Source organism: Sphaerisporangium sp. TRM90804, from assembly GCF_029846175.1.
Classification (GTDB): Bacteria; Actinomycetota; Actinomycetes; order Streptosporangiales; family Streptosporangiaceae; genus Sphaerisporangium.
On the sequence record NZ_JARWAC010000017.1, the window covers coordinates 228797 to 342446 of the forward strand.

General features: G+C 72.1%; 97 protein-coding genes, 1 tRNA gene and 1 pseudogene (1 of these 99 only partly in view). 60 read left to right on the forward strand and 39 right to left on the reverse strand.

The window, feature by feature from the left end; genetic code table 11:
* Positions 1-106: 106 nt before the first annotated feature.
* Positions 107-532 carry a hypothetical protein gene (locus PYR91_RS22985; RefSeq protein WP_279782645.1) on the reverse strand — a complete coding sequence of 142 codons (426 nt, stop codon included), beginning with the start codon at positions 530-532 and terminating at the stop codon, positions 107-109.
* Between the two features lie 128 nt (positions 533-660).
* Positions 661-2313, reverse strand: a complete 1653-nt coding sequence (locus tag PYR91_RS22990; protein ID WP_279782647.1) for a M28 family peptidase — start codon at positions 2311-2313, stop codon at positions 661-663.
* 595 nt (positions 2314-2908) lie between these two features.
* Here PYR91_RS22990 and PYR91_RS22995 point away from each other — a divergent pair.
* Both PYR91_RS22995 and PYR91_RS23000 read left to right on the forward strand, forming a co-directional pair.
* On the forward strand, positions 2909-3568 hold the full coding sequence (locus PYR91_RS22995; RefSeq protein ID WP_279782648.1) for a class I SAM-dependent methyltransferase: 660 nt from the start codon (positions 2909-2911) through the stop codon (positions 3566-3568).
* 207 nt (positions 3569-3775) lie between these two features.
* Positions 3776-4891, forward strand: a complete 1116-nt coding sequence (locus tag PYR91_RS23000) for a cellulose-binding domain-containing protein (protein ID WP_279782650.1) — start codon at positions 3776-3778, stop codon at positions 4889-4891.
* Positions 4892-5083: 192 nt separating this feature from the next.
* Here the strand turns inward: PYR91_RS23000 and PYR91_RS23005 are convergent, their stop codons facing one another.
* The 4 genes from PYR91_RS23005 to PYR91_RS23020 are packed head-to-tail and all read right to left on the reverse strand — an operon-like array spanning position 5084 to position 9524.
* Positions 5084-6184: a HAMP domain-containing sensor histidine kinase gene (locus tag PYR91_RS23005; RefSeq protein WP_279782652.1), complete on the reverse strand. Its 1101-nt coding sequence runs from the start codon at positions 6182-6184 to the stop codon at positions 5084-5086.
* Positions 6185-6231: 47 nt separating this feature from the next.
* Positions 6232-6900 (reverse strand): response regulator transcription factor, encoded by a 669-nt coding sequence (locus tag PYR91_RS23010; protein ID WP_279782654.1) that lies wholly within the window; start codon positions 6898-6900, stop codon positions 6232-6234.
* Positions 6901-6907: 7 nt separating this feature from the next.
* On the reverse strand, positions 6908-8602 hold the full coding sequence (locus PYR91_RS23015) for a serine hydrolase (RefSeq protein ID WP_279782656.1): 1695 nt from the start codon (positions 8600-8602) through the stop codon (positions 6908-6910).
* On the reverse strand, positions 8550-9524 hold the full coding sequence (locus PYR91_RS23020; protein ID WP_279782658.1) for an EamA family transporter: 975 nt from the start codon (positions 9522-9524) through the stop codon (positions 8550-8552). Before PYR91_RS23020 ends, PYR91_RS23015 begins: the two co-directional genes overlap by 53 nt.
* A gap of 40 nt (positions 9525-9564) precedes the next feature.
* On the opposite strand from PYR91_RS23020, the gene PYR91_RS23025 reads away from it, so the two are divergent.
* Complete coding sequence (locus PYR91_RS23025) at positions 9565-10107, forward strand: MarR family transcriptional regulator (RefSeq protein ID WP_279782660.1); 543 nt, start codon at positions 9565-9567, stop codon at positions 10105-10107.
* Between the two features lie 51 nt (positions 10108-10158).
* Here the strand turns inward: PYR91_RS23025 and PYR91_RS23030 are convergent, their stop codons facing one another.
* Both PYR91_RS23030 and PYR91_RS23035 read right to left on the reverse strand, forming a co-directional pair.
* Positions 10159-10491, reverse strand: coding sequence for a putative quinol monooxygenase (locus PYR91_RS23030; protein ID WP_279782662.1), 333 nt, complete (start codon positions 10489-10491; stop codon positions 10159-10161).
* A 106-nt stretch (positions 10492-10597) separates the two neighbouring features.
* Positions 10598-11212 carry a LysE family translocator gene (locus PYR91_RS23035; protein WP_279782664.1) on the reverse strand — a complete coding sequence of 205 codons (615 nt, stop codon included), beginning with the start codon at positions 11210-11212 and terminating at the stop codon, positions 10598-10600.
* A 140-nt stretch (positions 11213-11352) separates the two neighbouring features.
* Here PYR91_RS23035 and PYR91_RS23040 point away from each other — a divergent pair, with 140 nt between their 5' ends.
* From PYR91_RS23040 to PYR91_RS23050, 3 genes are all read left to right on the forward strand, one after another.
* Positions 11353-11805, forward strand: a complete 453-nt coding sequence (locus PYR91_RS23040) for an Lrp/AsnC family transcriptional regulator (protein WP_279782666.1) — start codon at positions 11353-11355, stop codon at positions 11803-11805.
* An 87-nt stretch (positions 11806-11892) separates the two neighbouring features.
* Positions 11893-12426, forward strand: a complete 534-nt coding sequence (locus tag PYR91_RS23045; protein ID WP_279782668.1) for a flavoprotein — start codon at positions 11893-11895, stop codon at positions 12424-12426.
* A gap of 325 nt (positions 12427-12751) precedes the next feature.
* A complete protein-coding gene (locus tag PYR91_RS23050; protein ID WP_279782670.1) occupies positions 12752-13420 on the forward strand; it encodes a lytic polysaccharide monooxygenase in 669 nt (222 codons plus the stop codon).
* A 99-nt stretch (positions 13421-13519) separates the two neighbouring features.
* On the opposite strand, the gene PYR91_RS23055 is transcribed toward PYR91_RS23050, so the two are convergent.
* Positions 13520-16954: a S8 family serine peptidase gene (locus tag PYR91_RS23055; protein WP_279782672.1), complete on the reverse strand. Its 3435-nt coding sequence runs from the start codon at positions 16952-16954 to the stop codon at positions 13520-13522.
* A gap of 166 nt (positions 16955-17120) precedes the next feature.
* Here PYR91_RS23055 and PYR91_RS23060 point away from each other — a divergent pair, with 166 nt between their 5' ends.
* On the forward strand, positions 17121-18089 hold the full coding sequence (locus PYR91_RS23060) for a helix-turn-helix domain-containing protein (RefSeq protein WP_279782674.1): 969 nt from the start codon (positions 17121-17123) through the stop codon (positions 18087-18089).
* A gap of 114 nt (positions 18090-18203) precedes the next feature.
* Here PYR91_RS23060 and PYR91_RS23065 read toward each other — a convergent pair.
* Positions 18204-18320, reverse strand: a pseudogene (locus PYR91_RS23065) (DUF1232 domain-containing protein); the annotation flags it as partial.
* A 339-nt stretch (positions 18321-18659) separates the two neighbouring features.
* Here PYR91_RS23065 and PYR91_RS23070 point away from each other — a divergent pair.
* Complete coding sequence (locus PYR91_RS23070; RefSeq protein ID WP_279782676.1) at positions 18660-19454, forward strand: F0F1 ATP synthase subunit A; 795 nt, start codon at positions 18660-18662, stop codon at positions 19452-19454.
* An 80-nt stretch (positions 19455-19534) separates the two neighbouring features.
* On the opposite strand, the gene PYR91_RS23075 is transcribed toward PYR91_RS23070, so the two are convergent.
* Positions 19535-19909, reverse strand: a complete 375-nt coding sequence (locus tag PYR91_RS23075) for a VOC family protein (protein WP_279782677.1) — start codon at positions 19907-19909, stop codon at positions 19535-19537.
* A gap of 427 nt (positions 19910-20336) precedes the next feature.
* On the opposite strand from PYR91_RS23075, the gene PYR91_RS23080 reads away from it, so the two are divergent.
* Positions 20337-21008, forward strand: coding sequence for a lytic polysaccharide monooxygenase (locus tag PYR91_RS23080; protein ID WP_279782679.1), 672 nt, complete (start codon positions 20337-20339; stop codon positions 21006-21008).
* A gap of 59 nt (positions 21009-21067) precedes the next feature.
* On the opposite strand, the gene PYR91_RS23085 is transcribed toward PYR91_RS23080, so the two are convergent.
* On the reverse strand, positions 21068-21646 hold the full coding sequence (locus tag PYR91_RS23085) for a dihydrofolate reductase family protein (protein WP_279782681.1): 579 nt from the start codon (positions 21644-21646) through the stop codon (positions 21068-21070).
* 134 nt (positions 21647-21780) lie between these two features.
* Positions 21781-21948, reverse strand: coding sequence for a hypothetical protein (locus PYR91_RS23090; protein ID WP_279782683.1), 168 nt, complete (start codon positions 21946-21948; stop codon positions 21781-21783).
* A 25-nt stretch (positions 21949-21973) separates the two neighbouring features.
* On the opposite strand from PYR91_RS23090, the gene PYR91_RS23095 reads away from it, so the two are divergent.
* From PYR91_RS23095 to PYR91_RS23105, 3 genes are all read left to right on the forward strand, one after another.
* Positions 21974-22510, forward strand: a complete 537-nt coding sequence (locus PYR91_RS23095) for a CGNR zinc finger domain-containing protein (RefSeq protein WP_279782685.1) — start codon at positions 21974-21976, stop codon at positions 22508-22510.
* 10 nt (positions 22511-22520) lie between these two features.
* Positions 22521-23522: an RNA polymerase subunit sigma-70 gene (locus tag PYR91_RS23100; protein WP_279782687.1), complete on the forward strand. Its 1002-nt coding sequence runs from the start codon at positions 22521-22523 to the stop codon at positions 23520-23522.
* 90 nt (positions 23523-23612) lie between these two features.
* On the forward strand, positions 23613-24719 hold the full coding sequence (locus PYR91_RS23105) for a serine hydrolase (RefSeq protein WP_279782689.1): 1107 nt from the start codon (positions 23613-23615) through the stop codon (positions 24717-24719).
* A 156-nt stretch (positions 24720-24875) separates the two neighbouring features.
* On the opposite strand, the gene PYR91_RS23110 is transcribed toward PYR91_RS23105, so the two are convergent.
* Positions 24876-25502 (reverse strand): MerR family transcriptional regulator, encoded by a 627-nt coding sequence (locus tag PYR91_RS23110; protein ID WP_279782691.1) that lies wholly within the window; start codon positions 25500-25502, stop codon positions 24876-24878.
* 280 nt (positions 25503-25782) lie between these two features.
* Between PYR91_RS23110 and PYR91_RS23115 the strand changes: the two genes are divergently transcribed.
* Positions 25783-27963, forward strand: coding sequence for an MMPL family transporter (locus tag PYR91_RS23115; protein ID WP_279782692.1), 2181 nt, complete (start codon positions 25783-25785; stop codon positions 27961-27963).
* A 207-nt stretch (positions 27964-28170) separates the two neighbouring features.
* Here the strand turns inward: PYR91_RS23115 and PYR91_RS23120 are convergent, their stop codons facing one another.
* The 3 genes from PYR91_RS23120 to PYR91_RS23130 form a co-directional block, all read right to left on the reverse strand.
* Positions 28171-28833, reverse strand: a complete 663-nt coding sequence (locus PYR91_RS23120) for a TrkA family potassium uptake protein (protein WP_279782694.1) — start codon at positions 28831-28833, stop codon at positions 28171-28173.
* Positions 28826-30172, reverse strand: coding sequence for a potassium transporter TrkG (locus PYR91_RS23125; protein WP_279782696.1), 1347 nt, complete (start codon positions 30170-30172; stop codon positions 28826-28828). The genes PYR91_RS23120 and PYR91_RS23125 overlap by 8 nt, the downstream gene beginning before the upstream one ends.
* A 228-nt stretch (positions 30173-30400) precedes the next feature.
* On the reverse strand, positions 30401-32443 hold the full coding sequence (locus PYR91_RS23130; protein ID WP_279782698.1) for a family 10 glycosylhydrolase: 2043 nt from the start codon (positions 32441-32443) through the stop codon (positions 30401-30403).
* A gap of 194 nt (positions 32444-32637) precedes the next feature.
* Here PYR91_RS23130 and PYR91_RS23135 point away from each other — a divergent pair, with 194 nt between their 5' ends.
* Positions 32638-33855, forward strand: a complete 1218-nt coding sequence (locus tag PYR91_RS23135; protein WP_279782700.1) for a PHB depolymerase family esterase — start codon at positions 32638-32640, stop codon at positions 33853-33855.
* Positions 33856-33995: 140 nt separating this feature from the next.
* Positions 33996-35504, forward strand: coding sequence for an N-acetylmuramoyl-L-alanine amidase (locus PYR91_RS23140; RefSeq protein ID WP_279782702.1), 1509 nt, complete (start codon positions 33996-33998; stop codon positions 35502-35504).
* Positions 35505-35547: 43 nt separating this feature from the next.
* Here PYR91_RS23140 and PYR91_RS23145 read toward each other — a convergent pair whose 3' ends face one another.
* Positions 35548-37059 carry an acyl-CoA carboxylase subunit beta gene (locus PYR91_RS23145; RefSeq protein WP_279782704.1) on the reverse strand — a complete coding sequence of 504 codons (1512 nt, stop codon included), beginning with the start codon at positions 37057-37059 and terminating at the stop codon, positions 35548-35550.
* Positions 37060-37325: 266 nt separating this feature from the next.
* Here PYR91_RS23145 and PYR91_RS23150 point away from each other — a divergent pair.
* From PYR91_RS23150 to PYR91_RS23160, 3 genes are all read left to right on the forward strand, one after another.
* Positions 37326-37409, forward strand: a tRNA-OTHER gene (locus PYR91_RS23150).
* Between the two features lie 324 nt (positions 37410-37733).
* Positions 37734-38804 (forward strand): iron-containing redox enzyme family protein, encoded by a 1071-nt coding sequence (locus tag PYR91_RS23155; protein ID WP_279782706.1) that lies wholly within the window; start codon positions 37734-37736, stop codon positions 38802-38804.
* 16 nt (positions 38805-38820) lie between these two features.
* A complete protein-coding gene (locus tag PYR91_RS23160; RefSeq protein ID WP_279782707.1) occupies positions 38821-39798 on the forward strand; it encodes a 2OG-Fe dioxygenase family protein in 978 nt (325 codons plus the stop codon).
* Here the strand turns inward: PYR91_RS23160 and serS are convergent.
* The 6 genes from serS to PYR91_RS23190 all read right to left on the reverse strand — a co-directional run bounded on the left by serS (position 39750) and on the right by PYR91_RS23190 (position 45812).
* Positions 39750-41012: a serine--tRNA ligase gene (gene serS, locus PYR91_RS23165; protein ID WP_279782709.1), complete on the reverse strand. Its 1263-nt coding sequence runs from the start codon at positions 41010-41012 to the stop codon at positions 39750-39752. The genes PYR91_RS23160 and serS overlap by 49 nt on opposite strands.
* A 94-nt stretch (positions 41013-41106) precedes the next feature.
* Positions 41107-42585, reverse strand: coding sequence for an APC family permease (locus PYR91_RS23170; RefSeq protein ID WP_279782710.1), 1479 nt, complete (start codon positions 42583-42585; stop codon positions 41107-41109).
* Positions 42586-42601: 16 nt separating this feature from the next.
* Complete coding sequence (locus PYR91_RS23175) at positions 42602-43576, reverse strand: hypothetical protein (RefSeq protein ID WP_279782711.1); 975 nt, start codon at positions 43574-43576, stop codon at positions 42602-42604.
* Entirely contained in the window at positions 43573-44136 is a 564-nt protein-coding gene (locus PYR91_RS23180; RefSeq protein ID WP_279782713.1) for a flavin reductase family protein, read from the reverse strand. The genes PYR91_RS23175 and PYR91_RS23180 overlap by 4 nt, the downstream gene beginning before the upstream one ends.
* Positions 44133-44648, reverse strand: coding sequence for a hypothetical protein (locus tag PYR91_RS23185; RefSeq protein ID WP_279782715.1), 516 nt, complete (start codon positions 44646-44648; stop codon positions 44133-44135). Before PYR91_RS23185 ends, PYR91_RS23180 begins: the two co-directional genes overlap by 4 nt.
* Before the next feature lie 24 nt (positions 44649-44672).
* Positions 44673-45812 (reverse strand): acyl-CoA/acyl-ACP dehydrogenase, encoded by a 1140-nt coding sequence (locus PYR91_RS23190; RefSeq protein ID WP_279782717.1) that lies wholly within the window; start codon positions 45810-45812, stop codon positions 44673-44675.
* Positions 45813-46090: 278 nt separating this feature from the next.
* Here PYR91_RS23190 and PYR91_RS23195 point away from each other — a divergent pair, with 278 nt between their 5' ends.
* Genes PYR91_RS23195 through PYR91_RS23205 form a run of 3 tightly spaced genes read left to right on the forward strand, consistent with a single transcriptional unit; the run spans position 46091 to position 48525 of the window.
* Complete coding sequence (locus tag PYR91_RS23195; protein ID WP_279782719.1) at positions 46091-47086, forward strand: DUF2156 domain-containing protein; 996 nt, start codon at positions 46091-46093, stop codon at positions 47084-47086.
* A 48-nt stretch (positions 47087-47134) separates the two neighbouring features.
* Positions 47135-47317, forward strand: coding sequence for a hypothetical protein (locus PYR91_RS23200; RefSeq protein WP_279782721.1), 183 nt, complete (start codon positions 47135-47137; stop codon positions 47315-47317).
* Positions 47314-48525 (forward strand): aromatic ring-hydroxylating dioxygenase subunit alpha, encoded by a 1212-nt coding sequence (locus tag PYR91_RS23205; protein ID WP_279782723.1) that lies wholly within the window; start codon positions 47314-47316, stop codon positions 48523-48525. Before PYR91_RS23200 ends, PYR91_RS23205 begins: the two co-directional genes overlap by 4 nt.
* An 84-nt stretch (positions 48526-48609) precedes the next feature.
* Here PYR91_RS23205 and PYR91_RS23210 read toward each other — a convergent pair whose 3' ends face one another.
* Together PYR91_RS23210 and cysD are read right to left on the reverse strand one after the other, a co-directional pair.
* A complete protein-coding gene (locus PYR91_RS23210; RefSeq protein ID WP_279782725.1) occupies positions 48610-49914 on the reverse strand; it encodes a GTP-binding protein in 1305 nt (434 codons plus the stop codon).
* 1 nt (position 49915) lies between these two features.
* Positions 49916-50812, reverse strand: coding sequence for a sulfate adenylyltransferase subunit CysD (gene cysD / locus PYR91_RS23215; RefSeq protein ID WP_279782727.1), 897 nt, complete (start codon positions 50810-50812; stop codon positions 49916-49918).
* Between the two features lie 310 nt (positions 50813-51122).
* On the opposite strand from cysD, the gene PYR91_RS23220 reads away from it, so the two are divergent.
* The 3 genes from PYR91_RS23220 (at position 51123) to PYR91_RS23230 (ending at position 54558) form a co-directional block, all read left to right on the forward strand.
* On the forward strand, positions 51123-51503 hold the full coding sequence (locus PYR91_RS23220) for a hypothetical protein (protein ID WP_279782729.1): 381 nt from the start codon (positions 51123-51125) through the stop codon (positions 51501-51503).
* A 77-nt stretch (positions 51504-51580) separates the two neighbouring features.
* A complete protein-coding gene (locus PYR91_RS23225) occupies positions 51581-53305 on the forward strand; it encodes a selenium-binding protein SBP56-related protein (protein WP_279782731.1) in 1725 nt (574 codons plus the stop codon).
* Entirely contained in the window at positions 53302-54558 is a 1257-nt protein-coding gene (locus PYR91_RS23230) for a hypothetical protein (RefSeq protein ID WP_279782733.1), read from the forward strand. The genes PYR91_RS23225 and PYR91_RS23230 overlap by 4 nt, the downstream gene beginning before the upstream one ends.
* A 177-nt stretch (positions 54559-54735) precedes the next feature.
* On the opposite strand, the gene PYR91_RS23235 is transcribed toward PYR91_RS23230, so the two are convergent.
* Positions 54736-55092: a nuclear transport factor 2 family protein gene (locus PYR91_RS23235; protein WP_279782735.1), complete on the reverse strand. Its 357-nt coding sequence runs from the start codon at positions 55090-55092 to the stop codon at positions 54736-54738.
* A 233-nt stretch (positions 55093-55325) separates the two neighbouring features.
* Between PYR91_RS23235 and PYR91_RS23240 the strand changes: the two genes are divergently transcribed.
* From PYR91_RS23240 to PYR91_RS23260, 5 genes are all read left to right on the forward strand, one after another.
* A complete protein-coding gene (locus tag PYR91_RS23240) occupies positions 55326-56753 on the forward strand; it encodes an aminotransferase class V-fold PLP-dependent enzyme (RefSeq protein ID WP_279782737.1) in 1428 nt (475 codons plus the stop codon).
* A 26-nt stretch (positions 56754-56779) separates the two neighbouring features.
* The gene (locus PYR91_RS23245) at positions 56780-58456 is read left to right on the forward strand and encodes a nitrite/sulfite reductase (protein ID WP_279782739.1); all 1677 of its coding nucleotides are present in this window, start codon (positions 56780-56782) and stop codon (positions 58454-58456) included.
* Positions 58453-58611, forward strand: a complete 159-nt coding sequence (locus PYR91_RS23250) for an Insertion element protein (RefSeq protein ID WP_279782741.1) — start codon at positions 58453-58455, stop codon at positions 58609-58611. Before PYR91_RS23245 ends, PYR91_RS23250 begins: the two co-directional genes overlap by 4 nt.
* On the forward strand, positions 58608-59312 hold the full coding sequence (locus PYR91_RS23255) for a phosphoadenylyl-sulfate reductase (protein ID WP_279782742.1): 705 nt from the start codon (positions 58608-58610) through the stop codon (positions 59310-59312). Before PYR91_RS23250 ends, PYR91_RS23255 begins: the two co-directional genes overlap by 4 nt.
* Before the next feature lie 206 nt (positions 59313-59518).
* Positions 59519-60250, forward strand: a complete 732-nt coding sequence (locus tag PYR91_RS23260; RefSeq protein ID WP_279782744.1) for a CbiX/SirB N-terminal domain-containing protein — start codon at positions 59519-59521, stop codon at positions 60248-60250.
* A gap of 394 nt (positions 60251-60644) precedes the next feature.
* Here PYR91_RS23260 and PYR91_RS23265 read toward each other — a convergent pair whose 3' ends face one another.
* Entirely contained in the window at positions 60645-61376 is a 732-nt protein-coding gene (locus PYR91_RS23265; RefSeq protein ID WP_279782746.1) for a 2OG-Fe dioxygenase family protein, read from the reverse strand.
* A gap of 220 nt (positions 61377-61596) precedes the next feature.
* On the opposite strand from PYR91_RS23265, the gene PYR91_RS23270 reads away from it, so the two are divergent.
* From PYR91_RS23270 to PYR91_RS23290, 5 genes are all read left to right on the forward strand, one after another.
* On the forward strand, positions 61597-61980 hold the full coding sequence (locus PYR91_RS23270) for an acyl carrier protein (RefSeq protein ID WP_279782748.1): 384 nt from the start codon (positions 61597-61599) through the stop codon (positions 61978-61980).
* A gap of 44 nt (positions 61981-62024) precedes the next feature.
* Positions 62025-66278: a beta-ketoacyl synthase N-terminal-like domain-containing protein gene (locus PYR91_RS23275; protein ID WP_279782750.1), complete on the forward strand. Its 4254-nt coding sequence runs from the start codon at positions 62025-62027 to the stop codon at positions 66276-66278.
* A 683-nt stretch (positions 66279-66961) separates the two neighbouring features.
* On the forward strand, positions 66962-68557 hold the full coding sequence (locus tag PYR91_RS23280) for a long-chain-fatty-acid--CoA ligase (RefSeq protein ID WP_279782752.1): 1596 nt from the start codon (positions 66962-66964) through the stop codon (positions 68555-68557).
* Entirely contained in the window at positions 68554-69378 is an 825-nt protein-coding gene (locus tag PYR91_RS23285) for an alpha/beta fold hydrolase (protein WP_279782754.1), read from the forward strand. The genes PYR91_RS23280 and PYR91_RS23285 overlap by 4 nt, the downstream gene beginning before the upstream one ends.
* Complete coding sequence (locus PYR91_RS23290) at positions 69378-69830, forward strand: nuclear transport factor 2 family protein (protein ID WP_279782756.1); 453 nt, start codon at positions 69378-69380, stop codon at positions 69828-69830. Before PYR91_RS23285 ends, PYR91_RS23290 begins: the two co-directional genes overlap by 1 nt.
* A 918-nt stretch (positions 69831-70748) precedes the next feature.
* Here the strand turns inward: PYR91_RS23290 and PYR91_RS23295 are convergent.
* On the reverse strand, positions 70749-71345 hold the full coding sequence (locus PYR91_RS23295) for a TetR/AcrR family transcriptional regulator (RefSeq protein ID WP_279782758.1): 597 nt from the start codon (positions 71343-71345) through the stop codon (positions 70749-70751).
* Positions 71346-71481: 136 nt separating this feature from the next.
* Between PYR91_RS23295 and PYR91_RS23300 the strand changes: the two genes are divergently transcribed.
* From PYR91_RS23300 to PYR91_RS23350, 11 genes are all read left to right on the forward strand, one after another.
* Positions 71482-72921, forward strand: a complete 1440-nt coding sequence (locus tag PYR91_RS23300) for an MFS transporter (RefSeq protein ID WP_279782760.1) — start codon at positions 71482-71484, stop codon at positions 72919-72921.
* A 689-nt stretch (positions 72922-73610) separates the two neighbouring features.
* On the forward strand, positions 73611-74573 hold the full coding sequence (locus PYR91_RS23305; RefSeq protein ID WP_279782762.1) for an AfsR/SARP family transcriptional regulator: 963 nt from the start codon (positions 73611-73613) through the stop codon (positions 74571-74573).
* A gap of 140 nt (positions 74574-74713) precedes the next feature.
* Positions 74714-74920, forward strand: a complete 207-nt coding sequence (locus PYR91_RS23310; RefSeq protein WP_279782764.1) for an acyl-CoA carboxylase epsilon subunit — start codon at positions 74714-74716, stop codon at positions 74918-74920.
* A gap of 269 nt (positions 74921-75189) precedes the next feature.
* The gene (locus PYR91_RS23315) at positions 75190-76176 is read left to right on the forward strand and encodes a DUF1702 family protein (RefSeq protein ID WP_279782766.1); all 987 of its coding nucleotides are present in this window, start codon (positions 75190-75192) and stop codon (positions 76174-76176) included.
* 211 nt (positions 76177-76387) lie between these two features.
* On the forward strand, positions 76388-77368 hold the full coding sequence (locus PYR91_RS23320) for a DUF1702 family protein (RefSeq protein WP_279782768.1): 981 nt from the start codon (positions 76388-76390) through the stop codon (positions 77366-77368).
* On the forward strand, positions 77365-79329 hold the full coding sequence (locus PYR91_RS23325) for a CRTAC1 family protein (protein ID WP_279782770.1): 1965 nt from the start codon (positions 77365-77367) through the stop codon (positions 79327-79329). Before PYR91_RS23320 ends, PYR91_RS23325 begins: the two co-directional genes overlap by 4 nt.
* A gap of 4 nt (positions 79330-79333) precedes the next feature.
* Positions 79334-80308 (forward strand): enediyne biosynthesis protein, encoded by a 975-nt coding sequence (locus tag PYR91_RS23330; protein WP_279782772.1) that lies wholly within the window; start codon positions 79334-79336, stop codon positions 80306-80308.
* Positions 80305-86082, forward strand: a complete 5778-nt coding sequence (locus tag PYR91_RS23335; protein ID WP_279782774.1) for a type I polyketide synthase — start codon at positions 80305-80307, stop codon at positions 86080-86082. Before PYR91_RS23330 ends, PYR91_RS23335 begins: the two co-directional genes overlap by 4 nt.
* A gap of 4 nt (positions 86083-86086) precedes the next feature.
* Positions 86087-86515: an acyl-CoA thioesterase gene (locus PYR91_RS23340; protein WP_279782776.1), complete on the forward strand. Its 429-nt coding sequence runs from the start codon at positions 86087-86089 to the stop codon at positions 86513-86515.
* Between the two features lie 29 nt (positions 86516-86544).
* Positions 86545-87078, forward strand: coding sequence for a flavin reductase family protein (locus tag PYR91_RS23345; RefSeq protein WP_279782778.1), 534 nt, complete (start codon positions 86545-86547; stop codon positions 87076-87078).
* Positions 87075-88514: a cytochrome P450 gene (locus tag PYR91_RS23350; RefSeq protein WP_279782780.1), complete on the forward strand. Its 1440-nt coding sequence runs from the start codon at positions 87075-87077 to the stop codon at positions 88512-88514. Before PYR91_RS23345 ends, PYR91_RS23350 begins: the two co-directional genes overlap by 4 nt.
* 153 nt (positions 88515-88667) lie before the next feature.
* On the opposite strand, the gene PYR91_RS23355 is transcribed toward PYR91_RS23350, so the two are convergent.
* The gene (locus PYR91_RS23355; protein WP_279782782.1) at positions 88668-89438 is read right to left on the reverse strand and encodes an AraC family transcriptional regulator; all 771 of its coding nucleotides are present in this window, start codon (positions 89436-89438) and stop codon (positions 88668-88670) included.
* A gap of 476 nt (positions 89439-89914) precedes the next feature.
* On the opposite strand from PYR91_RS23355, the gene PYR91_RS23360 reads away from it, so the two are divergent.
* From PYR91_RS23360 to PYR91_RS23375, 4 genes are read left to right on the forward strand one after another with little or no spacing between them, the layout of a single operon-like run.
* The gene (locus PYR91_RS23360; RefSeq protein WP_279782784.1) at positions 89915-90487 is read left to right on the forward strand and encodes a DUF5987 family protein; all 573 of its coding nucleotides are present in this window, start codon (positions 89915-89917) and stop codon (positions 90485-90487) included.
* Complete coding sequence (locus tag PYR91_RS23365) at positions 90484-92139, forward strand: GMC family oxidoreductase (protein ID WP_279782786.1); 1656 nt, start codon at positions 90484-90486, stop codon at positions 92137-92139. The genes PYR91_RS23360 and PYR91_RS23365 overlap by 4 nt, the downstream gene beginning before the upstream one ends.
* 11 nt (positions 92140-92150) lie before the next feature.
* Positions 92151-93227, forward strand: a complete 1077-nt coding sequence (locus tag PYR91_RS23370) for a carboxymuconolactone decarboxylase family protein (RefSeq protein ID WP_279782787.1) — start codon at positions 92151-92153, stop codon at positions 93225-93227.
* A 25-nt stretch (positions 93228-93252) separates the two neighbouring features.
* Positions 93253-93825, forward strand: a complete 573-nt coding sequence (locus tag PYR91_RS23375) for an NAD(P)H-dependent oxidoreductase (protein WP_279782789.1) — start codon at positions 93253-93255, stop codon at positions 93823-93825.
* A 91-nt stretch (positions 93826-93916) separates the two neighbouring features.
* Here PYR91_RS23375 and PYR91_RS23380 read toward each other — a convergent pair whose 3' ends face one another.
* A complete protein-coding gene (locus PYR91_RS23380) occupies positions 93917-95146 on the reverse strand; it encodes a PAS domain-containing sensor histidine kinase (RefSeq protein ID WP_279782792.1) in 1230 nt (409 codons plus the stop codon).
* Between the two features lie 329 nt (positions 95147-95475).
* Here PYR91_RS23380 and PYR91_RS23385 point away from each other — a divergent pair, with 329 nt between their 5' ends.
* The gene (locus PYR91_RS23385) at positions 95476-96096 is read left to right on the forward strand and encodes a TIGR04222 domain-containing membrane protein (RefSeq protein WP_279782793.1); all 621 of its coding nucleotides are present in this window, start codon (positions 95476-95478) and stop codon (positions 96094-96096) included.
* A gap of 41 nt (positions 96097-96137) precedes the next feature.
* On the opposite strand, the gene PYR91_RS23390 is transcribed toward PYR91_RS23385, so the two are convergent.
* From PYR91_RS23390 to PYR91_RS23400, 3 genes are all read right to left on the reverse strand, one after another.
* On the reverse strand, positions 96138-96989 hold the full coding sequence (locus tag PYR91_RS23390; protein WP_279782795.1) for a patatin-like phospholipase family protein: 852 nt from the start codon (positions 96987-96989) through the stop codon (positions 96138-96140).
* Positions 96990-97198: 209 nt separating this feature from the next.
* The gene (locus PYR91_RS23395; protein ID WP_279782797.1) at positions 97199-98254 is read right to left on the reverse strand and encodes an ice-binding family protein; all 1056 of its coding nucleotides are present in this window, start codon (positions 98252-98254) and stop codon (positions 97199-97201) included.
* 129 nt (positions 98255-98383) lie between these two features.
* Positions 98384-98518, reverse strand: a complete 135-nt coding sequence (locus tag PYR91_RS23400) for a hypothetical protein (protein WP_279782799.1) — start codon at positions 98516-98518, stop codon at positions 98384-98386.
* Between the two features lie 107 nt (positions 98519-98625).
* Between PYR91_RS23400 and PYR91_RS23405 the strand changes: the two genes are divergently transcribed.
* The 3 genes from PYR91_RS23405 (at position 98626) to PYR91_RS23415 (ending at position 101318) form a co-directional block, all read left to right on the forward strand.
* Complete coding sequence (locus tag PYR91_RS23405) at positions 98626-98919, forward strand: hypothetical protein (RefSeq protein WP_279782801.1); 294 nt, start codon at positions 98626-98628, stop codon at positions 98917-98919.
* 141 nt (positions 98920-99060) lie between these two features.
* Positions 99061-100254 carry a monooxygenase gene (locus PYR91_RS23410; RefSeq protein WP_279782803.1) on the forward strand — a complete coding sequence of 398 codons (1194 nt, stop codon included), beginning with the start codon at positions 99061-99063 and terminating at the stop codon, positions 100252-100254.
* Positions 100255-100355: 101 nt separating this feature from the next.
* Positions 100356-101318, forward strand: coding sequence for a hypothetical protein (locus PYR91_RS23415; protein ID WP_279782805.1), 963 nt, complete (start codon positions 100356-100358; stop codon positions 101316-101318).
* Positions 101319-101443: 125 nt separating this feature from the next.
* On the opposite strand, the gene PYR91_RS23420 is transcribed toward PYR91_RS23415, so the two are convergent.
* Entirely contained in the window at positions 101444-104746 is a 3303-nt protein-coding gene (locus tag PYR91_RS23420; RefSeq protein ID WP_279782807.1) for a S8 family peptidase, read from the reverse strand.
* 121 nt (positions 104747-104867) lie between these two features.
* Between PYR91_RS23420 and PYR91_RS23425 the strand changes: the two genes are divergently transcribed.
* The gene (locus PYR91_RS23425) at positions 104868-105962 is read left to right on the forward strand and encodes a hypothetical protein (RefSeq protein ID WP_279782808.1); all 1095 of its coding nucleotides are present in this window, start codon (positions 104868-104870) and stop codon (positions 105960-105962) included.
* Between the two features lie 36 nt (positions 105963-105998).
* Here the strand turns inward: PYR91_RS23425 and PYR91_RS23430 are convergent, their stop codons facing one another.
* Complete coding sequence (locus tag PYR91_RS23430; protein ID WP_279782810.1) at positions 105999-106433, reverse strand: Rrf2 family transcriptional regulator; 435 nt, start codon at positions 106431-106433, stop codon at positions 105999-106001.
* Positions 106434-106559: 126 nt separating this feature from the next.
* Here PYR91_RS23430 and PYR91_RS23435 point away from each other — a divergent pair, with 126 nt between their 5' ends.
* From PYR91_RS23435 to PYR91_RS23445, 3 genes are all read left to right on the forward strand, one after another.
* Positions 106560-107309, forward strand: coding sequence for an SDR family oxidoreductase (locus PYR91_RS23435; protein ID WP_279782812.1), 750 nt, complete (start codon positions 106560-106562; stop codon positions 107307-107309).
* 337 nt (positions 107310-107646) lie between these two features.
* Positions 107647-108405, forward strand: coding sequence for a class I SAM-dependent methyltransferase (locus tag PYR91_RS23440; protein WP_279782814.1), 759 nt, complete (start codon positions 107647-107649; stop codon positions 108403-108405).
* 330 nt (positions 108406-108735) lie between these two features.
* Complete coding sequence (locus PYR91_RS23445) at positions 108736-109386, forward strand: cysteine hydrolase (protein WP_279782816.1); 651 nt, start codon at positions 108736-108738, stop codon at positions 109384-109386.
* 58 nt (positions 109387-109444) lie between these two features.
* On the opposite strand, the gene PYR91_RS23450 is transcribed toward PYR91_RS23445, so the two are convergent.
* Positions 109445-110092 (reverse strand): TetR/AcrR family transcriptional regulator, encoded by a 648-nt coding sequence (locus PYR91_RS23450; RefSeq protein WP_279782818.1) that lies wholly within the window; start codon positions 110090-110092, stop codon positions 109445-109447.
* A gap of 75 nt (positions 110093-110167) precedes the next feature.
* Here PYR91_RS23450 and PYR91_RS23455 point away from each other — a divergent pair, with 75 nt between their 5' ends.
* Positions 110168-111016 (forward strand): arylamine N-acetyltransferase, encoded by an 849-nt coding sequence (locus PYR91_RS23455; RefSeq protein ID WP_279782820.1) that lies wholly within the window; start codon positions 110168-110170, stop codon positions 111014-111016.
* Here the strand turns inward: PYR91_RS23455 and PYR91_RS23460 are convergent.
* Together PYR91_RS23460 and PYR91_RS23465 are read right to left on the reverse strand one after the other, a co-directional pair.
* On the reverse strand, positions 111013-111852 hold the full coding sequence (locus PYR91_RS23460) for an aminoglycoside phosphotransferase family protein (RefSeq protein ID WP_279782822.1): 840 nt from the start codon (positions 111850-111852) through the stop codon (positions 111013-111015). The two genes, PYR91_RS23455 and PYR91_RS23460, sit on opposite strands and share 4 nt — an antisense overlap.
* Before the next feature lie 98 nt (positions 111853-111950).
* Positions 111951-112310: a nuclear transport factor 2 family protein gene (locus tag PYR91_RS23465; RefSeq protein ID WP_279782824.1), complete on the reverse strand. Its 360-nt coding sequence runs from the start codon at positions 112308-112310 to the stop codon at positions 111951-111953.
* 106 nt (positions 112311-112416) lie between these two features.
* Here PYR91_RS23465 and PYR91_RS23470 point away from each other — a divergent pair, with 106 nt between their 5' ends.
* Complete coding sequence (locus tag PYR91_RS23470) at positions 112417-112908, forward strand: helix-turn-helix domain-containing protein (RefSeq protein WP_279782826.1); 492 nt, start codon at positions 112417-112419, stop codon at positions 112906-112908.
* Between the two features lie 702 nt (positions 112909-113610).
* A protein-coding gene (locus PYR91_RS23475; RefSeq protein WP_279782828.1) for a hypothetical protein crosses the window boundary here: on the forward strand, positions 113611-113650 show its start. 1058 nt of this gene lie beyond the right edge of the window; the window shows 40 of its 1098 coding nt (coding positions 1-40); it begins with the start codon at positions 113611-113613; its stop codon lies off the right edge, out of view.

Genomic DNA, 113650 nt, shown 5'->3' on the forward strand with positions numbered 1-113650 from the left:
AGGAGTACTCCCCTCCACTGTCTCGGGTCATCTTCCCTGGAGATGTTCGGCTGGTCAATGTGAGGTAAAGCGCAGGCCCTCCCCGCCGGTACGTGAGCCGGGGCGGTCAGGACCGGTCGAGGTCGCGTGCCATCATCTCCGCCCAGCGGATGACCAGCCGGCGCTCGGCCTCCGGAAGGTGAGGCGGCACGGCGAACTCGGCGACCGAGGCGTCTGTTCTCGCCGGCGGGTGTTCCAGGCCCAGCCAGTGGGCCGCGACCAGCCGGCGGATCGCCGTGAGGTGGTGCCGGTACCGTTCGGTCTCCTCGCCGACGTCTCCGCTGGATCCCATCGCCTTCGCCAGGGCCCGGAGACGCCACTGCTCAGGAGTGCGGGACACTCTTCCTCTGATCAGGTCGATCACCCACTGCGCCACCAGCCGGTTCCCGGTCTCCGGGTCGAGGGCCAGGTTGGTGAACGCGGTTCTCGATCCGCGGTGGTGACGGTCGATGTGCGTCTGAAGGTAGTCGCCCAGGGGGGAACGGTCGTCCATGTCCTCGAATGTAGATACCTTCACGGGCCGGCGCCCTCGCCGCGGCGGGAACGAGGCGGTGCGGCCCCTGGCCGACCACCACGGGGTGGGTCGGCCAGGGGCCGTGCGCTTCGTCTGGCGGCGCCGGCTCAGACGGTGACGCTCCAGGTGTCGAGGTAGCCGGTGTCGAGGCGGTAGTTGTCGGTGACCTGCAGCGTCCAGGTTCCCGAGGCCTGCTGGGACACCGGCACCGAGTAGGTGCGGGTGCCGTAGGAGGTGCAGGACGAGCCGCCGCTGCTGTCGATGGTGTAGTACGTGCCGCTCGGGCCGCGCAGCCGGATCTGCAGGTCCTCGGCGCAGGTGTGCGAGATCGTGACGCTCACCCGGACCGGCGACACCGCGCTGCCGGTCGCGGTCGAGGTGACCGGGCTGTTGATCGTCGACAGGTCGTTGATCGCGTAGTCGGTGCCGTTGGTGAACGTCCGGTTCCCGCCGGTGCCGGTGACCGTCAGCGTCCAGGTCGTCGTGCGGGTCGCCGTCTCGCCGGTGCCCCTGATGGTGATGGTGTAGGTGCCGGTCGGCGTCGAGGCCGAGGTGGCGAGCGTGAGCGTCGAGGAGCCGCCCGAGGTCACCGAGGCCGGGTTGTAGCTCGCCGTGGCGCCGGTCGGCAGCCCGGACGCCGTCGTGAGGGCCACCGTCTGCGCGGTGCCCGACGTCGTCGCGGTGCTGACCGTGGTGGTGGCCGTCTGGCCCGCCTGCACGGAGCCTGACGCGGGGCTGGCGCTGATCGAGAAGTCCCTGCCGGTGGGGGTGCCCACGGCCTGGGTCCAGATCGCGTAGGCCAGGGCGTCGCCCGACCGGTCGAGGACGGTGTCGCCGATGTTGCTCGTGGTGTCGCACGCCCGGTGGTAGCAGGGGTCGTAGGCCCGTCCCGCCGTGCCGCCCCACTTGGCGGCCTGCGCCGAGGTCTTGGTGGCGCTCGCGCCGGCCGCGACGCCGGAGGTGGCGATGCCCGCGTTGCGGAAGGAGGCGTCGTCGGAGCGGTTGGCGCCCTCGGTGTTCTCCTCCGGCTGCAGGCCCAGGTTGGTGTAGTACGCGCGCAGGTCGGCGGCGGCCGTGGTGGTGATGTTGTTGATGAAGTAGCCGCCGTTGATGGAGCCGACCATGTCGAAGTTGAGGTACTGCCTGATCCTGGAGCGATCGGTCGAGCTCAGCGAGTTCACGTAGGCGCGCGAGCCGAGAAGCCCCTGCTCCTCGTCGCTCCACCAGCCGAACCGCACGTGCTTGCTCATCGTCGGACGCTGCGCGGCCAGGGTGAGCGCGACCTCCAGCAACATCGACGACCCCGAGGCGTTGTCGTTGATTCCGGGACCCGCCGAGACGCCGTCCAGGTGGGCGCCGGCCATGATGACCTGGGTCTCGTCCCCGCCCGGCCAGTCGGCGATCAGGTTGGGCCCGGCGCCGCTGGTGCAACCGGGCGTGCAGGCCACGCGCCGGGTGGTGTAGCCGGCCGCCTGCAGCCTCTGCTCGACGTAGGAGACCGACGCGGTGTAGCCGGAGGTGGTCGACCTGCGGTTGCCGCCGTTGGCGTTGGCGATGCTCTGGAACTGGTTCAGGTGGGCCTTGATGTTGGTCAGGCTGATGTCGGGCGGCGCCAGCACGGTGGTGCTCGGGGGCGCGCCGAGGGACGCCTTGTCCCGGGTGCTCCCCGGTGGCGCCTGCGCGGTCGCGGGGGTCGTGGACGCGACCAGGCCCATCAGGGCCATGGCGACGGTCGCGGTGAGGACGGCTGTGCGCCTCATGTGCGTGTTCCTTTCTCGGCGTCCCACCGCCGCGCTTCCGCCTTGTAGGCGGGCAGCGCCGCATCGCGCCGTCGCAGCGGACGGCGCGATGACGTGGGACCGGGGGGTGTGGAGAAATGAATGCTCACATGCCGGATAGGCCGGCCGGTGGCCAAGGCGGCCGGGACTCATCCGGCACCATCATGACTCCCGGGCCCGGGAGTGGCGTTATACCGTCAGGACGGGTACGGCATGGTATGAGGCTCCTGACCGCGTCGTGATGGCGAATCCCGCATGTGCGTGACGGTAGGGCCACCGGAAGGCTCAGTACATACGTAGTGGCATCCGTACATGTACCGAAAAATCACGAGTGTGCATGGCGGATGGTGCGAACGAACGGCGGCCCACGGGCGTGCGCGTAGCCGGTCGAGATGGTGGTCGACCGCCGCCACCACGGCTTCGGGGAGTAGTGACCGATCAGGGCCGGGTGCGTCATTGCGAAGGCGAAGGCGAACACGATCGTCGCCTCCTCGGCGGGGTCCGGGTCGGCGTCCAGTCGCCCGGCGCCCTGGGCGGCGGCCCTCCGTGAACCGGAGTGGAGAGCTATGGTGATCAGGTGTCGGACTTCTCCCCTCGGGACAAGCGGTTGCGGCGGTACTGGGACCGGCAGGCCGGCTCCTACGACCGGCAGATGGCGGTGGCGGAGCGGCGCTTCTTCGGCGACACCCGTTCCTGGCTGTGCGGGCAGGCGGTCGGGGACACGCTGGAGGTGGCGATCGGCACCGGCCTGAACCTCGCCCACTACCCGGGCGACGTGCGGCTCACCGGCGTGGAGTGGAGCGACTCGCTGCTGGCCGTGGCCCAGCGCCGCGCCGACGACCTCGGCCGGGCGGTCGACCTGCGGCGGGGCGACGCGCGGGCGCTGCGCTTCGCCGACGGGCGCTTCGACACGGTCGTGTGCACGTTCTCGCTGTGCGCGATGTCCGACGAGCGGGTGGTGCTCGCCGAGATGGCGCGGGTGCTGCGCCCGGGCGGCCTGCTGCTCCTGGCCGACCACGTGGCGTCGTCGTCCTGGCCGGTCCGCGCGCTGCAGGGTCTGCTGGACGCGGTCACCGTCCCGCTGGCCGGGGAGCACTTCCGCCGCCGTCCGGTGAGCCTGGTACGCGCGATGGGATTCACCGTCGAACGCCACGATCGCTTCAAGCTCGGCGTCATCGAGCGCTTCGCGGCCAGGAAGCCGGTCGAACACGCGGCCCCTGGGCAGGAGAACCGGTGAGCCGGGTGGCCACTGTCCGGGCGACGCCCGCCCCGCGCGGGGGCGCCTTGAGCCGCAGCAGGCGCGCCTGAACCGTTCAGAGCCGACCAGCGTTGACTCCGTGCGGCACGGCCCGGCGCTTTACTCCTGCTCCAGGATCCATTCACGATCGGCGCAGGAGTCACGTGCCGGCACGGATCACAAGGTAGGTCCCTCATGAGAATCGGCGTGTCATCGTTACGGAGGTCCGTGCTCACCGCGGCGCTGCTCGTCTCGGGCCTCGCGATCGTCCCCGCCGCCTTGGCGGCCCAGGCCGCGGACACCTCGCCGCCCACCAGGCCCACCAACCCGATCCCGTGCCCGCCGCCGGCTCCCCCGCCGGGGCCGGGGTCGGGGCCGGGACCGACCCTGGGGTACGCCTCGATCTGCTGGACCGCGTCCACCGACGACGTCGGCGTCACGGGGTACGACATCTACCGGCTGGAACCGGGCGGCTTCGCCAAGGCGACCTCCACGACCGGCACCATGGGTGGCTTCTCCGGGGTGTACGGCCGCCGGTACACCATGTACGTGGTGGCCAGGGACGCCGCGGGGAACACCAGCCCGCCGTCCAGCCTGATCACCGTCACCGCGAGCACCGGCGTCGTGCCGACCGCCTCCCCCACCCCCACGCCGGGTGACGTCAGCCCGCCCTCTCAACCCGCCGGCTTCCGGGAACCCTGCCTCGCCGACTTCCCCGGCGTGTCGTTCTGCTGGCAGCCGTCCACCGACGACGTCGGCGTCACCGCGTACGACGTCTACCGCGAGACCGCCACGGGGTGGCTGCGGGCCGGCACCGTCACCATCCTCGGGGCACTGGTGCACTTCACGGAGTCGGGCCTCGTCACCGGCAACCGCTACACCTACGTCGTGGTCGCCCGCGACGCCGCCGGCAACCTCAGCACCCCCTCGGCCCCCCTGGGCGCGCCGGCCCGCGAAGGTCTCCCCCGCCCGACCCAGAGCGCGACCCCCACCGCACCCGCGATCTCCTGCCACGCCACCTACAGCACGACCGTCTGGCACAACGGCCTGACCGCCACGGTCACCATCCGCAACACCGGCACGGTGCCCCTCGACGGCTGGACCGTGGTCATCGAGTACGCCTCCTCCGGCATTCGTCTCACGCAGGGCTGGTCCGCCACCTTCACCCAGTCCGGCAGCCAGATCAGGGCCACCAACACCCCCTGGAACCGCATCATCCCGCCCGGCGGCTCCATCCAGATCGGCTACGCCGCCTCCTACACCGGCACCCCGCCCGTCCCGGTGCGGATCAGCGTGAACGGCGTCCCCTGCACGATGGGCTGACGACAGCCGGACCCCGCCCCTTTGGTGATGACGGGGCCCGAGACGTGCTCCTCGCCCCGATACGTCGTGCGGCGGCCGGTTCTGACCGGCCCGTGTCGCACGCGGATGAAGTAGGGCCGGTGGTCTCGCGGCCCCCGAACTCCCGCGCGGCTGCGCATGGCGGTGCGGGGGTCGCGGTGGGGGTCCTGCCGGTCAGCGGCGCAGGGTGAGGCGGAAGGCGCAGCCGTCGCCGGTGGGGCCGGGAGAGGCGAGGGTGAGCGTGCCGCCGTGGGCGGCGGCGATCTGGGCGGCGATGGGCAGTCCTAGGCCGGTGCCGGGGGTGTCGGGGCGGCCGCGCCAGAAGCGCTGGAAGACGTGGTGCTGCTGGTCGGGCGGGATGCCGGGGCCGTGGTCGGTTACGGTGACGCTCGCCTCGGACGCGGTCGTCGCGACCGCCACCTCGACGACGGAGCCGGCCGGGGCGTACTTCACGGCGTTGTGCACCAGGTTGGCGACCGCGCGCCGCACGGTGGGCTCGTCGACCGGGCACGTGGCGGACCGGGGCCCGGTGAGCGACAGCTCGACGTCCCCGGCCGGCGGCCGGGCGTCGTGCAGGACGGCCCGGACGATGTCCATCAGGTCCGCCTGCCGGCGGTCGATCGTGCGGGCCCGCCCGCGGGCCTCGACGAGCAGGTCGTCGAGCGTCGTCTGGAGCCGGTCGGCCGCCCGGCGTGAGCGCTCCAGGCCCTGCCGGTAGACCTCGACGGTGGGGTCGGGGTGGGCGAGCAGGACCTCGGTGTTCGCCACCAGCACCGACAGCGGGGTGCGCAGTTCGTGGCTGGTCTCCTCGATGAGCCGCCGCTGGGTCTCGGCGGCGGCCTCCAGGCGGTCGAGCATCGCGTCGAAGCTCGCCGCGAGCGCCACCACCTCGGCCGGGCCGCGGTCGAGCCCGATGCGCAGGCCGAGGTCGGTGCCCTGGACGTCCTCGGCGACCCTGTGCACCCGGCCGATCGGGCGCACCGCCCGCCCGGCCCACCACCAGGCCAGACCGGCGGCGGCGGGGCCGAGCGCGAGGATCGTCCGGGTGGCCCACGCCGACCGGTGCGCGTGGGTGCTCCGTGTCTCCGGCATGCCGGCGACCGCGTGCGCGGTCGCCTCGGTGTCGGTGGCGAGGATCACGCCGAAGAGCAGCAGGGCCGGCACGTAGATCGCCAGAAACCCGAGCGCGGCCAGCCGCACGCGGAGCGACCGCCAGACGGCGTTAGCGGCGAGACCGCCGGCGGCCGGTGACGCGGCGGTCGCCGGGGCGTTCACTACGGGGGTATCGGCGGGCCGGGCCGGTGATCGCCGGGGGGCGTTCACTACGGGGCCGTCAGGCGGTAGCCGGCGTTGGTGATCGTGAGGATGAGCGGGGGGTCGCCGATCTTCCTGCGCAGCCGGCTGAGGATCACCCGGACCGAGGTCGTGAAGGGGTTGGCGTGCGCGTCCCACACGTGTTCGAGCAGGTCCTCGGCCGAGACCACCTGGCCGGGGTGGTGCATGAAGTGGCGCAGCATCGAGAACTCCCGTGCGGTGAGATCGAGCGGGACGCCGGACCGCCAGGCCCGGTGGGCGGCGAGGTCGAGCGTCAGCTCGCCGACGCGCAGGATCGAGCCGTGCTCGCCGTCGCGCCGGGCCAGGGCGCGGAGCCGGGCGACCAGCTCCGCGAAGTGGAAGGGCTTGACGAGGTAGTCGTCGGCCCCGGCGTCGAGCCCGGCCACCCGGTCGGCGACGGCGTCGCGGGCGGTCAGCACCAGCGACCGCCGGGGCCGGTGCAGGCCGGGGTCGCCGGCCAGGCCGCGGAGGAGGTCGAGCCCGTCGCCGTCGGGCAGGCCCAGGTCGAAGCAGGCGACGTCGTACCTGGTGGTGCGCAGGAGCTCCTCGGCGCCCGCTCGGGTTGCGGCGACGTCGACGGCGTAGGACTCGTTGCGCAGGCCGAGGGCGACGATTTCCGCCAGGTCGGCGTCGTCTTCGACCAGCAGGACGCGCACGGCGCGATCACCCGCCCGGCCGGCGGGCGCCGGTGTCCCCGGCCGGCCCGGAGACGGTGACGCGTCCCCGGCCGAACTCCAGGGTCACCTCGGGCCCGGTGCCGGCCGGGTCGTCCGGGCGGTAGCTCCCGCCGCCGGCCGGGACGAGCGTGAGCGCCGGGGGCCCGGCCGGGATCTGCGCGGCCTGGACGCCGCCCTCCTCGTTGACCGAGTACCACCCGGTGAGCGACCGCTTCGCGGACGTGACGGTGACGTAGGTGCGCGGTTCGCCGTCGACGGCGGTGGTCCCCCCGAGCGTGATCCCGGTGATCGGGCCGAGCGCGCCCTCGACGCCCGCGCGCTCCGCGCGTCCTTCCCGGGTCGTCCCGCCGAGCAGCGCCAGCACGCGTCGCTCGTGGTCGCGCAGGTCGCCCGCCGGGACGTCGCCGCGGGGCGGGAACAGCGCCGCGACGGCGTCGGCGCCGCGCGCGGAGATCGTGGTGCGCCCGTCGGTCGCGGTCACGTCGAACGAGCCTCCCGTGTCCAGTTCGTACCGGCCGACGATAGCGGCGTCGCCGGTCGGCTTGGTGTCCCCGGCCGGCGCGCCGGGCGGCGGCAACGGCTCGCCGGCCGCCATGGCCGGGCCCACCGCCCGCAGGAGCTCTCCTGCGGACACCTTGGGCCCGTTCGACGCGATCGCGATCACCTGCCCGCGCTCGGGAAGCCAGGCCACGACGGCGTTGTGGCCGACGTCGCCGCCGCCGCCCGAGCTGGTGAGCACCGGCGTGCCGTAGATCGGCTTGCCGTAGGCCACCCATCCCGGCGTCTCGGACATGTCGTCCCCGAGGTCGTGGCCGGGGGTGCCGATGGCCTTGGTCGATTCGGGCGACACCAGCCGGCCGGAGAACAGCGCGTACGTCCACGCCGCCAGGTCGCGGGCGGTCATGGCGAGGCCGCCGTTGCCGTCGAGCGCCCAGTGCGGGCCCGCGAAGTCGCCCGCCTGGCCGGTCGTGCCGTCCGCGAGGTAGCCGACGGCCCGGGGGCCCGGGGCGGCGGGCTCGCCGTTCCAGAAGCCGCCGGCGACGGCGCCGCCGGGAAGCCGCAGTGTCCTGGACGCCGTGTAGCGCCGGTAGCCGGTGCCCGACACCCGGTCGACGATGAGCGCCAGCAGCGTGTACCCGGCGTTCGAGTAGACGTACCCGGTGCCCGGGCGGAACGCCGGCTTCAGCCTGCCGATGGCCGCCACGGCGGAGTCGCGGTCGAGTGGCCGGTAGTCGGCGCCGTGCGACCCGTTCAGGCCGCTGGTGTGCAGCAGCAGCTGCCCGACCGTCACCTTCGCCGCCGGGCCTTTCAGGCCGGGCAGCAGCTCGCCCGCGCGGTCGTCCGTCGACAGCTTCCCGGCGTCGGCGAGCGCGAAGATCGACGCGGCGGTGAACGCCTTGGTCACCGACCCGATGCTGAACACCGTGGCGGGCGTCACCGGGACGCCGCGGGCTCGGTCGGCGGCTCCGTAGCCCGCCAGGCAGACGAACTCGCCCCGGGTCGAGATGGCGACGGAACCGCTGAAACCGGCCTTCTCCCATCCGCGGAGCGCTGCGTCGAGCCCGGGGTCGCACCGCGCGGCGGCCTTGGTGGCGGCCGGCCGGGCCTCCGGGTCGCCGGGGCCCGCGCTACACGCCGCCACCAGAGCGGCCGTGGCCAGCACCGCGAGAGATCTCTTCATGCGGCCGACGGTAGGGAAGAGGCTGCGAACCTGGTGTGAACGAGTCGGCGGCCCTCCTCCGCCTCCGGCTGAGGCGGGCCGCGAAGGGCTGGCCGAGCAGGATCCCGAGGAAGACCAGCACCAGCCCGAACACCTGGTGCGCGGCGAGCGTCTCGCCGGCGACCGCCAGGCCGAGCAGGACCCCGGTCATCGGATTGAGCAGCCCGATGAGCCCCACCGTTCCGGCGCTCAGGTGCCGCAGCCCGGTGAACCAGGCGGCGAAGGCGATGGCGGTCGCGACGACCGTGATGTAGGCGAAGGCGATCACCGCCTGCCCGTCCAGCGCGGGCGGTGATCCCTCGACCAGCAGCGCCACGGGCAGCAGGACGGCTCCTCCGGCGATGAGCTGCCATGAGGTCAGCGAGAAGACGTCGACGTCCGCGCTCCACTTCTTGGCCAGCACGAAGCCGAGCGACGACATCAGCATGGCCGTCGCGGAGGCGAGCACGCCGGAGAGCCGCACGGGGCTCGCGCCGTCCAGCAGCATGAGGCAGACGCCCGCGATTCCGATTCCGGCCCCGATCACGTGCATGGCCTGCGGGCGCTCGGAGACCGCCGCCCAGGCGAACAGCATCATGACGATGGGCGAGGTCGCCATGATCGTCGAGGCGATGCTGGTCGGGAGCGTCTGCGCGGCCAGATAGACCAGGGCGAAGAACGCGCCCATGTTCAGGGTGCCGAGGACCAGCGACTTCCACCACCACGACCCCCGGGGAAGCCTCCTGCGCGCCAGGAGGAGCAGCAGGCCGGCGGGCAGCGCCCGGATCACCGCCCCGTGCAGCGGGTAGTCGGCGGGCAGGTACCGATGGGTGATGAGATAGGTGGTGCCCCACGCCACGGGCGCGATCGCGGTGACGGGTACCCATCGGAATTTAGCTTCCACGGAAGCAACTATAGCTTCCGTGGAAGTTATAGTTGCGAGCGTGAGCGAGTACCTCGACCGAGTGGCCCAGGTGCAGCAGGCGTGGGCCCGTGAGCGACCCGACGTCGACGTGAGCCCCCTGGGGGTCATCGGGCGCCTCCACCGCGTCGCCGGCCACCTCACCGAGCAGCTCTGCGTCGTCTACCGGCGCTTCGGGCTCAGCGAGGGCGAGTTCGACGTCCTGGCCACCCTGCGGCGCGCCGGCGCGCCCTTCGAGCGCGCGCCGGGGGAGCTCGCCGCGTACACCATGGTCACCACGGGGGCGATGACCAAGCGCATCGACCGGCTCGAACGCGGCGGGCTGGTCACGCGCCGTCCCAGCGCGGTCGACGGCCGCGCGCGTGTCGTCGCGCTCACCGGCGCCGGCAGGGAGCTGATCGACCAGGTGTTCACCGAGCACATGCGCAACGAGCGCCGCCTCCTCGACCACCTGACGCCCGAAGAGGCCGCGCGGCTGGAAGCGCTCCTCACCACCTGGCTCGCGTGCTTCGAGGCGCCGCGCCAGATGGGGACCCCGGCGACCCGACCGCCCGGCAGGCGATGATCAGCCCAGGCCGGCCCCGGCGTCCGCGACGAGCCGGAACCGGCGGAGGGCTCACCCGCGCTCGGGCACGGCCATCTCGCCGAGCGCGGACCAGTCGTCCTGCGGAACCGTGGCGTTGACGATCCGAGGCGTCTCGGCGAGGTGCCGCGGAAGGGTCTCCCGCGCGGCGCGGAAGTGCTCCGACCCGACGTGAGCCGCCCCGGCGTCGCCGTCCCGGAACGCCTCCACCAGCACGTACTCCTCGGGATCGTCGACACTGCGCGACCAGTCGAACCACAGGCACCCCGGCTCGGCCCGGGTCGCCCGCGTGAACTCGGCGCTGATCTCCGGCCACCGGTCGGCGTACTCCGGCAGCACTCGGAACTTCGCGGTAATGAAGATCATCGAATCTCTTTCGGCTCAGGCGGGACACGCGCGAACCCTCCCTACGATGCCACCACCGTGATCGCCCGTCGTCCGCCACACCGGCGTCCGTGCGGTCCGCGCCGCCTCAGGCCAGGAGGTGGTCGAGGACGAGGGCGGCGCCGATGGCGATCATGGCGGCGCCGGAGAGGCGGCTGGTGAGGCGGGCGGCGGCCGGGCGGGCGTGCAGGACGGTGCGGGTGAGGGCGCCGACGCACAGGTAGAACAGGGCGCAGGTGGTCATGAAGGCCAGGCCCAGGACGGCGATCTGGGCGGCCACGGGCCAGGTTCCCCGCGGGTCGGTGAACTGGGGGAGCAGGGCCAGGAAGATCAGCAGGCCTTTGGGGTTGAGGCCGCTGACGCCGACGCCTTGCAGGAAGACGGTCCAGCCGGTGCCGGGCGGGGTGTCCGCCGCGCCGGCGGGCGTTGCGGGGTGGGCGAGGGTCGTGGCTCCGTGCCACATCAGATAGGCGCCCCCGGCGAGGGTCAGGGCGGTCAGGATCGCCGGCGAGCCGGCGACCAGGGCCCCGACGCCGGCCGCGACGACGAGCGTGACGGCGGCGTACCCGGCGACCAGGCCGGCCACCGCCGGGAGCACCGACCGCCGCAGCCCGGCGCTGATGGTGAACGCCCAGTCGGCGCCCGGGACGACGATCAGCAGCAGCGAGACCGCCCAGAAGGCGAATAGGGAACCTGCGGCCATCGATGAGATCTCCCCGTGGAGGAATCGGAGATGGACCCCGGCCCGGCCCCGCCGCTTCAATGGGAAGAATATCGCTGTACCGCCGAAAAGTGCTTCCAAGTTTCACCGGGTAGAGGCGTTTCTGTGGAAGAATCTTCTCCATGGACGGCATCGACCGTAAGATTCTTGCGCTGCTCCAACGGGACGGCCGTCTCACCATCACCGAGTTGGCGGCGCGGGTCGGGCTGAGCGTCTCGCCCTGCCACCGCCGACTGCGGGAACTGGAGCGCGGCGGCACGATCCGCGGCTATCGCGCCGTCGTGGACGCCGACGCGCTCGGCCTGCGGTTCCAGGCGCTGGTCTTCGTCACCATGCGGCAGGAGGACCGCGACACGCTGCTGGGCTTCGAGGAGGCGGTCGCGCGCGTTCCCGAGGTCGTGCAGGCCCAGCGGTTGTTCGGCGACCCCGACTACCTGCTGCGCATCGTCACCGCCGACCTGTCCGCCTACCAGCGCCTGGAGGACGACGTGCTGGCGGCGCTGCCCGGCGTCCAGCGGCTGAACTCGACGCTCATCATGAAGCACGTGGTGAACGACGGCCCCCTGCCCGTCTAGGGCGTGGCGGGCGCCGGTCGGGCCGCGCGCCGCGGACGCGTCCGGCGAGTACGCTGCCAACCGTCGCGCTGATCGGGAGTGGACGGCATGAGCAGGGTTCTCTACGTCATCGTGTGCGCCGCCGGGCCGGCGGCGAGGGTCGGCACGCTGGTCGCGCTGGCCCAGGACGCCGGATGGGTCGTGCAGATCGTCGCCACCCCGGCGGCGCTCGGGTTCGTCGACGTGGCCGCCCTGGAGGAGCAGACCGGCCGCCCGGTCCGCAGCCGGTACCGCACGCCGCAGGAGCCGAAGCCGCCCAGGGCGGACGCCGTCGTCGTGGCCCCCGCCACCTACAACACCGTCAACAAGTTCGCGCACGGCGCCGCCGACACCTACGCACTGGGCGTGCTCGCCGAGGCCCCCGGCCTCGGCATCCCCGTCGTCGTCCTGCCGTTCGTGAGCACCGCGCTCGCCGGGCGGGCGGTCTTCCGGCGCAGTGTGGAGGAGTTGCGCGCCGAGGGCGTGCACGTCCTCATCGGCCCCGGTGGGTTCGAACCGCACCCGCCCAGCGCCGGCGACGAGGCCGTCGAGGCCTACCCCTGGCCGCTCGCCCTGTCCGTCCTGCGGCCGCCGGTGGCGTAGTCGGGCGTAGGCGTCGAACAGAAACCCGGCCGGCGGGGCTTTCGAGAGCCCCACTCGAAGGAGCCGTCCTCGACGCCGAAACCCGCGCCGGCGAAATCACGCACGGCCACGGCCGGGGTCGCGGAGATGTGAAATTTTCAATGGATCCGGCGCCGCGTTCCGGCGGTCTTTGGGCTGGTCGTCAAACTAATTTGCCCATGAGCGCTGGTCATCGGCGCGTTGGCCCGGTCGAGGTGTTTGTGCGCTTGTGTGGGGTCGGATAGCTTCACCGCAAGCGGGAGCGCTCCCACTTCGGATCCCCCGACCGGAACACGGAGACCGCACGATGCCTCACCACCACGTCCGATCCCTTCGCTGGGCCCTTCGCACCCTGGCCACGCTGTGCGTCGCCGTGATCTGCGTCGTCCCGCTCACCGGCACCGCCTCCGCGCACGGGTCGGTCGTCGACCCCGCGTCGCGCAACTACGGCTGCTGGGCGCGCTGGGGCAACGACTTCCAGAACCCCTCCATGCAGCAGCAGGACCCCATGTGCTGGCAGGCGTGGCAGGACAACACGAACGCCATGTGGAACTGGAACGGGCTCTACCGGGAGAACGTCGGCGGCAACCACCAGGCGTTCATCCCCGACGGCCAGTTGTGCAGCGCCGGACGCACCGAGAGCGGGCGCTACCGGTCCATGGACACGCCGGGCGCGTGGAAGACGACGAGCCTCGCGAGCACCTTCAACATCCGGCTGAACGACCAGGCCTACCACGGCGCCGACTACATCAAGGTCTACATCAGCCGCCAGGGCTACAACGCGACCACCACCGCCCTGGGCTGGAACCACCTGGAGCTGGTGCGCGAGACCGGCAGGTACGCGCCCGCCAACAACTACATGATCAACGGTCTCTCCAAGGGGAGCCGCACCGGCCGCCACGTCGTCTACACGATCTGGAAGGCCTCGCACGCGGACCAGGTGTACTACTTCTGCAGCGACGTCGTCTTCAGCTGAGCATCCATCCGCCGGACGCCACCACGTCCGGCGGCGTGGACACCAAGAGGGGCGGAGACGACTCCGCCCCTCTTCGCCGTGCTCACGGCCGGATTCTGGTCACCGCTTGGCGACCGTGAAGCCTCCGGTCAGGTGCCCGAGGCCGACGGTGTACGTGCCCGCCTCGTTCCGGCGCACCTCGAAGGACAGGCGCGCCGTCCCGCCAGCGCGGACCCGCACGGTACGCCGGGTCTCGACCCCCCCGTCCACCCGCAGGACGGCGTCGTGCTCGCCGGCCTTCTCGCCCACGTTCTTCAGCCACGCGGTGATCCGGACGGGGCGGCCCGGGCGGGCCTTCGCCGGGGTCACTTCGAGGCCGGACAGGGCGAAGCGGGGCTCGGCGGTGGGGGCGCGGTCGTGCAGGAAGATGTCCGACCTGCGGTTGGTGTCGTCGAGCGCCAGGTTTGCCGAGGTGCTCTGGAAGGCGACGAAGCGGCCGTCGGCGCTGAGGGAGGGCAGCTCGGTCGAGCCGTCGCCCTCGGCGGACTCCGGGCCCGCCGAGACGCGGGTGGTGGTGCCGGTCTCCAGGTCGCGGACGAACGCGTCGGTCCGCCCGTTGGTGTCGGGGCCGGCGAGGTTGGTGGCGTAGCTGTAGAACGCCACCGTCCGCCCGTCGGCGCTGAGGGAGGGGGCGAAGGACATGTCGTTCGCCCGGCTTCCGTCCGCGGCCGCCGAGGCCAGCGTGCTAACGCCGGTCCGCCGGTCGTGGACGTAGATCTGGAAGCCGGTGACGCCACTGGTGGTGAAGGCCACCGTCTGCCCGTCGGCGCTGATCACCGGCCCACTCGCCTCGGTGTCGGCCGGCGCCGGGATCAGCTCGGTGCTCCCGGTCTGTCGGTCGCGCACGAAGACGTCGACGTGCCCGTTGGCGTCTGCCGCCACGAGGTTGGGGGCGTCGCTCTGGAAGGCGACGTAACGGCCGTCGGCGCTGATCGACTGCTCGCGCGAGTTGCCTTCGCCCTGCGCGCCGTCCGCCCCGACCGAGACGCGCTCGGTCCGCCCTGTGCCGCGGTCGCGGACGAAGACGTCGGTGCGGCCGTTGGTGTCCCCGGGCACCAGGTTGGCGGCGTCGCTGTTGAAGACGGCGAGGCCGCCGTCGGCGCTGAAAGAGGGTTGTGAGGTGAGGCCGTCCGCCTGGGTGCCGTCGGAGGCCACCGAGAGCCGCTCGGTCTTCCCGGTCTGGCGGTCGTGCGCGAAGGCGTCGGTCTGGGCGTTGGTGTCGCCGGGCACCAGGTTGGTGGCCCCGCTGCTGAAGCCGACGTGGCGCCCGTCGGCGCTGAGGGTCGGCGTCAGCGAGAAGCTGTCGGCCTGGGCGCCGTCGGAGCTCACCGAGACGCGCTCGGTCGAGCGGGTGTTCAGGTCGGTCACGAAGATGTCGAGCTCGCCGTTGGTGTCGTCGTCGACGAAGTCGGACGCCATGCTGGCGAACGTCACGACGCCGGCGTCGCCGCTGAGCCTGGGCCACCAGGCGTCGCCGGTGGCCTGCCTGCCGGCGGACGTCAGCGAGACGCGCTGGGTGGCCGGCGGCCGGGGCAGGGTGAGGTCGCCCTGACCGTGCCACTTCGTCGCGCGCACGCTGACCTGCTTGGGGGCCGACCTCGACACGCCGGGGGCGTTCGCGGCGATGCGGTGGTCGCCCTCGGGCACGTCGCGGATGGTGTACCGGCCGTCGAGGCCGGTCGTCGCCGTCAGGCGGTCGGGGACGTCGAGCACCGTGACCGTCGCGCCCGGCACCGTCGAGCCGGTCGGGCCGTAGACCACCCGCCCGGAGATCGTGCCCCACCGGGTCCGCTCCATCGGGACGCGGACGTCGGAGAAGCGGTCGGCCACGACGCGCATGCGGACCGGCTGCTGCCGGTAGCCGAACCGGGACAGCGTCAGGTCGTGGGCGCCGGGGGCGAGCCGCATCTCGAAGCGGCCCTGCCCGTCGGTCCGCACGGTGCGTCCGCCGGTGCGGACGACCGTCACCCCGGCGAGCGGCTCGCGGGTCCGGGCGTCGGTGACGGTGCCCCGGACGCCACTGGCGAGGGCCGCCTCGGCCACGGCGGCGTACGCGTCGATCCGTCCCGCGCCGAAGCGCGTGTTCGGGCGCTGCCCGTAGCGGTCGTCGGAGAAGGACGTGCCGGCCAGGATGTCCAGCGTCTCGTCGACGCCGAGACCGGGGCGGGCCTGCAGCATCAGCGCGACCGTGCCGGAGACGTGCGGGGTGGCCATCGAGGTGCCGCTCAGCGCGCCGTACTCGCCGCCGGGCAGGGCCGAGACCACGTCCACGCCGGGCGCCGAGACGTCGGGGACAACGTAGGAGTCGGGCCAGTCGCCGGGCGCGTCGACCCAGTCGGCCCGCTTGACCACGCCGCCGCAGGAGAAGTCCGGCACGTCGTCGTCGAGGTCGGTGGCGCCGACGGCCACGGCCTCGTAGACGTTCCCGGGGCTGCCCGAGCCGCCTTCGAGGCACTCGTTGCCGATGGCGAACGACGGGAAGGAGCCGGCCAGGTAGATGTTCCTGGCCGGTTCGATCATCTCGTCGGAGTAGCCCTCCGAGCCCAGCGACATGCTGACGACGTCGGCGGGCCGCCCGGCCGGGGCGCCGTCGGCGGCGTACGGCGCGATCGCCCACTGCATGCCGGCGACCACCTGGGCGAACGTCCCGTCGCCGCCCGGGATGACCAGGCCGGCCATCAGGTCGACGCCGGGCGCGACGCCGATGCGCGTGCCGGACGCGTCCCCGCCGGCGATCGTGCCGGCCACGTGCGTGCCGTGGTAGCTGCTGTCGTGCGGCACGGAGGCCACCGGCCTGCCGTCCGCGCCGAACTCGATCCAGCCGCCGGGGTGGGCCGGGTCCGACGCGTCGTCGGTGGCCAGCTTCCCGGCGAGGTCGGGGTGGGCGATGTCGACGCCGGTGTCGAGAACCGCCACGCGCACGCCGTCACCGGTCAGCCCGCGCTCGCTGAGCACCCGGTCGGCGCCGATCTTCGCGACGCCCCACGCCGAATCGCCGGCCGTCGCGGCCGGGCCCGGCTTCGCGGGCGGCGCGGGCGGGGCCGTGAGCGTGAAGTTGGGGATGACCCGGTCGACCAGGGCGAGCGCCGCCAGCGCCTCAAGGGTGGCGGGCTTGGCCCGGACCAGGACCATGTTCTTGATCCAGAAGGTGTTGAGCACCTGGTCGCCGTGCGACTCGACCAGTTCGACGACGGGGGCCTGCGCTGTCCTGGCGCCCTCGGCCAGGGCCGTCCTCACCTCGCCGGAGCGGGCCGCCGGAGAGCTGAGGCCGGGGCCGAGCACGACGACGGCCTCGAACCGCGCGTCGGCGCCCGCTCGCGCGTTCTTCAGACGGTCGGCCAGCTCCGGGGCGATCTTGCCGGGCGGGGCCGGTTCCGCGGCCGGGCGCTCCGCCGTCGCGGGGCTCGCCTGCAGCATCACGGTCAGCATTCCGAAGGCGGCCAGCGTTGCGATCAACCGGCGTTGCCCGCGTGGGCGCGGGGCGGACGTCGACATGGGAGGGGCTCCTTCGATCAGGCTGTTGTGCTCTTGAACGCTGGCATCAGCCGTCGTCGGCTGACAAGCTGAGCCGACGGCGAGTTCATGTCAGGTGACGTGAATACGACAGCCGGAAAGCATCGTCCGGTCACGGACGGTCACCGTGCCCGCGAGGAGGACAGGCTTGCTTGAGGCGATCGGGCTGAGCCAGCAGGACGAGGCGGTGTACGACGCCCTGGTGCGCAGGACGCAGGCGACGCTCACCGAGCTCGTCCACGACTGCCACCTCCCGGCGTCGGCCGCGCGAAGGACGTTGCGCTCGCTGGTCGAACTGGGCCTGGCCACCCGCTCGACCGGGCGCCCCGTCCGCTACGTCGCCGTGGCGCCGGACAGCGGGCTGGAGGCCGTCCTGCGCGAACGCGAGGCCGGGCTGCGCGACGTGCGCCTGCACGTGCGCACGCTGATGAAGATGTACCGCGCCGGCACCCGGTTCGCCCATCCGGGCGAGCTGATCGAGGTGGTCTCCGGGCGCGACGAGGTGAACCACCGCTGGGTGCAGATGCAGCAGAACACCCACGCCCAGATGCGCGGGTTCGACCTGCCGCCCTACGCCGCCCGGCAGGGGCACACCGAGTCCAACCACGTCGAGCTGGCGCTGTTGAAGCGGGGCGTGAAGTATCGGGTGATCTACGACAGGACCGCGCTGGAGCTTCCCGGCTGGCTGGACGACGTCACGGTCGGCATGCGGCAGGGGGAGCAGGCGAGGATCGCCCCCGACCTGCCGATGAAGCTGGCGATCTCCGACGATCGGCTGGCCATCATCCCGTTGCTGCGGCCCGGCGACGACGTCGTCACGGCGTCCTACCTGATCCACCCCTCGCCGCTGCTGGACGCGCTGGTCGCCCTGTTCGAAGCGGTCTGGGCGCGCAGCGTCCCGGTCCAGCTCACCTCGCCCGACGCGGAGGCGCTCTCGGAGGAGGAGACGAGGCTGCTGACGCTGCTGGCGGCGGGCGCCACCGACAAGGCGGCCGGCCGCGCACTCGGCTGGAGCGAGCGCACCGTTCAGCGCCACGTCACCAAGCTCATGCGGCGCGTCGGGGCGCGCACCCGGTTTCAGATCGCGATGGAGGCGACCCGGCGCGGCTGGATCTGACCGGGGCCGCCGCTACGGCCGGGGCGCCGGGCCGAGCAGCCGCTCCAAGACGCGGGTCTCGCCGGGCCACGCCTCCAGCAGCACGGCGCGCGGCACCCGCCGGGCGGCGTAGCGCAGGGCCAGCGCGACGACGACGACGTCGTCGAGCGGGCCGATCACCGGCATGAACTCCGGGATCAGGTCGACGGGGCTGAGCACCCACAGCCCGGCGAGCACGATGGCGATCTTCGCCGCCCGCGGCACCCGGTCGTCCCCGCGCAGCCGGCGCACGGTGGTCACGCAGTCGGGGATGAACGCCGCCAGATCGCGCAGGACGCCGGGCGGCAGGCGGCGGGCGAGCAGCACGAGCACGGCCCAGCTCGCCAGGACGCAGACGGCGGCCACGCCCGCCGCGATGAGCCAGTCACGCATACAGCGGATCCGTCCTGACGGCATGTCCTTCCACCGCGAAGCGTAGAGCGCCCGCGTGCTCCGGCGAGCTGTTCGGCGGATAAAACCCGCATAAAGGCTGTCCGATATAGCCAGTTAGGGTGATTTTCCAGCGTAGATCGTTACCCAGAAGGGACCGCCGTGAGGACGACGATCCTGATCACCTCTCCCGACACGTTCCAGGCGCCGGGACTCGAACTCTTCGATGTCGCGCCGATCTTTCCCGGTGGGCCCCAATGGCTCACCAAACCCGTGCTGATCGCCCTGCTCGGCTCGGTCATCGTCATCGGCCTGGTGTGGGCCGCGTTCGCCAGGCCGAAGCTCGTGCCACGCGGGTGGCAGGGCGTCGGCGAACTCGCCTACGTCTTCGTCCGCGAGCAGGTCGCCAGGCCGACGCTCGGCAAGGACGCCGACCGGTGGATGGGATTCCTCTTCAGCGTCTTCCTGATCGTGCTGGTCTGGAACCTGATGGGCGTCATCCCGGTCATCCAGTTCCCCGTCGCCGCGCGCATCTCCTTTCCGCTCGTGCTGGCGATCAGCGTGTACGTCCTGAAGCTGTATCTGGGGGTCAGGCACCACGGTGTGGTCGGCTACCTGAAGGGCATCGTGCACCTGCCCGGGCTGCCGGGCTGGGCCTACGCGCTCTACGCCCCGCTGATCCTCGCCGAGGTCTTCATCAACTCGCTGTTCACGCACTTCGTCCGGCTGTTCGCGAACATGTTCGCCGGCCACCTCATCCTGGCCTTCTTCAGCTCGGTCGGCTTCTGGTTCGTGTTCGAGAGACTCAGCCCGCTCGGCCTGGGCGTCGGCGTCGTCGGCGTGCTGATGACGATCCTGATGACCGCGTTCGAGATGTTCATCCAGTTCCTGCAGGCGTTCCTGTTCGCCATGCTCGCCGCGATGTTTATCGCCAGCGGGCTGGAGGGCTCGCACTAGCGCCGCGTCCGCGCTTCGGCCGGGGGTTCCCGTACCCCGTCGTCACGGGGTACGGGAGGCCTCGGCCGGGGCGCGAGGGGTCAGCCCGACCGCTCGGCCTCGCTCAACTCGACGCAGAACTCGTTGCCCTCGATGTCGGCGAGCGTCACCCATCCCCGGCCGTCGGGGCGCCGGTGGTCGGCCACGAGCGTGGCGCCCAGCGCGAGAAGCCGCTTGACCTCCTCGTCCCTGGTGCGGTCGCGGGGCTGCAGGTCGAGGTGGACGCGGTTCTTGACCGTCTTGGGCTCCGGGACGGTGACGAACAGCAGCTTGACGCTCGACGTCTCGACCAGCGCCTCGGGGTCGCCCGGGTTGTCGTCGTCGGCGAGGGAGGCGTCCAGCACGCCGGCCCAGAAGGTGGCGAGCCGATACGCGTCCGCGCAGTCGACCGTTACATGTCGTACGAGAGATGCCATGGCCGTCATTATGGAGGCTCGGCCGCTCCGGTCCGCCGGACGATGCGCGCCGGGCGCCGTCGCGGGCCAGGTGGGGGAGCGGGCCGCGTCCACCGGCGCACCGGTGACGCGGCGCCGGCGCTGGAAACTTTCGGACCGCCCGGCGCTTTCAGGGCGTCGCGAGCGCGGCGCCGCGTGCCTCTGACAAGGCCCGTAAGGTGAGTCCCTCGCGCCGCTCCGGGGGCGTCCGCGGCACGTTCACCCATTCTGACCTGCGATTACATAGCGCCATTCGGGTGCGGGGCGCTTTCCGTGGCACGACGGGATGAAAGTTTCAACTTTCTTGCGTAAGGTTTCGCCACCGAATCGTGTCAGGTAACATCGCCGCAACATGGGAGCGCTCCCAATTGTCGGAAACCCCCCTCAGCCCTCAAGACGGAGATCGCAGATGCAGCTCATCGATCGCGCCAAGACCCCCCATGGGGTGGTACGCACACTGCTCGTCATGATGTCCGCGGCCGTGCTCGTCATGGTCCCCTGGGTCGACGTCGCCTCCGCCCACGGGTCGATCATCGACCCGGCGTCGCGCGTCTACGGCTGCCACCAGCGGTGGGGCAACGACCACCTGAACCCGGCCATGGAGCAGCAGGACCCGATGTGCTGGCAGGCGTGGCGCGCCAACGCCAACGCCATGTGGAACTGGAACGGCCTCTACCGCAACGGCGTCGGCGGCAACCACCAGGGCCAGGTGCCCAACGGGCAGCTGTGCAGCGGCGGGCGCGCAGAAGGCGGCCGTTACAACGCCATGGACGCCGTGGGCGCGTGGAAGACGACCAACATCAGCAGCAACTTCACGCTGCGGCTGTACGACCAGGCGAGCCACGGAGCCGACTACTTCCGCGTCTACGTCACCCGCCAGGGCTTCAACGCACTCACCCAGCCGCTCACCTGGAGCAACCTGGAGCTCGTCCAGACCACCGGCCGCTACGCCCCGGCCCAGAACATCTCGATCAACGCCAGCGCCCCCGGGCGCAGCGGCCGCCACATCGTGTACACCATCTGGCAGGCCTCGCACATGGACCAGGCGTACTACATCTGCAGTGACGTGAACTTCACCTGATCCCGATCTCGCACGACCCCCGCCGGCGGCGCCACAACGGCGCCGCCGGCTTCGCGTCGTCACCTCGGTGAGGCCGCCTCGGGGCGCTCGTAGTGAAGAAGGACGACGCCGTTTCCGAAGGTGCGGGTCTCGGCGAGCCGGAACCGGACCTCCGACTCCGAGGCCGGGAACAGGCGCCTGCCCCCGCCGACGACCACCGGGTGGACGTAGAGGTAGTAGTCGTCGACGAGGTCGTGGCGCATGAACGTCGCGGCGAGATCGGCGCCACCGAGCGCCAGGTCACCGCCGGGCCGTGCCTTGAGCTCCAGGATCTCCTCGACGACGACCTCCCGTCTGATCGTGGTGTTCCAGTCGGCGTGCTCCAGCGTGCGGGAGAACACGATCTTCGGCATGTCGCGCCAGATGCGGGCGAACTCCGCCACCGGGCCGGCGTTGGCGGGGTCTTCGTCGGCGGTCGGCCAGTACTCGGCCATGAGCTCGTGGCTGACGCGCCCGTCCAGGAACGCGCCCATCGCCTTCAGCCGCTCGTTGAAGTGGCTGTGCAGCTCCTCGTCGACCAGGTGCCAGTCGATGCGGCGGTCGGGCCCCTCGAAGAAGCCGTCGAGGGACACCGACATCATCAACACGACTTTTCTCATCGAGGTCTTCACCCGCCATCCACGTCGAGGTTTCGCGGAAGCCTACTCACCGCCGCCGACAGAACCGGCCGCCGCGACGAATCGGGCCGCCGCGACGAATCGGGAGCCCGCTGGCTCGCCGGCCGCCCCGGGCGCTAGATCGCAGGAGTGCCTGGCGGAACGCGCGCCACCTCCGGCTGCCGGTGGCCCTGCTCGATGACCACCTGCCAGGTGCGGCAGTGGCAGTGGCGGTAGACGACCACGCCCTGCGAGGTGCGGTGCCGGGAGAGTTCCGTCCAGACGTGGGGATGTTCGCGAGTCATGGATCCAGCGTGCTGTAATGGCATTGTGCACCTCAACCCTTACGGCGAGGACGCGGTGGTGTTCGCCGCCGATCTGGCGAACCGGCCGCCGGCCGGTGTCGAGGAGCTCACCCGCAGGTCCGTCGAGGCGGGGCTGCTCGTCGACTTCCCCGTCCGGGAGGAGGACCTCGCCCGCACGCTGGCGGTGCTGCGCGACTGGCGGGAGCTGGTCGACTCCGGCGACGACGCCGAGCGCGCCGAGCTGCTGAACCGCATGCTGGCGTCGGCCTCGGCGTTCCCGCGGCTCACCGACCACGCGGGGGACGGCTGGCACCTGCACTACCGCGACGACCGGCAGTCGCTGGCCGGGGTGCTCACCTCGGTGATCTGCGTGGGGACGGCCCTGCACCTGGTGGGGCGTGGGATGCGCAGGCTCGGGCGCTGCGCCGCCGACGGGTGCGACCTGATCTACGCCGACGTCTCCCGCAACGGCCGGCAGCGATACTGCTCCCCGCGCTGCGCCAACCGCGACGCCGTACGCCGCCACCGCGCGGCCGCCTCCGCCCGCCCGCCGGATCGCTAGGATTCCCGGCATGGCGGACATCGGCCGATCGGGCGAGGCGGCTCCGGGGCCGGCGGTGGCCGTGGAGGGGTTCGGGCGGCTCGTCGAGCAGCACCGGCGGGCGCTGCACGTGCACTGCTATCGCATGCTCGGCTCCTTCGACGAGGCCGAGGACCTGGTGCAGGAGACGTTCCTGCGGGCCTGGCGCCGTCGCGACACCCTGCGCGGCGAGGACGGCCTGCGTCCGTGGCTGTACCGCATCGCCACCAACGCGTGCCTGGACCACCTCAGGGCGCACCCCCGGCAGCCGTTGCCGCGCACGGCGCCGGTCGTGGCCGACCCGGGGCTCGACCCGCCGCTCTCGGACGTGGTGCCGTGGGTCCAGCCGTACCCCGACGCGTCGCTGGACGCCGCCGACGCGGTGATCGACCGCGAGACGATCGAGCTGGCCTTCCTCGTCGCCATCCAGCACCTGCCGCCCCGCCAGCGCGCGGTGCTGATCCTGCGCGACGTGCTCGGCTGGTCGGCCCAGGAGACCGCCGAGTCGCTGGAGCTGACCGTCGCCGCAGTGAAGAGCGCGCTGCAGCGGGCCAGGCCCACGGTGAGGCGGCATCTCCCCGCGCGGCGGCTCGACTGGGCGGCGTCCTCGGAGCCGACGGCGCAGGAGCGGGCCGTCCTGCAGCGCTACATCGACGCCATCGAGCGGGCCGATCCGGGCATCCTGGTCACAGTGCTGCGTGCCGACGTGTGGCAGGCGATGCCGCCGCAGCCGATCTGGCTGCAGGGACGCGACGCGTTCATCTCGGCGTGGACGCCCGCCATGGTGGGGCCGGAGGCATGGGGCGACTGGCGGGTCGTCCCCACCCGGGCCAACCGCCAGCCGGCGGCGGCCGCGTACCTGCGCAAGCCCGGCGAGACCGGCTTCCGGCCCTCCTGGCTGGCGGTGCTGAGCGTCGAGGGCGGGCTTGTGACGCAGATCACCACGTACGGGGACGGCGTCTTCCGCGAGTTCGGCCTGCCCGAGTCGCTCTGACCCGCGGACACATGGCCTGAGGTCGTACCGATTCCTTTTCCGCGCGGCTCTCGTCTTATGAGGGAGAGCCGCTGAGAGAGAGGGAACACCATGGCTGATCTTCAGAAGGACGTGCAGGCCGTCGTCGACGAGCTGGTGGAGTCGGGGGCCGAGCGCGGCGTGCAGGTGGCCGTCTACCGGCACGGCGAGCAGGTCGTCGACGCGGTCGCGGGGCTCGCCGACCCGGCCACCGGCCGCCCGTTCACCTCCGCCACCCCGGTGTACAGCACCTCGACGGGCAAGGGCGTGACCGCGACCGTCGTTCACGTGCTGGCCGAGCGGGGCGTGCTCGACTACGACACCCCGATCGCGGACGTGTGGCCGGAGTTCGCCGCGCACGGCAAGGGCAAGGCGACGCTGCGGCACGCCCTGACGCACCAGACCGGAGTGCCCGGGGTGCCGGTCGGCACCACGCCTGAGGACCTGTGCGACTGGGACGGCATGTGCGCCGCGATCGCCGCCGCGGCGCCCTGGTGGGAGCCGGGGACGCGGTTCGGCTACCACCCGCAGACCTGGGGCTACATCCTCGGCGAGGTCGTGCGCCGGGTCACGGGCCGGCGCGTCTCGCAGGTGCTGCGCGAGGACGTGGCCGGGCCGCTCGGCGTGGCCGACGAGATGTTTTTCGGCGTCCCCGCGCCGGAGCTCGGCCGGCTCGCCACGATCGAGGACGCCGGGCCGCCGATGGAGCTGCCCGCCGAGATGCTGGCCGCGATCCCGTTCTTCCGGGTCGTCGACGGCTACACCGCCGCGCCCCTCGCGGCGCTGCCGGACGCGGCGTTCAGCAACCGCCCCGACGTGCTGACCTCCGACATCCCCGCCGGCGCCACCCTGACCGCCCGCGCCGTGGCCCGCATGTACGACGCGCTGCTGAACGGCGCGCTCGTCTCACCCGAGCGGCTGCGCGAACTGTCGTCGCCGCAGGTGACCGGCGTGGACGAGGTCACCGGCACCACCGGGACCTTCGGTCTCGGCTACACGATCGGCCTGACGGAGGCGGTCGCCGCCCCCACGGTCTTCGGCATGGTCGGCAGCGGCGGCACCGCCGCCTTCGCCGACACCGCCACCGGCTACAGCGTCGGCATCACCAAGAACCGCGCCTCGTCCGGCGAGTTCCAGACCGTGGAACGCATCGCGAGCCTCGTCCTCCTCCAGCCCTGACACGAACCGGCCGCCGTCCCCTGGAATGGCGCCTTCGGCGCGCCCTTCTCAAGGCGGCCCTCACCCGGCCGCCTCTCGCCGTCGCGCAGGCGGTCGCCTTCGGTTGACGAAAGGCACTCGTCACCGACCCCGCCGACCGGGGGAGGTGCAACGCGCCTAGGTCTTCGGTTGGTCGTTGGCGATGTGTTCGTGGGCTAGGCGGCGGAGGGCGCTGAAGACCAGGTCGCCGAGGGCCGTCCAGATCACGGAGGTCTCCAGGAGGGCGTCGGGGTCGGGCTCGCGGACCAGGAGGGTGAGGTCGGCCTGGGCCAGACGGTGGGCGGCTTCGGCGTAGGAGTCCAGGAGCTGGAGCTGGGTGGTCTGGTCGAGGCGGTAGAGGGTGGCCAGGGCGGAGGTGAGGGTTCGGCGGGCGGGGTTGGTGGCTCTGACCCGCCAGCCCTGCCGGTCGATCAGGGCCTCGGTCTCCCGGGCGGCGGCCCGCCAGGCGTCGTCCTCGACCGCGGGGCGGGCGGGGGTCATGGCGAACTGGGCCTTGCCGGCGGAGTCCAGGGTGCTCATGCCGGGCTCGTCCATCTTGGCGAGCACCTCGCGGGTGGCCGCGACGCTGAGGCCGCCGACCTCGATGAGGGCCTTGACCAGCTTCAGGCGGCGGACGTGCGCCTCGGCGTACCGCGCCTGGTTGTGGCTGGTGCGCTCGCCGGGGGACAGCAGGCCCTCGCGCAGGTAGTACTTGATCGTCGGCACGGGCATGTCCGCACGCCGGCTCAGCTCGGCGATCCGCAATGCGTCTCCTCAAGGTCCTCTCGCGGCCGGTGACGAGGCCGTCCGCCGGCCCGGAACCGCGCCCGGTGGTCCCGTTCATCTTGCCGCCTGGCCGGGCGTGCCCGCCAAGGTCGTTCGCGCCCGCCGGCGAGGCCGCCCGCCCGGGAAGGCGCCGGACCGTCCTGCCGCCGGGCCGGGTGTGCCCGCCCGTCCATCCTCTCGCGTTCACCCGCGATCCCTTGAATATGGATAGTGGAGAGTTCTACTATCAGTCGCACGTCACTCCGGCGAAAGGGCAGCGGTGTTCACCACGATCGGTCGGTTCATGGTCAGGCGGCGGCTGTGGGTGTTCGCCGGCGCCGTCTTGTTCGTCGTGCTCGGCGGGGTGTGGGGGTCGGGGGCCGGGGGAGTGCTCGGCGGCGGCGCGGGCCTGGACAATCCGCACGGCGAGTCGGCCGAGGCCAACCGGCTGCTGGCCGGCACGCTCGGGCGGCATGTCGCCGACGTGGTCGTCGTGTACGAGGGCGCGGGGCTCACCGTGGACGACCCGAGCTTCCGGCGGCAGGTCGAGCAGGCCGCGGCCCGGGTTCCCGAGGACGCCTACACCTGGATGCGGACCTACTGGTCCACCGGCTCGGCCGACCACGTCTCCGCCGACCGGCGCAAAACCTACGTCTCCCTCCAGCTCCCGGGCACGACCGAGGAGGAACAGGCCGCCGTGTACGAGCGGATCAGGGGCCCGCTCGACGCGCCGGGCCTCACCGAGCGGTTCGGCGGCCTCGCGGCCGTCGGGCAGCAGTTCAACGAGATCAGCAACCGCGACCTCGCCCGCGCCGAGCTGCTCTCGTTCCCGCTGCTGATCATCCTGCTGCTGCTGGTGTTCCGCGGCGTCGTCGCGGCGGCGCTGCCGCTCGCGGTCGCCGTCGTGGTCGCGGTCGGCTCGCTCAGCGTGCTGCGGGTGGTGGGCGGGCTGGTCGACCTGTCCACGGCCGCGATCAACGTCGTGGTCATCCTCGGCCTGGGCCTGGCCACCGACTACGCGCTGCTCATCGTCAACAGGTTCCGCGAGGAGCTGGCGGCGGGCCGCGACGTCGAGGACGCCGTGGTGCGGGCCACCGCCACCGCCGGCCGCACGGTGGCGATCTCCGGCGTGACCGTCGCCGTCACGCTCGGCGGCCTGCTGGTGTTCCCCTCCCGGTTCCTCACCTCGCTGGCCTACGCGGGCGTCAGCGTGGTGCTGTTCGCGGTGGTGAGCGCGCTGACCCTGCTCCCCGCGCTGCTGCGGGTGACCGGCCGCCGCGTCGACTCCCTGCGGATCGCGCTGCCCCGCCCGCGCCGCCGGGGCGCCGCGGAGGGGGACGGCTGGTACCGCACCGCGCACGCCGTCATGCGCCGCCCGGTCACCGCGGCCCTGGGGATCACGGCCCTGCTGGTCGCGCTCGGGCTGCCGCTGCTCGGCGCCGTCTGGTCGCGGCCGGCGGAGTGGGCGCTGCCCGCGGACACCGACAGCGTGGTGGTCACCCGGCAGCTCGCCGAGGAGTTCCCGCTCGACCCCACCAAGGTGATCAGCGTCGTCGTCCGCATGCCGGGCGAGGCCGGAACGCCGCGGGCCCGGGCCGCCCTGGAGGAGTTCGCCGGGCGCCTCGGGCGCGTGGCGGGCGTCGACCGCGCGGAGGTGACCGGAACCCGGGGCGACCTGGCGCGCATCAGCCTCGGCTACTCGATGAGCCCGTACGGTCAGGAGGCCCGCGACGTGGTCGCGAAGCTGCGCGCGGAGCCGCCGCCCGCCGGGGCCACCGCGATGTTCGCCAACCGGCCCGCCGCCATCGCCGACATGCTCACCATGATCGGTGACGGGCTGCCGTGGATGCTGCTGATCGTCTCGGTCGTGACGTTCGTGGTGCTGTTCCTGGCCTTCGGGTCGGTGACGCTGCCGATCAAGACGGTGGTCATGAACCTGCTGTCGCTGTCGGCCGCCTTCGGCGCCATGGTGCTGATCTTCCAGGACGGCGTGCTCTCCGGGCCGCTCGGCTTCCAGGCCCCGGGGTTCCTGGACGCGAACATGCCCGTCATGATCGCGGCGATCAGCTTCGGCCTGGCCATGGACTACGAGGTCTTCATGCTGGCCAGGATCCGCGAGCACTACCTGCGCTCGGGCGACCCGGTGGAGTCGGTGGCCTTCGGCGTCCGGCACACCGCCCGGATCATCACCGCCGCGGCGCTGCTGCTCGGGGTGGTGGTGGGGGCGTTCGCCGTCACCGGCGTCACCGTGCTGAAGATGATCGGCGTCGGCGTGGTGATCGCACTCCTGGTCGACGTGACGATCGTGCGCGGCCTGCTGGTGCCGGCGACCATGCGGCTGCTCGGCCACCGGGCCTGGTGGGCGCCGGCCCCGCTGGCCCGCTGGTGGCGGCGGCACGGCATGCCCGAGGACGACGGCGCCGCCCCCGTCCCCCTGCCGGAGCCCCCCGTAAGGGTCTGACCGGACGGGGCGCGGCCGTAGGCCGGAGCGGCGAAGGCGGGGCCGTGCTCGGCGCGGCGACGGGGACCCGGGCGGCCGAACGTGGGAAGTCCTGTCCGGGGTACCGAAGGCGGGGCCGTGCTCGGCGCGGCGACGGGGGCCCGGGCGGGGGAACGTGGGTCCTGTCCGGGGCGGCGACGGGGACCGGGGCGGGGCGGGAGGCGTGGGTCAGGGGAGTTCGGCGAAGCGTTCGACCTGCTCGGTGCGGCCCGAGACGATGATCACGTCGCCGTAGGTCAGCTCGGTCTCGGCGGTGGCGTAGGTGAACTCCTCGCCCGGGCTCTTGACCGCCACGACCGTGACGCCGTACTTGCGCCGCAGGTTCGACTGGCCCAGCGGCACGCCGACGTACTCCTTGGGCGGCCGGGTCTTGACCAGCGCGAAGTTCTCGTCCACCTCCATGTAGTCGAGCAGCCGCCCGCTCACCAGGTGGGCCACGCGCTCGCCCATGTCGTGCTCGGGGAACACCACGTGCTGGACGCCGATGCGGGTGAGGATCCGGCCGTGCTGTCGGCTGATCGCCTTGGCCCAGATGTCGTTGATCTCCAGCTCGACCAGCAGCGACGCGGTGAGGATGCTCGCCTCCAGGTCGCCGCCGATGGCGACCACCGCCCGGTAGAAGTCGGGCACCCCGAGCTGCTTGAGCGCCTCGGTGTCGGTGGAGTCGGCGGTGGCGATGTGGGTGAACTCGCCGGCCAGGCTCTGCACGACCCGGTGCCGGCGGTCGATCGCCAGCACGTCGGTGCCGCGGCGCATGAGCTCCTGGGCGAGGGAGGTGCCGAAACGGCCGAGCCCGATCACCACGACCGGGTCGCTCTTCTTGTCAGCCAACGGTGATGCGCTCCTCGGGAAGTTCGTAGTGCCGGGGGCGGTCCTTGAGCGCGAGCGCCGACCCGACGGTGAGGGGGCCGATACGCCCGACGAACATGAGCAGGGTGAGCAGGAGGGTACCGGCCATCGTGGCCTCGGCGGTGATGCCGGTGGACAGCCCGGAGGTGCCGTAGGCCGAGATGACCTCGAAGAGCACCTGGTCGAGGCTGTGCGGGCTGAGGACCAGCAGCGTGTAGGTGGCCAGGCTGATCAGGGTCGCGCTCATCACGACCAGCGCCACCACCTGCCGCTGCGTCGACTCCGCGAGGCGCCGGCGGCCGATGTTGACCTGCCGCTCCCCGCGCACCTCGGTCCAGACGATGAACACCAGCAGCCCGGCGGTCGTGACCTTGATGCCGCCCGCGGTGCCGGCGCTGCCGCCGCCGATGAACATCAGCAGGTCGGTGACCAGCCAGCTCGACGGGTACATCTGCGCGACGTCCACGGTGTTGAAGCCCCCGCTGCCCGGCATGACGGCGGCGAAGACGCCGGCCATGATCTTCGAGCCGTCGTCCAGCGGCCCGAACGTCCCCGGGTTGGTCCATTCGGTGGCGGTCAGCAGGATGGTGCCGGAGGTGACCAGGACGGCGGTGACGGTGAGCGTGAGCCGGGTCAGCAGCGACCAGCGGCTCGGCCGGCGCCAGGAGCGCAGCAGCTCGAACACCACCGGGAAGCCCAGCCCGCCCAGGACGACGGCGAGCGTGATGGTGACGCAGATCCACGGGTCGCTCGCGAAACGGATCAGGCTGTCGGGCCACAGCGCGAACCCGGCGTTGTTGAACGCCGAAATCGAGTGGAAGACCCCCAGGTAGAGGGCGCGCCCGAAGGACTCGCCGTACTCCAGCATGAAACGGGGCGTGAGGATCGCCGCCGTGATCACCTCGGAGACCAGGCTGAACACCGCGACGTTGCGGGTCAGCCGCCGCAGGTCGGCCACGCTGAGCAGCTTCGACTCGGCCTGCGCGAACAGCCGGGCGCGAAAGCCGAGGCGGCCGGAGATGAACACGGTGAACAGCGACGCCAGCGTCATGATGCCCAGCCCGCCCACCTGGACGAGCATGATGATCACCACCTCGCCGAAGCCCGACCAGTACGAGGCGGTGTCGACGACGATCAGCCCGGTCACGCAGACCGCGGAGGTGGCGGTGAACAGGGCGGTGAGCCAGTCGGCCGGCTGACCGGTGGTGGTGGCCAGCGGCGAGGCCAGCAGGGCGGTGCCGGCCAGCACCACGGCGCCGAACGCGGTGGCGAGCACCTGGGCGGGGTGCTGGAAGCGGTCGAGCAGGGCCGACGCGCGCATGGCCTTCCTCATGGCGCCGCGGACCCCGCGTATAGCCGCACCTTCACTGCCCCCGTGTGTGCAGACGGACAAGACCCGCCGCCTGGATCGCGCGGCGCACCGCCTCGAACGGTAACAGGAGGCGCGTTGCCCGAGGATATACGGGTTGTTACGGCAGTTGCGCCGATTCTGAGTCAACCCGTGGGACCGTCCCGGGCCGCCCCGTGCGGGGGGCGGCCCGGGAACGTCTCAGACCCGGGTGATCCGCGCGGCGTCGGCGACGACGTAGCCGGCGGCGGAGGTCCAGCGGCTCACCCCGACCACGTTCACGGTGCCCGCCGGGAGGGTGAAGGTGCCCAGCGTGCGCCATTGTCCGCCGCCGGTGCGCTGGTCGACGGCGACCGACTGGTTGCCGCCGGTCGCCGCCACGAGGAACGGCGTCGCGCTGTTGTAGCCGGGGTCGGCCGGGTACCAGACCTCGACGCGGTAGCTGCCCGCGCTCGGCAGGGTGGCCCGGAACCAGGCCGGGTCGCTGGCCGCGACCGGGCTCGCGAACCGGTAGTCGGTGCCGTGGCGCTGGGCCGAGAAGCTGGAGGTGCCCCACGCCGACCCGGCGGTGAAGCCGGGGTCGCGGTTGTCGACGACGACGCTGAACCCGCCCGTGCCCGCCGCGACCGCCCGGCCCGCGCTGGGCGCGCTCTCGTTCTGCGCCCGGTCCAGCGCGGTCGTGTAGTAGGTGTAGGCGCGGCCGGCCGCGGCGGTGGAGTCGGTGAAGGTGGTGCCGCGGGTGGTGGTGACCAGGTTGCGCGCGTCGGCGAAGAAGCAGGGGTCGCTCGCCGGCGTGCCGTCCACGCGGTAGAGCGCGTAGGAGACGCTGCTGCCGGAGCCGCCGCGCTGCCACGACAGCGTGACGCCGCCGGAGCCGCGGGTGGCCGAGGTGATCGCCGGCGCGGACGGCGCGGTGCCGGTGCCGTACGCCGGCACGAGGGCGGGCCTGGAGTAGTGGTCGGTCACCGTCCTGGTCATGGCGCCGATGCGGTCGGCGCGCACGTCCTTGGCGCTGAAGAAGACGTCTCCGGCCACCTCGGGGTGCCGCCGGTTGTAGGTCAGGTGGTCCGACAGCTCCGCGGTGCGCTGCCACGCCGCGTCCTGCCCGGACGCCCCGGCCCGGTAGGCGGCCTGTCCGACGAGCAGTTGGACCCCGGTGTTGGCGACCGTGCCGGCCCACCAGGCGGTGAGCACCTGGTAGTCGGCGGTCGCGAACCCGATGTGCCAGTAGATCTGCGGCGCGATGTAGTCGACCCAGCCCTGCTTGACCCACAGGCGGGTGTCGGCGTAGATGGCGTCGTAGGACTGCAGGCCGGAGGTCTGCGAGCCGAGCGGGTCGGTGGCGGCGTTGCGCCAGATGCCGAACGGGCTGACGCCGAAGCGGACCCACGGCTTGGCCGCGTGGACGCGCTGGTCCAGCTCGCGGACGAGCCGGTTGACGTTGTCGCGCCGCCAGTCGTGCACGCTGGGGAAACCCGACCCGTACTGCGCGTGGGCGGCGGCGTCCGGGATGGTCTCGCCGCTGACGGGATAGGGGTAGAAGTAGTCGTCCATGTGCACGCCGTCGACGTCGTACCGGGTGACCGCGTCCATGATGGCGTCCTGGATGAAGGCGCGGACCGCCGGGATGCCCGGGTTGTAGTAGAGCTTGCCGCCGTAGGCGAACCGCCAGCCGGGGTTGCGGCGGGCCGGATGGCTCGCCACGAGCTGGTCGGGGTCGGCGTGGTTGGCCACCCGGTACGGGTTGAACCACGCGTGCAGCTCCAGGTTCCGGGCGTGCGCCTCGGCGACCATGAACGCCATCGGGTCGTAGCCCGGGCTCGTCCCCTGGGTGCCGGTGAGCCAGTGCGACCACGGCTCGTACGGCGAGGGCCAGAACGCGTCCGCGGTCGGCCGCACCTGCACGATCACGGCGTTCATCCTCTTCTGGACGGCCAGATCGAGCCAGGAGCGGAACTCGGCCTGCTGGGCCGCCGCGCTCAGGCCGGTGCGGCTCGGCCAGTCGACGTTGGCCACGCTGGCGATCCACATGGCGCGCAGCTGCCGCTTCGGGGTGGCGGGGTCGGTGGCGCAGGCGGCGGACGCCGAGGCGGCCGCGGTCACGCCGGCCGGGCTCGGCGCGGCGGACGCGCCCGCCGCGGGGGCGGGGGCCAGGACGGTGAGCAGGAGGGCGAGCACGGCGACGGCGACACGGCCCGGGGTGACGGGTGGGCGCGGGGGGCGGCCCGCTCGGTGGGGGGTCACGGAAGAAATTTTCACCCGTTCTCAAAGAATTGCAATAGTCTTCAGCGCTCCTTGTGTGCCCCTGGCCGCGCCCGCTCCCCATCCCGCCCACCGCGCCGACGCCGATTATGTGGCCCATGAATATTTCCGGCGGGTTACGCCGGGCCTAACGTGCGGCGAAAGGCATGGTGAGCCAGGTCACAAAGGAGCAGCCCATGGCCGTACCCCGTCCCGCGCGGCGTCTCGCGCGTCTCGCGTCCCTCGTCCTGATCGGGTTGCTCGCGGCCGCCGCGCTCGTCGCCCCGGCGCGGGCCGCGTCGCTGACGCAGGTCACCTCCTTCGGGTCGAACCCCGGCAACCTGGCGATGTACGCCTACCGCCCCGACGGGCTGCCCGCCGGGCGCCCCCTGGTCGTGCTGCTGCACGGCTGCACGCAGAACGCGTCCGGCTACTTCGCCAACTCCGGCTGGCGCAAGTACGCCGACCAGCAGGGCTTCACCCTGGTGCTGCCGCAGACGAGCAGCGCCAACAACTCCTCCAGCTGCTTCAACTGGTTCCAGACCGGCGACACCGGCCGCGGCCAGGGCGAGGCCGCCTCGATCAGGTCGATGGTCGACCACGCCGTCCGGAACTACGGCGCCGACCCGGCCCGGGTCTTCGTGAGCGGGCTGTCGGCCGGCGGCGCCATGACCGCCGTCATGCTCGCCACCTACCCGGACGTCTTCGCCGCCGGCTCCATCGGGGCCGGCCTGGCCTACCGCTGCGCGAGCAGCCTCGTCCAGGCCTCCGGCTGTCAGTACCAGGCCACGAGCAAGACCCCGCAGCAGTGGGGCGACCTGGTGCGCGGCGCGTATCCCGGCTACGCGGGGCGCTACCCGCGCGTCGCCGTCTGGCAGGGCCTTTCGGACTACACCGTCGTGCCGGCGAACGGCACGCAGCTGCGCGACCAGTGGACAAACGTGCGCGGCGTCTCCCAGACCCCGACCGCCACGCGCTCCCTGACCGGCGGCACGTCCCTGAAGGTCTACGGCGACGACGACGTGCGCCTCTACGAGATCACCGGCATGGGGCACGGGCTGCCCGTCGACCCGGGCGGCGCGGCCGACCAGTGCGGCACGGCGGCGGCCTACTTCCTCGACACGATCTGCTCGGCCCACCACGACGCCCAGTTCTTCGGCCTGGCCGGCGGCACGGGCCCGCAGCCGACCCCCACCCCGACGCCGACGGCCACCCCCACGCCGACCCCGACGCCCGGCGCCTGCGTGACGGCCAGCAACTACGCCCACACCACCGCGGGGCGGGCCTACCAGTCCGGCGGCATGGCCTACGCCACCGGATCCGGCGACGCGCTCGGCCTGTGGAACACCTTCACCGTCCGCTCGCTGCGGCAGACCGGGCCGGCCTACTGGGTGCTCGCCGCCGGGGGGTGCTGACCCGGCGGCACGGGCGGCGCGGAGGACGGCACGGCGAGGCGCGGGCGAAAATCTTCCTTTAACCCGTGAGTAATGTCAATTATCGACATTTGTCATGAAGTCTCCTTACAGTCGAGGGCACCCCCCATCGAGGAGTGATCATGACCTCCACCCTCAGCCGATTGTCAGCCGTCGTCGCCTGCGCACTCGCCGCGCTGTTCACCCTGGCGGCGGCCCCCGCCGGGGCCGCGCGAGACGTCCCGCTGAACGAGGCGTTCGCGCGCGCCGCCGCCGCGCACGACGTGCCGCGCGACCTGCTCGTCGCGCTCGCCTACGCCGAGACCCACCTGGACGGCCACGGCGGCGCGCCGAGCGCGAGCGGCGGCTACGGCGTCATGCACCTGGTCAGCAACCCCACCACGCGCACCCTGGAGAAGGCGGCGGAGCTGACCGGGCTTCCGGCGGCGACGCTGCGCGCCGACGACGTGGCCAACGTGCTCGGCGGCGCCGCCGTGCTGCGCTCGTACGCCGACCAGCTCGGCCTGGACGAGACGGCCAGGAAGGACCCGGGCCGCTGGTACGCGGTCGTGGCCAAGTACGGCAACGCCTCCACCCCCGAACTGGCCCGGCTCTACGCCGACGCCGTGTACGAGCTGCTCGGTCTCGGCGTCAAGGCGGCCGGGGTGAAGGTCTCCGCGCAGGAGGTCACCGCCGACCGCGGGCCCTACGCCATGACCCGTGACCTCAACGCGCAGCGGGCGCTCAGCCCCGACTACGGGCCCGCCGCCTGGGTGCCGGCCAACTCCGGCAACTACACCGTCTCCAGCCGCGAGTCGACCTACGCCATCGACCGGGTGATCATCCACGTCACCCAGGGCTCGTACGCGGGCACCATCTCGTGGTTCCAGAACGCCGCCTCCAACGTCTCGGCGCACTACGTCGTCCGCTCCTCCGACGGCGCCGTCACCCAGATGGTCCGCGACAAGGACGTGGCCTACCACGCCGGCAACTGGGGCTACAACACCCGGTCGATCGGCATCGAGCACGAGGGCTTCGTCAGCGAGCCATCGTGGTTCACCGACGCGATGTACCGCTCGTCGGCCGCGCTGACCCGCGCCATGTGCGACAAGTACGGCATCCCCAAGGACCGCACCCACATCATCGGCCACAACCAGGTGCCCGGCGCCACCCACACCGACCCCGGCCAGTACTGGGACTGGAACCGGTACATGCAGTACGTGACCGGCGGCAGCATCCCGCCTGCGTGGACGGCCACCGTCGACAACTCCACGGCGGGCGCGTTCAGCGCCAGCGGCAACTGGGGCACCTCGGCCTACTCCGCCCAGCGCCACGGCGCCGACTACCGGTACGCCGGCCCGGTCGCCTCCAGCGACCCCGCCTGGTACAGCACGAACGTCCCCAGCGCGGGCAGCTACCGGGTCGAGGTCTGGTACCCGGCCGACCCCGGCTACAACAGCTCGGCGCCGTACATCGTCGCCACCGCGAGCGGCAACCAGACGGTGTACGTCGACCAGCGCGCCGGAGGCGGCGCGTGGCGCACGATCGGCACGTTCACCCTCAACGCGGGCACCTACAACGTGGTCGGGGTGAGCCGGTGGACCTCCGGAACCGGCTACGTCATCGCCGACGCCGTCCGGATCAGCCGCTGACCCGCGCGCGGCCCGCGCCCCCGGGGGCGCGGGCCGCGTCGCGTCACTGCGGAAGGTTGTCGTGGCGGAACCCGGTGCGGGCCGCCCCGGCCAGCAGGCGCAGGGCCGACGCCACCGTCTCGCGGGTCTGGTGCGGGACGATGACCTCGTCCACCGAGAGCCGCTCGGCCGCGACGTGCGGCGCCATGGCCTCGGCCCGGTAGCGGCCGATCAGCTCCTCGCGCCGCCCCGGCTCGCGCTCCAGCTCCCGCCGGTGGATGACGTCGACGGCGCCCTCGGCCCCCATGACGGCCAGCTCGGCCCCCGGCCAGCAGAACACCGCGTCGGCGCCCAGCGACCGCGAGTTCATGACGATGTACGCGCCGCCGAACGCCTTGCGCAGCACCACCGTGATCCGCGGCACGGTGGCCTCGGCGAAGGCGTAGAGCAGCTTCGCGCCCTTGCGTATGACGCCGCCCCGCTCCTGCGCCGTCCCGGGCAGGAACCCGGGCGTGTCGACCAGGGTGACCAGCGGGAGCCCGAAGGCGTCGCACAGCCGGACGAAGCGGGCGGCCTTCTCGGACGCGGCGATGTCCAGCGTCCCGGCGCGGTGCAGCGGCTGGTTGGCCACGACGCCCACGGCCCGGCCCTCGATCCGGCCGAAGCCGACGACGATGTTCCTGGCGAACCGGGGCTGCAGCTCCAGGAAGCTGCCGGAGTCGAGCACGCCGCGCACCACCGGGCGCACGTCGAAGGCCAGGCGGGGGTTGGCGGGGACGTCCGGCATCGGGTCGGCGGCGGCGGGCGGCGCGATCGGCGGCGGCTCCCAGCAGGAGCCGGGCAGGTAGGAGAGCACCCGCCTGGCCAGCTCCAGCGCGTGGCGCGTCGAGCCGGCGACGAGGTGGGCGACGCCGGAGACCTCGCCGTGCACGGCCGCGCCGCCCAGCTCGCCGGGCGTGACGTCCTCGTGGGTCACCGCCAGCAGCACGCGCGGGCCGGTGAGGAACATGTGGGCGTTCTCCGTCATGATCACGATGTCGGTCAGCGCGGGGGAGTAGACCGCGCCTCCGGCGCAGGAGCCGAGCACCACGCTGATCTGCGGCACCCGCCCCGACAGCCGGACGTTCCTGCGGAAGATCTCCCCGTAGCCGTCGAGCGCCGCGACGCCCTCCTGGATGCGCGCGCCGCCGGAGTCGAGCAGGCCGATCGCGGGGGCGCGCACCCGTTCGGCGTAGTCGAGCACCCGTGCGATCTTGCTCGCGTGCGTCTCGCCCAGGGAGCCGCCCATGACCGAGGGGTCCTGCGCGTACAGGCCGACCGGGCGGCCGTCGACGCGCGCGGCGCCGGTGACGACGCCGTCGCCGGCCGGGCGCCTGGCGGCCATGCCGAAGGCGGTCGCGCGGTGCCGGGCCTGGCCGCCGAACTCCTCGAAGGAGCCGGCGTCGGCCATCAGGTGGACGCGCGCGAGCGCGTTCTCCCCGCGCGGGGGAGACGTTGCGGCCGGGTGCGGCCCCGCGGGCTCGGGCGGGCCGGTAGAGGTAAGGGTGGCGCCGGGCGCGGCGGGTTCCATCTGCATCCCCTCATCCACACGTCGTTGGACGGCAGGCCAGGTGTCGCCGCGTACACCCGACTGTGGGCGCGGCCGGCCGGCCCGGCGCCTCCGACGGTAGTTCGACCCGCCTGACCGGTTGCTGACCCCCCAGGTGGGGCGGTATTCCGCCGTTTATCGCGTAGGGGGGTGAAGGGGGGCGTCCCCTCCCTTTCGAAGGCCTCAGCGGCGTGTCAGCATGGCGTCAGAATAGGGGTGCATACTAGGAAGCAGAACAACACGAGAAAACACAAGGAGAGGTACCCAAAGTGGCCGAACGGGGCCCGGTATCCGCCGGTCGGGCAATGCCTGCGTAGGTTCGAATCCTACCCTCTCCGCTCCTGCTGACGAGGCACGGGCACCCGATCCGATCGGGTGCCCGTGCCTTTTCGCCGTCTCCGGACCCTCGGGCGCCGGCGACCGCGGAGAACCCCGCCGAGGGCGAATACAATATGCCGTTCCCGTCGGTAAGTTTCCGATCAGGGAGGCGTCAGCGCTGTCTGCCATAGTTATGGACTAAAAGGTCCAGTGTGCGGCGAGCAGGGTCGACCATAAACGGCGGAAATGCGTTAGACCAGCCGCGCTGGACGCTTGATGAGAAGCGGTGCCGCGGCGTGGAAAACGTAATGCGGCGCCAATTTCACAATGGAATTGGAGAAACCGTGCCCACCACCGACAGGTCCACCGTGCTCACCAGCCCCGACCACGCGACGGTAGTCGACGAGGTCTCGTCGTGGCTGGCGATCCCCGCCGACGAGGTCGACCGCAAGTTCCGTCACGACCGCGAGCGCGTCGCGACGGCGGTCCGCCAGATGAACACGGACGCGCTAGCCGGCGACCCGGACGCCTTCTACCTGCAGCAGCTCCTACTCTCCCGCATCTACCAGACCGTCATGCGGATCCCCGAGGAGCCGACCGCCGAGGGGTCGGTGCTGGTGCACGAGGTGACCCGCCTGCTGGAGAGGGCCACCATCACCGCGGAGGACCGGCGCATCCAGCCCGGCACCCTGGAGTCGGCGCCCGTGGAGGGCAGGCAGTACCTGTCCTGGCTCAAGGACCTGGTGCGCGGTCACCGCGCGTTCAAGCACCCGTACTACACCGAGTTCATCAACCGCAGCGCCCGCTACGAGGACCTGCGCACCTACGTCATCCAGGAGTCGGTGGTCGACGGCCGCTTCGACGACTTCCTGGCCATGATGCAGGTGGGCACCGCGGGACCGGCCAAGATGGAGGTCGCCAACAACTTCTGGGACGAGATGGGCAACGGCGACCCCTCCCAGGTGCACACGCGGCTGTTCAACCTCATCTACGAGGTCTTCGACATCCGCGAGCAGGACCTGGAGGCCGCCATGACCGCCAGCGACCTGCTGTCGGGGAACCTGGCGGTGCTGCTGTGCAGGTACCGCCAGCTCTACCCCGAGGCGGTGGGCTTCCTGGGGATGACCGAGTGGCTGGTCCCCGACCGGTTCCGCAACGTCCTGCGGGCGTGGGAACGGCTCGGGCTGCCCGACGTCGGGATCACCTACCACCGCCTGCACATCACGATCGACTCCCAGCACGCGGCGGGATGGTTCCACAACATCGTGCTGCCCGCGGCGAGCTCGGAGTACATGCGGCGGGGCATCGCCCGTGGCACGCTGTGGCGGGTGAACTCCTCGGCGCGCCACCTGGACGAGCGGCTCGCCAACACGTGGGTCGCCGCGCAGGCGGCCCAGCCGGTCGCGGCGGAGTGAGCGGGAAGTCGGTGCCGTGTCGAGCGTCGAGCGGGGATTCGCGTTCACCGAGCTGTCGCCGGTCCCACCGGCGATCCTGAACGGCTACCGGGACCGGCCGGTCGTCGAGCGCGGGGGCGGCGTGCTCCGCTACCGGCGCTCGGTCAGGTTCCGGATGTCGTGGACGGCCGACGACGACTGGTATGTGGCGCCGTGCGCGGACCCCTCGGGTCCGCGCGACGGCGCGCACCCGTCGCCCGGCCCGCGCTGCCGCGTGCACGGCCCCCTGTGCCGGGGCCGGCTCGCACGCGGCCGGCTGGGCACGTGCCTGCCCGCGCCCGAGCCCGGCGCCGACCTCGTCCCGCTGCTGCGGCGCGGGCTGGACGGCCTGTGGCTGGACGTGTCCACCGACTGGCTCATCGACGTCGAGCAGAGCCGCACGGTCGTCACGGCCGGCGCGGCCCAGGGGATGGAGGTCTACACGCCCGGCGCGGACGGGTGGGAGTTCGTGCTGGTCGCGGTCCTGCGCGGCTCGGGTGTCACCGGGGGGCGCACGCTGCTCCACGGTACGGGCGAGGTGGCGCCGCTGTGGGCCGGCGTGCTGCGGCCGGGCCAGGCGCTGCTGGCCGACCGGCGCGTGGCGGCCTGCCGGGTCGCCGAGCCGGTGGCCGGCGCCGTCGGGCTCGGGAGCCAGGACGTCCTGGTCGCCGCCCTGACCCGATGGACCACCGGCGCCGCCGCGCCCGCGCTCACGCGGCCGATCACGGTGCCGGCCGGCCCGCCGGGCGGGGCCGCGCCGGGCCGCCCGGTCGCGGTTCCCACGGGCCAGGCGTCCGGGGCGGTGGGTCAGCCGGTGGCGGTGCCCGCCGGCCAGGCGTCCGGCGTGGCGGTCGCCCAGCCGGTCGCGGCGCAGGCGCGGGAGGCGACCGCGCTGCCGGTGCGGCAGGCGGTCGCCGTGCCGCCGGGTCAGGCGACCGGGGTGCCGGTCGGGTCGATCGCCGAGAACCCGGTGTAGGGAACCAGCGCGGGCGGCACGCCCACCGAGCCGTCCGCGCGCTGGTACTGCTCCAGGATCGCCACCAGCGTGCGCCCGATCGGCAGGCCCGAGCCGTTCAGCGTGGCGGCGTACGTCTTGCGGCCGCCGCGCTCCCTGACCTTGATGCCGGCCCGGCGGGCCTGGAACTCGCCGCAGTCGGAGCAGGACGAGATCTCGCGGTAGGCGTCCTGCCCCGGCAGCCACACCTCGATGTCGAACGTCCGGCGCGCGGCGAAGCCCAGGTCGCCGGAGCGCAGCTCGACGACCCGGTAGTGCAGGCCGAGCCGCCGCAGGCAGGCCTCGGCGTGCCCGAGCAGCAGGGCCAGCTCCCGGCCGGCCTCGTCGGGGTGGCACAGCCGCACCAGCTCCACCTTGTCGAACTGGTGCAGGCGCACCAGACCGCGCGTGTCGCGCCCGTACGAGCCCGCCTCGCCGCGGTAGCAGGGCGTGTGGGCGACGAGCGCCACCGGAAGCGCGGCCGGGTCGAGCTGCTCGCCCCGGTACAGGTTCACCAGCGGCACCTCGGCGGTGGGGATCAGCAGCAGGTCGCGATCGGCCACACGCGTGTGGAACAGGTCGTCGGCGAACTTCGGGAGCTGCCCGGTGCCGGTCATGGTCTCGGCGCTGACCAGGTGGGGGACGCCGTGCTCGACGTAGCCGTGCTCGCCGGTGTGCAGGTCGAGCAGGAACATGGCCAGCGCCCGCTCCAGGCGCGCCGCGGCGCCCCGGGTGACCGCGAACCGCGACCCCGACAGCTTGGCGGCCCGCACGGGGTCGAGCACGCCCAGCGCCGTGCCCAGGTCCATGTGGTCGCGGGCCGGGAAGTCGAACTCCGGCCGCGTGCCCCACGAGCCGACCACGACCGGCGGGTCCTGCGGCCCGCCGTCCGGCGCCTCGTCGGCGGGCAGGTTGGGGACGGTGAGCAGCAGGCCGCTCAGCGCCGCCTCACAGGCCCGCAGCTCGTCCTCCAACTTGCGCAGCCGCTCCTTGCCCGCCCGCGCCTGCTCGCGCTGGGCGGCGGCGTCGGCGGCGCGCGCCGAGCGGTTGAGCTCGGTCCGCAGGCCGTCCCGCTCTTTGACCAGGCCGGTCCGGTCGGCCACCAGGGCGCGCAGGGCCGGCTCGTCGAGGGCGTAGCCGCGCCGGGCCAGCCGGGCGGACGCCTCGGCTTCGAGTAGTGAACGCGGATCGTGCACGATGGCTCCTTAGAACGCCGAGAAGCACCGGCCGGCCATGGCGGCGCGGCCGGTGCGAGGGTGCCGCCGGGCCCGTGCGGGCCCGGGCGCGAGGTCAGGCGTCGCCGGCGTGCACCGGCTCGGCGGCGGGGATCAGGGTGGGACGGGCCGCGGGGACGTCCGGCGCGAGCGACGCGTACCGGAGCGGCCGGTGCGCCCGCATCCACCAGGCGTACAGGAAGCCGCCGGCGGCGGCGGCCACCAGCAGCCAGGGCAGTCGGTTGACCAGCGGGGACTCGGTGCCGGTCACGATGGCGAAGTTCGACAGCAGCAGGGCCAGCGCGGCGCCGAGGCCGGCGAGCGCCAGGAGCGGCGCGACGGCCGTCCGCCACCAGTGCCGGTCGGGGCGGCCCCGGAAGAAGCCGATGACCGCCACGGTGACCGCGCCCTGCAGGGCGACGATGCCGACCGTGCCCAGGCCGAGCATCGTGGGCGCCAGGTTCACGTACGGGTGCAGCCCGGCCAGCGCGAACACCGCGCACACGACGACGGTGACCGCCGTCTGCGCGAGGCTCGCCCGGTGCGGCCCGCCGTGGCGCGGGTGCACCGCGCCCAGCCACGACGGCAGCACCCGCTCGCGCCCGAGCACGTACAGGTAGCGGTTGGCGGCGGTGTGCAGCCCGAGCATCGCGCCGAACAGGCTGGTGCACAGAAGCACCTGCATCACGGTGGTGACGGTGCCGCCGAGGTAGCGGCCGGCCAAATTGAAGAACAGGTCGCCCAGCTCGGCCTCGGCCGCCGCCGCCAGGCGGTTCACCCCGATGCCGCCCACGGCGACCCAGCTCACCAGCGCGAAGAAGGCCGTGATGAGCACGACAGAGGTGTAGGTGGCCAGCGGCACGCTGCGCCGCGGGTTCGGCGTCTCCTCGCCGTAGAGCGCGGCGGCTTCGAAGCCGACGTAGGAGATCAGCGCGAACATCAGCGCGACGCCCAGGCCGGGCGCGAGCACCGTCGCGGGGCTGAGCGCGGCGGCCGGGAAGGCGTCCGCGCCGCGGTCGGCCACGATCGCCCCGGCGACCAGCACCAGGATGGCCACCTCGGCGATCATCAGGACGGCGAGCACCCGCGCGCTGAGGTCGATCCGCCGGTAGCCCATGTAGCCCATGACCGCGAGGCCGAGCGCCGCCCAGAGCATCCAGGACACGCGCAGCCCGTGCGAGGCGGCGACCAGCTCGGCGAAGTAGCCGAACGCGCCCGCCACCCCGATCACCGCGGAGTTGTACGCGATGACCGCGACCAGGCCGCCCGCCACGGCGGCCGGCCGGCCCAGGCCGCGGGCGACGTAGGCGTAGAAGCCGCCGGTGCTGACGACGCGGCGGCTCATCGCCGCGTAGCCGACCGAGAAGCACAGCAGCGTGAGGCCCGCCAGCACGAACGCGGCCGGGACGCCGGCGCCGTTGCCGAGCACGAACGCGAGCGGCACCGACCCGACCATCCCGGCCATGGGCGCCGCCGCGGCGACGACCAGGAACACGATCTTCGGCGTGCTGAGCGAGCGCCGCAGCGGCGCTCCGGCGTCCGATGGCGCGCGCATCCGGATCACCCCTCCTTCACCGGGTCGTGCGGAGCAGCTCGACGGCCTCGGGGATGCCCATGTACGGCAGGCGGACCTCGGCCATGTCGTCGGTCCAGCGCTCCGCCAGGTCGTACCGCTCCTTGGGGGTGGTCTCCAGCAGCCTGCGGCCGGGGAACACCTCGTAGTCGGCCAGGAGCCGGGCGTGGGCGCCCATGCCGTCCTGGAACAGCTCCTCGCGGTGCAGGACGAACTCCTCGACCGGCAGCTCGTCCCACAGCTTGCGCCCGCGCCGCACCAGCTCGATCAGGCGTGGCCGGTACTCGGGGTGGCGCGCCAGGTGCTCGCGGACGATGGAGCTGCCCACGGCCAGGTGGCGGATCTCGTCGATCGAGGCGCCCCGGGCGATCTCGGCGGCGGCCGGGTCGAGCAGCGTCCACTTGCGCTCGCTCAGCTCGGCGGCCGGCGCCAGGACGCCCTCGATGACGATGGTGAACACGGCCACCGCGCCGACGAAGTCGCCCTCGTCGGTGACCACGCTCGTGGCGAACTCGGCGATCGGGTTCAGCACCCGCTCGGTGTAGTCGGCGCCCTGCGCGTCGATGAACCCCAGCAGCCCCTCGGCCGGCACGCCCAGCTCGACCAGGTGGTCGCGGAAGATCACCGAGTGCCGGGCCTCGTCGACGACCTGCGTGGTGAAGAACTCCAGCTCGGCGATGCCGGGCGCGGCGGCCACGTAGTGGGAGAGCACGCGCACCGCCCGTGCCTCGGCGATGGAGCGGTTGCCCAGCTCCAGCACCAGCGCCTCGCGCAGCGGCCCGGGCTCGCGCATGTACCCGGGGGTGACGGTCGCGTGCCCGCGCTCGGCGCGGCCGCGCAGCGTCCCCTGGGCCACCGCGCTCAGCCAGTACGCGATGCCGCACTGCTCGGCGGTCATGGTGAGTTCCTGGGCGCCGTCGAGCAGGTTGGGAGCGCGGTCCCAGTCCGCCTCCAGCGGCACTTCGATGGTCATGAGGCCTCACTCGCGATAGGGGTGTCGATCAGGTCCGGCATGCCCCGGTGCAGGCGGCCCGCGAAGTTCACCAGCGGCAGGCCGGGGCCCGGCGTCCCGCCGATGACCTCGGCGAGCAGCAGGTCGTGGTCGCCCACCTGGTGCCAGCCGTTCATCTGGCACGCCATGTGGGCCAGGCACCCGGAGATCAGCGGGGCGCCGGTGAGCTCGTCGGTGGTCCATTCCAGGCCGGCGAACTGCGCGTCGCCCGCGATGCGCGCGGGGTCGGCGAACCGCCGGGCCACCGTCGCCTGCTCGTTGGCGAGCACGTTGACCGAGAACAGCCCCACCCGGCGGATCATCGAGGCGAACGTGGACGTCGGGCGCAGGCACACCCCGACGATCAGCGGGTCGCGCGACATGGTGATCAGGGCGCTGACGGTGGTGCCGTGCCGCAGCCCCGAGCCGATGACGGTCAGCACGGTGACGCCCGAGGTGACCTGCCGCAGCGCCTGGCGCGCGGTGTCGCCGCCGGGCGGCGGCGCGACCGTGCCGAGCCCGCCCGCGGTGGTGGCGCTCACCGGCCGGCCCCGCCGACGGGCACGGCGGCCTCGTCGGCCATCGGGGCGGGCACGCGGTCCACCGACGCCGAGCGGCTGCGAAGCGCGGTGGCGAGCTTGGCGTACAGCGGGTCGGCGACCGGCTCGAACGGCAGGCCGAACGGCTTGAGGAAGTTGCCGAACACGCCGCGGTCGCCGAAGACGTGGAAGGCGACGGCGAGCAGCGCCCACTCCGGGCCGATGAAGTACAGCCACAGGCCCACCACGACCATGCAGGTGATCAGGCTGTGCATGGAGTTGTAGAGCACGTAGTAGAACTTCGGGATGCGGCCGTCCTTGCTGCGCCGGTAGGCGATGGCGCCGGGGATGTAGCCGATCAGGTCGATGTAGGCGAACAGCGCGAAGAACGGGATCCAGCGGATCTCGCCGAGGTGCGTGAGGATCAGCACGATCGACACCGCGAAGGCGACGAGGTACTCGGCGCGGTGCAGCGTGAACGTGGTGGGCGAGTCGTACGGGTTCTTGATGTCCATGGTCTGCCTTCGGATCGGGTTCGGTCAGGACAGCCGCAGGGGCTCGCCCGCGAAGTAGCCGGCGAGCTCCGCGGCGACGCTGCCGCGCGAGGGGGGATGGAAGGCCAGGGCGCGCACGGCCGAGGCCAGGTAGGCGACGTCGGCGGATCGGATGAACGCCATGCCGCCGAGCGTCTCGACCGCGGCGTCGACGGTGCGGGCGAGCAGGTCCTGGGCGGCGTACCGGGCGACGAGGACGGCCGCGACGGCCTCGTCGCCGGTGAGCCCGCCCTCGATGGCGCGCGCGGCGCCCTCGACGAGGTCCACGGCGGCGGCGAGCCCGATCGCCAGGCTCGCGCGGTCGCCGGGGGTACCGCGCCCGCCGTCGAGCACCTGGGCCACCAGGGCGGAGGCAGCGCCCGTGTACGACGCGGTGGTCAGCAGCTCGAACCAGGTGAACCCGGCCGTCTGCAGGTCGTCGAGCCGGCGGTGGTTCTCCGGCGTGCTGCGGATGACCAGGTCCTCGGGCACGTCCACGTCGGTGAGCCGCACCTCGTCGCTCTGGGCCGCCGCCAGTATGGTGCTGCTCCAGAACGGCTTCACGGTGATGCCGGGGGAGTCGGCCGGGATGAGCAGCAGGGCCAGGCCCGACCGGCCGTCGTCGTCGGTGATCGCGACGCTGGCGGTGAGCACGTCCATCGAGCGGGACATGCTGCACGGCTTCTTGGTGCCGTTCACCCGGTACCCCGTCGCGGTGCGCTCGGCCACCACCGACGGCACCAGGATGTTCTGGTCGGTCCGCCCCTCGGCCCAGCCCGAGGCGAGCAGCAGCCCGTCGCCGGCCACCGCCGACAGCGTCTTCAGCTGGGAGGGGGTCAGCCGCTCCGCCGAGCGGGCCAGGCTGAACAGCATCGCGACGGTGAAGTGGTGCATGACCGTCGCGACGCCGAGGGACGGCGACACCGAGCCCAGGGCCCGCTGGACCCGCACCGCCTCCAACGGCCCGGCCTCGGCGCCGCCGTGCTCCTCGGGGACCAGCAGGCCCGGCCCCCCGTATTTGCGGTAGATCTCGACGACGGGGCTGCCGGCGGCCTCACGCTCGGCCAGCGGCATTCGCTCTAGCGCGGCGAGCAGGCCGGGATGGAAACGCTCGCAGGCCTCGCGCGCGATCTTCAGGGAACGCATCGGCGGTTCTCCTCAGAAAGATGGGATGAGGCGGCGGTGCCCGAATGCAGATGGATATGCTGTGCCCCGGGTATTTGCGAATTCAGTATCGCAAGTGGTGCTGACCGTCACCTGATATCGGTCTGACGGTCTCGGGTAATAAGGCGTCCCGGCGATTCTGACCCGCTGCTGACGGCCGCCTGACCGGCCGCGTTCCGGGCCTTGCGGTGACCGCGCCCGGCGTGTGATAACTCGGGTGGGCGGCACGAGGGCCGACGCCGAAGGAGAAGGATGTCGCGATGACCGGGATGCTGATGGAGTCCGATATCGCGTTGGACGCGATACGCCGATATTCGGACGCGGACAATCCGAGCGCCTATTTCGCTTTCAGCGAGGGCAACAGCTATTACCGGCTCCCCGGCGAGCCGGGATTGATCGTGTACCGTCCCGTCGGGCGTTATCTGGTGCAGTTCGGCGGGCCTTTCGCGCCGGCCGGGTCGCGTTCGCGGCTGCTGCGCGGTTTCGTGGAGTTCGCCGCCGGGGAGGGCCGCGAGATCGTGGCGGTGCAGCTTCAGGGCGCCGACGCCCCGCCCTACCTGGAACAGGGCTTCACCGTGAACCAGATGGGCGCCTCCTACGCCGTCGACCTCGAGACGTTCACGCTGGCGGGCACCAGGTTCATGCAGCTGCGCAACAAGATCTCCCGCGCGCTGCGCACCGGCATCCAGATCAGCGAGGTGTCCTACGACGACTGGCGCGAGCGCATCGACGAGCTGGACGCCGCGTGGCTGGGCACCAAGGGCGAGGGCGTGAAGGAGCTGGAGTTCCTGGTCGGCCAGACCGGTGGCAGGCACCAGCACCTGCGCCGGCTGTTCGTCGCCGAGCGCGAGGGCCGGCTCATCGGATACGTGTCGTACTCGCCGGTCTACGGCTCGCGGCCGGGCTGGATGCACGACCTCAGCCGCCGCCAGCCCGACTCGCCGCCCGGGGTGATGGAGGCGGTCAACAAGGCGGCCGTCGACCTGTTCCGCGAGGAGAAGGTGCGGTGGCTGCACTTCGGGTTCACGCCCTTCACCTCCCTGGACGCCCCGAAGTTCCCCGGGTACAGCCGCGCCTTCCACTGGTTCATGACCTACCTGTGGGAGCACGGAGCGCACATCTACCCGGCCCGCACCCAGCTCGCCTACAAGGAGAAGTGGGCGCCGACCCTGGTGCTGCCGGAGTACATCGCCTTCCAGCACGGCGCCAGCCTGCCGGCGCTCGTGCACATCTTCCGCGCCTGCAACGCCATCTGACCACGCCCCTCCGCGACGCCGGCGGGGCACCTTTGGGAAGGGGACGAGATGTCCGAGCCGATAGAAGCCCAGGGCCACAAGGTCGTCGAGCTGTTCGGGGCCTGCGGGGCCGCGCCCGACGACCTGGAGGTCGCGCGCGCCGCCGACGAGGCGCTGCGCATCCTGGAGGACATGCTGCTCGCCACCGAGACGCCGGCCCGCCGCGGTCTCAACGGGGTGAGCGCGCCGTGACCGCCGTGGTGCCCAACGGGATGGCCCCGGCCCCCGTGCCCGCCGCCCCGGGGACCGCGAGCGGCGCGTTCCCCGACGGCGTGCCCTCGCCCGAGCTGGCGGGCCTGCTCGCCGAGATGGCGCGCTACCTGGAGGACGACCCTCCCGCGCTCTCCCTGCCGCCGAGGGCCTTCCTGTCGCCGGAGCTGTACGAGCTGGAGCGCCGTCGGGTGTTCGGGCGCTCCTGGGTGCTGGTCGCGCACGTGGACGACGTGTCCAAGCCCGGCGACTACCTGGCGCTGACCGTCGCCGAGGAGCCGGTGGTGGTGGTCCGGGGCTCCGACGGCGTGCTGCGCGGCCTGTCGCCGGTGTGCCGGCACCGTCTCATGCCGGTGGTGGCCCCCGGTTCGGGGACCACCGACGCCTTCACCTGCCCGTACCACCTGTGGCGGTACGGCCTGGACGGCGCGCTCGTCGAGGCGGCCTACATGGACGGCAACCCGGCCTTCGACCCGGCGTCCTGCCGGCTGCCGGCCTTCTCGGTGGAGGAGTGGAACGGCTTCGTCTTCGTGAACCTCGACCCGGTGGCCGCGCCGCTCGCCCCCCACATGCGGCAGGCCGGCCGCGACCTGGAGTGCTACCCGCTCGGGCAGATGGTGCAGGTGGCCACCTGGGTGCACCAGTGGGGGGTGAACTGGAAGCTCGCCGCGCAGAACGTCTACGAGAACTACCACGTCACGGGCCTGCACGGGAACACCATCGCGCAGATCACGCCGCCCGGCGCCGACACCGACGTCCGGGTCGACTCCCCGTGGGTGACCTGCCTGCGCACCCCGCTCAACGCGCCGCTGGAGGCCTCGGCGGTGGACCTGCCCGAGGACGTCAAGCGGTACATGTACCACTGGGCCGTCTTCCCCTACGGCAGCCTGCAGGCGTTCGCCGACGCGATCATCTGGCTCAGCGTCATCCCGACCGCCGTCGACAGGACCGAGGTGCGCGGCGGCGTCCTGCTCCCGGCGGAGCTGGTCGCGGGCGCCGACCGCGAGGCGCTGCGCAGGAACGCGCTGCTCACCCCGGACATCGTCAACGCCGACGACAAGCAGGCGCTGGAGGCCGTCCAGGCGGTGCTCGGCTCCCGGCACGCCGAGCGCGGCCACCTCAGCCCCAAGGAGCCCGGCGTCCAGGTGTTCTACCGCAACCTCGCCGCGGCGCTGCTCGCGCGGCACTAGGCACGACCGTGCCCCCATGACGGCGGTCTCAGGGCCGCCGTCATGGGGGCACGTGCGTTCGGGCGCCCCCGAGGGGGCGCCCGGTCAGCGGGTGCGGGTGATCATTCCGGCGGCGACGGTCGCGTTGGTGGTCTCGTCGATGATGATCAGGCTGCCGGTGACCCTGTTGCGCGGGTACTCGTCGCACAGCAGGGGCGTCATGGTGCGCAGCCGCACCAGCCCGATCTCGTTGAGCGAGAGCGAGGTCGCCGCGGTGTCCCGCCCGAGCGAGTTGACGTCCAGGCGGTAGCTCAGCTCGGAGACCACCGCGCGCACCGAGCGCGTGGTGTGCTTGACGGTGTAGCGGCCGCCCGGGGTGAGCGGCCGGGTGTCGTCCATCCAGCAGACCATCGCCTCCACCTCGCGAGTGACGGCGGCCGGGTGGTGCGGCACGCAGATCATGTCGCCGCGCGCCACGTCCAGGTCGCCGGCGAGCCGGATCGTCACCGACATCGGCGGGAACGCCTCCGGCACCGGCCCGTCGGCGGTCTCGATGGAGGAGATCACGCTGGTGAGGCCGGACGGCAGCACGACGACCTCGTCACCGGGGCGCAGCGTGCCCGAGGCGATCTGGCCGGCGTACCCGCGGTAGTCCGGGTGACCGGACGACTGCGGCCGGATCACGTACTGCACCGGGAACCGCGCGTCCACCAGGTTGCGGTAGGAGGCGACGTGCACCCCCTCCAGGTGGTCCAGCAGCGAGGGGCCGTCGTACCACGGCATGTTCGCCGACCGGGAGACGATGTTGTCCCCGTGCAGCGCCGAGATCGGGATGGCCGCCGGCTCGGGCACGCCCAGCTGGGCCGCGAACGCCGAGAACTCCTCCCTGATGTGGTGGAAGACCGAGCCCGACCAGCCGACCAGGTCCATCTTGTTCACGCACAGCACCAGGCGCGGCACGCGCAGCAGTGAGCACAGGAAGGCGTGCCGGCGCGACTGCTCCACCAGGCGCTTGCGCGCGTCCACCAGGATCAGCGCCACGTCGGCCGTCGACGCGCCGGTCACCATGTTGCGGGTGTACTGCAGGTGGCCCGGGGTGTCGGCGATGATGAACCGCCGGCGCGGGGTGGCGAAGTAGCGGTAGGCGACGTCGATGGTGATGCCCTGCTCCCGCTCGGCCCGCAGGCCGTCGGTGAAGAGGGAGAGGTCGGCCCACTCGTGGCCGCGTGAGGCGCTGAGCGCCTCGACGGCCGCGATCTGGTCCTCGAACAGCGACTTGCTGTCGTAGAGCAGCCTGCCGAGCAGGGTGGACTTGCCGTCGTCCACGCTGCCCGCCGTGGCGAACCGCAGCAGTTCGGTCGGCGGCGACTGGTCGGTCATGCGCAACGGATCGAGAACGCCGCTGGACATCTCAGAAGTACCCCTCTCGCTTGCGGTCCTCCATGGCCGTCTCGCTCACCCGGTCGTCGCCCCGGGTCGCGCCCCGCTCGGTGACGCGGGTGGCCGAGATCTCCTCGATCACCCTCTCGACGGTGTCCGCCTCCGAGCGCACCGCCGCCGTGCACGAGGCGTCGCCCACCGTGCGGTAGCGCACCTTGGTGGTGAACGGCCGCTCGCCGGGACGCAGGGGCAGGAACTCGTTGACCGCGAAGAGCAGCCCGTCGCGGTCGACCACCTCGCGCTCGTGCGCGTAGTAGATGTCGGGCAGCTCCAGCCGCTCGCGCGCGATGTACTGCCAGATGTCCAGCTCGGTCCAGTTGGACAGCGGGAACACCCGGATCGACTGGCCGGGGTGGATGCGCGCGTTGTACAGCGCCCACACCTCGGGGCGCTGGTTGCGCGGGTCCCACTGGCCGAACTCGTCGCGGAAGCTGAAGATGCGCTCCTTGGCGCGGGCCTTCTCCTCGTCGCGCCGCGCGCCGCCGAACAGCGCGTCGAAGCGGTGCTTCTCGACCGCGGCCAGCAGCACCGGGGTCTGGATGCGGTTGCGCGAGCCGTCCGCCGGCTCACGCACCCGGCCGGAGGCGAGGGCGTCCGGAACGCTCGCCACCTCCAGCGTGACCCCGAGCTCGGCGACCCGCTTGTCCCGGAACGCGATCACCTCGGGGAAGTTGTGCCCGGTGTCCACGTGCAGGACGGGGAAGGGAATGCGCGCGGGGGCGAACGCCTTCTGGGCCAGCCGCAGCATGACGACCGAATCCTTGCCGGCGGAGAAAAGCAGGACCGGACGCTCGAATTCGGCGGCCACCTCGCGCATGAGGAACACGCCCTCAGCCTCCAGCGCGTCGAGATGCAATAGCCGGGTCATCGGTAATGTTACGGAGTCCAAGCGGCTCACCTGCCATTTCAGTTATTGAAGTACGCATTCGTGCCGGCGACGCTTATCCGCATACCTGAGGGCGGGCGGTAGGCCCAGGGTAACAGTGGCCGCGTATAAGGTGCTGACGCTCCGCTGACCGATAAGTCGGCCCGCCGTGAAACGGCATTCGAAGGGCGTGTCAGCGGACGGTAAGCAGCTGATCAGCGCTCCGTCAGCGCCGTCTGCCATAGTACAGCTCAGTGATATTAGAAAAACCGCGGCCGAAACATTCACGGCCCGAAAAGGACAAGGAGCGAAAATGAGCGGGGAAACTCAGAAGATTGACGTGGCGAGGCTGTACAACGACGAGCTCGGCGAGTCGCATTTCATCGACGAGACGATGGAGGTCGTCGCGGCCAACTTCGCGCCGCCGGCCCCGCCCATCTACGTGTCCGCGGGCGTGCCCGCCAAGCAGGTCGTCTACCTCTTCCTGCCCAAGGGCTACGAGGGCGACTTCCACCCGGCCCCGCGCCGCCAGATCATGACGCTGATGAGCGGGTCGCTGGAGTCCAGCTCCAGCGACGGCTCGACGCGCCGGTTCTCTCCGGGCAACACGATGCTTGTCGAGGACACCCAGGGCAAGGGCCATTCGACCAGGGCGCTCGAAGACTGCGTCATGGTGGTTTCGCAGCTCGACTGATCTTCGGCCGCTGGGCCGTCGCGCGCGAGCTCGACGGCTCCGGCTGATCGGAAGCTTCCGGAGAGGTCATAAAAGAAATGAGACTTCCCAGGCTCGCCCGCAGATCGGTCGCGCGCCTCATGGCCGTCGCGATGATCGCGGGCGTCCTCACCGGCGTCGGCGCGGCCGCCGACGCGAAGGTCGTCTGGTCCTCCGAGTTCCGGGGGTCCAACGGAACCGTCTACACCGCCACCAACCACCTCGTCTCCGCGGCGTACGGCCGCGGGCGGCAGTGGCTGCTCGCCTGGGCCGGGCCCGCGGCGCAGCCTGCCCCCGACTTCCTCGCGGTCATCGACGCCACCCCCGGCTCGTCCTCCTACGGCAAGGTCGTCAACACCGTGACGGTCGGCCCCAACATGGGCAACGAGCCGCACCACCTGCAGTACGTCTGGCACAAGGGCGACCACATCTACGCCGGCGGCATCATCTCCGACACGACGTTCGTCTTCGACACCAAGGCGCTGCCCTCGCTGCGCCTGGTCGGGGTCAACGTGCCGACGGACACGCCGTGCGGGACGCTGCCCGACGCCTACCACGTGCTCAAGGACGGCACCGCCTACGGCACCTACATGGGCGGGCCGGACGTCACCGGGCCCTGCACCTACACCAACGGCGAGGTGCGCGTCGGCAACGGCGCCGCCGGATCGCCCGGTGAGATCGTCCGCATCGCCCCCGACGGCCGGACGCTGGCCGAGATCCCCGCGGCGACCGCCGAGGGCGAGGACCCCGAGCAGTGCGGCAACATCCCGGCCCTGCCGGCCGCGAGCTGCGCCAACCCGCACGGCCTGGCGGTGCGCGAGGACCTGAACATCATGGTCGTCAGCGACTTCGCCGAGGCGCGCAACTTCCTGACCCCCGACGCCCCGCTCCAGGCCAACCTGGCACGGCAGACGGTGCGCGTCTTCGACATCACCGACAGGAACGACCCGGTGCTGAAGTCGGTCACGAAGGTGAGCGACGGCCCCCGGGGCCCGCAGGAGAAGGAGGCGTTCTTCCGCGAGTCACGGGTGGTGATGGAGGTCGCCACCACCAACAAGCCCGGGCACAAGGGCGCCTTCGTCTCCTCGATGGCCGGCGGCGCGGTGTTCTACACGCCCGACGTCACCGCGGCCACCCCCAAGTGGCGTGAGGTGCTGGACGACACCGCCGCCTACCGCAAGATGGACCCGCGCAGCACGCTCACCGGCGGCGGCGACAACTCCAGCTGGCTGGCCGTCAGCCCGGACGACCGCTACCTGTTCCACACCGTCATGGGCCAGTCGATCCCGTACGGCGCGCCGCTCGACGTCACCAGCGGCATGCTCTACGTGCTCGACATCCGCAAGCTGCTCGCCTCGGGCAACCGGCCGAAGTGCTCGGTCGACCAGCTCCACGAGGTCTACCGGGGCGGCTCCGAGCACGACTGTCCCGAGCTGGTGGGCGTCGTGCCCATCAGGGACACCTCACCCGGCGGCCCCCACTGGGGGACGATGGACATCTTCGACCGGGACAGGAACGGCATCTACCGCGAGACCGACCAGGTCAAGCGCATCGCGGCCGCCAACTACTTCGTCAACGGCTCCTTCGGCGGCGGCGGCGACCACCGGGTGTGCATGTTCGACCTCGGCAAGGGAGGCCGCGTCACGACGGACAACTCCTTCCGGGACGAGAACACCGGGAGGCCGTGCGTCAGCTTCAACCGGGCGTCCTGGCCGCACGGCGACTTCGGCGACAGCCAGCCGCACGGCGTGATGTTCGCGGTGAGCGACAGCGTCCTGCGATGACCGACTCGATCACGCTCCAGGCGCTCGTGGTGGCGGGGGAGACCCCCCACCACGAGCGGCTGGGTGAACTGTCTTCACGGCCGGGCGGCGCCGTGGCGGGGGCACTGCTCCTCGCCTTCGGCGTCGCCCTGGTCGTCGTCGCCGTCGGCGGCCTGCTGCGCCGCCACGGCCTGTTGCGCCGCCGCTCCACGGTCTGGGTCGCCGCCGCGGCGCTGGCCGCCGCCGTGCTGGTGGCCCCGGTGGCCGCCGCCGCCCGGCTGCCCGCGCCCCCGGAGCCGGGCGTCCCGCTGCTCGGCACGGTGGCGCTGGCCGGTGAGCGGGTGCCGGTGCTGGTGGTGCCGAACCGGCCGGGGTACAACCTGGTGCGCGTCGGGGCCGAGCAGGCGTCCGCCGGTCCGGACGAGGGCCGGCTGGTCGCGGCCGGGAAGCCGGCGGGCGGCGTCGAGGCGTGGATCGGCGTCGACCTGCCCGCCGGCGAGAGCCGGCTGCGCGTCGCGGCCGGGGGCGCCACCGGGACGCTGGACGTCGACACCGGGAGGGCCGGCGGCACCCAGCCGCCGGCGCTGCGCGGCGACGACGGCCCCGAATGCGCGAGCGCCGCGCTCGGCGCGCTGGTGGCCGGCGCCGCCGAGCCGCTCGCGTCGTGCCCGTCCGACCGCCTGTCGGCGGCGGACGCCGCCGCGCTGCGGTCGATGGTCCGGTTCCTGGCGGGCCGGGGGGAGCGGACGGTCGCGCTGGCCGCCGACGCCTCCCCACGCGGCCGCGCCGCCGCCGACGAGGTGCGCGCCGCCGCGGCGCGCGCGCGGATCTCGGTGACCGAACCGGGGACGGGCCGGCACCCGCTGGTCGTCGTCTCCGGCTGGGCGCGGGCGGGCGAGCTGGTGGAGGCCGTCGGGTCGGAGGAGCTGGTGGCGCAGGGCACCTACCTGGCGCCCTGGCTGCTGTCGGCGCCGCTGCTGAGCCCGAGCGCCGGTCAGCTCATCCCGCTGCGCTACGCGCCCAACGACCCGGCGCCGATGGAGTACCTGGCGGCTCTGGCCGCGCGGTTCCCCGGCGAGCCGCCCACCTCGGCCGGGTACGAGGCCTGGCGGGCGGCGCGCGGCGCGGACGCGCGCGCCGCGGCCCGCCTGTTCGCCTCGGCGGTGTTCTACAAGCCGGGCAGCGGGGGGCCGCAACGGCACCACCACCAGCCCGCGGCCTGGCTGCCGAACGGGATGGTGCTGCCGGTGGCGGGACCGCTGGACGACCGCTAGTGCCGGGTGCCGCCGGGGCCACCCCGGAGCGCACGAGCCCGGCCGGCCCGCGAGGGCCGGCCGGTTCACCGGCCGGCCCCGGGAGAGCGCGGCCCCGCCGGGGCCGCGAGGGCCGGCCGGTGAACACCTGAGCCCCGGGCCCCGGCGAACCGCCGGTGCCCGGGGCCCCCGGGGTGCTCAGCCCTTCACGTAGCCCATGCCCTCGACGATCAGACCGTCGCGCAGCCTCATCAGGTTGACGCCGCGCACCGAGTCGGCGTCCCCCGGCCCCCACCGCAGCCGCCACCGGATGGTGGCGCGGTCGCCGCAGGCCCAGATCTCCTCGGGCTCGAACTTCGACTGCTCCGAGCTCGCGATGCCCGACCAGAATTCCAGGCACGCCGCCTTGCCGACGTGCCGGGAGCCGTTCGGCGCCGGCCCGGAGTTCTCCAGGACGCAGTCGTCGGCCAGAAGCTCCTCCAGGAGGCTGGGGTCGTGCTTGAGAAACGCGTCGTTGAACTGGTTCATCACCGCGAGCGTTTTTTCGTCCGACATGGCGGACTACCACCTTTCCGGAACGTCTGATTACGGGTCCGGCCGATGGGGGCCCCAAAACGGCCGGGATATTACGCCGCGCCTCGAATCGGGCGGTGAGTACGTGCCGGAGCATACGCCGACCGGCTCACGCCCACAGTAGATATGAACGCACCGGTGACGCAATCCCCGCGATATCAGGGAACGCGCGACGGTCAGTGGAGTGTCAGCACATGAACCTTAACGTTTTAACCATGACCAACGACGACAGAGCTCCGCTGGACCTCGCCTATCGTCATGCGATTGATTATCTAGGCGGCCTGCGGGAAAGACCCGTGGGCGCCACCGCCGACCTCGGCCGGCTTCTGGAACTGTTCGGCGGCCCGATGCCGGCCGGCCCGGCTCCGGCGGTCGACACCGTCGAGCTGCTCGGGCGCGCCGTCGCCGAAGGCGGGGTGCCGGCCGCCTCGGGGCCGAGGTTCTTCGGGTACGTCACCGGCGGCACGCTGCCCGTCGCGATCGCCGCCGACTGGCTGGTCGCGGCCTGGGACCAGACCGCCAGCCTGTACAACCTGGCGCCGGCCATCTCCGTCGCCGAGCACGTCGCGGCCGAGTGGATCGTCGACCTGTTCGGACTGCCCGAGGGCACATCGGTGGGGTTCCCCACCGGCTGCACCATGGCCCACCTGACCGCGCTGGCCGCGGCCCGGCATCACCTGCTGGCCAAGGCCGGCTGGGACGTGGAGCGGTACGGGCTGCCGGGCGCCCCCGAGGTCACCATCGTGGGCGGTGCGCAGCGGCACATGACGATCGACCTCGCGCTGCGCTACCTGGGCTTCGGCTCCGGGCGCGTGCTGGTCGTCCCCGTCGACGAGCGGGGCCGCATGCGCCCCGACGCGCTGGCCGAGACCCTCGCCGGGCGCGAGGGGCCGATCATCGTCTGCGCGCAGGTCGGCGACGTGAACTCCGGCGCGATCGACCCGGTCGGCGAGATCTCCGACATCGCGCACCGGTACGACGCCTGGGTGCACGTGGACGGCGCGTTCGGCCTGTGGGCCGCCGCCAGCCCCGAGCTGCGCCCGTTGGTGGCCGGGGTCGAGAAGGCCGACTCGTGGGCGTGCGACGCGCACAAGTGGCTCAACGTCCCCTACGACTGCGGCATCGTCATGATCGCCCACCCCGAGGCGCACCGGGGCGCGATGTTGAACGAGCGGGCCGGCTACCTGCCGCCGGGCACGCCCGGCGAGCGCGACGCCATCGAATGGGTGCCGGACTTCTCGCGCCGCGCCCGCAGCCTGCCGGTCTGGGCGGCGCTGCGCACCCTCGGCAAGTCGGGCGTGGCCGACCTCGTCGAACGGTGTTGCGCGCTGACCCGCAGGTTCGCCGAGCAGCTGGCGACCGTGCCCGGCGTCGAGGCGCTCAACGACGTCGTGCTGAACCAGGTGATGGTGCGGTTCGGCGACGACGACGCCCTCACCCGCGACGTCATCGCCCGCATCCAGGGCAGCGGCGTCTGCTGGTTCGGCGGGACCACCTGGTACGGGCGCGCGGCCATGCGCGTCTCGGTGGTCTCGTGGCAGACCACCGAGGAGGACGTCGACCGCTCGGTCGAGGTCGTCAGGGCCGCCGTCGCCGCCGCCACACAGCACAGCGCCCGCCAGGGCGTCCCGCTCCCGTCGTAGGAAGTCACCAGGAAGGGCCGCGGAAGATGGCCAGAACAGCAGTCACAGCGCCGGCCGCGGCCGCGCGCGGGCAGGGGCAGTGGGCGCTGGGCGACCGCGAACCCCTCAACGCCAACGAGCAGGCGAAGACGGCGGAGGACCCGTTGCTGGTCCGCGGCCGCATCGAGCAGGTGTACGCGCGGGGCGGCTTCGCCTCGATCGACCCGGTCGACCTGCGCAACAGGTTCCGGTGGTGGGGGCTGTACACCCAGCGCAAACCGGGCATCGACGGCGGCAAGACGGCGATCCTCGCGCCCGAGGAGCTCGACGACGAGTACTTCATGCTGCGCGTCCGCGTCGACGGCGGCCAGCTCGACCTCGCCCAGCTCCGCACCATCGCCGACATCTCCACCCGGTACGCCCGTGACACCGCCGACGTCACCGACCGGCAGAACATCCAGTTCCACTGGATCCGCGTCGAGGACATGCCCGAGATCTGGCGGCGGCTGGAGGAGGTGGGCCTGTCGACGACCGAGGCCTGCGGCGACTGCCCCCGGGTGGTCCTCGGCAGCCCGGTGGCGGGCGTCTCGGCCGACGAGGTGCTGGACGCGACCCCGGCGATCCGCGAGATCACCGCCCGGTACGTCGGCGACCCGTCGCTGTCCAACCTGCCGCGCAAGTTCAAGTCCACGATCTCCTGGCTGGCGGACGTCCCCTACGAGGCCAACGACATCGCCTTCCTCGGCGTGACGCACCCCGAGCACGGCCCCGGCTTCGACGTGTGGGTCGGCGGCGGGCTGTCCACCTCGCCCATGCTCGCCCAGCGGCTCGGCGTGTGGGTGCCGCTCGCCGACGTGCCGGACGTGTGGGCCGGTGTCAGCTACCTGTTCCGCGACTACGGCTACCGGCGGCTGCGCCACCGCGCGCGGCTGAAGTTCCTGGTCGCCGACTGGGGCGTGGAGCGGTTCCGCGCGGTGCTGGAGGAGGAGTACCTGCGCCGCCCGCTGCTGGACGGGCCGCCGCCCGTGCTGCCGGCCGCCCCGCTCGACCACATCGGCGTCCACCGCCAGCGCGACGGGCGGTACTACGTCGGGGCCGCGCCGGTGGTGGGCCGGGTGTCGGGCGCCACGCTGACCGCGCTCGCCGACATCGCCGAGGCGCACGGGTCGGGGCGCGTCCGGCTGACGCCGTACCAGAAGCTGCTGGTGCTGGACGTCGCCGACCCGGCGCCGCTGGTCGAGGACCTGCGCGGCATCGGCCTGGAGGCCGAGCCGTCGCCGTGGCGGCGCAACACGATGGCCTGCACCGGCATCGAGTACTGCAAGCTCGCGATCGTCGAGACCAAGGGCCGCGCCGCCGAGCTGGTGGCAGAGCTGGAGAAGCGGCTCGCGGGCACGCCCGCCGAGGTGAGCGTCAACGTCAACGGCTGCCCGAACGCGTGCGCCCGCACGCAGGTGGCCGACATCGGCCTCAAGGGCCAGCTGCTCACCGACGCCGACGGCGGCCAGGTCGAGGGCTTCCAGGTCCACCTTGGCGGCGGGCTGACCATGGCCGAGGGCCAGGACGGCGGCTTCGGCCGCAAGCTGCGCGGGCTGAAGACCACCGCGGCCGACCTTCCGGACTACGTCGAGCGGCTGGCGCGGCGCTACCTGGGCGGCCGGCGCGACGGTGCCGAGAGCTTCGCGCAGTGGGTCGCGCGAGCCGATGAGGAGGAGCTGCGATGACGCCGGCACGAGTCCCGGTCATGCACTGCCCGTACTGCGGTGAGGAGGACCTGCGCCCATCCGCGGAGGCGCACGCCTCGTGGGAGTGCCGCCAGTGCGCGCGAGCCTTCCAGGTGCGGTTCGTGGGCCTGCTCGTCGGGAGGGAGGACCGATGAGCACGCTGACGCCCGACGACCTGATGTCGCTGGCCGCCGACGCCGGGCGCGAGCTGGAGCACGCGCCCGCCGAGGAGATCGTCGCGTGGGCCGCGAGCACGTTCGGCCCGAGGTTCTGCGTGACCAGCTCCTTCGCGGACGCGGTGCTGGTGCACCTGGCCTCCCGGGTGGTGCCCGGCGTGGACGTGGTGTTCCTGGACACCGAGCTGCACTTCCCCGAGACGCTCGCGGTCCGCGACCGCGTCGCGGCGACCATGCCGGTGCGGGTGCTGTCGATGCGCGCCGGGCTGACCATGCCGCAGCAGGACCGCGCGTACGGTCCCAAGCTGTACGCCGTCGACCCCGACCGGTGCTGCGCCATGCGCAAGGTCGCGCCGCTGGAGCGCGCGCTCGAAGGCTACGACGCCTGGGCGGCCGGGCTGCGCCGCGAGGAGTCGCCGAGCCGGGCCCGCACGCCGGTCGTGCACTTCGAGCAGGCGCGGGGCAAGGTGAAGGTCAACCCGCTCGCCCGGTGGACCCAGGCGGAGGTCGACGCGTACGTGGCGCGGCACGACGTGCCGGTCAACGACCTGACCCGCCGGGGCTACGCGTCGGTCGGCTGCCGCCCGTGCACCCGCGCGGTCGCGCCGGGCGAGGACGCGCGCGGGGGCCGGTGGGCGCTGTTCGACAAGACCGAGTGCGGCCTGCACGGCGCGCCATGACCCCCGTCCCGGCATCCCACGTCCTCGCGCCCGGCCGGTCGGACGGCGCCCGCGCGCCCGCGGCGCCCCCGGCCCAGGCCGGTCGCGGCCCCTCGGGCGGCCCCCCGGCGGAATGGCCGGGAGGAGCCGGCACCGCCCTCTCGTTCGCGGGCGGGCCCGGGGCCCCGGCGCTCGCTGGACGCGCCGGCCGGGGTGAGGCTCCGGCGGTGGTGCTGGTGGCGCACGGCAGCCGGGACGCCCGGGCGGCGGCGGCGACCCGCGCGCTGGCGCGGTCGGTCGCCGCGGCGCGTCCCGGGCTCGACGTGCGCGCCGCCTACCTGGAGCACACCGCCCCGTCGCTCGACACGGCGCTCGGGGCCGTGTCGGCCGGCGGTCACCGGGCGGCGGCCGTCGTGCCGCTGCTGCTGACGGCGGCCTACCACCACACCGTGGACATCCCCTCGGTGCTCGACCGGCTGCGCGCCGGCGGGGTGCCGCTCGCGGCCCGCCGGGCGCCGGTGCTCGGCCCTGCGCCGGGCGGGACGGCCGACCCGGCGCTGGTAGCGGCCCTGTGCCTTCGCCTCGCCGAGACCGGCAAGCCCTACGACGCCCTGGTGCTCGCCGCGGCAGGCACGCGCGACGCGTCCGCGCGCTCCTGCGTGGCGGCAGTGGCGACGGCGCTCGGCGAGCGTCTGGGCATGCCCTGCGTTCCCGCGTACGCCTCCGCGGCGGCGCCCGGCCCGGGCGCGGCGGTCGCCGGACTGCGCGCGCGGGGAGCGCGCAGGGTGGCCGTCGCCTCCTACTTCCTCGCGCCGGGCCTGCTGCACGACCGCGCGCTCGCCTCCGCGCGCGCCGCGGGCGCGGTCGCCGCGTCCGCCCCCCTGGGCGACGCCCCGGAGCTGGCGGCCCTCGTCCTGGCCCGCGCCGACGCCGCGGTCCCCCTCGCACCGGCCGGCTAGTTCCGCCCGCGCGGCCTGGCGGACACGCCGACCGCCGCCCCGGCACGGCGACCCGGCTCCCGCGTGCCGGAACGGCTCACGCATGGCATCGCTCCCGTGAACGACGACGCGTCCGCGAGTGACGACGCGTCCGCGAGTGACGACGCGTCCGCGAGTGACGACGCGTCCGCGAGTGACGACGCTCCCGTGACGACGACGCGTCCGTGAGCGACGACGCTCCCGTGAACGACGACCGCCGCCGTGAACGACGACTCGGCCGTGAGTGACGAAGCGGCCGTGAGTGACGAAGCGGCCGGACGTGAAGACGCGTCCCGACGTGAAGACGCGGCCGGACATGACGACGCGGCCGGCGTCCGGGGGGCGAGTGGACGGCGGCCGCGTCGTCGGAGGGAGGTCAGTCGGTCTCGCGCAGCCCCGGCGTGCACTTGTAGCCGAGGATCAGCACGTCGCGCACGGCCCGCAGGGCGGGGTTCTCGGCGACGATCGGGGTGACCGCGTGCAGCACCTGCTGGTCGGACCAGAACATCGTGTCCATCAGGTCGTCCAGCGCGAACTCGGTCACCAGCTCCTTGCCGTTGGTGTACACCTGCGACAGGCCGCCGGCCGCGTTCGTGCGCGACATGAGGTGGATCGCCCCGAAGTCGACCTCGTCACGGTGCGGGCCCTCCGGCGTGGGGTCGCCCAGCTCCTCAGGGGTGGAGATGATGCGGAACTGGTGGCACTGCACGTCCCACGGATGCTCCAGCTGTTCCAGGGTCACCGGGAACTGGGCGAAGTCGAACTCCAGCAGCGCCGGCAGCAGCGGGTTGGCCAGCGTCGACTCGGTGAGCTGGGCCACCGAGCGTGCGATGCCGCCCGCGTACTCGTTCGCGGTCATCGACTGGAAGTAGGGCCGGTGCGGCCGCAGCCGGATCGTCCCGTCCTTCGGCAGGTAGTAGAAGCGGTCGTAGCGGCGTTCCCTGAACCGGGCGCCGTCCTTGAGGTACTTGTCGGTCTCCAGGTGGTCCCACTCGCCCGCGAGCGCCGTCGCGTGCCGGCGCAGCGCCGGGTCGATCGGCAGGTCGGCGGCCCGTACCAAGGAGTACCCCTGCGCCCGCAGGTCTTCGCGGATCTCGGTCAGCAGCATTACATCCTCCGGCCACATAATCGGCATTTCCATGGAAATGCTTCATGCAACGATCGCACACGTTCACTGATGCCGAACTGACATGTCCGGACCGGGTAAAAAGCCGCCGGACTTTACCCCGGAGCGTGGCGCCGGATAATCCGGCTGGTCAGCCTCTCGTCAGCAGGTCGTCAAGCACACGGTGTTTAACTGATGCATGCCGGTGAGAAGGGGGAATCCCATGGCGTCGATTGTCGAACGGCTCCAAGCCCTGCCCGTGTCCGAACGCGCGGTGGTGCTGGAATCAATGGTCGTCGCCGAGTTCAAGGAGACCCTGCTGATGTCCGCCGACGAGGAACTCCCGCTCGCGGAGAGTTATTTCGAGCTCGGTTTGACGTCGCTGGGACTGACCGACGTGAAACAGCGGCTGGAGTCGCTGATCGGCAAGGGCATCAGCAGCACCGTCCTTTTCAACAGTCCCACCGTGGAACAGCTCCTGGACCACCTGACCGCGGAGGTCATGCCCGAGCTCTTCGAGAGCCGGCCCGAGGCGGCCGTGTCCGCCGCGCCGGCCGAGCAGGACGCGCTCTGGGACGACGTCATGCGGTCGCTCTACCAGACCTGAAGGACGCGCCGGCACCACCGGCTGTCAACGAGGAGGCGCGGCGCATGCCGGATCCGGCCATCGACCCCACCGCGACGGTGGAAGACGAGCTCGCGGCGGCGCGGGAGACCATCCGGCGGCAGCAGCAGGCCCTCGGCCGCTTCCTGCTGGAGAAGCACGAACCGGTGGCGATCATCGGCGCCGGCCTGCGGTTCCCCGGCGGCAACACCACGCTCGACGGCTTCACCGAGTTCCTGCGCGCCGGGCGGTCCGGCATCGGGCCGCTGCCGCGCGACCGCTGGGACGTCGACGCGTTCACCTCCGGCGACCCGTCCGCCCCCGGCGCGATCCGCACCGAGGGTGGCGGTTTCCTCGACCGGATCGACGAGTTCGACGCGCAGTTCTTCGCGATCTCCCCCAAGCAGGCGCCCTACGTCGACCCCCAGCAGCGGCTGCTGCTGGAGACCGCGTGGGAGGCGCTGGAGAACGCCAACGTGGACCCGTCCGCGCTGCGGCACGGCAACGGCGCCGTCTACATCGGGGCCTCCCCGGTGGACTTCGTGCTGGAGCTGGCCGCGCTGGCCGACGAGGACCTCGACGGCAACCTCGCCACCGGCATGGGCGCCTACTCGCTCTCGGGCCGGCTGTCCTACTTCCTCGGCTGGCGCGGCCCGAGCCTCACCACCGACACCGCGTGCGCGTCCTCGCTGACCGCGCTGCACCTGGCGGTCGGGGCGCTGCGGCGCGGGGAGACCGACATCGCGCTGTGCGGCGCCGTCAACGCCCTGCACCACCCGCGCACCTTCGCCATCCTGTCCCAGGGGCAGATGCTCGCGCCGGACGGCCACTGCAAGACCTTCGACGAGGCGGCCGACGGCTACGCCCGCGCCGAGGGCTGCGGCGTCCTGGTGCTCAAGCGGCTTACCGACGCCCGGCGCGCGGGGGACACCGTCCTCGCCCTGGTGCGCGGCACCGCCATCGGCCAGGACGGCGAGAGCGCCGGGCTCACCGCGCCCAACGGGACGGCGCAGGAGGGCGTGATGCGCGCCGCCCTCGCCAACGCCCGGCTGGAGCCCGCCGACATCCAGTACGTCGAGGCGCACGGCACCGGCACGCCGCTGGGCGACCCGATCGAGATGGGTTCGGTCAACGGCGTCTTCGGCCCCTCGCGCCAGGCCGGCGACCCGCTCACGATCGGCTCGCTGAAGGCCAACCTCGGGCACATGGAGCCCGCGGCCGGGGTCGGCGCGATCATCAAGGTCCTGCTGCAGATGCGGGCCGGCGAGTTCTTCCCGCACCTCATGGACACGCCTTCGGGCCGCATCCCCTGGGACGCCTACCCCGTCACCGTGCCGACGGAGCCGCGCCCGTGGAACGCCGCGCCGCGCCGCGCCACCGTCAACGGCTTCGGCGTCGCGGGCGCCATAGGCGTCGCCGTCCTGGAGCAGCCGCCGTCCCTCCCGGCCCCCGCCGCACCCGGCCCGCAGGCCGAGGGCGGGGGACAGGTGTTCACGTTGTCGGCGAAGAGCGCGGCGGCGCTGCGACTGCAGGTCGAGCGGTTCCGGTCGTACCTGGACGGGCATCCGGACGTCGCGCTCGCCGACATCTGTCACACGCGCGCCGTCGGGCGGTCGCACTTCCGGCACCGGGTCGCCGGGGTCGTCCGCGACCGGGAGGAGCTGGCCGCGCTGCTCGACCAGGCCCTGGAGCGGCCGGGCGGCACGGGCGAGGACGTGTTCCGCAAGGTGGCGATGCTGTTCACCGGCTCCGGCTCGCAGTACGTCGGCATGGGGCACGCGCTGTACCGGCGGTTCCCGGTGTTCCGCGAGCACGTCGACGCGTGCGACCGGCTGTTCACGGCGCACCTGGGCCGCTCGATCGCCGACATCATGTTCGGCCGCGCCCCCGACGCCGAGGCGGCGCTCGCCCAGACCGTGCACACGCACGCGGCGCTGTTCACGCTGGAGTACGCCCTGGCGAAACTGTGGCTGTCGTGGGGCGTCCGGCCCGGCGTGCTGATCGGGCACAGCGTGGGGGAGGTGGCCGCGGCCACCGTCGCCGGTCTGTTCTCCCTGCCCGACGGGGTCATGTTCCTCGCCGAGCGCGCCCGGCTGATCCAGTCGGTGCCGCTGCCCGGCGGCATGGCGGCGGTGTCGGCCCCCGCCGCCGACGTCGCGCCGCTGCTCGCGCCGTGGGCCGACCTCGCGATCGCGGCGGTCAACTCGCCCGGGCAGTGCGTGGTGTCGGGCGGCGCGGGCTCTCTGGCCGAGGCCGTGGCCGCGCTGCGGGAGCGCGGCATGGACGTCACGCCGCTCCAGGTGTCGGCGGGCTTCCACTCGCCGCTGATGGCGGGGATCTCCGAGGATCTGCGGGCCGCGCTGGCGAAGGTCCGGTTCGGCGAGCCCACGATCAGCATCGTGTCCAACCTGACCGGCGCCGTCGCCTCGCCGCGCGAGATGGCCACCGCCGACTACTGGGTGCGCCACCTCAACGAACCGGTGGACTTCGCGGCCGGCGTCCGCGCCGTCGACGAGCGGGGCCGGCACGTGTTCCTGGAGGTGGGGCCGTCGGCGGCGCTGACCTCGCTGGCGCGGCGCTGCCTGCCGGGCGACCGGCACCGGTGGCTGAGCTGCCTGCACCCCGACGACCCGGCGGGCGCCAACCTGAACCGCGCCCTGGCCGGCGTCTACACCGCCGGGCTCGCCGTCTCCTGGCCCGCCGTCTACGCGGGCCGCCCGGGGCGCCCCGTCCCGCTGCCGGCGTACGCCTTCGACCGGACCTCCTACCGCCTCCCCTGGCGCGACACCACGACCGCCGCCTCGACCCGCTCCGGCGCCGCCACCGGCCACCGCCTCCTGGGCCGCGAGCTGGCCTCCGAACCCCGCCCGGTTCCGGACGTGGTCGTCGGAGGCCGGGAGGGGGACGGCGGTTCGGCAGGTGGTCCGGTGCTCAACGGCGGCCCCGTGACGTCCGCGGCCGGGAACGGCCACTCGGCCGCCGGTGCGGACGACGGCCGTGCGGCGGCCCGGTGGGACGGCGGCGCGGAGGCGAACGCGGCCGGCCGGGAGTTCAGCAGCCGGATCAGCGCCGCCGACCCCGGCTACCTGGCCGACCACACGCTGAACGGGCGGGTGTTCGTCCCGGCGGCGGCCTACGTCGAGATGCTGCTGGAGCTGGCGGACGCCGTCCACGGGGAGACGACGCGGCCGATCGAGGACGTGCGGCTGCACGAGGCGCTCTTCCTCACCACCGAACCGGTCGAGCTGCGCACCCGGGCCCGGCCGGCCGCGGGCGGACGCCTCGCGGTGGAGATCGTGAGCCGGGTCCCCGGCCCGGACGGCGTGGCCGACCGCCCGCACCTCACCGCCGTGCTCGGCGCGCGCGACGGCTCCGGCGCCGCGCTGACCGGCCCGGGCCGGGAGGTGCTCCGCCTGGCGGCCGAGGCCGGCGCGCCCGACCAGGTCCTCGGCGCCGCCGACGTGTACTCGGCCTACGCGCGGGCGGGACTCGACTACGGCCCGCAGTTCAGCCGGATGGAGACGGTGGCCCGCCACGGCGCCGACCTCACCGTGGGCCGCATGCGCGGCGGCGACGTCCTGGCCGCCGAGCACCTGCCGCCCCCCCTCATGGACGGCGCCACCCACGGCCTCGCCGCGCTCGTCGACGACGGCCACGACTACGTCGCCACGCGGATCGCCCGCGTCCGCGTCTTCAGGAAGCCCCGGGCGGCCCGCCTGAACACCGTCATGCGCCTCACCTGGGCCCATCCCGAACCCGGCACGGCCCCGGCCCCGGCGGCGGATGTGGCGGACTCGACCGGCGGCGCGGCCCCCGCGGCTGCGGAGGACGTCGCGTTCACCGTCGACGCGCTGTTGATGGAGGGCGGCGAGCCCATCATGGAGCTGGTCGGCATGGGGTTCAAACGGCTGGCGCGACGCCCGGCCGAAGGCACCGCGGCCCGGGTCCGCAGGGCCTGCGGAAGCGGGGCCCGTTCCCTCCAGCCGCAGAAGCTCGACCTGACCGCCCTCGCCGCAGCCCCGCCCCCGGCCCGCCGCGCCGCCGTGCGCGACCTCGTCCGCGACGCCGTGGCCCGGCTCCTGTCCATCCAGGACGCCACCGCCGTCGACTCCCACGCGACGTTCCTGGAACTGGGCGTCGACTCCCTCGTGGCGGTGCAGCTCAGAAACGTCCTTGAGACCGCTCTGGGCATGCGACTCGCGTCATCGGTCGTCTTCGACCACCCGTCCCCGAACCAACTGGCCGAGTTCCTCGACCACCACCTCACCCCCGAACCGGCCGCCGTCCCGGCCAACGCGTGACCCGATGACCCCGGACCCCCGCGGCCCGCCGCACACGGCGCCGCCTTCGCCGCACAAAGCCCCCGCCGCACCGGCGCCGGGTGGGTGGTGCGGTCGGAGGTCGGCGACCGGCGCGGGCCTCCTCGCGTCGGTCGCCATAGGCGGCGCCGTCTTCGCCGCACGGAACGCCCGCCGTATCGGCGGCGGGTGGGGTGGTGCAGCGGTGGTGCGGGGTCGGAGGTCGGCGACCGGGGCCGGCCTGCTCACGTCGGTCGCCGTACGCGGTGCCGTGTTCGCCGCCCAAGTCTCCGCCGTATCGGCGGCGGGTGGGGTGGTGCAGCGGTGGTGCGGGGTCGGAGGTCGGCGACCGGGGCCGGCCTCCTCGCGTCGGTCGCCATAGGCGGCGCCGTCTTCGCCGCACGGAACGCCCGCCGTACCGGCGCCGTGGTGGGTGGCTGGACTGGGCGGACTGGGCGGACTGGGCGGACTGGGCGGGTGGTCGGGTGGCTGCGCCGGGCGCCGGGTGGTTGTGCCCGGGCTTGGCCGGGTGGTTGGGCCGGGCACTGGGGGGCTGGGTGGGAGCAGGGGCGGGCGGGCGGTGGGTGGGTCGGGTCTGTCGGTGGAGTCGGGTCCGCCGCTGCTGAGGGCGGGGGTTGGTGGTCAATCGAGTAGGCCCGCGGGTGTCGGGCCGGAGACAGGGAGATATGGACGAGCTTCGTGAGCACACGTTGGGCGCGCGGGCGGCGTTGCACGCGCGGGAGCGGCCGGAGCATGTGGCGGTGGTCTGCGAGGGGCGGGAGGTGACGTACGGGGAGCTGCACCGGGAGAGCAACCGGACCGGGCACGCGTTGCTGCAAGCGGGGCTGGGCCGGGGGGCGCGGGTCGGGTACCTGGGGCGGGAGTCGGAGTACTACTACGACATCGCGCTCGGGTGCGCCAAGGCCGGCGCCGTGCTCGTGCCCATCAACTGGCGGCTCACGCCGGGGGAGATCGACCACATCCTGCGCGACTCGGGGGCGGAGGCGCTGTTCGTGGAGCGCCGGTACCTCGGCGTCATCGAGCGGCTGCGCGGCGACCTGCCGGGGCTGCGGGTCGTGGTGGAGCTGGACACCGACGAGCACGTGGCCGGGGGCCTCCTCGCGTGGAAGGCCGGCCTGCCCGAGGACGACCTCGACCCGGGGACCGGCACCGGCGACCCGGTGGCGCAGCTCTACACCAGCGGCACGACCGGGCTGCCCAAGGGCGTCGTGCTGCCGCACCGCACCTTCTTCACCTTCATCCGCGACATGACCGAGCACGGCGTGGACTGGATCGACTGGCGGCCCGGCGACCGGGGGCTGTGCTGCTTCCCGGGGCTGCACACCGCCGGGTTCGGCTGGTTCATGCACGCGTTCAACGTCGGCGCCACCACCGTCATGATGCGCATGTTCGTCGCCGACGAGGCGGCCCGCCTCATCGAACACCACAAGATCACGACGATGTGGGCCGCGCCGGCCATGCTCCGCATGCTGCTCACCGAACGCGGCGTGACCCGGGAGACGTTCGCGTCCCTGCGCAAGGTGGTCTACAGCGGCTCGCCGATCGACAAGGAGCTGCTGCTGACCTGCATCGACATGCTCGGCTGCGAGCTGGCGCAGGGGTACTCCTCGGCCGAGGCGGGCAGCTTCGTCACCTGCCTGGCCCCTGGCGACCACCGGCCGGACAGCTCGGTGCTGGGGTCCGCCGGGCGTGTCTGCCCCGGCAACGACATCAAGATCGTGCGGACGGACGGCACGCCGTTGCCCGCCGGGGAGATCGGGCGGGTGGTCGTCCGCAGCCCCGGCCACTTCCTGGAGTACTGGGGCCGGCCCGAGGACACCGCGAAGGCGCTCGTCGACGACTGGCTGTACATGGGCGACACCGGCTACCTGGACCAGGACGGCTACCTCTACCTGCTCGACCGGGTCAACGACACCATCATCGTGGCCGGGCAGAACATCTACCCCGTCGAGGTGGAGAACGCCCTGCGGGCCCACCCCGCCGTGGCCGAGGTGGCCGTGTTCGGCGTGCCGGACGCGCGCTGGGGCGAGGCCGTCCGCGCCGCCGTGGTGCTCGAACCCGGCACGCAGGCCACACCGCGCGAGCTGATGCGTTTCCTGCGCGGGCGGATCGCCGACTTCAAGATCCCGACCGGGTACGTGATCGTGGACGCCCTGCCGCGCAACCCCACCGGCAAGGTGCTCCGCCGCGTGCTCCGCGACGAGCACGCGGGCACGGCCCGGCCGCCGTCCCCCCGCCCTGTCCCGGTAGGCGGGCCATGACGGGCGGATACTCCAGAACAGACGACTTCGCGGTGACCGGCTCGCGTCAGGCCGGTCTGTGGCTGCGGCCGGGGGATGTCGACCCGGACGCGGTGGCCCGGCTGTTCCTGTTCCACCACAGCGGCGGCTCTGCCGCCGCCTACCGGGAGTGGCCGGGGCTGCTGCCCAGCGACGTGGCCGTGCAGTGTGTGCAGCTGCCCGGGCGGCAGGACCGGCGCCACGAGGCCCCGTACGACCGGCTTGAGCCGCTGGCGGAGGTGCTGGCGGCGGTCATCGGGAGTGAGCTGGACGGGCGGCCGTACGCGCTGTTCGGCCACTCGATGGGCGCCCTGCTGGCCTACCGGGTGGCGCTCGCGCTGGAACGCGGCGGGTGGCGGGGGCCGGTGTTGGTCGCGGCGTCGGGGTGGGCGCCGGCCGGCTTCACCATGCCCGCGCGCCAGATGCTCGCGCGCATGAGCGACCCGGAGGTGGCCGAGATGATGCGCCGCCTCGGCGCGCTGCCGCCGGAGATCCTCCGAGACGCGGAGTCGCTGGCGCAGGCGGTGCGCACGATGCGGGCCGACTCGGCGGCCTGCGCGAGCCATCGTGACGACGGCGCGGCCGTCGGCTGCCCCGTGGTGGCCTACGCCGGCCGCCACGACCCGCTGGTCGCGCCCGAGGCGATGGGCTCGTGGGCGAGCCGCACGCCGCACTACCTGGGGACGCGGACGTTCCCGGGAAACCACTTCTTCATCCGCGGCCAGGAGCCCGCCGTCACGGCGGACCTGGTCGCGCTGCTGCGCCGGTACGCGGCGCCGCGACAGCCGCACGGGAGGACATGATGACGCTCACTCCGAACCAGCTCGCCGACCGGTTCGTCGCGTTGTGGAACGAGCCGGACGCCGAACGCCGGCGCCTCGGCGTGGTGGAGCTCTACGCCCCGGACGCGACGTACGTCTTCTACCGCCGCGACCCCGTGCACGGCCACGAGGCCATCCTCAGCCAGATCACCTACACCAAGGAGCTGTACGGCCCGATGGGGTACGCGTTCCGCTCCTCGCACAACGCCATCGGCCACCACGGCGTCGTCCGGCTGAACTGGGTGATGGTGCGGGCCGCGACGGGGGAGATGGAGATGGCGGGCCAGGACGTGGTCGTGCTCGACGAGGACGGGCGCATCCGGACGGACTACCAGTTCCACGACAGGCTGCCGTCGTCGTTCGCCTACAACGACGGCTACGAGGAGCACGGCAGAGCCACCCGCCCCGCCCGCCCGACCCCCGTACGCCCTTAGCGAGGTCTCCCCAGCCGAGCCGAGGACGCAGAACCCCCCGGGCCGCCCGCCGCACCCGGCGCCGTCTTCGCCGCACCACACCTCGCCGACCCGGCGCCGGGGTCGGGTATGTCACCGTTGGAAGCAAGCCGCCTCTTGGGGCGCCCGCCGTACGCCGGCGCCGTCTTCGCCGCACCGCGCTTCGCCGACCCGTCGCCGGGTCGGGCATCTCCTGGTTGGAAGGTAACCGCCCGCTGGGCCGCCCGCCGTACGTGGGCGCCGTCTTCGCCGCACCGCGTTTCGCCGGCTCGGTGCCAAGGTCAAGCATCTCTCACCGCTTGAAGGGAACCGCCCCTTGGGCACCTGTCGTACGGCGGCGGGGTCGGGCATGTCACCGTTGGAAGGTAACCGCGTCCTGGGGCGCCCGCCGTACGCCGGCGCCGTCTTCGCCGCAGCGTGTCTCGTCGATCCGGCGCCGTGATCAAGCTCTCTCGTCGTTGGATGGGGACCCGCCTGGGCTGTCTGTCGTGCGGGGGGTCGGCTTCGCCGTGCCGTGCCGTGCCGTGCCGTGCCGTGCCGCACCGTGGCTGGCTGGCTGGCTGGGCGGTGGCGGGGGGCGGGGAGTTCACCGTTGACGGGGAGTCGGCTTGTGGGGGCCTGGCGTGGGGTGGGGATTCGCCGTGCCGGGGCTCGATGGTCCGGGTCGGGGGCGGGTGTCTCACCGTCGACAGGGGACCGCTCTGTGTCCAGGGGGAGGGCCGGTGGTCCGGGCGTCGGAGGGGAGAGTCCTCCGGCCGGGGAGTGGTCGTCGCGCGGCGGGTGTGTGCCCCGGGCCCCGCGCCCGGGGGGCCTCGCCGTGCGGTCTTGACGGAGGGGTCTGGCGGGTCTGGGTGACGTGGCTCCTTCGTGTGTTCGCCGGTGGGGTTGCCGGTGGGTGGGTCAGTGGGGGTCGCCGACGGGGGTGGGGCAGTAGCGGTTGATGAGGGTCCTGGCCGTGGGGATGGAGACGACGACGGGGCCTTCGGGGCCGAGGGCCGCGCCGTTCACGTAGAGGCCGCCGATGACGAGCATGAGCGCGTCGGCGAGCTTGTCGGGGTCGGTGGCCTTCGCCGTCTCGGCGAGGTGGCCCAGCCGTTCGCGCATGCGCTGCAGGTGCACCAGCGCCTGACGCCGGCCGGGATGCTCGCTGTCACGGAACTCGGTGGAGGTGTTGTAGAAGATGCAGCCGTGGAAGTTGGGTGACTTGGCGCTCTCGTAGGTCATCTCCACGAGCCTGAGGAGCTGCGCGGCGGGGTCGCCGTCGTGCTTCCGCAGCGCGGTGTCGACCATCTTCCACCACTCGATGTCGCTCTCTTTCAACCACGCCGCGACCAGGTCGTCCTTGCTGGCGAACTCGCGGTACAGCAGGCTCTTGCCCAGCCCCGTCTCGTCCACGACCTGCTGCATGCCGACGGCTCGCACGCCGTACTCGCGGAACAGGCGAGATGCCACCGCCATGATGCGCTCCCTGGTGTCCGGGGCCGGTCTACGTGCCACCACGGGCTCCTCTCCACCGCGCTTTCGATTGCGCGCAGTACTTGATTGACACGCCCATCAGTCTACGTTACAAATGGACCGAACAGTCCCGGACCGATTGGTCCACCAAAAACTTCTGACCGATCGGAGCGTGATCATGACAGAGACGTCTTCGTCGTCGGCACGGGCCACGGACGTCCAAGGGCGCGTCAGCCCACCGACGAACGTGGGGCGCATCAGGAATGCGTCACTGCTGCTGGCCGTCGTCTGCGCGGTGCAGTTCCTGGACGCCATGGACATCGCGAGCATGGGCCCGGCCCTCCCGCTGGTGCAGCAGGAGCTCGGCATGTCGCCCGACACCCTGCAGTGGGTGGTCAGCGCCTACGCGCTGGGCTTCGGCGGTTTCCTGCTGCTGGGAGGCCGTCTGGCCGACATCTTCGGACGCAAGAAGCTGCTGATCGGCTGGCTCGCGGTCTTCGTGGTCGCCAGCTTCATCGGCGGCCTGACCGACGGTGGCTTCGTCCTGGTGCTCGCACGCCTGGCCAAGGGCATCAGCGCCGGATTCACCGCCCCGGTGGCCATGGCCATCCTGCTCGACGCCTTCCGCGACCCCCAGTCGCGCAACAAGGCGCTCGGCACGTTCCTCGCCATCGTGTCCGCGGGCTACTCGCTGGGCCTGGTGCTCGGCGGCCTCCTGTCGGGCATCTCGTGGCGGCTGGTGCTCTTCCTGCCGGCCGTGGTCGGCATCATCGTGGCCGTCATGGCGATGGTGGCCGTGCCCGCCGACCGTCCCCGCGAGGGCGGACGCCCGCGTGTCGACATCCTCGGCTCCATCACGGTGACCGCGGGCGCCATCGCGCTGGTGTACGCCGTGAGCCGGGCGTCGGTGTCCGGCTGGGGCGACTCGCTCACGCTGGGCTCGCTCGGAGCCGCGGTGGTGCTGCTGCTGGCGTTCGTCATGGTCGAGCGGGTGCACCCCACTCCGCTCGTTCCTTTGTCGATCTTCTCGCGGCCGCAGCTCTCGCGGGCGAACGTCTGCATGCTGATGTTCGGCGCGTACGTCGCCTTCCAGTTCGTGCTCACGCTGTACTACCAGAACGTGCTCGGCTGGTCGCCGTTCCAGGCGGGTCTGGCGTTCCTGCTCGGCGGCGTGCTCACCGCGGCCACCGCGCGTTACGGCGCGGCCGCGGTCACCAAGTACGGAGCCTGGCCGGTGGCCACGGCCGGGCTGCTCATGCTGGCCGTGGGCTACCTCGGCTGGGTCCTGCTGATCGGCCACGTCAACCCGCTCGTGATCCTCGTCGCGCAGCAGCTCCTGGGCGGCATCGGCTTCGCGGCCGCCTACCCGGCGCTGAACATCGCCGCGGTGGGAAGCGCAAAGGAGGACGAGCAGGGGTTGGCGTCCGGCCTGTTCAACGCCTCCTCCCAGATCGGTACCGGCGTCGTCATCGCCCTCACCGCCACGCTGCTCGGCCTCAACGCCGACGCAGGGCTCGGCGGATACCGCGCCGGCCTGTGGACCGTGACCGCCATCACCGTGGCGATCACCCTGCTGGCCGCTGGAGGGATCGCGCGGTACAGCCGACGTTCCGCCTGACCGCTGGGCGGCGGGCAGACGACCCACCGCAGACGTGCCCGGCGACGGTCCCCGCCCGTCGTCGGGCACCCGGTGTGGCCCGGCCGTGCGGGGCGTAGGGCCAGGTCGAGGGACGGTGGCAGCGGGGCCGGCCATGACGGCCGGAATCGCCGCCGTCCCCGGGCCCCCATAGGCCGCCGGGGCCGCCGGTATACGTCTTATAAGGCCGCCGGATTCACGGCTGAGAAAGTAATCGTCCACAGTGGTAAGCGTCGTGCTAGGTCCGCGCTATCTGGACCGTCACTATATGTGTGTGGTCAACGACCGAGTAATGGCCTCTCCGGCGAATCCCCTGGCCGGGGCATACGCGGTGGCGTGGAGCGCGGCGACGCCGAGTCCGTGCCTGTGACCTGGGAATATATCCGACGTCACCCCGTCGCCCGACTGTTTTCGGCGCGGTTCTGGCACACGGTACTAACGCTGTAGACAGTCGCAGAACCCTATGCTAGGTTTACCGCGTAATCGATCTTAATCCTACTATGGCGTGACTTGTGTACATTTCCAGTTCCGGGTGGCTGCGGGATTAGACGGAGATGTGCTGAGCCGGGGGCCCGGCTCCGAAAATTCGCAATGGTCACGAAAGGGGAGACGGCTTCTATCGGTCACTAGTAATGCACTAATCGATGACTTGACTCATGCGGGGAGCGGTCATGCTTACCTTTTCCATCCTTGGCGCCATAGAGATCCGCCAGAACGATCACGTGATCCGGCTCGGCGGCACGATGCAGCAGACGTTGCTCGCCACCCTCCTGGTGTCGGGCGGCACGCTCGTCACCGTGGACTCCCTCATGGAGGAGTTATGGGGGACCACGCCACCAGCGAAGGTGGAGAACGCCCTTCAGGCCCAGATCAGCAGGCTCAGGCGCAGCCTCTCCCGACTGGAGCCCGACCGGCCCGAATCCCGGCTCACCACCAGCATCTCCGGCTACCTCTTCACCGTCGACCGCACCGAGCTCGACGCGTGGGCCTTCCTGCACACCCTGAACATGATCCGCGCGCGGATGGAGACCGGCACGGTCGCCGACGTGCACCGCGAGATCGCCGACCTGCGCAAGGCGCTCGACCTGTGGCGCGGCCCGGTGTACGGCGGGCTGGTCGGCGGCCCGCTGTGCCAGACGGCCGCCGGCAAGTACCGCGAGTCGCGCAACGCCGCGCTCGCCCTGCTCTACGAACTGGAACTGAACGGCGGCGGGCACGCGAAGGTGCTGCCCGAGCTGACCGAGCTGTTCGCGCAGAATCCGCTGCAGGAGCAGTTCTGCATGCTCCTGCTGGTCGCCCTGTACCGTTCGGGACGGCAGATCGACGCGCTCAACACCTACCGCCAGTTCCGCCACCGGCTCGCCGAGAACCTCGGCATCGAGCCTTCCCCGGCCCTCCGCCAGTACGAACGGGCGATCCTCACCCACGACCCCGTCCTGATGCGGGACGAACTCCCGCGGACGGCACGGCTGCGCGAGAGCGTCTCCAAGACCTCCCGGCCGGTGCCGGTCTACGCCCAGGGCCGCCCGCACACGGGGACCCGCGCGCGCTCCATGGCCCCGCCCACGGTGGCCGTCCTTCCCATCGAACTCCGCGTGTCCCGCGAGGGACGCGTTCCCCGGCCGCTCGGCTGACGGAGGCGGGCCGCGTCCACCCGCGGCCCGCTCACCCCTTAGCGCGCCCCTATTCCGAAGATCCGGCTCTCCCGGCTGTTGTGCCGTCCCCACGCCGGAGGTGACCCTCGTACCGAGTGACCGGACGAGGAGGCACGGACGTGGCCGAGATCCCCTTCCTGAAGGTGGTGCGCGGTAACCCGACCGCCGAAGAGCTCGCGGCGCTGATCGCGGTCCTCGCCGCGCGTGCCGCCGAGCCCGCCGACACCCCGGCGCCGGCGTCCCCCGCCGCCTGGTCCGACAGCGGGCTCATCGTACGCAGGCCGCTCCCGCCCCGCGCCTGGCGCTCCAGCGGCTGGTCGGCCTGACGCCCCGGGGCCCCTGTCCCGGCGGCCCCCTGTCCCGGCCCCGGTCTTTCCGCCGCGGCCCCGCCGGCCCGCTTTCACCCCTTCCCGAAAGCCCCCGCCCCTGCGGGGGCTTCCCCTGTTTTCGGCCCCTTCACCGGTCGTTACGTGATTCCGTCGTGACACCGCAACACGGGAGATGTAACTCCAGGAGTCGACATATGACCATGAAATGGACCAGTCGCGGGTGAGCCTCCGCTGCCCGGCTGCGGTCGAAGCTGAGGAGGGCATTAATGCCAACCCTGTTCGGTTCACTGCGCAGGCTCATGATGGCACCGTCGCTGGCGGAAGTGACTTTCAGCGTCCGGGGATTTCCCGTCGTCCCATCAGACGCCACGCGCAAACTCGAGTCGATTCCGCAGTCGGTGATCTGCGGATTCGAGTGGGGAATCGACGCGCGTGACCAGTGGGAGGTCGAGAGGCGCCTGGCCCTGGTGGACCCGGAGTTCCGGGGCTTCGCCTACGAGGGCGCCACGATGGCTTTCACGATCTTGGACGCGATGAAGGGCGGCCGTGGGACCCACACGCGTGACCTGTTGATGGGCCCGGGTCAGCCGCACATCTTCCTGACCTACATCGGCATCGGCTTCGCCATGGCGAGGCTGCCGAGGCCGCTGTGGAAGAAGGTCATGCCCGACCTGACCGGGTCGGCGTACTACCCGACGATGAGCTGGCTGGCCGTCGACGGCTACGGGTTCGACCGTGCCTACTTCGACACCAAGCGCTACGTCGACGAGCAGAAGGTGCTGGCGCCCTACCCCTGGGAGGGCTCGCCGGAGTACTTCTCCCGCGCCGTCGACCAGGGCATAGGCCGCGCGCTGTGGTTCATCAACGGCGCGAACGTCCCCGGCGTCGCCTCGGCCGTCGCCCGCTTCGCGAGCCACCGGCAGGCCGACCTGTGGAGCGGCGTCGGCCTGGCCGCGACGTTCGCCGGCGGCTGCGAGGCCGCGGGGCTGGAGCAGTTGCGGCGCGAGGCCGGGGAGTACCGGGCCGAGCTGTCGCAGGGCGTCGTGTTCGCGGCCAAGGCCCGCACGTTCGCCGGCTTCGTCCCGCCGCACACCGAGGTGGCCACCCGCACGCTCACCGACCTGTCGGTGGGGGACGCCGTGGCCCTCGCCGACGCGACGGCCGTGGAGCACACCGGGCCCGCGCCGGTTCCCGCGTACGAGGAGTGGCGCGCGAACATACGCGGGTATTTCGTTTCCACCCCGGTTTCCTAGGGGTTCGAGAGGGCCGCCGAAAGGCGGCCCTCGATTAACGCTCGGGCGAAAACGTCGGTGCTCGTGAGTTCAGCTGACCATGCCCGGAAACAGCCGCTTGACATCGCCGAGTGCGCACGTTTGAAGTGGCTCAGCAGTTCGGTCATATGTGTACATGTATATAAAGATTACCCCATGGAGAAGGGGCGACCCCCAGGGGGAGGAGACTCACTTGGCCAGTGCTCTGCGGGCTTTACGGCGCCGTATTCTGACACCCGACACCTCCGAGACCAAGCTTTCGGTTCGTGGTTTCTACGAGAAGAACGCCGAGGCACGGGAACTGCTGGAGACCGTCGGCGAGACATTCCTCGCCGGCTACGCCTACGCGGTCGAGGCACGGACGATCGAGGAGGCCGAGGAGCGGCTGGAGCAGGTTCCCACGCAGTTCCGCGGGTTCGCCTACGAGGGCGCGGGCATGGGCTTCGCCGTCATGGACGCCCTGCCGTTCTCCAGCGGGCGCAACGTGCGCGACTGCCTCGCCGGCCGCGGCGGCGAGCACATCTACATGGTGTACGTCGGCGTCGGCTGGGCGATGGCGCGGCTGCCGAAGTTCCTCTGGTCCAAGATGTACGCCCCCGACCCGCTGCTGCGGTGGCTGGCCCTGGACGGCTACGGCTTCCACCAGGCCTACTTCCACACCGCCAAGTACGTGGACGGGCAGTACCAGGACCCCGACTTCCCGTGGCCGAAGGACGCCCCCGGGTGGTACCCCAACCACGCCATCGACCAGGGGATCGGACGCGCCCTGTGGTTCATCGGCGGCACCGACCCCGACCGCGTCACCGCGTTGATCAGGAAGTTCCCCGAGTCCCGGCACGCCGACCTGTACGCCGGGACCGGTCTGGCCGCCAGCTACGCCTGCGGCGCCCCGGAGGAGGAGCTGGTGTCCTTCCGGGACGACGCGGGTGTGTACCGCCCCAACCTCGCCCAGGGCTCGGTCTTCGCGGCCGAAGCCCGGGTCAGGGCCGGGCTGGTGGTTCCGCACACGCTGACGGCCACCCGCGTGTTCTGCGGCGTGACCCCCGAGGAGGCGGCCGGCATCAGCGCCGAGGCCCGTCCCGACCAGCCGGACCAGGGCGGTGTGCCCGCCTACGAACTGTGGCGACAGCGCATCGCCGACCGAATCGTTTCTCTTGGAGGTGTTAGCCCGTGACTGCGACCCTTGGCTGGCTGCGCAGGCAGCTGGCGGGAATCGTCGCCCTCGTGCTGGTCACGAGCGTCTTCCTGATCGCCCGCCTGCCTACCTACTCCGAGGCCGAGACGGCAGGCGTCGCGAGCAAGTACTCGTTCCAGCCCCTGTCGGTCTCGCTGCCCAGCGGTTACAAGCAGCAGACGATCCGCGAGGTGAACCAGTGGTACAAGCACATCGACGCCTGGATCTCCTCGGTCGGCGCGGCGATCGCGATGAACGACCTCGACGGTGACGGGCTCTCCAACGACCTGTGCATCGTGGACACGCGGATCGACCAGGCCGTGGTCACGCCCACCCCGGGCGTGGGCGCGACGCGGTACGCGCCGTTCGCCCTGAACCCGGGCGCGCTGCCGATGAACAGCGCCATGGCTCCGATGGGCTGCGTCCCCGGCGACTTCAACGAGGACGGCCGGCTGGATCTGCTGGTCTACCTGTGGGGCCGCACGCCGATCGTCTACCTCGCCAAGACGGGCGCGACGAAGCTGACCGCCGACTCCTACCAGGCCGTCGAGCTGGTCCCCGGCGCGAACTCGACCAACGGCAAGTACACCGGTCCGCAGTGGAACAGCAACGTCGCCACGGTCGCCGACTTCGACGGTGACGGTCACGACGACATCTTCATCGGCAACTACTTCGCCGACGGCCCGGTGCTCGACCCGAACATCGCCGGCGGCGTCCACATGAACCACTCCATGTCCGCCGCGCAGAACGGCGGCGAGAACTACTTCTTCCGCTTCACCGGGGCGACCGCGGGCGACCAGCCGACGGTCACCTACAAGTGTTTCGAGAACGTACTGCCCAAGTACGCCTCCAAGGGCTGGGAGCTGGGCGCCGGCGCCAACGACCTGGACGGCGACCTGCTGCCCGAGCTGTACCTCGCCAACGACTTCGGCGCGGACCGCATGTTCTACAACCGGTCCACTCCCGGCAACATCAAGCTCTCGCCGGTCGAGGGCGTCAGCTCGCCGCTGATCCCCAAGTCGAAGGTCGTCGGCAAGGACTCCTTCAAGGGCATGGGCGTCGACTTCGGCGACCTGAACCACGACGGCATCTACGACATGTTCGTCAGCAACATCACCACCTCGTGGGGCATCGTCGAGAGCAACTTCCAGTTCATGTCGACGGTGAAGACCCAGGAGGAGCTGCGGGCCAAGCTGCGCGAGGGCGTGGGGCCGTGGAAGGACGAGAGCGCGCCCGCGGGCACGGCCTGGTCCGGCTGGGGCTGGGACATCAAGATCGAGGACTTCAACAACAGCGGTGAGCTCGCCATCGCGCAGGCCACCGGCTTCGTGAAGGGCCAGATCGACCGCTGGCCGAACCTGCAGGAGCTGGCCACCGCGAACGACGGCATGCTGCAGAACCCCTTCTGGTGGCCGAACGCCACCGCCGGTGACGACATCGGCGGGCACCAGACGATGAAGTTCTTCGTCAAGGGCCCCGAGGGCCGCTACGTCGACATCGCCCACGAGCTCGGCATCGCCATCCCCGTGCCGACCCGCGGCATCGCCACCGGCGACGCCGACGGCGACGGCCGGCTGGACTTCGCCATGGCCCGCCAGTGGGACGAGCCGGTCTTCTACCAGAACACCAGCCCGGCCACCGGATCCTTCCTGAACCTGAAGCTGATCCGCGACGGCGAGACCGCGGGCACGCTCCCCGCCGCCGGCTCGCCGGTCACGGGCGCCCAGGTCACGGTGACGACGCCCGACGGGCGCAAGTTCATCAACCGCGTCGACGGCAGCAGCGGCCACTCCGGCAGGCGCAGCTCCGAGGTCCACATCGGGCTCGGGGACAAGGTGACCGGCCCGGTTCAGGTACGCATCTGCTGGCGCGACCGCACCGGCAAGATCCACGACGAGACCCTCCAGCTCACCCCGGGCCGGCACACGCTCACGCTCGGCCAGCAGGCCAAGGAGAAGTGACTACATGACGGACACAAAGCCGAGTGCCGGCCCGCGTCATGACCCGAAGGTCATCACGGCGCTGCGCAACTTCGCGATGTCGATCACGGTCTTCAACATCCTCGGTTACACCGTGCTCGGTTTCGAGCAGCCGTGGCTGTGGCCCTTCGTCGCCCTCGCGACCGGATACACCACGGAGATCGTCCTGGAGGCCATCGGCGCCAGGGCCGAGAAGCGCGCGCCGCGCTACAAGGGCGGCGGGGCCAAGGGCCTGATGCAGTTCCTCTACCCAGCGCACATCACCAGCCTCGCGATGAACATGCTGATCTACGTCAACGACCAGATCCTGGTCCTGATCTTCGGCATCGTCGTCGCGGTCGGCGCCAAGTGGGTGCTGCGCGCGCCGGTCAAGGGCCGCATGCGGCACTACATGAACCCGTCGAACTTCGGCATCGCCGCCATCCTGCTGGTCTTCCCCTGGGCCAGCATCGCCCCGCCGTACCACTTCACCGAGCATGTCGACACCTGGATTGACTGGTTGATCCCGGGCATCATCATCCTCGGCGGCACCATGCTGAACGGCAAGCTGACCAACCGCATGCCGCTCATCTTCGGCTGGGTGAGCATCTTCGCCCTCCAGTCGATCGTCCGGGGCATCTTCTTCGACACCTCGATCCCGGGCGCGCTCGCCATGATGACCGGCGTCGCGTTCGTGCTCTTCAGCAACTACATGATCACCGACCCGGGCACCAGCCCGTCCAAGCCGGCGTCGCAGTTCCTGTTCGGCGGCGGCGTCGCCCTGGTCTACGGCCTGATGACGGCCGTCCACATCTCCTACGCGATCTTCTTCGCCACCGCCATCGTGTGCGCCATCCGCGGCGGCTTCTTCTGGGGCCTGCACTTCGTCGACAAGGCGCGCGCGCAGCGTGAGGCCGAGGCGCTGGCCAAGGTCCCGGTAGAGAAGGTCCCGGCCACCGGGAAAGAGGTCGCTTCGGTATGACCAGGATCGCGATCGTCGGCATGGCGTGCCGGTACCCGGACGCCACCTCGCCGAGAGAGCTGTGGGAGAACGCTCTCGCCGGTCGCCGCGCCTTCCGCAGGCTTCCCGACGTGCGTATGCGGGCCGAGGATTACTACGATCCCGACCCCGCCGCGCCCGACCGGTTCTACGCCCGCACAGCGGCGGTCATCGAGGGCTACGAGTTCGACCGCATCGGTTACAAGATCGCCGGCAGCACCTACCGCTCCACCGACCTGACGCACTGGCTCGCGCTCGACATGGCGGGCCAGGCGCTGGCGGACGCGGGCTTCCCCGGGGCCGAGGGCCTCAACCGGGAGCGCACCGGAGTGGTCGTCGGCAACACCCTGACCGGTGAGTTCACCCGCGCCAACGTCATGCGGCTGCGCTGGCCGTACGTCCGGCGCACGGTCGCGGCCGCCCTCCTGGAGGAGGGCTGGGACGAGGACCGTCTGGCCACCTTCCTCGACGACCTGGAGGCGGGCTACAAGAGCCCGTTCCCCTCCATCGACGAGGACACCCTGGCCGGCGGCCTGTCCAACACCATCGCGGGCCGGATCTGCAACCACTTCGACCTCAACGGCGGCGGCTACACCGTCGACGGCGCCTGCTCCTCGTCCCTGCTCTCGGTGACCACCGCCTGCAAGGCGCTCATCGACGGCGACGTGGACGTGGCGATCGCCGGCGGCGTCGACCTGTCGATCGACCCGTTCGAGATCATCGGCTTCGCCAAGACCGGCGCGCTCGCCAAGGGCGAGATGCGGCTGTACGACCGCCACTCCAACGGCTTCTGGCCGGGCGAGGGCTGCGGAATGATCGTGCTGATGCGCGAGCCGGACGCCATCGAGGCCCGGCGGCGCGTCTACGCGAGCATCCCCGGCTGGGGCATCTCCTCCGACGGCAAGGGCGGCATGACCCGGCCCGAGGTCAGCGGCTACCAGCTCGCGCTGCGCCGCGCCTACGACCGCGCCGGGTTCGGCATCGAGACCGTCGAGCTGTTCGAGGGCCACGGCACCGGCACGGCGGTCGGCGACATGACCGAGCTGACCGCGCTGGCCAAGTCGAGGACCGAGGCCGGGCTCGGCGAGCGTCCCGCGGTCGTCACCTCCATCAAGGGGATGATCGGGCACGCCAAGGCCGCGGCCGGCGTGGCCGGCCTCATCAAGGCCGCCATGGCGGTGCACGAGCAGGTGCTGCCGCCGACCATCGGCTGCGTCGACCCGCACGAGGTGCTCACCGAGCAGCCCGAGGCCCTGCGCGCGCTGCGCAAGGCCGAGCCCTGGCCCGCGGGCGCGCCGGTGCGCGCCGGCGTCACGGCCATGGGCTTCGGCGGCATCAACACCCACGTCGTGCTGGAGAAGAGCGGCGGCGCCCGCCGCACGCCGCTCTCCACCCGCACCAAGATGATCGTCCAGTCGATCCAGGACGCCGAACTGCTCGTCGCCGACGCGGCGACGACCGAGGCGCTCCAGGAGCGGATCACCCAGCTCGCCGAGTTCGTGGCGCAGGTCTCCTACGGCCAGCTCGGCGACCTGGCGGCGACGCTGCAGTCGGAGCTGCGCGACCTGCCCTACCGGGCCGCGGTCGTGGTGACCTCTCCGGAGGACGCCGAGCGGCAGCTCCGCAAGGTGCTGGAGACGCTGGAAGCCGGAGAGAGCACGCTGTCCTCGCCGGACGGCCGCGCCTTCCTCGGCCACGTCGACGGCCCCGGGCGCGTCGGCTACCTGTTCCCCGGCCAGGGGTCCGGGCGCGGCACCAGCGGCGGCGCGCTGCGCCGGCGCTTCGCCGACGTCGAGGAGATCTACGTCCAGGCCGCGCTGCCCACCAGCGGCGACATGGTCGCGACGGCGGTCGCCCAGCCCCGCATCGTCACCGGCTCGCTGGCCGGCATGCGCGCGCTCTCCCTGCTGGGAGTCGAGGCGGACGTCGCGCTCGGCCACAGCCTGGGCGAGCTTTCGGCCCTGCAGTGGTCCGGCGCGATGGACGAGCAGGGGCTGCTGCGCGTCGCGGGTTACCGCGGCCAGGCCATGACCGAGCACAGCGAGTCGGGCACCATGGCCGGCGTCCGCGCCGCGCCTGAGGCGGTCGCCGAGCTGCTCACCGGCCTTCCCGTGGTGATCGCGGGATACAACGGCCCGGAGCAGACGGTCATCGCCGGCCCGGTCGACGCGATCGAGGCCGTGGCGGCCAAGGCCGCCGGGGTCGGCGTGACCGTCACGCGGCTGCCGGTGTCCCACGCCTTCCACTCCCCGCTGGTCGCCCCGGCGGCCGAGGCGCTCGGCGAGCACCTCTCGGGCGAGGAGTTCGGGCCGATCGAGCGGCGGGTGGTCTCCACGGTCACCGGCCAGGTGCTCCGGCCGGACACCGACATCTCGGCGCTGCTGCGCCGCCAGATCACCGACCCGGTGCTGTTCACCCAGGCCGTGCAGCTCGCGGCCAAGGACATCGACCTGTTCATCGAGGTCGGCCCGGGCCGCGTGCTCAGCCAGCTCGCCTCCGGGGTCACCTCGGTGCCCGCGGTCGCGCTGGACACCGACGACGAGTCGCTGACCGGGCTGCTGCGGGTCGCCGCGGCCGCCTACGTCAACGGCGTCCCGGTGCTGCTGGACGAGCTGCTGCACGGGCGGCTCATCCGCCCGCTGCGGGTCGGCCAGGAGTTCACCTTCTTCGCCAGCCCCACCGAGTCGGCCCCGGCCGTCCGGATCAAGGGCGGCGCCCGCAGGACCGAGGAGCCCGCGCGGACCGGCGGCGACGCCGGCGGCGGCTCCGAGGAGCCGATCGGGTCGAGTGTGGAGCTGCTGCGCCGGCTGGCCGCCGAGCGTGCGGAGCTGCCGCTGGAGATGGTCCGCGAGGACAGCAGGCCACTGGACGAGCTGCACCTCAGCTCGGTCACGGTCATGCACATCATCGACCAGGCCACCCAGCGGCTGGGCATCTCCGCGGCGCAGGCGCCGACCAACCTCGCCACCGCGAGCCTTCGCGAGCTGGCCGACGCGCTCGACGCCATCGCCCGCGACAACCAGGGCGGCGGCAAGTCGTCGGCGTCCCTGGTGGCCGGGGCGGCGCCCTGGGCCCGCGCGTTCGCCCTCGACTACGACGCGACCCCGCTTCCCGCGCGGGCCGCGCCGGCCGAGAGCGGCCACTGGCAGGTGTTCGCGCCCGGAGAGTCCGCGATCGCCGAGCCGCTGCGGCGGGCCCTGGAGCAGGAGCGCGTCGGTTCCGGCGTGCTGGTGTGCCTGCCCGATGACTGCCTGGAGGAGCACCTGGAGCAGGCGCTGATCGGCGCGAAGACCGCCATCGGCGGCGCGCCGGGCAGCCGCTTCGTCCTGGTGCAGCACGGCCGCGGCGCGGCCGGGCTCGCCAAGACGCTGCAACTGGAGGCGCCGCACCTGCGCGTCACCATCGTGCACGTGCCGGCGACGCCCGAAGCGGTCGGCCGCGTCGTGGCCGAGGTGGCCGCGACCGCCGAGTACGCCGAGGTCGTCTACGACGCCGAAGGCGTGCGGCGGATCCCCACGATGCGGGCGATGCCCGTCAAGCAGGTCCACACCCGGCAGCCGCTGGACGAGTCCGACGTGCTGCTGGTCACCGGCGGCGGCAAGGGCATCACCGCCGAGTGCGCCCTGGCCGTGGCGATCGACACCGGCACCAAGCTCGCGGTGCTCGGCCGGTCGGCTCCGGCCGACGACCAGGAGCTGTCGGACAACCTGCGGCGCATGGCCGACGCCGGCATCACGGTGCACTACGCCCGTGCCGACGTCACCGACGCCGAGCAGATCCGCCGCGCGGTCGCCGAGGTGGAGGCGGCCCTCGGGCCGGTCACCGGAGTGCTGCACGGCGCCGGCCGCAACGAGCCCGCCGGCCTGTCCACGCTCGACATGAGCGCCTTCCGCCGCACCTTCGCCCCGAAGATCGACGGTCTGCGCAACGTGCTGGACGCCGTCCAGCAGGACCGGCTGCGCCTGCTGGTCACGTTCGGCAGCATCATCGGCCGGGCCGGCCTGCACGGCGAGGCGCACTACTCGACGGCGAACGACTGGCTGGCCGAGCTCACCCGCGACGTCGCCGAGACCCACCCGCAGTGCCGCAGCATCTGCATGGAGTGGTCGGTCTGGTCCGACGTCGGCATGGGCGAGCGGCTGTCGGTGGTCGACGGCCTCGCGCGCAAGGGCATCAGCCCCATCTCGCCCGAGCAGGGCGTGCAGATCATGCGGCGCCTGGTCGCCGACCCCGACGCGCCCACCGTCGTGGTGATCAGCGGTCGCACCGAGGGCATCGACACCGTCCGGTACGACCTGCCGGACCTGCCGCTGCGCCGGTTCATCGAGAAGCCGCTGGTGCGCTACCACGGCGTCGAGCTCGTCACCGAGGTCGAGATGAACGCCGGCACCGATCTGTACCTGGCCGACCACCTCCTGGACGGCAACCTGCTCTTCCCCGCCGTCTTCGGCATGGAGGCCATGGCCCAGGTCGTCTCCGCGGTCACCGGGAAGGACACCGTCCCGGTGATCGAGGAGGCCGAGTTCATGCGGCCGATCATCGTCCCGCCGGACGGCAGCACCACGATCCGGATCGCCGCCACCGTCACCGACGACGACGTGGTGGAGGTGACCATCCGGAGCGCCGAGACGGGCTTCGACGTGGAGCACTTCCGCGCGCGGCTCCGGGTCGACGGCGAGAGCATCCCGGAGGGCCCGCCCAACCAGACGGGCGAGGGCCTGCCCCCGGTGCCGCTGGACCCGGACGCGGAGCTGTACGGAGACGTGCTGTTCCAGGGCGGCCGGTTCCACCGCCTGCGCCGCTACCACCGCGGCGCGGCACGCCACGTCGACGCCGACGTGGCGGCGCTGGACGCCCGCGACTGGTTCGCCGGGTTCCTGTCCGGCGAGCTGCTCCTGGGCGACCCGGGCATGCGCGACGCGCTCATGCACGGCAACCAGGTCTGCGTGCCCGACGCCACGCTGCTCCCGGTCGGGATCGAGCGGATCTACCCGGGCGGGGCCAAGCTGGCCGAGGCGGGCGAGGTGCGCTACTGCGCCACCGAGCGCAGCCGCGACGGCGACACCTACATCTACGACATCGCGGTGCGCACCAGCGCCGGCGAGATCGTGGAGCGCTGGGAGGGCCTGCGCCTCCAGGCGGTGCGCAAGAAGGACGGGCGAGGGCCGTGGGTCACCCCGCTGCTCGGCTCCTACCTTGAGCGGACGCTGGAGGACCTGGTCGGCACCCGCGTGGCGGTCGCCGTGGAGCCGCATCTGGACGGCGCCGACGGCGAGGCCGAGCGGAAGGCCCGCACGGACGTGACCGCGGGGCGCGCCGTCGGTCACCCGGTCGACATCCGACACCTGCCGGACGGGCGGCTGGAGATCGACGGAGGCCGGGCCGTCTCGGCGTCCCACGGAGCCGGGGTCACCCTGGTCACCGTGGCGCCCGGAACGGTCGGCTGCGACGTCCGCCCGGTGGGCGAGGCGTCCGCCATCAAGGGAGCGCTCGGGGCGCACGCGCCGCTGGCCGAGCAGGTCGGCGCGCAGACCGGCGAGGGGCCGGACACCGCGGCGACGCGCGTGCTGGCCGCCGTGCAGTGCCTGCGCGGAGCCGGCCTGCTGCCCACCGCCCCCCTCACGCTCACCCCGGCGCAGCGGGACGCCTGGACGGTCTTCACCTCGGGCCGTCTGCGCATCGCGACGCTGGTCACGACCCTGCGGGACGCCCCGGGGCCGGTCGTGTTCGCCGTCCTCACGGAAGGGAGGCCGTAGCCCCATGAGCAAGTACTACGAGTACCAGCACACGGTCGGCTTCGAAGAGACCAACATCGTCGGCAACGTCTACTACGTCAACTACCTGCGCTGGCAGGGCCGCTGCCGGGAGATGTTCCTCAAGCAGCGCGCCCCCGAGGTGCTCGCCGACCTCCAGGACGACCTGAAGCTGTTCACGCTCAAGGTCGACTGCGAGTTCTTCGCCGAGATCACCGCCTTCGACGAGCTGTCCATCCGGATGCGTCTCATCGACCTCGCGCAGACCCAGGTCGAGTTCGGCTTCGACTACGTCCGGCTCGACCCGGACGACCGGGAGACGCTGATCGCCCGCGGGCGGCAGCGTGTCGCCTGCATGCGCGGCCCCAACACCCGCACCGTCCCCGCCAGGGTGCCCGATGCCCTGATCAGGGCCCTCGAGCCGTACACCGCGTAGGCGACGGCGCAGAACGTGAGGAGGGCAGCGTGACAGTCGAGAACCCAGAACCTCGCCACGAGGATCCGAAGATGTTGCGGCGGGCGTTCGGATCGTTCGCCACCGGGGTCACCGTCGTGACGACCGGCGGCCCGGTGCCGCACGCCATGACCGCCAACTCCTTCACCTCGGTCTCGTTGGAGCCGCCGCTCGTGCTGATCTGCGTCGACCGCGGCGCGCTGATGCACGAGCACCTCACCTCGAACGGCTACTTCGGGGTGTCGGTTCTGGCATCGCACCAGGAGGGCGTGGCGATGCACTTCGCCAATCGCTGGCGGACCCTGGGGGCGGCCCAGTTCGACGAGGTCGACTGGACGCCCGGCCGGACGACCGGCGTGCCGATGCTCGACGGCACGCTGGCCAGCTTCGAGTGCGAACTGTGGCGCACCTACGACGGCGGCGACCACACCATCTTCATCGGGAGGATCGTGTCCCTGCACCAGCAGACCGACAGGGATGCCCTGCTGGTCTTCAAGGGACGGTTCCGTGAGATCAGTCCCGACTGGACCGAGGTGAGCGCATGACCGTCACGGGACGGCGCTCCAAGGCCGGGGCGGCGGGATCCGCCGCCCCCGGCCCCCGCCGGACGCCGCCGGGACCGCCCTTCTGGGCGGGCCCGGCCCTGTTCAGGAAGCTGGTCTCCGACCGGCTCGGCCTGATGAGCCTGGCCGCGACGTACGGCGACGCGGCCCGGCTGTCCATCGGCCCGAAGAAGATGTACTTCTTCAACCACCCCGACACCGCCAAGTACGTCCTCGCGGACAACGCCTCGAACTACCACAAGGGCGTCGGGCTGGTGCAGGCGCGTCGTGCGATCGGCGACGGCCTGCTCACCAGCGAGGGCGAGCTGTGGCGCAAGCAGCGCCGGATGATCCAGCCGGTGTTCCAGAACAAGCGCATCTCGCAGATGGCCGGCATCGTCGCCGACGAGGCGGCGGGGCTGGTCGACCGGCTGCGGGCGCACCGCGGCGGCGGTCCGGTGGACATCGTCCAGGAGATGACCGGGCTCAGCCTCGGCGTGCTCGGGCGAACCCTGCTGGACGCCGACCTCGGCGCCTTCGACCAGATCGGGCACTCGTTCGAGGCCGTGCAGGACCAGGCCATGTTCGAGATGGTGTCGCTGAGCATGGTGCCGATGTGGGTGCCGCTGCCCAAGCAGCTCCGCTTCCGCCAGGCCCGCGCCGAGCTGCAGCGGATCGTCGACCACCTGGAGGCGGGCCGCACGCAGGGCGCCGCGGACGGTGACGACGTGGTGTCCCGGCTCATCGTGTCCACCCGCCAGGAGGCCGACCCGCGCGTCGGCCGCAAGCGGATGCGCGACGAGCTGGTCACGCTGCTGCTCGCCGGCCACGAGACGACGGCCAGCACGCTGGCGTGGACGTTCTCGCTGGTCGACAAGCACCCCGAGGTGCGCGAGCGGCTGCACGCCGAGGCGGTCGAGGTGCTGGGGGACCGGCTTCCGGTCTTCGAGGACCTGCACCGGCTGCGGTACACCTCGATGGTCGTGGAGGAGGTCATGCGGCTGTATCCGCCGGTGTGGATGCTGCCGCGCGAGGCGCAGGCCGACGACGAGGTCGGCGGCTACCACGTGCCCAAGGGCTCCGACGTGCTCATCAGCCCGTACACGCTGCACCGGCACCCGGAGTTCTGGGACCGGCCCGAGCGGTTCGACCCCGACAGGTTCGACCCGGACCTGCCGAGGACCCGGCCGAGGTACGCGCACATCCCGTTCGGCGCCGGGCCCCGGTTCTGCGTCGGCAACCACCTCGGCATGATGGAGGCCACGTTCGTGATCGCCATGATCGCGCGTGACCTGCGACTGGTCACGGTGCCGGGCCACCGGGTGGTGGCGGAGCCCATGCTCTCGCTGCGCATCCGCGGCGGGCTTCCGATGACCGTGCACCCGGCCGTCAGCCCCAGGGTGCGGAGCCGGGCCGCCACGGGCGCCGCCTCGGGGTGACCCCGGAGCTCCCATGTCAGTGACGGGCAGGCGCCTCGGCGGCGCCTGCCCGTCGGCGTCAGGAGGCCATGAGGCCCGCGCGGCCCCGGCCCCTCGGGCCGGGCACGCCGGAAGGCCCCCCGGCGGTGGCCGGGGGGCCTTCTGGAGACGACGTCAGTGGACGGGCTGGACGGACGCCCTGGCCAGCACGTCCCGCAGGGCCAAAAGCACCGGCGGGTCGAGCGGGCGCATCGGCCGCAGTTGCACGTCGGCCAGCCGGGTGCCGTAGCCCTGCTTGATGCTGATCGGCCCGTGGCGCCCGACGCACACCGCCTCGTCGCCGCCCGGGGCGTGGTTCATCGCGTCCTCCCGGCCGGCGGCGACCGACTGGGCGATGAGGTGCCACTCGCCCTGGGGTACGTCCTCAAGGACGTAGGGGCCGGGCCGGTCCAGGACCGTGTACCGCACGGGCCGGCCTTCGAGAATTCGGTCGGGGAAAAGGCCGGCGAAGACGGGCCGGTCCTCCAGGGGAGAGGAGATGTCGCCGTGGACCGTGAACGAGGAGCCGTCGCGGAAGCCGTTCATGGAACCGTTGAGCGGCATCTGCGGCGCGATGCTCTCGAGCTGCCGGTACTTGGTCGGCGACAGGCCGACGCTGCTGGTGAAACGCGAGCTGAAGGTGCCGACGCTGGAATAGCCCACACGGTGGCTGATGTCGGTGACGGTCAGGGAGGTCGAGGCCAGCAGGCGCTTGGCCTCCTGGAGCCGCACCGCCGACAGGAACCGGCCGGGTGACAGGCCGGTCACCCGCTGGAAGACGCGGGAGAAATGGAATTTGCTGAACATCGCCGTGCGTGCCATGTCGTTGATCGTGATCTGCTCGCTGAGGTTCTCGTGCATGCTCATGACCACACGCATGACCGCTTGCTCGAGTTCCTTCTCCATTGCTCCTCCCGCGCTTCGGAGGGGGGTCCGCATCAGCCCGAGATCAGCAAGGCGTAGGAATGTCGAGCAACGTGCTCAAAGCTCGCATTCGCCTCACGAATGAAAGGGCCACTGCACGTCCCCCGCGCGAGAGCTCGTCATCGCGAGCCTTCGCCATCTGTGCACACTCCATGGAAATCAATTAATCCCGCCCGCCCAAGGTGTGAAATTCGGGAAACGCCCGACGCCACATCGGCAGCACGGGGCCGATGCCATCAGAATTAGCTCTCGCGCGTCCTGCGACAACCCCTATCGGCCCCCTGCCTGCGGATATCCGCATTCGGGCGCCCCGTGAATCGTCAAGGCCAATCCCGCTCAAAGGACCCCGCGCATACCCCGGTCCATTCGGAGGGCAACGCAGAAGATGCGGCGGGACGGCGGGCGCGCCGACGATGAGAGGCGACAGCAGCCGACCTTGACGCGTGAGGAATACGCCTATGCCGTCGCCAACTCCAGACGAAGAGCTGCAGGCCAGGACGATGACGCTGGAGGCTTTCGCGGACACGATCGTCCCGGGTGAGAAGCGGTCACCGGACGACAGGGCCGTCGCGGGCGCCTCCCACGGGGGCGGCGCGGTGGCGGCGGGCGCCATCGAGCTGCTGGAGTGGGACGCCACCGGGGTCCACGATGGGCTGGACTGGTTCGCGAGCGCGCTGAACGACCACGCGCGCGCCTACGCGACCGAGCACGGCCTCGCCCCCGACGAGACGGTCCCCCCGTTCGTCGCGCTCGGCTTCGAGCACCGCACCGCCCTGGTGCAGAAGCTCACCCTGCCCGGCCATCCCGAGAAGCCCCTGTGGGTCAGCCTCGCGCTGTTCAGCAACATGGCCTACGACTCGGCCGCGCACATGCACACCGCGGACGCGCTGGCCGCCGGGCACCCGGGGCTGATCGCGATGGGCATCGAGCGGCCCGACCCCGACGGCCTGTGGCGGTTCCCGGAGTTCTCCTACGGCCGCAAGCTGGCCAACCTGCACCCGGACACGACCTCCACAGGGAGCCCCGCATGACCGGCATCGAGCGCACGGACGTCCTGGTCATCGGAAGCGGCTTCGGCGGCGCGATCGCGGCCTACCACCTGGCCGCCGGCGGCGCCAAGGTCGTGATCCTGGAGCGCGGGCCGTGGCTGACCGGCAAGGACTTCGACCACGACTTCAAGCTCGGCTCGTCCTACACCCGGGCGTTCGACTTCACCGTCGGCGACGGCATGAGCATCCTGGGCGGCAACTGCGTGGGCGGCGGCAGCGTCGTCTACTTCGCGGCGATGCCCCGCGCCCCGCGCTTCGTCTTCGAGCGCCACGGCAGCATCGGGCGCAGGATGTGGCCGGCGGCCATCAACCGCGACACCCTCGACCCCTGGTACGACCGGGTGGCCGAGTCGATCCCGATCAGCCAGCAGACCTGGAGCGACGTCCCCTACGCGGGCGGGCTGTGGGCGGCGGCGTGCAACCACGCCGGCCGCACCGCCAACCCCGTCCCGGCGGCGATCGACCTCAGCAAGTGCGTGAACTGCAACTGGATGATGGCGGGCTGCCGCTTCGACGCCAAGAAGTCGCTGCTCTTCACGTACCTGCCGGCGGCGGTCGCGCACGGCGCGGAGATCCGCCCGCTGCACGAGGTGCAGAAGATCCACCGGACCTCCGACGGCGGCTACCGCGTCGACTACGACCACATCGACGGCGAGGACTACCGCATCCGCGGCGAGAGCGGGTCGATCGAGGCCAAGATCATCATCGTGGCCGCCGGCGCCGGCGCCACGCCGGTCATCCTGCAGCGCAGCGAGGACACCCTCGGCAAGATGCCGCGCGCGGTGGGCCGGTACTTCTCCGGCAACGGCGAGCGGCTCAACACCGCCATCCTCAACGAGGACAAGGTGCGCGACGTGCTCGGCCTGACCCGCGGCGACGGCCTGGCCTACGAGGCCAACCAGATCGGCAAGGGCCCGGTCGTGGCGAGCTGGGACCGCCTGGACGGCTCGCTGCCGGAGTACTCCCGCTTCTCCCTGGAGCAGCTCTACTTCCCGCCCGGCCTCGGCACCATCCTGGCGCAGGTCCCCGGCATGGACGGCATCAGCTGGTTCGGCAAGGACAAGAAGGAGATCCTCAAGCGCTGGCGCTCCTGGCTGATCATCTTCCAGATGACCGAGGACGACAACGAGGGCGTGTTCGGCCCGCCCCCCGCCAAGGGCAACGCCGACCGGCTCTCCCAGCAGATGCTCGGCCTCGGGCCGCTGAAGTACGACCCCACCCCCAACACCCTGCGCGGCTGGGCCGAGGCGGACGCCGAGGTCAAGGACATCCTCGAACGCGACGGGATCGCCGAGGTGGCGGCCTGGACCAACGACGTGGTGGGCGCCTACACCGTGCACCCGCTGGCGTCCTGCCGCATCGGCGACGACCCGGAGACGTCCGCGCTGACCGACGGCAACGAGCTGCGCGGCCACCCCGGCATCTTCGTCACCGACGGCTCCTCCGTGCCGGGCGCCCTGACCGTCAACCCGGCCATGACGATCTCCGCGCTCGCCGAGCGCGCCATTCCCGGCATCGTGCGCGCCGCGCAGGAGCGGGGCGTGGACGTCAAGTACGGCGCCCCGGCGCCGGACGGATCCACCAGCGGGCGGCGCGGCGTTCAGGACCTGCTGCCGACCCTGACGCGCGGCTAGGGGAGCGGGCGATGGGCAGGCTTCTCGCACGGATGACGTTGCCGGGCACGATCGGCCAGGTGCGCCACGTCACCGCCGTGCGCCCGAGCGCGGCGGGCGAGCTGGTGACACGGGTGTACGCCCAGGTCGAGCGGGACTTCGGCATGCTGGCACCGCCCGTGCTCCTGCACTCGCCCGCCCCGGAGGTGCTCGCGGCCTCCTGGACGACGCTGCGGGAGACCCTCCTGGCCGGCGGGCACGCCGGCCGGGCGCTCAAGGAGACGGTGGCCTCCTCCGTCTCCCTGGGCAACGCCTGCCCGTACTGCGTCGACGTGCACAAGGCCACCCTCGACGGCCTGGTGCGGGGAGGCGACGCCCTGGACGCCGCCTCTCCGGCCACCCGCGAGATCGCGGCCTGGGCGCAGGCGAGCGGCGTGCGCGGGGACGCCGCGCGGCACGCGCCGCCGATGTCACCCGGGCTGGCCTCGGAGCTGGTCGGGGTGGCGGCGACCTTCCACTACCTGAACCGCATGGTCAACGTGTTCCTGGGGGACTCGCCGCTGCCGCCGGAGGTGCCCAACCGGGCACGCGCGCTCCTGCTGCGGGTGTTCGGCCTGGTCATGCGCCCGGCGGCCCGCAAGGCGGGCACCCCCGGCGCGTCGCTGACCCTGCTGCCGGCCGTCCCCGCCCCGGCCGACCTGGCCTGGGCCGAGGCCGCGCCGCACGTGCACGGCGCGTTCACCCGCGCGGCCGCCGCCGTCGACGCCGCCGGCGCGCGCTCGATCCCCGCGCCCGTGCGTGAGCTGGTCACCGCCGAGCTGGCCGCCTGGGACGGCACCCCGCGCGGGCCGAGCCGCGCGTGGGCCGCCGACGCGGTGGCCGGGCTGCCGACCTACCACCGCCCGGCCGCCCGCCTGGCCCTGCTCACCGCGATGGCCTCCTACCAGGCCGACGCGGCCGTCGTCGACGCCTTCCGCGCCGACACCCCGGGCGACCGCGAGCTGATCGAACTGACCTCCTGGTCGGCGATGTCCGCCGCCCGCCGCATAGCGACCTGGATCCCGGTCGCCACCCCGCCGGCGGACACCCGTCTCGCCACGCACCCCTGACCGCCGCCGAGGCGAGGAGATCGATATGAGCAAACTGGTGATCATCCTGGCGAGCACCAGGCCGGGCCGCGTCGGGCTGCCCGTGGCGCTGTGGATCGACGCGCTCGCCAGGGAGCACGGCGGGTTCGAGGAGGTCGAGCTGGTCGACCTCGCCGAGCGGAACCTGCCGTTCATGGACGAGCCGAACCACCCCCGGCTGCGGCAGTACGTCCACCAGCACACGCTGGACTGGAGCGCCACGGTCGACGGGGCGGACGCCTTCCTGTTCGTCATGCCGGAGTACAACCACGGGTACAGCGCCCCGCTGAAGAACGCCATCGACTTCCTGCACCAGGAGTGGTGCTACAAGCCGGTCGGGCTCGTCAGCTACGGCGCCGTCGCCGCCGGCACCAGGGCCGCGCAGATGATCAAGCAGGTCGTCACCACGCTCAAGATGACCCCGCTCACCGACGCGGTCTCCATCCCCTTCGTCACCCAGCTCGTGGGCGAGGACGGCACCCTCTCCCCGAACGACGTCATGCTGTCGTCGGCCAAGGCCATGCTCGACGAGCTCAAGCGCGTCAGCCAGGCACTGCTCCCCCTGCGCCTGCCCGCCTGACGACCGCGCCCGACCCCCCACGGGCTCCGCGCCCGGTCCCGGCCGCCGCCGAGCTGGTCAGCTCGCTCGTTCAAAGGCGGCCGGACCGGGATCAGCTGCGCAGCAGGGGCAGGCGCAACAGCAACCGCGCTCCATGGGAGGAGCCCGCGGGATCGACGGCCTCCAGCGTGCCGCCGTGCGCCTGCGCGATCTGACGGGCGATGGGCAACCCCAGACCCGTGCCGCCGGGGTCGCTGCGGCGGGCGTCGGAGCGGCGGAAGAATCGGCGGAAGACCGCCTCCCTGTCGGCGTGGGGGATGCCGGGCCCGTCGTCGGTCACCTCCACGACCGCCTGATCGCCGTGGGCGCGCACCGTCACCTCCAGGCGAGAGCGGGCGTGGCGTTCGGCGTTGGCCAGCAGGTTGCCCACCAGGCGGCCGAGCTGGACCGCCGAGCCCTGGACCAGAACGCCGGCGTCCAGGCACGTGGCGGTGGTGATCGAGGTGATCGTCGCCTGTCGGTGGTGCAGTTCCCTTCTCACCAGGCGGGCCAGGTCGACCGGCTCGGCGTCGGCGGGCGCGCAGGCCTCCAGCCGGGCCAGCTCCAGCAGGTCGCCGACGATGTCCCCCAGGCGCTCGGCGTCGTCAAGGGCGGCCAGCAGGCTCTGGCGGGCGTCGGCCGCGGGGTCGGCGAGGGCGACCTGCAGGCGGGTCTGCAGCCCGGTGATCGGGCCGCGCAGGTCGTGGGAGGTGTCGGCGAGGGCCTGTTGCTGATGTCGCATCGCCATGCGCAGTTCCCGCACCGTGCGGCGTTCCCTCGCCTCGCCGCGGCGCAGCCGCTGGTTGACCTCGTGCAGCTGGTCCGCCTGTGCGAACAGTTGGGCCTCGATCGCCGCCATGTGCGCCAGGGCCGCGTCGGCCGTGACCGGCAGTCCCCTCCTGCTCATCTGCTGGACGAAGGCGGTCACCTCCTGGGGCAGGTTGACCACGCCGCACGCCTGCCCCTGCCCGTCCAGCAACGGAGCGTTGGTGATGTTCCAGTACCGCTCCTGCACATCTCCCGGCCTGCCGGGAACCTCCATGTCATAGCGCTGCAACGGCATGATGTCGACCGCGGCCGTGCTCAAAACCCGTTGCATCGAAAGCCGCAGCGCCTCCCCCTGGGAGGTCGACGGGCCGCCGGGAAAGACATCCAGCAGGTAACGGCCGCTGATCTCCTGGCGCGAACGGCTCGTCAGCCGCTCGAAGGCCTGGTTGGCCGCGGAGTAGACCAACTCCGGCGACAACAGCGACAACGCCGCCGGTGCCGCTTGGAAGACCGCGGCGTAGTCGGGTCCGGCCATCTCCAGTCCCCTTCGGTCGATCGGCTCTGGCTGCGCGGGCCGGTTCAGCCATCGCCCCGTCCCCCTTCTCACGCCTACGTTCGGCCGAGTCACCTGCCCGGTTGCGTTCACGGAGGTGACGTGCGACACACCGCAGGACAGTCCCATCGTAGACACATGCCGTCTGACCTGCGGAAACAAGGTCGCACGAAGGGTGGCCCACTCACCCGGCGAGGTCGGGGCCGACCGGACCCGCGAGGGCGACGCGTACTACCTGTTGCGTATGCGTGACTGACACGCGCGCGACCACGGCGCATACTCGGCCCATCACTCCGGGATGAGGGGGACGGATGGACACCCGAACCGAGCTCGACCTGTACGAGACCGCCTACCTGTGCGGGGGGGCGCGTCGTGTCGCGATGGTGGCCGTCGTCGCGCTCTGCGACGACGGGCGCGCCGAGATCCACCCGGAAGCGCACCGGGTGACGATCGTGCACCGAGAGGCCGGCGACCCGGTCGAGGCCGCCGTGCTCGCCGCCGTCCCCGAGGCGGGCCGGCACTTCGGCAACGCGGTCACGGCCGTGGCCGACTCCCCGGCCGTCGAGGCGATCGCCGAATCCCTGCGGGACCTCGGCCTGGTGACCCGCCGCAGGCGCACGGCGTCCCTGCGGGGCCGCCAGACGCTGCGCGCCCTGGCGGCCGAAGCCCGCGACACCGGCAGCCCGCGAGACGTCGCGTTCGCCGGCGTCGCGGGCATCGCCGACCAGCGCCTGCGCAACACCTTCGCGCTCCAGGAGCGCACCGAGACCGGCAGGAGCCCATCGCGCAGATGGCGCTCCTCGCTCGGCCCCCTGGGCCCCATGAGCCCCCCGACCGGCACCGGAATCAGCCACGGCCCGGCCCACGGCGGCTGGGACGGCGGCGGCTCCTGCGACGGTGGCGGTGGCGGCGGTGGTGGCGGCGGCTGCTGACCCCGCCACCTCACGTCAGAACCTCGTCCGACGGCCTTCGATCAAGGGCGCCAGAGTTCGGCTATGCGGGGGGCCTCCCGTAAGGCCTGGGCGTGGCCGGCTCGGGCGGCGGCGGGGCGGTGGGCGGGGTTCATCATGCCGCCGAGGCTCCGGCCCACGACCTGCTTCCAGGCTTCGGGCCCGGGCTCGATCAGGGCTGTCCGCGACCGTGGGCTCAGCTCGGCGATCTGCTCGGCGACGCCTTTCATGACGCCGCCGCCGCGGGTCACGGGGGCGAGCACGACGACGCGGTCATAGCCGGCCGCCAGGTCGACGTTGCCGGGTGAGGACATGCCGCCGTCGATGTAGCGCCGGCCGCCGATCGTGGCCGGCGGGCGGATACCCGGCCCGGCGGCGCTGGCCGCGACGCAGTCCACCAGCCCGGCCCCGCTCGCGGCGTCGAACGTGACCCGCTCGCCGGTCTCGGCGTCCACGGCGGTGATCACCAACGGGCGGGCGGGCCACTGGCGTACGTCTCCGAGCCAGCGGGCGATCTCCGCCCGGCGTTCGGCCTCCGGAACGGTCGCGGCACTCAGCGCGATCCTGCCCATGCGGGCGCCGAACTCGGCCGTGGTCTTCGATCTGCTGATGTTCCACACCAGGCGCACCAGGCCGGACATCGGCGTCCTGGGGGCGGGTTCGCCATCCGGTGGAACGAGCTGCCCGGCGTACAGCCGCTCGGGGTCGACGCCGGCGGCGAGCTGGGCGCCCACCACGGCTCCGGCGGAGGTGCCGATCAGCAGATCGGCCTCGCCGAGGTCCACGCCCTGCTCGGCGAGGCCGGCCAGGACGCCGGTCTGCCACGCGATGCCGACGACCCCGCCGCTGCCCAGCACCAGTGCTCTGCTCGCCATGTCCGTCCTCCAGTCGGGTCGCACCTCCACCGCGCCGGAGGTCCGCGTGTCGATCAGGTCCGTCTCCCGACGACGCTCGTAGTCAATACAGCCGGGCGCGGCCGATTCGGGTCAAGTCCGGTGAGCACCCGGCAGGGAGCCGCTAGGAAGGCGAAGACCCCGCCGGGAGGTCCCGGCGGGGTCTTCGGGTGGTCGGCGGTGTGGGTGGGTCAAGGCAGGACGTACTGCACGATCCGCGGTGAGGTGCTGGCGGCGAACGCGGTCGTGCCGATGTAGACGGCTCTGATCCGATGGATCCGGGCGGGCAGCGCGGAGGTGCTCAACACCGCGCGCCCTGTGCTGTCGAGGGTGCCGGTGCCGAGGATGGCCGACCGGCCTTCGGCGAACACCACCTGGCCCGTCGGGACGGCCGCACCGGTGCCGGCCTTCACCGTGGCGACGAAGCGGACGCGCTGGCCCACCGGTGAGGGGTTGGCCGAGGACGTCAGCGTGGTGGCGGTGCTGGTGGCCGACTGGCCGCAGACCGGGACGTTGATCGTGTTGGTGTCGAGCGTGACCGCGGCGCCGCGTGCCAGCAGCCGGCCCTCCACGATCACGCCCGTCGTGGTGGTGATCGAGGCCTGTGCCAGGACGTTCCCTCGCAGCGTGGAGTTGGTGCCGAGGGTCGCGGAGCTGCCGACCAGCCAGAACACGTTGCAGGCCTGGGCGCCGTTGACGAGCTCCACGTTGCTCGCGGACGCCGTGACGAGCGTCGACGCGGCCTTGAAGATGAAGACGGCGTTGGGGTCGCCCTGGGCGTCCAGGGATAGCGTTCCGGTGATCTCGAAGGTGCCCGCCGGGGACTCGTACACGCCGGGGGTCTTGGTGGTGCCGCCGAGCTCCACGGGGACGGTGGCGGTGGACGGGCGCGCCTCGGCGTCGGTGTAGGCGGTGGCGAGGTCGGTCTTGGCCTGCGCCGCGACGGCGTCGGCCACGTGCTGGGCCCCGCTGACCTCCCCCGGGGGGAAGCCGGTCACCGAGGTGCCCGGGCTCAGCCCGAGATCGCCGTTGACCGTGGTGGGGCCGGTGTTGGTCACCGTCGAGCCGGCGAGAACCGCGAACCCGGCGGCGGTGCCCAGGGGAACGGGCGGTGTGGCCGCGCTCGCGCTCACGGGCCCGGCCATTCCGATCAGGACGCCGGCCGCGCAGGTCAGAGCCAGGGTGCGTGCCCGCCGGGATGGTGGGGTGAGCCTGCGGACGGCGCCGGTGAGGCCTCGTGTCGCCATGGGCTTCCTTTCGTGCGGGCCGACTCGGGTGCGCCGTCGGCCGGAGGCGCGCCGGCGCTCCCGCCGGCCCGGCCGGTCCCCGCGCCGCCGGGCGCGTGACCGCGCGCGGCCGATCTTCGTGCCGCGCGATCACGGCCTGCCCGAGGCGAGGCCGAAACGATCTTTATAAGCCGCAAAGAAATACGTGAGCGCGGCTCCCGCCGTCACGCGAAACACCTGCGTGTCCGCCGCCGCGTCTCCCATGAGGTCACCTCCCAGTTCCATATATGGACTATTCGAAATAAGTCCGGATGTGGACATCGGCGGCATTTGTATTACGGCCGAGTGGGGGTAAGTAATGAGCCGTTCTATTCCCCACGAAAGAGGGCGCCATGACCTCATCGGTGAAACGTCTCGCCGCCACGGCCGCGCTGGTCCTGCTGTTCGGGGTGTCGCTGCCCGCCTCGGCGGCGTATGCCGGGGGCTCCTACACCTGCACCAGCGGGACCCGCACGTACATGGGGGACATCGTGGGGTACTGGATCTTCGCGAGCGGGTGCACCGGGTCGGGGTCGGGGTCGGGGCCCGCGGCCATCACGATCACCGGCGGGGCGTACGCGGGCTCTTACGGCTGTGCCAGCCACCAGGCGAGCAGCCTGGGCACGGTGAGCGGCCTGGGCTGCTGACCTTCGCCTCGCCCGTCCCCGCCGGGCGGCTCTCCCACGTCGAAGGTATTACGAGCCCTCCGCGACATGTCCCCCTTGAGGATGAGGTGGACGACCTCTCAGGTTGATGAACAAACCGGCGCGGGCGGGGACGCTGGACCCATGAAGACGACACGGTGGTTGAGTGTGGCTTCCCTGGCGGTGGCGGGGGCTTTGGTGGTGGGGGCATGTGGTCCGGGCGCGAGCACCGCGCGTCAGCCCGTCGCGTCCTCGGGGTCGCCGGGTGCGGCCACGCACTCGGGGCACGGGATGGAGGCGGCGCCGCCGCCCCCGGCCGCGCCGCTGCGGAGCGGGGAGCGCTTCGTCAACCTCAAGCTGCCCAAGCCCTACACCCCGGCCGCGCCGCCGAAGGCGAGCGACGAGTACCGGTGCTTCCTGCTCGACCCGGGGCTGACCGCTCCGGCGTTCCTCACCGGCAACCAGTTCCTGGCGCAGAACACCTCCCTCGTGCACCACGCGATCGTCTACGCCGTTGACCAGGGTGCGGCGGAGAAGGCTCGCACCCTCGACGCGAGCACCCCCGGCGAGGGATGGACCTGCTTCGGCGACGCCGGAATCGAAAAGGGCAAGTGGATCGGTCACTGGGCGCCGGGCGCCGACGAGACGCTGCTCACCCAGAAGGTCGGCCACCCGGTGGCCGCCGGCAGCCGGCTCGTCCTGCAGATCCACTACAACCTGCTCGCCAGCGAGGGCAAGCCGGCGGGCAGCGACCAGTCCGGCATCCGGCTCCGGTTCGCCGACGGAGCCGCCGAGCTCACCCCGCTGGAGACCAGCCAGGTGGCCGCCCCCATCGAGCTGCCCTGCGCCAAGGAGGAGTCGGGCCCGCTGTGCGACCGTGACGCCGCCGTCAAGGACCTGGCCGGCCGCTTCGGCGCCCAAGCCGGGGAGACCCCTGGGTGGCTCGGTCAGGCGTGCAACGACGGCAAGCCGCCGGCCGCGGGAAGCACTCAGCGCTGCGACCGGCCGCTGCCCACCGGCGGCACGATCTACGCCCTCGCCGGGCACATGCACCTGCTGGGCCGTTCGATCAAGGTCGAGCTCAACCCCGGCCGCCCCGGCGAACGAACCCTGCTCGACATCCCGCGGTACAACTTCGACGAGCAGGCCATCCGGCCGCTGGCCAAGCCCGTCGCGGTCAAGAAGGGCGACCACCTGCGGGTCACCTGCACCCACGACGCCGGCCTGCGCAAGATGCTGCCCGCCCTGAAGACCCAGCCCCCGCGTTACGTCGTCTGGGGCGAGGGCACGAGCGACGAGATGTGCCTGGGTCTGGTCGTCTGGACTCCGGGCGTGTGAGCGCCTCCGGCCGCGGCTGAGGGCCCACACCGGCGCGCCCTGAGCGCCGGTGCGGGCCCCCGGGATGCCACAGTCCGGACGATCCCCCTATGCTCCCGCTCGTGACTTTTCAGCACTATGCGGCGGAATCTCCGATTCGAGAGACGTCCGAACCACCGGCGCCTGTAGCGGAGCAGCCCGTAGACCAGGGGCCGCATCAGGAGGACGACGACGACAAGGCGGGCGTACTCGACCTGCTGGAGAAGGCCGGGGCCGTGGTCGTCCCGCTGGGCGTGACGTTGTACGCGCTGCTCTATATGGGCTACCAGGGGATGTACGCGGTCTTCGGCATCACGCCGGAGCAGGCGGGCATCGACCAGTCCGTGCTGCTCGGACGGCTGCTGGGGACGATCCTGCCGCTGCTGATCCTCGGCGCGGTCGTCGTCGGGCTGCTCCTGAGCGCGGGCTGGCTGCTGAACGTGGTCACGCGCGGCCGGCTGGGCCGGCTGGCGCAGGGGATCAGGCGGCAGCCGTGGATCGTCGCCGCGATCGCGGCGGCATGGGCGGGAGCGTCCTATCTGGGGTGGATGTACTTCGTGACCGCCCTGGACGCCGCCGACCCCACCGCGAGGGTGACGGTCGAGGCCGGCGATGTGCTGCTCGCGGCGGGGCTGGGCGTTCTGGCCTATGTCGTGCCGTTCCGGCTGCTCCGGCGCCGGTCGATCGGCCGGGCGGGCCTGAAGATCATGGTCGGCGCGCTCACCGGCATCGGGCTCGGCTACGTCCTCATGATCCAGATGATCTACGGAGCGATCTCGGTGCTGGAGAAGGGCGAGTCCACCGCGCTGATGGACGCCGTCGGCTTCCAGACGCAGTGGGCCAAGCTCCAGGACAGCGGCGGCAAGCCCCTCTACGACAGCCGCTGGATGATGGTCCTCGGCGAGCACGAGGGCGGGTACGCCATCTACGACTGCGACAAGGGTCAGACGTTCCGCAAGTTCTCCGAGAGCACGATCCTCAGCGAGGTCCAGATGTGGTCCCCCGACCGCGAGAAGGGCTTCACCTGCGGAACCCTGACCGAGTAGGGGATCGGCCGGGCTTACGCCTCACCGGTCTCCGGCCGGGGTGCCGCCATGGTGGCGATGGCCGGCGTCCCCCCGGTGTGCATACGGAAACCCCGCCGCGTCCGGGACGCGGCGGGGTTTCTCGGTCACTTGATCTGGTAGGCCCGGGTGACGGTCTCGGTGAAGGTGTTGCCGCCGGTGTCGGCGGCCTTGACGCGCAGCGAGGCGAACTTGCCGCGTGTGATGGAGGGATGCCAGGTCTCGGCGGACCAGGCGCCCTTGCCCGAGGGGTGCACCAGAGTGGGGAACCAGGTGCGGCCGTCGTCGTAGGAGATGTCCACGGCGAGCGTGGTCATCCTCAGGTCGGGTGAGCCCTGCTGGCGCTGGACCCGCAGCGGGAGGCGCATGTGGCCCGTGGCGGCGCGGTTGCGGTCGTCGAGGTCGGGGGTGATCCTGACGGTCATCAGCGGCAGCACCTCACGCTTGCCGGGCCGGGGAGTCTTCGACCTGAACCGCCACTCGGCGCTGACCCTCGTGGACACCTTGGTCATGGCCGGGTCGCGGTCGGCGGTCATGGTGAGCCGGTACTCGGCCGCCTTCCCGTCGGCGGGCACCTCGACGTTGCCGGGCAGGTACTCGTCGGTGTAGATCTCCTTGCCGTCGCGGTAGAGCTTGGTCCTCGGGGCGCGGTAGTCGCCGAAGGAGATGCGCTCGGGCACGCCGTCCTCGAACAGCCCAGTGGCGAACTGCAGCAGGTTCTCCTCGCGCCAGGAGTAGTCCCCGCCGGGGTCGAGCCCGGCCGCGAAGACGCCGGTGTTCCAGCGGTCGGAGATCTTCTGCCCGGCGCGGTAGACGATGGTCTGGCCGAAGAAGAACTGGTCGACGTTGTCCCAGGCGTCCTGCTGCTTGTACTGGATGAAGGACGGATACCAGCCGGTGTCGCCGGGCGTGTAGTACTCGGTCCGGTGGAACGGCAGCGGGAACTTGGACACCTCGCCGTACGGCATCCAGGCCAGCTCCGTCCCGTACAGCACGGGCAGGGCGAAGTGCTCACCCAGCTTGGCGTCCTGCTGGGTGGCGTACGTGGAGGTGACCTTGGCGAGGTCACGGCCCCGCGGGCGGTAGCCGGGGTCGGCGGGGATGCGCGGCTCGGCCTTCATCAGGTGGTAGAAGTACGGGCTGTCGTCGTAACTGCCGTCGCCCTTCGGCTTGGCCCACTGCGTCCAGCGGTAGAAGGCGAACTTCTTGCTCGCCGTGCGGGACGTGGGGATGGCCTTGATGCCTTCGACGCGGTCGGCGCCCCACATGGCGGCCAGCTCGACGTCCACGCCCATGGTCTGGACGCGGTCGGAGAGCTGGAGCATGCCCAGCATGCCGATGGCCAGCCGCGCGGTCGGCTCCTCCGGCCGGACGTCGACCGGCTTGGCCTTGCGGGCGTCGAAGGTGACGGTGCGGTCGGCGTCCAGGGTGAACTCCGGCTCGGCCGCCATCACCAGCGTGCCGTCCTGGTCGGCCATGAGGGACACGACCGTGAAGCGATGCCCCCGCTGCAACCGGAGCTCCAGGGTGCCGCCGGAGATGTCGTAGTTGACCTGCTCGTCGGTGTCGAGGTCGATGACCCCGGCGAAGGCGTTCTGAACGGGCTGCCCGTCCGTGCCGGTGAAGGCCAGCTTGAGCCCGCGCTTCTCCGGCTCGACGCGCATGCCGATGCCGGTGCGCACGGAGACCCCGTCGCCGGTCGCGATGACCGTGCCGCTGTACATGCCCATGGCGCCGGGCTCGGGGGTCACCTCGACCCGCGCGGTGCCGTGCGCGGGGACCTCCACCGAGGTGGCGCCGAGCTTGAACGGCGTCACCGTCTCACCCCGGCCGTCCTTGGCGACCACGCTCAGCTCCAGCCGAACGGCGGCGTCGCCGTCGTTGCGGTAGGTGAGCGTCCGCGGCTCCGGGGAGGGGCTGGGCAGCTCGATGTCTCCCATGCTCAGCGAGGCGGGCTCGGCGGTGACCTGCTGGGTGACGGCGCGGGCGACGTCCACGCGGCCGGAGCCCTGGACGTATGCGCCGAGCTCGTCACCGGGCGCCGTGGAGGCCATCAGCGCCGCCTTGATCTGGGCGGCCTTCCAGTCGGGATGCTGTCCGGCGACGATCGCCGCCGCCCCCGACACGTGCGGGGTGGCCATGGACGTGCCGCTCATCTCGGTGTGCGAGTCGTCCACCGGGAAGCCGGCGGACGTGCCCGCCGCCCTGGCGGCGACGATGCCCACGCCGGGCGCGATGAGGTCGGGCTTGACCGCGGCGTCGCCGGCGCGCGGGCCGGTGCTGCTGAACTGGGCGACGGTGTCGGCGTCGCGGTAGGACGCGCCGACCGACAGCGCGCTGTCGGCGCTGCTCGGCGAGCCGAGGGTCTGCGGGCCGTCGTTGCCGGACGCCGCGACGAACAGCGTGCCGTACCGCTCCGACAGCGTGTCGACGGCCAGCTCCAGCGGGTCGTCCCCGGGGATGTCGGGGCCGCCGAGGCTGAGGTTCGCGACGCGGGCGCCGTTCTCCGCCGCCCAGGTCATGGCCTCGATGATGCCGGAGTCGGGGCAGTAGCCGCTCTGCTCGCAGACCTTGCCGACCAGCAGCTTCGCGCCGGGGGCCACGCCCTTGTACTTGCCGCCGGAGGCGGCGCCGGATCCGGCGATGGTCGCGGCGACGTGGGTGCCGTGGCCGTTGAGGTCGCGGACGTCGGGCTCGGAGGTGAAGTTCTCGGCCTTGGTGACCAGGCCCTGCAGGTCGGGGTGCGTGGGGTCGTAGCCGCTGTCGAGGACGGCGACGGTGACGTCCTCGCCCGTGTGGCCGGCCGCCCAGGCCTGGGGCGCGCCGATGTGCGGGACGCTGACGTCGAGGTTGAGCCTGGCCCGGCCGTCCAGCCAGATCTTCTCGGTGACGGTCGCCGTCCTGGCCTGCCCGGACAGGGACTTCCAGAGTGTTCCGGCGGCGGCGCGGGGCTCGCTGCGGGCGACGCCGTTGATCGCGGGCAGGGGGCGCCCGCCGGCGGCGCGCAGCGTGGCGGCGTCCGTCTGGCCGGGGTAGGTCACGATCAGCGGCAGCGCCGGGCTGGCGGCGTCGTCGTAGCCGAGCGCGGCGAGCTGGGTGACGTTGAACAGCCGGGGGTCCAGCGTGCCCGCGGCCAGGAGCGGCATGGCGTCCGCCGGGACGATGCTGAGCCCCTCCTCGGCGCGGCGGTGAATGAAGTTGATCTTCTCCCTGCCGGGGCCGGGCTCGACGTCGAGCCGGGTCTGCTTGGTGGGGAGCGTTTGAAGGGTGACCTTGTCCCCGGTGATGAGGGTGATCGTCTTGGGCGGTCCGGCCTCCGCGGTGGCCTGCCCCGCCAGGGGGAAGGTCGGGGCCGGGGGGGTGGGTGTCGCCTGGGCCGGCGTGGCGGTGGCTGCCAGGGCCGCTACCACAATGCCGATAAGGGCGGTTTTCTGAGGCACATCCCGATGTCTAACTGTTTGGGAATTTTGGTGACAAGGAGGTCTGTGTGGCCTATTGCGGCAACTGCCGGAAGTGGCCAAGATCGGAGGCATGCTTGAGGACGGTCCGGCGCTGGGGGTCGTGGGGATCAGCGCGTTCGACGAGCGCATCTACCACGAGGTGCTCGCCTGCCCTGGCATCACGGTGCGGGAGCTCGTCATGAGGAGCGGTGAGAGCTCGGGGCGCATCCAGACGTCGCTGAGCAGGCTCCGCGCCAAGGGCCTGATCAGCCGCCTGTGGGGACGCTCGCCCCGCTGGTCGGCGACGAACCCGGGGTCCGCCATCCGCTCGCTGGTGCGCGGCATGCAGAGCAACCTCGACCGGCTCACCGACACGGCCGACCAGTTGGAGGCCGCCTTCCGCACCGCCGGTCAGGAGTCCGAGGGCGGCCATTTCGAGGTGCTGGCCGGCCCCGAGGAGCAGGCCCGGGGGTACGTCCGCCTGCAGCAGGAGGCCAAGGAGGAGGTGCTGACCTTCGACATGCCCCCCTACGTGCTCGACTACCACAACCCGCTGCAGACCGGCCTGCTGCGCAGCGGCGTCCGTTACCGCACCATCTACGTGCCGGAGGCGTTCGAGCACGCCGGGGCGCTCGACGAGGTGGGCAACCTGGTCGTCGCGGGCGAGGAGGCCCGGGTACTGCCCGAGCTGCCGTTCAAGATGGCCGTCGTCGACCGTCGCCAGGCCGTCCTGCCGCTGCACATGGGCCCCCCGCTCACCCACGGCGTGCTGATCAGGGGCTCCACCATGGTGGTCGCCCTGGTGGAGCTGTTCGAGCGCCTGTGGCGCGAGGCACTCCCGATGCGCCCCCACTCCGCCCTGCCCGCCCCCGCGCCCCAGCCGCCCACCGGCCCTGCCCGCACCGACCTGCAGGAACGGCCCGAACAACAGAAGTGGCCCGGACAACAGGAGCGGGCCGGACAACAGGAGCGGGCCGAACGACAGGAGCAGTGGGCCGACCTGTCCCCAGACCACCGCCGCCTCCTGGCCCTCCTCGCGGCCGGCCTCAAGGACGACGCCATAGCCCGCCAGCTGGGCACCAGCCCCCGTAGCCTGCGCCGCCGCCTCCGCGAACTCCTGGACGACCTGAACGCCGAAACCCGCTTCCAAGCCGGCGCCCAGGCCACCCGCCGCGGCCTCGTGTGACCCGCACACCTCGGCGGCGCCCGGGGAAGCCGGCCGTCAGCGAGGTGCCGCCAGGACGTCCCGGAGGACGTCCTCCAGCGTGACGCCGGCCAGTTCGCGCCTCAGGGTCTGCTCGATGCCCTCGTAGATGCCCTGCATCGCCGGCTGGATGCCGTACCCCACCACGCACTCCTGGTCGGGGGTGGCGCGGTGCATCGCGAACAGCGGGCCGGGTTCCACCGCCTCGTACACGTCGAGCAGGGTCATCGACCCCAGCTCGCGCGTCAGCGACCAGCCCGCGCCCGCGCCCCGCCGGGACTCCACGAGCCCCGCTCCGCGTAGCTCGCCGAGCAGCCGTCTGATCACCACGGGATTGGTGTTCGCACTGGACGCGATCTGCTCGGAAGTGGCGACCCCATGGCCCCGGCGCTGGTAGAGGCTGATCCAGGCCAGCGCGTGGGCGGCGATGGTCAGCCTGCTGTTGGCGCTCACGAGTCCTCCCCTCCCGGTGTAACGCTCTATGTTACAACGTCGTGGTCGTAACAACATATGTTGCGACCGGCTGTCGTAACCATTACTGTTACGACAGTCGAAAGATCGATCAGAGAGGTGGGAACGATGAACAAGCCGCTCACGGGCAAGGTCGCCCTGGTCACCGGAGGGTCCCGCGGGCTGGGGGCCGCGACCGTACGGCTGCTGGCCGAGCAGGGGGCCGACGTCGCGTTCACCTATGTCAGCTCCGAGGAGCGGGCGCAGGCCGTCGTCGGCGAGGTGCGCGGCAAGGGAGGCGAGGCCGTCGCTTTCAGGTCCGACCAGGCGGACATGAGCGGGGCGCCGGCGCTGATCGACGATGTGGTCTCGCACTTCGGCGGCCTGGACATCCTCGTCAACAACGCCGCGATCTCCGTGAGCGGCACGGTGGACGACCCGGAGGCCGACACCACCGCACTCGACCGGATGCACGCCACCAACTACCTCGGCGTGATCGCCGTCATCCGGGCCGCCTCTCGGGTGCTGCGCGCGGACGGCCGCATCATCACGGTGAGTTCCGGGCTGGGCTCACGGGTAGGCCTTCCAGGCTTCGCCGACTACTCGGCGACCAAGTCGGGGATCGAGAGGTACACCATGGGCGCCGCGCGAGACCTCGGGCCCCGGGGCATCACGGCCAACGTCGTGGAGGCCGGACTGATGGAAAGCGGAATGCAGCCGCCGGACCCCGAGACCCTCAAGGCCCTGGTCGGCTCGCTGTCCCTGCAACGCATGGGCCATCCCGACGAGATCGCCGCGGCGATCGCCTTCCTGGCGAGCCCCGCCGCGTCGTACGTCACGGGCGCCGTGCTCGACGCGCACGGCGGCTACAACGCCTGATCACGCGAGGTCGGGCTCTCACGGTGAATCGGCCGCGAGTCGTGAGCCGCTGACGGCCGGGCGGGGTGCCGTGCTGAGAGGACGGTAATCCGTTGAGGAGTCGTGCGGCGGGTCGTACGCTGGCTGTGGTTGCTCCCGCCGGGTCCGAGGCCCGGCCGATCACGAGAAGGCGATGCCATGGTCACCGCCCGGTCACTCCGGGGCGGATGACGAGAACGGCTGCTCCCGCGGCCGCGGTGCGTTGGGAACGCGCCTGTTCGTCGTGCCCTGGTCTCGCGGAGAACTTCTCGTTCGCGCGGCGCCGGTTGCCGCGCACCTGATGTGGAGCACACACGAAATGTCGCACGACTCCCTGTCCGCGTGGTATGCGGACTTCTTCACCGAGCTGCCCAACGCCTTCTGGCGGGCGGCCGTACCCGAGCGGACGACCGCCGCCGAGGTCGGCTTCGTCGCCCGGGTGGCCGGGCTGGCGCCCGGCTCCCGGGTGCTGGACGTGGCCTGCGGAAGCGGCCGGCACGCCCTCGGGCTGGCCCGGCGCGGCTGCCGGGTCACCGGCCTCGACGTCTCGGCCGAGGCCATCGAGTACGCCCGCGCCGCCGCCGCGGCCGAGCGGCTCGACCTCGACCTGCGCCAGGGCGACATGCGGGAGCTTCCCGCCGACGTCCGGGGCGATGTGGCGATGTGCATGGGCAACGCCTTCGGCTACCTGGAGCATGACGGCACCCGGAGGTTCCTCGCGGGCCTCGCCGGGCTCGTCGTGCCGGGAGGCGCCCTCATCCTGGACTACGCGTTCGTGGCCGAGTCGCTGCTGCCGAACCTGGCCCTGGAGGAGCCGCCGATGACGATCGGCGGGGTCGAGGCCGTCTCGGTCAACGAGTACGACGTGGTGAACAGCCGCTGGCTCACCTCGTTCACCTTCCGCCGGGGCACGCGGGAGCACCGCGGCACCTCCGTGCAGCACGTCTACACCACGGCGGAGGTCGTCCGGCTGGTCACCGAGGCCGGGTTCGCCGCCGTCGAGCTGTACGGCGACGCCGACGGCGCCCCGTTCCGCTTCGGCAGCCCCCGCCTGCTCCTGGTGGCCCGGCGCCCGTAGCCCGCCGCCCGCAGATCCGGGCGGCGGCCACCACGGCGCTGTGCCCTGGCCGCCGGCCGCAACGGCGATGAGTCCTGACCGCCGGCCGCGCTCGCCTGCCAGGCGGGCGCGGCCGGCTTTTCGCTCACCGCGCCGCCCCGGTCACCGCTCTCGTCCCGCCGGGAAGCGGCCGAGACTCGCGGACGAGCGGTCCGAGGCGATCGCCCTGGTCACGATGGGTACATGACGGTTGTCGGCCGGCCGGAAAGGGTGTGCCCCCGCAGTCTGACCGTGCGGCCGGGGCCGGTCTCGCCGTCGGCGAGCCGGGAAACGATACAGGGGGCCCGGGCAATGGAAATCCAGCAGTCCGACACCGCGGTGGTGTTCATCGACCCGCAGAACGACGTGCTGAGCGAGAACGGAACGAGCTGGGCCGTGGTCGGCGCGAGTGTCACCGAGAACGGCACGGTCGAGAACATGGAGCGCATCTTCAAGGCCGCCAAGGAGCGGGACTATGACGTCTTCATATCGCCCCACTACTTCTATCCCTCCGACGACGGCTGGAGGTTCAACGGCCCGCTGGAGGCCGAGGAGTTCCGGACCGGCACCTTCGCGCGAAGCGGCCCGCTGGATCTGACCGGTTTCCGCGACTCCGGCGCGGACTGGCTGGATCGATTCAAGCCCTACATCGAAGACGGCAGGACCGTCGTCGCCGACCCGCACAAGGTGTTCGGCCCGCAGACCAACGATCTGGTCCTGCAGCTGCGCAAGCGGGGGATCAGCAGGATCGTTCTCGGCGGCATGCTGGCGAACCTGTGCGTCGAATCACACCTGCGGGAGTTCCTGGAGCAGGGCTTCGAGGTGGCGGTCGTCAGGGACGCGACCGCCGGCCCCCGGCACCCCGACTGGGGCGACGGCTACGAGGCGGCGATCGTCAACTACCGATTCCTCGCCCACGCGGTGCCCTCGACCGAGGAGTTGGTCGACCGCATGCTCCGGTAGGTCCCCACGTCTTCGGGGAGTACGCCGGGCGGCCCGACCCGGCTGTCTGTGGACGCCGTCAGTCGCCGCCCAGGTCGGCCAGGCCGATATCGCCGTCGGGCAGTCGCTGGATGTCCGGGTGGGCGCGCAGGCCGTCGAGCATGAGCGTCAGATAGCGGTCCACGCTGCGCTGGGTGAGTTCGGCACGCAGGCCGGGGAGTGGCCGCAGGAGCAGGGCCATCATCAGCGTCAGGTCGCCGGCGTCCACGTCGTGGCGCAGGTCGCCGTCGGCTTGGGCGCGGCGGACGAGGCGGTCGAGGATCCTCAGCAGGGTCTGGCGCAGCCGCCGTTCCTCGGGGTCGGCGTGGAGCTGCTCCCAGGTGCTGGTGAACCAGATCGACAGCCAGGTGGCCAGCCGCAGTTCGGCGGCGGCCCGGCGGACGAAGCGCGACAGCGCCCGCCAGGCGTCCGGCTCCTCGTCCTCGGCGTCACGCGCGATGGCGACCACGCGGTGGAAGCCGTCCAGCGCGACCCCGCGCACCAGCGCCTCGCGGTCGGGAAAGCGGCGGTAGAGGGTGGCGTTCCCGACGCCGGCGCGGCGGGCCACCTCCTCCATCGGCACCTCGGGGCCACGCTCGGCGATGAGCGCGCGGGCGGCCTCGATGATCTGTTCCCGGTTGAGCCTGGCGTCGGCTCGCAGCCTGCGGCCGGGGCTCTCGTTCGTCACTCCGCCAGTATACGGATGAATCTCTATCACTTGCAGTGTATAAGTGGGGAATCTTCTTTCACTTAGGAGGCGGAGATGACCGCGGAGATGACCATCGACCCGATGCTCCACCGGATCGGGCACCACGGGCCCGTGGACGCCGGCCCGGAGACGTTGTCCGCTCTGCACCGGGCCTGGCGGCGGGCCGTGCCGTACGAGAATCTCGACATTCAGCTCGGCAGGCCGATCTCCCTCGAACCGGACGCGCTGTTCGACAAACTCGTGCGGCGCCGGCGCGGCGGCTACTGCTACGAGCAGAACGCGGGCCTGGCCATGCTGTTACGCCTGGCGGGCTTCGAGGTGACGATGGTGGAGGCCGGCGTCCTGCGCGCGGCCCGGGGTGAGGCGATGTGGGGCAACCACAACGCGCTGCTGGTCGATCTCGACGGCCGGCGCTGGCTGGCCGACGCCGGCATCGGGGACGGCTTCGTCGAGCCGCTGCCGCTGCGCGAGGGGCCGCACATCCAGGAGGGCCTGACCTACCGGCTGGAGCGGCTCGACCCGGGCACCTGGCGCTTCCACCACCATCCCGGCGGGACGATCGCCTCCTACGACTTCCGGCTGTCACCGCGTGACATCGCCGACTTCGCCGCCCGCTCGCGGGAACTGTCCACCTCCGCCGAGTCGACGTACGTCACCACCCTCATGGCCGCCCGGCCGGCCGGCGGCTCCACGCTGGTGCTGCTGTCACGCACGCTGCGCCGGTTGGGCGCCGGCGGCAGGACGTCCCGGACCATCGGAGATCTGGACGAGTTCGCCAGAACGCTCTCCACGGACTTCCTCGTCCCGCTCGACGACCTGGGCGAGAGCGGCCTCGCTCGCCTCTGGCACAAGACAGGCACCCAGGACGACCTGTGGCGCACCCGCGTCGGCGACATCCCCTAGATCAGCCACGGCGCAGCCGCCGCCCGGAGCCGGCTGAGCCACTCGGTGCCGAGGCGGCGGCCGTCCGGGAGCTGGTCGTCTCGGTCCCAGCGCCATGCCGTGATCATGGCCAGCACGAGGACGCGGCACGCGCGCAGCAGGGCTTGGTCGACGCCCGGGTACAGCTCGCCGACGCCTTCGGGCGCGTGAGCGAGGTCGAACTCGACAGGCCCGTGGCAACACGTCTCCAGGTCGATGAAGAGCAGCCCGTTCTTCGTGGTGAGCACGTTGCCCGGGTGTGGCTCACCGTGCAGGAGCTGCTCGGCGCCGCCGTGCTCGCCGACCACGCGTCGCAGGCCTCGCAGCGTGCCGCCGAGCAGCTCCCGGTCCGCGTCGGTGAGTCGCGGAGTACGGTCGCGGCTCGCCACGAGCCGCTGAGCCTGCTCGACCCGATCGGTGAAGTGCGGCGCCGGGACGTCGAGCTTGCGCATGCCGGCGTGCAACCGGTCGAGCGCGTCGGCGTAGTCGGCCGGCGGGACCTCGCGATGTGTCACGGGTTCGTAGTAGGTCCACAGCGTGACGACGAAGCCGTCACGCTCATAGACGCGCGGCTCCACCCGAGGATCCAGAGCGGCCACAGGGCTCTCGGATTCGGCGAGCCGTCGAGCGAGCTCGATCTCGAACCGCGCGACCTGTCGCGCCACAGGTGCCACCCGCGCCAGGACGTCACAGGGCAGCAGGCGCAGGGTGAGCTTGCTCGAATTCTGCAGAACGACCGCGTCGTCGGCTGTCAGGCCGAGTGATGAGGCGGTCGACTCGGCCGCGGCCACCGCGCGCGAGAACTCTGACGCCTGCATCGTCGCCCGGCCCTCTCACTCAGACGCTGCCGCACTCTCCAAGCGGGGCGACCCGGGCAAACATACAAGGTGTGCCTCCGGTGACGAACCGGGTTTTCTCACGGCTCGATGACGAGGCGCCGGATGAGCCCGTCGAGGAGGGTGAAGCGGAAACGGAGGTCCACGGTGCCCCCCGGGAAGTCGCCGGCCAGGTGCTGGGTGACCGTGTAGTCGCCGTCGCTCTCGGCGGGCCGCTCGGCGGCGATCGGGGTGATCGTGTACGTGTAGGCGCCGGCGGAATGGTCCGCCCATGCGGCGATGGCGGTGAGGCCGGTATGGGTGTGGCCGTCGTCGACGACCGTGGCGTCGGCGGCGAACAGGCTGAGCTGGGCCGGGATGTCGTCGTGGCGGTGGGCGGCCAGGTAGGCGGTGATGGCGGCGGGCAGGGCGTCCAAGGCGACGGTCTGGGTTGGGTTCATGGCTTGTCCCTCGCGTGTCGATGGTGAGGTCGTGCGGGTGTGCTACTGACTGCTAGAATGAAAGTGACTCACTTCGACAATAGCAGTGACTGCGGGAGGTTCGTCCATGCCGCTCCGGACCAGGCAAGAAGACCGCGAGTGCCCGCTGTCCGCCACTATCGAGCACGTCGGCGAGTGGTGGACGCTGTTGCTGCTGCACGACGCCTTCGACGGCTACACCAGGTTCGACCAGTTCCAGGAGAACCTGCGCATCTCCTCCAGCATGCTCACCAGCCGGCTCAAGGCCCTGGTCGCCGACGGTCTGCTGGAGCGCCGCCCCTACCAGACGAATCCGGTGCGCCACGAGTACGTGCTGACCGAGCTGGGCCGTTCGCTGCGGCCGGTCATCGTCGCGATGGCCGCCTGGGGCAACGCCCGCCTGCCGGCCGAGGAGCGCAGCATGATCCTGGTCGACGCGGCCACCGGTGAGGAGGTCGAGCCGGTCATGATCGACGCCAAGACCGGCCGCCGTCTGGACGACAGCCGTGCGTACGTCTTCACCGCCGGCCCGGCCGCCGGTGCGACCATGCGTGCCCGCTACACCCCGCAGCGACCGTAGAGGAGACCGGAGTGGTCGTGGTCGACGCCGGGACGGGCAGTCGCCTGGACGACGGCCGCGCGTACGTCGTCACCAACGGCCCCGCCGGTGCGCGGTCACCACGTCGTGCGAAAGGGTGATCACGAGCAGAGCAAGCCGTTCACCGTACCCAGCTCGGGATACGCCTGGTGGTATTCGCAGTAGTAATCGCCGGCGTACCACCCACCGGTGATCGTGACGTTCATCCATCCGTCTCCAGACCCCGAGCCCGTGCATCCCTCGCCCCAAACCCGATATCCCAGTGTGGAGGAGAAATACTGGTAGGTTCCGGTGGCACAGGTGTAGTAACCCTCGGCGTGCGCGGCCGGAGCAGGCAGTGAGGTCACTGACAGGACGATTATCGAGGCGGCGGTGGCGAGGCGTCTCATCGACGGAAGCACGATGCCCCTTTCGCTGGAATCGGTGATCCCCTGTGTACCCCCATCGCGTCGCGCCACGATTGCCGCCGTTGTCCACATCCGGCCGCTTTATGATCTTTCATGGAATCTCGCCGGGAGCCGTCCCGCTGTCCGGGCCGATGTCGGCCACTTCGCAGGTTGCCCGTTCCGCCGGGATCTCGGTGAGCCCTGGCATGGCGATCGATCGCGCGCGATAGGTCCTGATCTCACCGGCCCGCCCCCGTCCGCATGCCAACTTTTCCGGTGAAAGGCGCGTCTTATCCTTATGGGACTCTTATTTCGCGGCACCGCCGCAGCCCTCGCTC

Coding starts and splice junctions, on each gene's coding strand:
- PYR91_RS23350 (WP_279782780.1), top strand. CDS start 87,075: ATGACCGTCACGGGACGGCGCTCCAAGGCCGGGGCGGCGGGATCCGCC.
- PYR91_RS23280 (WP_279782752.1), top strand. CDS start 66,962: ATGGACGAGCTTCGTGAGCACACGTTGGGCGCGCGGGCGGCGTTGCAC.
- PYR91_RS23080 (WP_279782679.1), top strand. CDS start 20,337: ATGCAGCTCATCGATCGCGCCAAGACCCCCCATGGGGTGGTACGCACA.
- PYR91_RS23290 (WP_279782756.1), top strand. CDS start 69,378: ATGACGCTCACTCCGAACCAGCTCGCCGACCGGTTCGTCGCGTTGTGG.
- PYR91_RS23335 (WP_279782774.1), top strand. CDS start 80,305: ATGACCAGGATCGCGATCGTCGGCATGGCGTGCCGGTACCCGGACGCC.
- PYR91_RS23135 (WP_279782700.1), top strand. CDS start 32,638: ATGGCCGTACCCCGTCCCGCGCGGCGTCTCGCGCGTCTCGCGTCCCTC.
- PYR91_RS23050 (WP_279782670.1), top strand. CDS start 12,752: ATGCCTCACCACCACGTCCGATCCCTTCGCTGGGCCCTTCGCACCCTG.
- PYR91_RS23435 (WP_279782812.1), top strand. CDS start 106,560: ATGAACAAGCCGCTCACGGGCAAGGTCGCCCTGGTCACCGGAGGGTCC.
- PYR91_RS23030 (WP_279782662.1), bottom strand. CDS start 10,491: ATGATCTTCATTACCGCGAAGTTCCGAGTGCTGCCGGAGTACGCCGAC.
- PYR91_RS23255 (WP_279782742.1), top strand. CDS start 58,608: ATGAGCACGCTGACGCCCGACGACCTGATGTCGCTGGCCGCCGACGCC.
- PYR91_RS23185 (WP_279782715.1), bottom strand. CDS start 44,648: ATGGACATCAAGAACCCGTACGACTCGCCCACCACGTTCACGCTGCAC.
- PYR91_RS23250 (WP_279782741.1), top strand. CDS start 58,453: ATGACGCCGGCACGAGTCCCGGTCATGCACTGCCCGTACTGCGGTGAG.
- PYR91_RS23455 (WP_279782820.1), top strand. CDS start 110,168: ATGACCGCGGAGATGACCATCGACCCGATGCTCCACCGGATCGGGCAC.
- PYR91_RS23305 (WP_279782762.1), top strand. CDS start 73,611: ATGCTTACCTTTTCCATCCTTGGCGCCATAGAGATCCGCCAGAACGAT.
- PYR91_RS23055 (WP_279782672.1), bottom strand. CDS start 16,954: ATGTCGACGTCCGCCCCGCGCCCACGCGGGCAACGCCGGTTGATCGCA.
- PYR91_RS23045 (WP_279782668.1), top strand. CDS start 11,893: ATGAGCAGGGTTCTCTACGTCATCGTGTGCGCCGCCGGGCCGGCGGCG.
- PYR91_RS23170 (WP_279782710.1), bottom strand. CDS start 42,585: ATGCGCGCGCCATCGGACGCCGGAGCGCCGCTGCGGCGCTCGCTCAGC.
- PYR91_RS22985 (WP_279782645.1), bottom strand. CDS start 532: ATGGACGACCGTTCCCCCCTGGGCGACTACCTTCAGACGCACATCGAC.
- PYR91_RS23300 (WP_279782760.1), top strand. CDS start 71,482: ATGACAGAGACGTCTTCGTCGTCGGCACGGGCCACGGACGTCCAAGGG.
- PYR91_RS23175 (WP_279782711.1), bottom strand. CDS start 43,576: ATGACCATCGAAGTGCCGCTGGAGGCGGACTGGGACCGCGCTCCCAAC.
- PYR91_RS23090 (WP_279782683.1), bottom strand. CDS start 21,948: ATGACTCGCGAACATCCCCACGTCTGGACGGAACTCTCCCGGCACCGC.
- PYR91_RS23075 (WP_279782677.1), bottom strand. CDS start 19,909: ATGGCATCTCTCGTACGACATGTAACGGTCGACTGCGCGGACGCGTAT.
- PYR91_RS23035 (WP_279782664.1), bottom strand. CDS start 11,212: ATGGCCGCAGGTTCCCTATTCGCCTTCTGGGCGGTCTCGCTGCTGCTG.
- PYR91_RS23225 (WP_279782731.1), top strand. CDS start 51,581: ATGAGACTTCCCAGGCTCGCCCGCAGATCGGTCGCGCGCCTCATGGCC.
- PYR91_RS23190 (WP_279782717.1), bottom strand. CDS start 45,812: ATGCGTTCCCTGAAGATCGCGCGCGAGGCCTGCGAGCGTTTCCATCCC.
- PYR91_RS23085 (WP_279782681.1), bottom strand. CDS start 21,646: ATGAGAAAAGTCGTGTTGATGATGTCGGTGTCCCTCGACGGCTTCTTC.
- PYR91_RS23105 (WP_279782689.1), top strand. CDS start 23,613: ATGGCTGATCTTCAGAAGGACGTGCAGGCCGTCGTCGACGAGCTGGTG.
- PYR91_RS23210 (WP_279782725.1), bottom strand. CDS start 49,914: ATGTCCAGCGGCGTTCTCGATCCGTTGCGCATGACCGACCAGTCGCCG.
- PYR91_RS23245 (WP_279782739.1), top strand. CDS start 56,780: ATGGCCAGAACAGCAGTCACAGCGCCGGCCGCGGCCGCGCGCGGGCAG.
- PYR91_RS23355 (WP_279782782.1), bottom strand. CDS start 89,438: ATGGAGAAGGAACTCGAGCAAGCGGTCATGCGTGTGGTCATGAGCATG.
- PYR91_RS23375 (WP_279782789.1), top strand. CDS start 93,253: ATGAGCAAACTGGTGATCATCCTGGCGAGCACCAGGCCGGGCCGCGTC.
- PYR91_RS23100 (WP_279782687.1), top strand. CDS start 22,521: ATGGCGGACATCGGCCGATCGGGCGAGGCGGCTCCGGGGCCGGCGGTG.
- PYR91_RS23315 (WP_279782766.1), top strand. CDS start 75,190: ATGCCAACCCTGTTCGGTTCACTGCGCAGGCTCATGATGGCACCGTCG.
- PYR91_RS23370 (WP_279782787.1), top strand. CDS start 92,151: ATGGGCAGGCTTCTCGCACGGATGACGTTGCCGGGCACGATCGGCCAG.
- PYR91_RS23460 (WP_279782822.1), bottom strand. CDS start 111,852: ATGCAGGCGTCAGAGTTCTCGCGCGCGGTGGCCGCGGCCGAGTCGACC.
- PYR91_RS23230 (WP_279782733.1), top strand. CDS start 53,302: ATGACCGACTCGATCACGCTCCAGGCGCTCGTGGTGGCGGGGGAGACC.
- PYR91_RS23125 (WP_279782696.1), bottom strand. CDS start 30,172: ATGCGCGCGTCGGCCCTGCTCGACCGCTTCCAGCACCCCGCCCAGGTG.
- PYR91_RS23340 (WP_279782776.1), top strand. CDS start 86,087: ATGAGCAAGTACTACGAGTACCAGCACACGGTCGGCTTCGAAGAGACC.
- cysD (WP_279782727.1), bottom strand. CDS start 50,812: ATGACCCGGCTATTGCATCTCGACGCGCTGGAGGCTGAGGGCGTGTTC.
- PYR91_RS23410 (WP_279782803.1), top strand. CDS start 99,061: ATGAAGACGACACGGTGGTTGAGTGTGGCTTCCCTGGCGGTGGCGGGG.
- PYR91_RS23465 (WP_279782824.1), bottom strand. CDS start 112,310: ATGAACCCAACCCAGACCGTCGCCTTGGACGCCCTGCCCGCCGCCATC.
- PYR91_RS23040 (WP_279782666.1), top strand. CDS start 11,353: ATGGACGGCATCGACCGTAAGATTCTTGCGCTGCTCCAACGGGACGGC.
- PYR91_RS23400 (WP_279782799.1), bottom strand. CDS start 98,518: ATGGAACTGGGAGGTGACCTCATGGGAGACGCGGCGGCGGACACGCAG.
- PYR91_RS23445 (WP_279782816.1), top strand. CDS start 108,736: ATGGAAATCCAGCAGTCCGACACCGCGGTGGTGTTCATCGACCCGCAG.
- PYR91_RS23145 (WP_279782704.1), bottom strand. CDS start 37,059: ATGCAGATGGAACCCGCCGCGCCCGGCGCCACCCTTACCTCTACCGGC.
- PYR91_RS23385 (WP_279782793.1), top strand. CDS start 95,476: ATGGACACCCGAACCGAGCTCGACCTGTACGAGACCGCCTACCTGTGC.
- PYR91_RS23470 (WP_279782826.1), top strand. CDS start 112,417: ATGCCGCTCCGGACCAGGCAAGAAGACCGCGAGTGCCCGCTGTCCGCC.
- PYR91_RS23015 (WP_279782656.1), bottom strand. CDS start 8,602: ATGAAGAGATCTCTCGCGGTGCTGGCCACGGCCGCTCTGGTGGCGGCG.
- PYR91_RS23425 (WP_279782808.1), top strand. CDS start 104,868: ATGCTTGAGGACGGTCCGGCGCTGGGGGTCGTGGGGATCAGCGCGTTC.
- PYR91_RS23390 (WP_279782795.1), bottom strand. CDS start 96,989: ATGGCGAGCAGAGCACTGGTGCTGGGCAGCGGCGGGGTCGTCGGCATC.
- PYR91_RS23380 (WP_279782792.1), bottom strand. CDS start 95,146: ATGGCCGGACCCGACTACGCCGCGGTCTTCCAAGCGGCACCGGCGGCG.
- PYR91_RS23285 (WP_279782754.1), top strand. CDS start 68,554: ATGACGGGCGGATACTCCAGAACAGACGACTTCGCGGTGACCGGCTCG.
- PYR91_RS23220 (WP_279782729.1), top strand. CDS start 51,123: ATGAGCGGGGAAACTCAGAAGATTGACGTGGCGAGGCTGTACAACGAC.
- PYR91_RS23195 (WP_279782719.1), top strand. CDS start 46,091: ATGACCGGGATGCTGATGGAGTCCGATATCGCGTTGGACGCGATACGC.
- PYR91_RS23405 (WP_279782801.1), top strand. CDS start 98,626: ATGACCTCATCGGTGAAACGTCTCGCCGCCACGGCCGCGCTGGTCCTG.
- PYR91_RS23200 (WP_279782721.1), top strand. CDS start 47,135: ATGTCCGAGCCGATAGAAGCCCAGGGCCACAAGGTCGTCGAGCTGTTC.
- PYR91_RS23265 (WP_279782746.1), bottom strand. CDS start 61,376: ATGCTGCTGACCGAGATCCGCGAAGACCTGCGGGCGCAGGGGTACTCC.
- PYR91_RS23275 (WP_279782750.1), top strand. CDS start 62,025: ATGCCGGATCCGGCCATCGACCCCACCGCGACGGTGGAAGACGAGCTC.
- PYR91_RS23365 (WP_279782786.1), top strand. CDS start 90,484: ATGACCGGCATCGAGCGCACGGACGTCCTGGTCATCGGAAGCGGCTTC.
- PYR91_RS23360 (WP_279782784.1), top strand. CDS start 89,915: ATGCCGTCGCCAACTCCAGACGAAGAGCTGCAGGCCAGGACGATGACG.
- PYR91_RS23240 (WP_279782737.1), top strand. CDS start 55,326: ATGACCAACGACGACAGAGCTCCGCTGGACCTCGCCTATCGTCATGCG.
- PYR91_RS23440 (WP_279782814.1), top strand. CDS start 107,647: ATGTCGCACGACTCCCTGTCCGCGTGGTATGCGGACTTCTTCACCGAG.
- PYR91_RS23395 (WP_279782797.1), bottom strand. CDS start 98,254: ATGGCGACACGAGGCCTCACCGGCGCCGTCCGCAGGCTCACCCCACCA.
- PYR91_RS23235 (WP_279782735.1), bottom strand. CDS start 55,092: ATGTCGGACGAAAAAACGCTCGCGGTGATGAACCAGTTCAACGACGCG.
- PYR91_RS23270 (WP_279782748.1), top strand. CDS start 61,597: ATGGCGTCGATTGTCGAACGGCTCCAAGCCCTGCCCGTGTCCGAACGC.
- PYR91_RS22990 (WP_279782647.1), bottom strand. CDS start 2,313: ATGAGGCGCACAGCCGTCCTCACCGCGACCGTCGCCATGGCCCTGATG.
- PYR91_RS23140 (WP_279782702.1), top strand. CDS start 33,996: ATGACCTCCACCCTCAGCCGATTGTCAGCCGTCGTCGCCTGCGCACTC.
- PYR91_RS23330 (WP_279782772.1), top strand. CDS start 79,334: ATGACGGACACAAAGCCGAGTGCCGGCCCGCGTCATGACCCGAAGGTC.